This is a genomic window from Dorea sp. D27 (assembly GCF_001185345.1).
In the GTDB taxonomy this organism is placed as follows: Bacteria; Bacillota; Clostridia; order Lachnospirales; family Lachnospiraceae; genus Extibacter.
The window spans coordinates 254,238-335,870 of the sequence record NZ_KQ236746.1; the positions used below are offsets into that span (position 1 = coordinate 254,238).

An 81,633-nucleotide genomic window follows, 5' to 3' on the forward strand; every position below is an offset into this window, starting at 1 on the left:
GTATCCATGCTGAGGGATATCGTAAAGGCACAGGAAGCAATGGAACGCGTGCTGTACCAGTTTGAGAAACAGCCGCAAGCCTTTGAAAATCGTCTGGACTCGGAAAGAGCTGTCGAGATGTATTATGGATTTTATATGGACAGCAGGAAAGAAGAAATGAGTTATTTGGTTTCGATTGCTGGAAGAGACGACACACTGTTAAACATGTTGTCTGCAAATGCAAAAGTATGGTCGTCAGTAAAGCAAAGGTATAAGGGCAGCCACAAGTTTTTAAAACAGGCATTTAAAACTGCCGGGGATTTGTTTGAAGTCATACCGGAAGACGGGAAAGCTGATGTGGTCGTGGAGTATGATAATACTGCAAAGGAGCTGATAGATACATTGCGCAATCCATACATATCGTTAAATGAACAACAGCAGGTAATAAGAAAGCTGCAGAAATACACAGTGGGTATTTCGGATTGGCTGAGAAGGGAACTGGGAAATGCGATTACAGATGTATGCGATGGCCGGATATTGGTTTTAAGTGAGAACTATTACAGCCGCGAGACAGGTGTTTCTATAGAGCCGGTAATAGAATTTACAAATTTTTAAGGTGGTGAGAAGAATGAAGTACAGAAATACGGTAGAATTTCAGGTAGAGGGAGACTATGCACTGTTTTCTAATCCGGTTACAAGAGTGGGAGGTGAGAAATGTTCCTATCATATCCCCACATACGAGGCGCTCAAAGGGATCCTTCAGAGCGTGTACTGGAAGCCCACGCTCATTTGGGTGGTAGATGCAGTGCGGGTGCTAAGTCCGATTCAGACCGAGACAAAAGGAGTGAAACCCATTAATTATAATGGGGGAAATGATTTGGCTTACTATACTTATCTGAAAGATGTGAAATATCAGGTGAGGGCGCATTTTGAGTGGAACGAAAACAGGCCGGAACTTGAACATGACCGGAATGAACACAAGCATCACAATATCGCAAAGCGCATGATTGCAAGGGGAGGCAGGAGAGACATATTTCTGGGGGCAAGAGAGTGCCAGGGCTATGTGGTCCCCTGTGAGTTTGGAGAAGGCGAAGGGTATTATGATAATATGCAGGGAGAAACCGGATATGGATTTATGTACCACGGAATTACTTATGCGGATGAGGCAATGTGCGAAGACGATAAAGGGAAGATGACGGCACGCTTCTGGTTTCCGGTAATGCGTCAGGGAATTATCGAATTTGTAAGGCCGGAGGAGTGCTGTGAAAAACGGCATCTGAAAGATATGGACATCAAGCCGTTCGGAGAAGAACTTCATAACTTTACCGGATTAAATGAATTTGAGGGAGAGGAGGGAGCATGTGAACTGGACAAATGAATTACTTGATTTGTATGAGAAGAATCAAGACATTGCGGGGGAAGTCAAATATAAAACCGTAAAAGGGAAAAAAGGACAAGAACTGATACCGCTAATCCTTCTGCCGGTTTTTCACACGACGGTTACGGCTCAGATTACTGTGACAATTGCAGAGGATGGCGGGTTTTTGGGTGCAAAAACAGTCAGCAAAGAAGACAACCTTACATTGATTCCGGTTACGGATAAGTCCTTAAGCCGTACAGCCGGCATAGAACCCCACCCGTTTTGTGATAATTTGAAGTATCTGGCAGGGGATTATATGGCTTATTACCGGCAGGGGAAAAAGCTAAAGGATTATTCAGACAATTATAGTCTGTATATTGAATCATTGAGGAAATGGCAGGAATCCCCTTACACACATAAGAAAGTAAATGCCATTTACAAATATTTATGCAAAGGCACGTTGATAAAAGACCTTGTGGGACAAGACATTATCTTGCTTGATGATGAGGGGAAGATGCTCGAGGCGGAGAAGATTCAGAATGTGGCTCAATCTGACGCTTTTGTCCGCTTCTGTGTAGAAGGTATCGTTAATACAAAAGCTGATATTTTAGGAGATGCAAGCGGCCGGTATCATGCAGAGTGCTGGCTGGACAGAACTTTGCAGGAGGCATATATACAATACTATTCTTCCATACTTTCCGAAAAAGATTTGTGTTATCTGACCGGGAAAAGAGTATCAATTTCCTATCTGCAGCCGAAGAAAATCCGTCATGAAGGCGACGGAGCCAAGCTGATTTCGTCAAATGATGAGTCAAACTATACGTTCAGAGGACGCTTTAGCAATAAGGCGGAGGCGTTTGCTATTGGATACGAAGCCTCTCAGAAAGTGCACAATGCGTTGAAGTGGATTATCAGAAAGCGGGGGTATAGATGGGAAGACCTTTGTGTCGTGATATGGGAGTCGGGCATGTATCCCGTTCCTTCATGGAATGTAGATACGGATGCTTTGGTTGATGAATATGAAGAGTTTGCCAGCCAAGGGGACTGGGACGAAGATGAGGTCTTGGAAAGTGAGACAGGAGAAGCACAGGCATCGAGTTTTCAAAGAGCGATGAGAGGGTACGGAAGAACCATCGGAGACATGTCCCGGATTGTGTTATTGGCGTTTGATTCGGCAACCACCGGAAGGCTGGCCATGACAGAGTATAAATCTTTTGAGAGCAGCCGTTTTCTGGATAATCTAACATATTGGCATGAGGGCTGCAATTGGCTGCAGGTAAAATATAAAGAAGGTCATAAATATGAGTACATGGGCATGGCCGGAGTGAGTGATATTGCGGAAGCGATTTATGGAACGGAACAGAATGGAAAGCTTGTGCTGAATAACAAAAAAATGTATGCACAGGTCTGCAAAAGACTTTTGCCGTGCATTTCAGACAGAAGAAAAATACCTTTGGACATGGTGAGACAGGCGGTGCAGAAGGCTTCGTCGCCGGTATCTTATGAAAAGAGATACAATTGGGAGGCTGTCTTGGGAATTGCATGTGCAATGGTGAAAAAAGAACGCAAGGAGCAGAAGAAGGAGGAGTGGAGCATGGCTTTGGACAAAGAGTGTAAGAATAGAGACTATCTCTATGGCAGGCTGCTGGCAGTTGCGGACAAGATAGAGCGGAGGACTTTTGACAGAGATGAGGATGCCGGAAGAGAGACTAATGCAGACAGGCTGATGAATGCTTTTTCTCAACATCCCTATCAGACATGGACAATTATTGAGCGGAGGATACATCCGTATTTGAGAAAACTTGATATCAAGGAAAGAAATTATTACAAAAAAATGATGGACGATATATATGAATTGTTTGATGCAGATAGTTTTACAAATAACGACAGGCTGAAAGGCATCTATTTACTGGGCTATCACAGTCAGATGAACGAAATGAGATATCAAAAAGCGGAAGAGAAGAAGGAGGATTAGAGATGAGTAGCTTAAAAGGGAAAATTGATTTTGTAATGGTGGTTTCAGCGACAAACGCAAATCCAAACGGAGATCCGCTCAATGGAAACCGGCCGAGAGAGAACTATGAAGGCTACGGGGAAATATCTGATGTATGTATCAAGCGAAAGCTTCGTAATCGTTTTCAGGATTTGGGAGAGAAAGTCTTTGTTCAATCTGACGACCGTTCAGACGATGGATTTACAAGCTTGAAAGACCGTGCAGATGGCTGCGAAGAGTTAGCGGCAGAAATAAAAAAAGGGAAACGCGCCAATAAAGAAACCTGTGCGGAAATTGCATGTAAAGAGTGGTTGGACGTTAGAGCATTTGGACAGGTATTTGCCTTTAAGGGAAATGATGTTTCGCTCGGTATCCGCGGGCCGGTATCAATACATCAGGCGGTCAGCTGTTCTCCGGTGGATATCATCAGCACACAAATCACAAAAAGCGTAAACAGTGAACCGGGCAAGGAAAGCAAAGCATCCGACACGATGGGAATGAAGCACCGGATTGGATTTGGCTTATATATAATAAAGGGAAGTGTCAATGTACAGCTTGCAGAAAAGACTGGATTTTCTCAGGAAGATGCAGAGCTTCTAAAGGAATCGCTGAAAACCATATTTGAAAATGACGCCTCTTCCGCCCGACCGGAAGGCAGCATGGAAGTGTGTGACCTGTACTGGTGGCAGCATGCGGATAAGACGCCGGCGGTATCCAGTGCAAAGTTACATAGAAGTGTTCAGGTCAAAGCGCTAAATGAAAGGCCGAAAGCGTATGAAGATTATAAAATTATGTTGAACCCGATAGAGGGCTGTGTGAAAGCGGAGGAGTATCATCTTGTATAAGGAAGAAGATTATCTTCAATTGTCGGGAATCCAGCACTTTGCATTTTGCAGACGGCAGTGGGCGCTCGCATATGTCGAACTGCAATGGGCAGAGAATGTCAGGACGGTAGAGGGAAAACTGCTTCATGAAAAGGCCCATGATGTGTCCAGTGAGGAAAAGCGGGGCGACTTGATTATCAGCCGCGCCATGCCGGTGTATTCAAGAGAGCTTGGAATCAGCGGGGAATGTGATGTGGTGGAATTCCATCGAAGCGACGTTGGAATCTCACTATCCGGGAGAGAAGGAAAATACGAAGTGGTTCCTATAGAATACAAAAGAGGCCGTCCAAAGCAAAATGATGTAGATATTCTGCAGCTTACAGCCCAGGCGATGTGTCTGGAAGAGATGCTTTGTTGCGAAATTCAGTCAGGCTATCTGTATTATGGCGAGACGAGACACCGGAGTAAAGTCACATTTGATGAGGCGGTACGGAAAAGGGTAAGAGATTCGTTTCTAGAAATGCATCAATATTATGAGCGGAGATATACGCCGAGAGTAAAAAGAACAAAAAGTTGTAATGCATGTTCTTTGAAAGACATCTGCCTTCCGGCTCTTGGGGTTGGTAAGTCGGCAACGTCTTATATTGACAAAGCGTTATTGCAGGAGGACTAGAGTGAAAAGATTACTGAATACTTTGTATGTTACATCGACAAATCGTTACCTTTCGCTGGATGGAGAGAATGTAGTAATTCTTGAAGAGCAGAAAGAAATCGGACGCATCCCCCTGCACAATCTGGAAGGAATCGTCACATTCGGCTATACCGGGGCAAGCCCGGCCTTGATGGGTGCCTGTGCGAAAAGAAATATTGATTTGTCTTTTATGAGCGGCAACGGGCGTTTTTTAGCACGCGTATCTGGTGAAGTCAGAGGAAATGTTACACTCCGGAAAGAGCAGTACAGGGTGAGTGAGGAAAAGCAAGAAAGTATAAAAATTGCACGCAACTTTATTACTGGAAAAGTTTATAATGCGAAATGGGTTTTGGAACGGGCTGCACGGGATTATCCGTTACGTCTCAACGTGGAAAAACTAAAAGAGAAATCGGCATTTATGTCTGGGAACCTTCAAAAGATTAGAAGGTGTGAATCGGCTGAACAGTTACTGGGGCTTGAAGGTGAATCGGCTTCCCTATACTTTTCCGTATTTGATGAGATGATTTTGCAGCAAAAAGAGGACTTTTCTTTTGCAGGGAGAAATAAACGCCCCCCTTTGGATAATGTGAATGCAATGCTTTCGTTTGCGTACACACTATTAACTGGAATGTGTGCATCAGCGTTAGAAGCAGTGGGATTGGATCCTTATGTGGGCTTTTTCCATACAGACCGCCCCGGAAGAGTTTCGCTGGCACTGGATATTATGGAAGAGCTTAGAAGTGTAATGGCGGATCGCTTTGTCCTTACTTTGATTAATAAGAAGATGATTGATTCCTCCGGTTTTGCGAAGAAAGAAAGCGGTGCAGTCATTATGGATGATGACACCCGGAAACAGTTTTTGTCGCACTGGCAGAATAAGAAGAAAGAAACAATTACTCACCCTTTTTTGGCGGAAAAGATAGAGTGGGGCTTGGTTCCTTATGCACAGGCGATGCTGCTGGCAAGGTATATACGAGGGGATATTGATGAATATCCACCGTTTCTCTGGAAGTAGGTGACGGATTTGCTTATTCTAATCACATATGATGTAAATACGGAAAGCGATGCCGGGAAGCGCCGCTTGAGAAAGGTTGCAAAACAATGCGTGAACTATGGTCAACGGGTGCAGAATTCTGTGTTTGAATGTAACATTGATGCCGCAAAATTCCGGCAGGTAAAGGCGATATTGGAAGACATTATTGATAAAAGTAAAGACAGCCTCCGGTTTTATAATTTGGGCGATAAATATCAGAATAAGATTGAGCATATTGGAGCGAAGAAAAGTTTTGATGTGACGGATACTTTGATTTTTTGAACTTATTAAAGCATGTGCCATTTGAATTTTGTAGAAGAATTAGCGGCGGAGTCTTGTTTGGTCAGGAGCGTGTACTTATTGAGAGAAGGGGAGCGGCGCGAATCAGATGCAAACATAGAAATGCGGAGAGATTCGCACCAGAATGTGTTGGGATTATTTGATAACAAACGAAGGATTAGAGTTTGGTTTTTCCTTGGAATTAGTAAACTTGTGCAATTGCAACAAAGTTATGCTGTGTATGAGAAAGGAAATTTGTGTGTAATTGCTGTCTCTATCCATTTGGGTAGAGTGGATTGAAGTACAGCATCGTCATCCTGCATGAATACCGGCGCCGTCTCTATCCATTTGGGTAGAGTGGATTGAAGTGCATCATGAATGGAGGGACGGACATTCCACAAATGGTCTCTATCCATTTGGGTAGAGTGGATTGAAGTGGCTGCCGGACAATTAATTCGTCGAGATCACAACCGTCTCTATCCATTTGGGTAGAGTGGATTGAAGTACGGTATATTCAGGGCGGTCCGGGCGAGCCCGGCGTCTCTATCCATTTGGGTAGAGTGGATTGAAGTGTCGTTGTCTTCCAGATTCTTCACAGCTTCCAGGTCTCTATCCATTTGGGTAGAGTGGATTGAAGTAAGCATGCTGTCCGGGAAGGTGTCACTTGAAGTGTCTCTATCCATTTGGGTAGAGTGGATTGAAGTCCGTAGTGCCTGGCCCATTTTACAAGGGGTACTCCGGTCTCTATCCATTTGGGTAGAGTGGATTGAAGCAATTACCTCATAGACCGGCAGCAGACCGGGGACATGTCTCTATCCATTTGGGTAGAGTGGATTGAAGCATGTATTCAACGCCTCTGTCCACAGATTCAGTTAGTCTCTATCCATTTGGGTAGAGTGGATTGAAGCTGTAGTATATACTTTCGCAATTGCTCCGTCCGGTATCGTCTCTATCCATTTGGGTAGAGTGGATTGAAGCGTCACCAGGCTCGCGCAAACAGCAAAGCCAGCCGAGTCTCTATCCATTTGGGTAGAGTGGATTGAAGCGGTTATCATGCCTCCAGAGCAAGTATCTTTCCTGTCTCTATCCATTTGGGTAGAGTGGATTGAAGCATATTGTAGTTATTATGATAAGAATGACCCTGTGTCTCTATCCATTTGGGTAGAGTGGATTGAAGCCAGCCAATAATAATCAAAATGAAATTCTCTACAGTCTCTATCCATTTGGGTAGAGTGGATTGAAGCGGCAACCTACTTGAACGGCAGCTCTTCCTGCCCAGTCTCTATCCATTTGGGTAGAGTGGATTGAAGCGAGACAGAAATGAGACATTGAGACAGGAATGAGGTCTCTATCCATTTGGGTAGAGTGGATTGAAGCGGGTATGCTAGAGTTTCATCGAAGGGTCAGAATTGTCTCTACCCATTTGGGTAGAGTGGATTGAAGCGACACCCATCGTTGAAAAGGCAGCCGCCGCCTGGTCTCTACCCATTTGGATAGAGTGGATTGAAGCTCCCTGGCCCATCGGATGACTTCCGGCGTTGGCTGTCTCTACCCATTTGGGTAGAGTGGATTGAAGCTCGTCAGGTCATTTTGGAAGAAGGATATCCAGTTGTCTCTACCCATTTGATTTGAAAAAGTAAACGGATAAGGAATTACCAGAAGGTTATGAAGATGTGATATAGGTCGTGCTTGAAACGGGGTAAGCTAGATTAGTAAGCAGTGGAATCGAGAAAAGTAATACGCTGAGCTCGTTGTAGGGTGTTAGAATCGCGATGTAAGAAACGTTAGTGTGGAAAATGGTTGTCCGTATTTTGAGACAGCTATTTTTCTATGCTTAGTATAACAAAAGAAAGCTGCTGTGGAACGCAAACCATTTTAGACAGGATATGAGACAATAAAGAAGGGAAATAATACCATGAAGGAAGAGTATATTACGATAGTCGGTTTTAATCATTATTACGGAATTCATCCATTTAAGGTAGGCAAAGCAGTCAAATGTGTTAAAGAGCCGCATAATCCATATGATGGGGAGGCTATCAGAGCTGTGATGAAGAATATTGGAATGGTAAGGAGGTGGCGAATGCACCATACACAACTGCAAAGGGAACCAGTAGTGTAGGAGGTATTGCACATAAAGTTGGTAAGAGATTCAAGGTAAAAGTTATGTTTATAACGAGAACCAAAGTAATTTGCAAAGTGGTCGGAGGGCTGCAGAAAAAGAAAGAGGACTTGACCGTGGAGGCAGTTAAGGAAGGGGAGGAGTTTATTAGCCCTGTTTCTACAAAAGATGACACAATATAATTAATTAAAAAGTCAGGGGTGGTCAATGTTATGGCAGTTCAGATACACAAGCTGAAAGTCTTATATTTTTCGGATTCTTATGGAACATACAGATGAGGACCATGTCATGACGGCACAAGAATTGTGCGGTATCCTGAATAGCAAATATGGTATTGAGGAAGTACGTAAAAGCATTAACAGTGATATCGAAACATTACAGGCATTCGGTGTAGATATCTTACAGATGAAAGGCAGTAACTCCGGATATTATATAGGGCAGCGCAATTTTGAACTACCGGAATTGAAATTGCTTGTAGACGTGGTACAATCGTCAAAATTCCATACCCGGGAGAAGACGGCAGAGCTAATCAGAAAATTAAAGAAACTGACCATCCGATTCGAGGCAGAACAATTACAAAGAGAAGTATACATAGTTAACAGTTAAAAGCCGGGAATGAAACTATTTACTATAATGTGGATTAGATGCACGTGAAAATTTCAGGAAATCGGCAGATTGCGTTTCAATATGTGGAATGGACAGTGAAGAGAGAACTTAAGTTGAAAAAAGGGTGGGGAATACTATGTGGTCAGCCCCTGGAAACTGACATGGGATGATGAAAATTATTATTTGATTGTTTATGATGAAAAGTCAGACTGTATAAAGCGTTACAGGGTGGATAAGATGAAGAATCTGTCTGTTTTGGGCCAGAAACGTATCGGTAAAGAAACATTTCGTGATTTTAATCTGGCGGTTTTCGCAAAGCGGACTTTTGGTATGTATGGCGGAAGAGGCGAGAAGGTCACTATGCTATGTGGAAATGAGCTGGCAGGGGTTATTATTGACCGGTTCGGGAAAGACGTAATAATGGTACCAAAAGGGACAGACTATTTCCAAGTTTCGACTACAGTATCAATCAGCCGGCAATTCTTTGGGTGGGTGACCGGAGTCGGGAAAAATTAAAGATTGTCTCACCGGAAAGTGTAAAGGAAGAGTATCAGAAGTATTTGAGCGAGATTCTCGAAGGGTACAGAAAGCGATATTCTTAAAGGAGTCTTGTCGATTTGATTAGTATGACCTGAAAGTATCGTCCAAACAAAATCCCATGTAAATATTTAACAACGCATCAAATTTGGTTGACAAATCTCCACTTATAAAATATAATTAATTTAACTTTAATAAATATATGCAGATAAAAATGCATAAAAGCACAAAAACATGCCGAATACGATATCAATACGGTATTTTTTTGCCATAATTATGAAATAAACTTTAATAATTACAAAGTTTGTTTCATAATTAAGAGTCCAGAAAGGGGGATGCCGCAGAAATCCATTACAAAAACAGCCTATTTTGGCATACAACGGTAATTGTATTTAAACAACATTAATTTATTCTAAAAGGAGAAGGGTATGAAGAACATTTATAAGAAAGTAATTGCGGTTTTATTGGTTTTGACAATGATGTTATCTCTCACTGCCTGCACAAGCGGAGATTCCGGCAGCAGTGGAAGTTCTTCGGGCGGCAGCAAGAAAGATAATAAGAAGGTCGGCATTGCCATGCCGACGAAGGATCTGCAGCGCTGGAGCGAAGACGGCGCCTACATGAAAGAGGCCATGGAAAAGGCGGGCTACACGGTAGATATCCAATATGCCAATAACGATATCGGTGTCCAGGCTTCACAGATTGAGAACATGATTACGGGAGGATGCGGAATCCTCGTTATCGCCTCTATCGACGGCGGAGCCCTTTCGGAAGTGCTGGAGAAGGCCAAAGCCGCCGACATCCCGGTCATCGCATATGACCGGCTTATCATGAATACAGATGCGGTCACGTATTATGCAACCTTTGACAATGAGAAAATCGGAATTATGCAGGGACAGTACATAGCGGATAAGTTAGACCTGGAACATCAGGACGGGCCGTTTAACATAGAGTTGTTCACCGGGCCGACCGATGACAACAATGTGAATTTCTACTTTGGCGGTGCCATGTCCATCTTGCAGAAATACGTAGACGAAGGCAAGCTGTTAATCAAGTCCGGGACAGAAGCATCGCTGGCCGCATGTGCCACACCAAACTGGTCGACAGAAGAGGCGCAGAAGCGGATGGAAAACATCATCACGAAGAGTTATACCGGAGGCGAGAAGCTGGATGCCGTGCTGTCATCCAACGATTCCGTGGCAAATGGCATAACGAACGCTCTGGTTGCCGCAGGCTACACAGCGGAAGATTTTCCGATTATCACCGGACAGGACTGTGAGATTACATCAGTGAGAAACATGATCAAGGGGCTGCAGTCGATGTCTGTCTTTGTGGATACGAGAGAGCTGGCTAATGTGACGGCCGACATGGTGGAAGCCATCATGAAGGGCGAAGAGCCGGAGATTAACAATACGGAAGACTATGATAACGGCACTGGTATCATTCCGACTTATCTCTGTGAGCCACAGGTTGCCGATATCGACAACTACAAAGAAGTGCTCATAGATTCCGGCTATTATACAGAGGACAGGCTTCAATAGCAGATTTACAGACTGACAGGGCTGCTGCGGTATGCAGCAGCTCCTTTAGAAAGGAAGAGATAGTTTGAGCAGAATACTAATGGAGATGAAGGGGATTACCAAAACCTTTCCCGGAGTCAAGGCTCTGGATGATGTAAACCTGCAGGTGGAAGAAGGCGGGATACACGCGCTCGTAGGTGAGAACGGGGCCGGAAAGTCAACCTTGATGAACATTCTAAGTGGGGTGTATCCATATGGAAGCTATGAAGGGGAAATCATCTATGAAGGGGAGCGCTGCGAATTTCAAAAGATCAAGGACAGCGAAAGAAAAGGGATTGTTATTATCCATCAGGAGCTGGCGCTCGTGCCATATATGACGATTGGAGAAAACATGTTTTTGGGTAATGAACGGGGCAGCCGATACAACGTGAACTGGAACGCCACGTTCAGCCAGGCAGAAGAGCTTTTAAAGACCGTCGGCTTGTCCGAGCCGCCGCAGACGCTCGTCAAAGATATCGGGGTCGGCAAGCAGCAGCTCGTGGAGATTGCCAAAGCACTGGCAAAAGACGTCAAGCTTTTGATTTTGGATGAGCCGACGGCTTCTTTGAACGAGTCGGATTCCAGAAAGCTGCTGGATCTGCTGCTGGCGCTGAAGAAGAAGGGGATGACCTCCATCATCATATCCCATAAGCTGAATGAAATTGCCTATGCAGCGGACAAGATTACGGTACTGCGGGACGGCATGACGATAGAGACGCTGGATAATGAGGCCCACGTCATCGATGAAGACCAGATTATCAGGGGAATGGTCGGAAGAGAACTGACAAACCGGTTTCCGGCAAGAGAGAATGTGGCAATCGGCGAGGTGAGCATGGACATCAGAAACTGGACGGTTCATCATCCCCTTGCCCCGGAGAGGAAGGTGGTCGATAACGTAAGCATGTATGTCAGACGCGGCGAGGTAGTCGGCATATCCGGCCTGATGGGAGCGGGGCGCACAGAATTTGCCATGAGTGTATTTGGCAGGAGCTACGGTGTGAATATCAGCGGAGAGATGACGCTTTCCGGCAGGAAAGTGAAACTGAATTCCGTCCAGCAGGCGATAGACAATAAGCTCGCTTATATTACCGAAGACCGTAAAGGCAACGGCCTCATATTAAGCAACCCGATCCGGGTGAACACGACGCTTGCGAAGATGGATAAGGTGAGCCGTTTTGGAGTCATTGACAAGAACAAAGAATATGAAGTGGCTGAGACGTATAAAGAGAAGCTGCGGACGAAGACACCTACCGTGGAACAGAATGTCGGCAACTTAAGCGGAGGCAACCAGCAGAAGGTCCTGCTCGGAAAATGGATGTTCACGGAACCGGATATTATGATTCTGGACGAGCCGACGAGGGGAATCGATGTCGGCGCAAAATATGAGATCTACAGTATTATCAACGCACTGGCTAAAGAGGGGAAGTCTATTGTCATGATATCTTCTGAACTACCGGAAATCCTCGGTATGTGCGATCGGATCTATATCATGAACCAGGGCAGGTTCGTAGGCGAGCTTGGCAGGGAAGAGGCGACGCAGGAAAAAATCATGACACTCATATTGAAGCAGGGCGGGGAGCAGTAAAGGAGGAGAGGATTAAGGTGAATAGTGTAAAAGAGGTACTGAAGAAGAATACAATGTTATTTATTCTGCTCATAGTCGCATTGTTTTTCGGATGGAAAACGAACGGGGTGTTATTCGATCCTCAGAATGTGACAAACCTGATAGCCCAGAACGGCCATGTGGTAATCCTGGCGGTCGGCATGCTGATGTGCATATTGACCGGAGGCAATATCGACCTTTCGGTTGGCTCGGTTGTAGCATTCATAGGGGCTGTGGCAGGTAAGCTGATGGTTACATATAAGATGAATTTTGGACTCGTTATCGTCATCTGCCTTGTGCTTGGCATCTTGATAGGCATGTGGCAGGGCTTTTGGATTGCTTATATCAGGATTCCGTCCTTTATCGTAACCCTGGCAGGAATGCTCCTCTGGCGCGGCGTGGCGCTCATTATCCTGGACGGGCTGACGATATCGCCGTTTCCGGATGCATTTAAGATGATATTCAACAGCTATATCGCGAATCCCTTCGGGGGCAGCATCAACGTGACGTGCATGCTGGCTGCTGTGCTGGCGTGTCTGGCCTATCTCTTCGTATTTATCAACAGCCGCAGGAACAGGCAGAAAAAGGGATATGCGGTAGACAGACTGGCCCCCTCTGCCGGGAAGGCGGCTGTCATCTGTCTCGTCATCCTTCTGGCAGCCTACCGTATGGCACAGTTCCAGGGGCTTCCGACCATCCTCGTCATCCTGGCGATAGTCGTCGGCGTCTATACGTATTACACATCCAAGACGGTCGGCGGCCGTTATCTTTATGCAGTCGGCGGCAATGAGAAGGCGGCTAAGATGAGCGGGGTCAATACGAACCGCGTGCTGTTCTTTGCATTTACCAATATGGCATTTTTAAGTGCTGTCGCCGCACTCGTATGTGTGGCCAGATTTAACTCGGCGGCGCCGACAGCGGGCAAGAACTACGAGATGGACGCCATTGCTTCCTGCTACATCGGCGGGGCCTCGGCCTACGGTGGCACGGGAACGGTGATGGGAGCCGTAATCGGCGCCGTATTTATGGGTCTGCTCAATAACGGCATGTCCATCATGGGTGTAGATTCCAACTGGCAGCAGGCAATCAAAGGGCTGGTTCTCCTGGCCGCAGTTGCCTTTGATGTAATATCAAAGAAAAAAAGCAGATAAGGAGTGGCAGATATGGATTTAAAAAACTTATATAAATGGTGCAGCATTCCGGCCAAAGAGCTGGCGGGGAGAGAGGACTTGAAAGTTCCCCTGCGTATAGTGAAGGATTCCGATGAACTGGGAACGGTGATGGCCCGCGATCTGGTGGACGAGATAAAGAAAGCGAACGAAGAGAAGCGCATCTTCCGGCTCATCGTACCGTGCGGACCAAAAGAATGGTATGCGCCGTTTACCGATATGGTGAATGAAGCGCATGTTTCGCTGCGGAATATGGTCTGCTACCACATGGATGAGAACCTGGACTGGGAAGGGAAACTGCTGTCGAAAGAGGACCCCAATAATTTCCGTACTTTCATGGAACGGTATTTCTATGGCGGCATAGAAGAGGAGCTGCAAGTTCTGCCGGAAAACCGGCATTATCTGACCCCGTATAATATGCAGGAGATGTCCCGGATGATTTCTGAGGTGGAAATCGATTACACGCTGGGAGGATGGGGCCAGGACGGACACATCGCGTTCAACCAGGCGAACCGCAATCCATATGTAGAAGTGTCGTTAGACGATGTGCGTAATTCCACCGCAAGGATACAGAACAACAATAACGATACGATACTTGCGCTGTCCCAGAGGGGATTGGGAGGGGCCTGGCAGTTCATGCCGCCTATGTCTATTACATTAGGGGTCAAAGAGTGTATGAAGGCTAAGAAAATAAGAGTCTATTCCGCCACAGGAGCGTGGAAGCAGACTGCCCTGCGGGTTGCACTGTTCTCGGAGCCGACCGTGGAATATCCGATGACGCTCCTGCAGGAACATCCAGACGCCTTGATTACAGCGACGAAAGAGACGGCCTCCCATCCCATCAGTGAACACCCGGAGTGGGAGTTCAGAGCCGTAAACAGTAAATAAGGGTAAAGGTGGGAGATATATGAAGTTTGACAAGATTATAGCGACCGGAGGCATCGGCACCGGCATGCTGTTCCTGAGCAGCCAGCAGAAACCTCTTGGACGGAGCGAGTCACGTTCCGTAACATTGAGCCCTGCAAAAGATTATTGCAAACAACAGATTGTCCTGTATTATACAGCGTCCCTGCTGAAGGACAAGATACCGGTGTACCCCGTCGGATATGTCGGGGCCGATGGCAGCGGCAGCGCGATAATTGAGGAAATGCGTCTGCAGGGCATGGATGTAACATACATATCCCAAAGCCCGGAGTATCCGACGACCATCAGCATCTGCCTGCAGTATCCGGACAGAGAGACATGCAACTTTACAGCCGGCAACAGCGCTTCGGGCCTCGTCACGCCGGAATATGTTAAAAACGCCATGATGCAGATTGGCGTAGATGAAAGGACAATCGTCTGTGCGATTCCGGAAGTACCGGTTGCTTCCCGGGCAGAGATGGTAAGAGCCGGAAAGATGAAGGGGGCCCTTACCGTCTTGTCGGTACCTGTTTCAGAGGCAGAGGAGTTTGAAGAGCTATCCATATACAGGTATGTGGACATCCTTGCCGTCAACTTGGAAGAGGCACAGGCAGTCGCCCATAGCAGCGAGACGGGGGAGATACTGCTCAGGAAGCTGGCAGATAAGTTAGGAAATTGGAACCCTTGTCTGTCAATCCTGATGACATGCGGCAGAGATGGGGCATATACTTACGCCAGCCAATCGGTGGAAAGGATTCCCCCATTACTTGGCAACGCTATAAATACGACCGGTGCCGGAGATGCATTTCTGGGCGGCGCCCTTGCCGGTATTGCCCGGGGCATGGAACTCCGGAAGGAACGAAACGACCTCGTGTTCGGAGAAACGACACTCAGAAGCGCGCCGGAGCTTGGAACGATCTGCGCCGGAATGGCAGTGGAATGTGAGGACAGCATCGCATTCCATGTGAGCCCTATGACGATTCAAGGTCTGATCTGCAAAAATGGATGGACTGCAGAAAATCATTTTATCTAAATAGCAAAATAACATTTGGGAAGAGGGGAAGATATATGGCACATATAAAAGTCCGGCCGTTTGGCAGGCTGTCTGGCGGACAGGATGCGTTTCTCTACACGCTCAAAAATAAAAACGATGTGACGGTCAGCATCACAGACTTTGGGGCTGCCTTGCAGGCGGTCCGGCTGCCCCAGAATGACGGGCGGCCGAGGGATGTAGTGCTTGGATTTGACAGCGCCGGCGGATATGAGCGTACAGGCCTCTACCTGGGGGCGACGATTGGCCGGTATGCGGGACAGATACGAGGCGGGAGCTTCTGGCTGGACGGAAGGCAGTATCGTTTGTTTAAAAACGACCATGAAAATACCCTCCACGGGGGAAAACGCGGCTTTGACAAGCACCTTTTTGCGGCCGGCCTTGATGAGGATAACAATAAAGTAACATTTCATGCATTGATAGAAGACGGAGAGGAAGGCTTTCCGGGGAATCTGGAAGTGGAATCGAGCTATGAGCTGACGGACAATGATGAGGTCATAATGATACACCGTGCGCACAGTGACAAGGACACGGTGCTGAACATGACGAACCACAGCTATTACAATCTTGACGGGCATGACAGCGGCAGCATAGAAAATCACAGGCTGAAAATCTACAGCAGCCGGTTCCTTGAATTGTCAGAGGACTGCTGCCCCAATGGCAATGTGCTGGATGTGTCCGGGACACCGATGGATTTTCTCACCATGACAAGAATTGGTGAACGAATCGGACAGCCGTATAAGCAGCTCGATATCAGTGAAGGGTATGACCACAACTGGAATATCGGCGGGCCTGCGGGCACGGTAAGGAAAGTTGCAGAGCTGGAAAGCAGCAGCAATGATGTACGGATGGGGCTGTATTCCGACCTTCCGGGCCTCCAGTTTTACAGCGGCAACTATCTGAACGGCGGTGAAACAGGTAAAGGCGGATGCCGCTATGGCTTCCGGGGAGGGTTGTGCCTGGAGCCCCAGTACTATCCCGCGGCTCCAAACTACAGACAGTTCCCGCCGGCCGTGCTCAGGAGAAATGAGACTTATGAACATACGATCAGGCTGAAGTTCTCCTACACCGGAGGGTAAACTGGGAATTGTTGTAAATCAGGCCGCACCATGGTATAATTGGCGTTAAACAGGAGGGTATGAGATGAAAAAAGGAGGCAAACCTGAAGATCTTGGCGAGGCGAACAGAATGCTGATTCTGAACTGCCTTCGCTTGAATGGAAGTATGTCCAAAGCCGATCTGGCCAGAAGGCTTGGAATGAGCTTTCCGGCGATTTCAGCAAATGTGAAGATATTAATTGAACAAGGTCATGTCAGGGAATCCGGAGAAGGCGACAACTCACTGGGACGAAAGTCCATGCTTCTGTCATTTAATGAGGAGATGGGATTTGTCATCGGCGTCGACATCGGCAGGTTTTGGATCCGGGCTATGGTTGCCGACCTGATGGGAAAGGTATTGGGCTATGTGAAAGCTCCCGCCGTCTCTGGCGGGGATGCACAAGAGCTGCATGATGCAGTCGTTGACGTTGTCAGGCAGGCGCTCGCAGAAGGCGGAAAGACGGAAAAGGATATCCTCTGTATCGGAATCGGTCTGCCGGGGGTAATCAGAGGCGACACGATACTGCTTGCTCCGTATTTCCCGGATATAGATTTGAAACAGTTTAAAAAGAGGATTAAAGAAGAATTTGAAACTGAGCTGATACTTGAAAACAGTGTCAATATGGGTGCCATAGGAGAACAGGCGGAGGGCGCCGGGAAAGGGTATGGCAACTTTATCGTCATCAACTATGGGGTCGGGGTCGGCTCGGCACTCGTCCTGAACGGCAGGATATATTCCGGCAGCCATAACGCCGCGGGAGAAATCGGATACATGGTGGCAGAGCCTATGAAGCTCAGGGATTCGTTCGAAGAAGTAGGCGTGCTGGAAAGTATTATCTCTAAAGAGAAGATAGAGAAGTTTATCTCACATGATAACTTCCAGCAGGAAGTGGAACTGCTCGTGGAAAGATACCGGGCAGATGATTTGTATGTCCGTTCGGTTCTGGATGAAATATCAATCAATATCGGGGTGACATTGATTAATTTATGCGCTGCATTAGATCTGGAGGCGGTCATCATCTCCGGCGGCCTGGGAACAGCATTCGGCAACGTGTTCATCGACACGTGGCGTTCCATGCTAGGCAACCATATCCCGTTTCCGCCGAAGATTGTCCTCTCAGAGCTGGATAACAAAGAAGGCGTTCTGGGAGCGATACATAAGAGTATCGAACACTTATTTACTGCTGAAAGCATTATCTAGACAGGAGGACTGCTATCCTTAAAGTGCAGCTCGAATTCAGGCAGTCCGCTGGAATAAGGAGCGATATCATACTGCTGAAAGTATAGGACGATTCCGTCGGCATTCATATAAAAGTTGTCCTTATGAAAGTTCTGCCGTATGAGTTCGGGATAATTGTCAAAATAGGTCGAAGGGGCAGCCTTAAGCCTCTGGGCAGTCTGTTCCTCTATACAAGCCTTTATGCGGTCTGGATAATCACGGTTCCCGGGATAGAAATCGGACAGCTCGATTCGGCGGCCTGAACTGAAGTCCCACGTGTCGGATGTCCGTTCGGTGGCGCCATGGGCTCCTCCCATGTACGTATACTGCTCGGTATAGAGGCTTGTGATGCAGCGCTCGTTATAAGTGACCGTGTACACTTCCTCCAGCTCATAGCTGTGAAACGGAGGATTGTTCTTCTGTATATAGCGGGCGCTTTCTACCGCTTCATCATACAGCACGGTGCGGCAGTATTGTTCCAGCTTTTCTGCTTTGGCGGCATAATACGCATTGATGCCGCGGGCAGCAGAGGTGCTGCACGTAGTGAGGAAGAACGGGTAGTCTATCTTGTAGGTAAAGACGGCAATGTCATTGTAGAACAGGATGTCTTTCAGTGTATTGTTACGGATTTTCTGCATAGGACCCTCCAACCATATATGAGGCAGGCCAACAATATCCCGCCCCGGTTTCATATCATATATAATATATTGCCTGGTGGCTTGTTGTATGAATATTTCAGATGCTGTCCAGGCCGTACCGTGTATATCACAGCTTCGCATCTGTACCCACCGTCCATATACCTTGCAGCTTGTGTTTTTCCTGATTATTCTTTATAATAAAAAGATATTGACAAGGGAGCAGACAGTATGAGAAAAGTAGTCATCATTATTAACGGAAATGGCGGGGTAGGTAAGGACACGCTGTGCGATCTGGCGGCTGAGGCCTTTAAAGTCACGAATATATCTTCTATCACCCCGATTAAGGACATAGCGGCTGAATACGGCTGGAAAGGGGAAAAGGACGCCAGGTCCAGAAAGTTCCTGGCAGACCTGAAGAAAGTATTTACGGAATACAATGACCTTCCTACAAGATACCTCGTGGAGGAATACCGAAAGTTTCTGGACAGCGAATCTCAGATTCTTTTCGTCCATATAAGAGAGGGTGAAGAGATAGACAAGTTTAAGAGCAAGGTGGAGACGCCATGTGCCACGCTCCTTGTCCGCAGAAGCCATATGGAGCATGCAAGATGGGGCAATGAAGCAGATGATAATGTGGCTGGCTATGCCTATGATTTTCAATATGACAATGACAAGCCGCTGCCGGAGGCAGGCCCTGACTTTGTCAGGTTCCTGCAGGAGCTCATAGAAGCTGTCTGGAAATAGAAAGTTTTATAGATGACGAGGGAATCAAGATGATAGTATTTGCCGTTTGCGATGACGAACCTTTTATGCTGGATGATGTTGTGTCCAGGCTTTCAAAATATGCAGAAGAAAGGCATATAGAGCATAAAATACTACGTTTCGATAGTGGGAAGGCGCTTCTGGAGAGCAAACAAGCATATGATATCTTATTTCTTGACATTCAGATGGAGCAGCCAGATGGTATGAAGACTGCAAAGTATTTACGGCAGAGGGGATTCCAGGGTCTGCTCATTTTTATTACCATTCTAAAAGATAACGTATTTGATTCGTTTGAGGCAGAACCATATGATTATCTTCTTAAGCCGCTGGACGAAGTCCGCTTTCGCCGCACATTAGATAGAGCAAGGAATACTCTGCTGCAGGAGGACGTACACACGCTAACGATTCGAAAAGGGAATACCTGTCAAGTGATTCCTTTTTCCCAGCTTATATATTGTGAAGTATTAGGTCGGAAGATATATCTGCATCAGCAAGGTGGCGGGACGATAGACTTTTACGAGAAGTTTGATAATTTAGAAAAACAGATGGACAGCCGTTTTTTCAGGTGTCACAGAAGCTATCTCGTCAATCTGGATTATGTACGCGGGTGTCGTGACGGACGGGTTCAATTGTCGGAGGGTGGTGATATACCTGTTTCACGTCTGCGGGAACAGGGACTTGCACAGGCTCTTTTGCTACATATGAAAGAAAGGCGGCAATACCGTGGATTGGTTTGAATTTTTCATATACAACGTAATATATATATGCGGAATCGGCATCTTACAGCTTTTTTTCGTCTGCCGTGCTACAGGTGTCCGCATAAAGATATGGCAGTCTGCAATTTACCTCTCTCTTTTTTATGGCGTCTGCTGCATAAGCGCATTGCTGCCGTTTCATGACATAGGTTATCTGCTCAACATATTGCTTATGTACCTGGTGAATCGTTCTGTGCTGAAAAGAAGCCGTTCTGTATCCGGCGTATGGGCAGTTCTGGCGGCATACGTATCGCAAGTTTCGTTTGGCATTATGAATCCGATGTTATCTTTGGTCTTACCCCTTATGCTTGATCATTCCTTTTGGTTCTGTGCAGTTATCATATTATCAATACTTCTGCCTCTCGCATTATGCTATGGCTGTTACCGGCTTATTTATCAGTGCTTTCTGCCACGGCAGAGTCAGAGTGAACACTGTATCTGGCTGCTTCTGCCACCGGGTATATTTCTCTTTGCAGTAGAGACGTATCTTCTATCCGCCAATTATGGAAACACCGTGACCATACCCGCACCGCCCGAATTGGACAGGCACCTTACTATGCTGATATTACAACTACTTGGAATCATGGTGATGTTCAGCTCCCTCTATGCTTACCGACGTGTCTATGATGGGTTTCAGACAGAATCCGCGCTGGCTTCGCTGATGCAGGAAACCCGTGCGCAAAAGTCCTATGTTGTGGAGGCACAGGCGCGATACGAAAACACAAGGGCATTCCGGCATGACGTTAAAAATCATCTGACGGTATTGGATGGTTTTTTGAAGGCTGGAAACATCGGGCAGGCACAGACATATTTACAAAAACTAGATGCGGCAACAGGTGAATTATCGTTTCCTTTTACGACCGGCAATCCAGTGGTGGATATTCTGCTGGAGAATAAATTGGCGTTATGCAAGGCGAATACAATCAAGCTCGACGTCTCTCTTGCGCTTCCATCCACCTGTGTGGTCACGGATTTGGACTGGTGCGTCATCTTTGCAAATGCACTTGATAATGCCATACAAGCGTGTAAGAAGGCAGATGCACCGGGCATGATACATATTGCCGGCGAGCGGCAAGGTGATTTTTATATGATGGAATTTGAAAATACTTGCCGAAAAGAGCGGCTGCCTGTGCCTGGCTTCGGAATCGGATTGAGCAATATAAAGACAGTCTCCGAAAAATATGGAGGATTTATGACGGTGGAAAGAAAAGAAGGAAAGTTTGTATTAAGTATCTTGTTAAACATCTCAATACGGCCAGAAGACATTTCATTACATAATGATTGAAATTGTTGTCGATACCTCTACAATGAACTCATGGGCAAAAGAAGTGCAAAGGAGGATATTGACATGATAACTGATGTAACGCCAACTGCTTATACAAATTATACAAAGGGAAAAGAAATGCCTGCTCCTAAGCGGCAAGAGAAGACGCAGGAGGCAGCGCAGGCGGAACCGGTGGAGACAGGAGCTGAACTTACACCGGGAACTGATACGCCGTCTCCAAGATTCGATGAATACATACATGAGGAAGAAGGCATGCCAAAAGAGGAAAAGGACTCTCTGCCTGATGTAAAATCAGAGATGGTATGTACGGTAAATACAGATAAGGTAGACGCTGAAATCAAAAGCTTAAAAGAGAAGAAAGCACAAATTGAGCAGCAGATAATTAAGGCGGAAGATAATACAGAGCGTCAGTATAAACTGGAAAGACAATTACAACAAATAGAAAACGAACTCAGAGCAAAGGATAATGATTCCTACAGACGGCAGCATGCGGAATATAAATAGTCTTGAAGCGTCTGTGAATCTGTTTGGCGGCGGCCTTGGTAATAGCAAGGCCGCCGCTTTTCGTTTACAGATAGATTTATGCGCGGCTGGAGAATTTGGCAGCCAATACGAAATAACAGCGGCGGCAGCCCAATAAACAAAGAGCCAATCTTGACAGGGGACCGGAAAGAGATTAGCATTAAAGTAGCAGAGATAAAAACACAGTCTGGTTGGTAGTCCAGGCATATCCGGCAGGATATCAGTAACCTTCCTCCTTAGGTCGTCCATTCTTTGTCTGTGAAAATATATTAAGGAGGAATCATCATGGACAGAGTATCGGTATCAGTATGTGTGTATTTCGAGGATCCATTCTGGGTCGGGGTGGTGGAGAGAACCACAGAGGAAGGGCTGTCGGCCAGCAAGGTTACATTCGGGCCGGAGCCGAAGTCCTACGAGGTATATGGATTCTTACTTGAGAATTACTACAGGCTGCGATTCAGTCCGGCTGTGGAGACGGCTGTCAAGGAGCTGCATGTGAACCCGAAGCGGATGCAGCGCAAGGTGCGTAAGCAGATGGAAGACTGGGGGACGGGGACCAAATCCCAACAGGCATTACAGCTGCAGCATGAGCAGATGAAAACAGAGCGGAGGGGATCGGTTAAAGAGCACAGAGAAGCCGAAAAACTGCGTAAGTTTGAGTTGAAGCAGCAGAAGAAGAAGGAAAAGCACCGGGGCAGATAATGCCCCGGCGCTGCCTGCAAAATGAAAAAGACGGTTGGTGATAGTTATGACGGATGTTATGACGAAGGAGCAGCGGAGCAAGACGATGAGCCATATCCACAGGCAGGACACCAGTATCGAAGTGAAGCTCAGAAAAGCGCTGTGGAGCAGAGGATACAGGTACCGGAAGAACTATAAAGGGCTGCCGGGTTCTCCTGATATCGTCCTCACGAAATATCATATCTGCATCTTCTGCGACAGCGAGTTCTTCCACGGAAAAGACTGGCTCGTTCTCAGGCCGAAGCTGGAGAGAGGAAATAACCCCGGCTACTGGGTTGGGAAAATATCCAGAAATATGGAAAGGGACGACGAGGTGGACAAAAAGCTGCTGTTCATGGGATGGACGGTGATTCATTTCTGGGGAAAAGATATTCTCAAAAATACGGAAGAGTGTATAAAAGTAATCGAAGAAACGATATTTGAAAATCGTTTACAAGATATTGATTTGGATGAAGTGTGAGAGAGGGAAACGATATGCTGCCATATGATAAGACGGACCCGGCTTCTATAGAGGCGTACGCAAAGGGACTGACAGGCAAGACATTCCTCCAGGTGCTGGAAGAGAGCCGGTATTTGGATTATGCAATTAACGACAGCAAGATTGATTACTCCAATCCCAGCCAGAAGGGAAAGCTAGGGAATTTGCTGGAAGAGAAATACTTCGGCTATAAGGCGAACAGCGACCAGGAAGCCGATTTCCCGGAGGCGGGAGTTGAACTGAAAGTAACCTGCTATGATGTGCTGAAAAATGGCGGCATATCTGCTGGAGAGCGGCTTGTCCTGACGATGATTTCATACGAGGATGCGGTGGAAAAGGATTTTTATGAGTCTCATGTGTGGAAGAAGTGCCGCAGAATCCTGCTCGTATATTACGAGAGAGATAAAAGGCTGGCATACAATACGCTGTATAAGATTACATTTGCAAATATGGTATCACCGGCCCGGGAGGATATGCCGATTATCGTGCAGGACTACAACAGCATAATCCGGAAGATTGAGGAGGGAAAAGCCGAAGAGCTGAGTGAGAGCGATACGCTGTATCTGGGTGCATGTACAAAAGGCGCGACGGCGGCTTCCAGCATGCGCCCCCAGTTCTATCCTCCGCATACGCCTGCAAGAAAAAGGGCTTTCTGCTTCAAGAGGCAGTACATGGATTATATACTGCACACGTATATTATGCCGGGAAGGACCGTATATGAGCCATTAATCCGCGATGCAGAGGAGCTGGCGGGGAGGTCCTTTGAAGAGGTTATCACGTCCCGTATTGCATGTCATTATGGAGAGAGTGACAGAGAGCTGTGCGCCCTGTACGGCAGAGAATATAACAATAATAAAGCGCAGTGGTACGATCTGGCGTACCGGATGCTTGGCATCAGAGGGAACCATGCCGGAGAATTCCAGAAGGCGAACATCGTAGTCAAGGTGATACGTCTGGAAGAAAACAATTCGATAAAAGAGAGCATGTCCTTTCCGCCGTTTAGATTCAAGGAGCTGGCCGCGCAGACGTGGGAAGATTCGGACGTATTCAGGTATTTCGATGAGACAAGGTTTTTCTTTGTCATTTTTAAAAAGGCAGGGGATGTCTACCGTGTGCATAAGTGCCGGTTCTGGAACATGCCGTACCGTGATTTGAACGAGACGGTCAGAGACGGATGGGAAAGGGTGAAAGAAAGAATTATTAACGGCGTGAGCTTTCACATTTCTCCTGTGAAAAAAGGATATATCGTCCACAATAATATTCCGGCAAAGAAGGACAACCGGATAATCCATGTCAGGCCTCATGCAGTGAAAAGCGCTTATAAGCTGGACGGGTTTGTCTCAGGCAATATAGGAAGAGATGCCGATGAACTTCCAAGCGGGGAGTTCATGACAAGGCAGAGCTTTTGGATCAACAACAGCTATCTGCTGGAGCAGCTGGAAGTTTAAGGTAATCTGGCAGTGTACGGCGAAGCGGGCCGGCCATATGGGCCGACCCGCTTCGACTGCGTTTAATGCACGTTACCTTCATGGTATATTCTCAAGATTTCTGGTGCCATATCGGTGACAAGCTCTGTGACAAGTGCATTTCCCATCAGGAAGTAGCGCTGCCGGTTGCTTAAGGTCGTCTCCACCGTATTGCCATCCTCCAGCATCTGTATGCCATGTTCTGTCCAGTTGTCAGGGAAAGTCTGGATCCGTTCTGCTTCCAGGGGGAGCAGGATCCGTTTCTGTCCTGTGGCCGGATCCAGTACGACGTGGGAGGAGCGGTTCACGGAACCTTCGCTTGTCAGCATCGTTCTGGCGGGAACCGCCTCGTTATCAGGATACGGGCAGGTACCCTCAGAAAAGATATAAGTAAATCCTTCCTTTGTCGTCCGTTCCTTTTTCTTGGATTGCTTTGCTTCAATCCACGGAGCTTCGTTTTTAATATTATAGCTGTCATCCGGTGCGGGCACGAGTATGGAGCCAAGGATGCGGTCATTTTCGGCCTTCACTGCCGCCGCTTTTCTCGTTGTGATGATTCCGTCTGCCATATGGCCGGACGTTTCAAATGTGAAAGCAAAAGATTCACTGATCTGTGAGATGTCAAGATCTCTTACCGTAGCCTGCTTACACGTCTTTTCTTCATAGGTACAGGGGAAAATGCCGCCAAAAAAATCGGGGTTTTCCCTGGCATATTCTAAATTATTTTTATATGCGAAGATAAAAGTGCGGCGCCTTTTCTGCGGTTTTCCGTATTCTGCCGCATTGATGACACGCCATTGGACGTCATAGTCCAGTTCGTCGAAGCATTTCAGGATGACACCGAAGTCACGTCCTCTCTGCGAGGCAGGTGATTTCAGCAGCCTGTCCACATTTTCAAGCAGGACATAGGAAGGCGATTTTGCCTCCAGAGTCGACCGGATATCCCACCAGAGGATTCCCTTTGTACCCTCTATGCCCTTTGAAGATTTCGGGCCTGCCACGGAATAGTTCTGGCAGGGGAATCCCCCTACAAGCAGGTCGAAGTCCGGCAGCTTGTCCTTGGGGACCTGATGTATATCAAGGTTGGTGTACGGACGCAGGTCTTCGGCGATGGTATCTAACGGGTAGTGCTTTATATAGCACTCATATGCAAATTGGCTTTTATAAGAAGGCTCCCACTGGTTGAAGAACACGGTTTCAAACTCATCGGAATAACGCTCCAGCCCATACCGGAAACCGCCGACACCTGCGAATAGTTCGCATACTTTCATATAAACAATCCTTTCTGTTCAGAATCTATTATATTATAAAGTAGGTGGAGAAATAAAACAAGCGGCAAATCAAGCTGTATAAAATTGGAGGGCTGCAGGGCAGACAAAGTATATGTATAATCATGACATACAGATGTCGTGATTCACGTGCTATACTATAAGCACGGACAAGATAAAGGGGGATTGAAGATGGCTTCAAGCAAAGAATTTGTAGCGTATATCGCGGACCAGCTTGCAGGCGCGGGAGAGATTACTTACCGGAAGATGTTCGGGGAGTATGGCATGTACTGTGACGGGAAGATATTTGCACTGATCTGTGACGACCAGTTCTTCGTCAAGATTACAGAAGCAGGGAGGAATATCTGGCCGGAGCTGGAGGAAGTGCCGCCTTACGAGGGAGCAAAACCATATTTTCTCGTAGAAGACATTGATGACAGCGAGCGCCTGTGCATATTGGCGGCAGAGACGTATAAGGAACTGCCGGAACCAAAGCCGAAAAAGAAAAAGGCAGAGAGGAAGAAGAATGGATAAAGAGAAGGTAACGAAGCTGGATTACAAAAAAGAATATAAGGATCTGTATCTTCCAAAGACAAAACCTATGGTTATCGATGTGCCAGAGATGGTTTTCATACAGGTAGAAGGGGAAGGGGATCCGAACACGGCCCAAAGCTATAAGAATGCGATGGAGGTGTTATACGGTCTTTCCTTTGGCATCAAGATGAGCAAGATGAGCGGCAGCCAGCCAAAGGGATATTTTGAATATGTCGTGCCGCCGCTGGAAGGCCTCTGGTGGATGGATGGGGATAGGTATCTGGGAACTACGGGACTGGCCGGACAAAAGGACAAGTTTCAATGGATATCTATGATCCGGCAGCCTGAATTTGTTACGCCGGACGTATTTGAATGGGCAAAAGAGAGCCTGAGGAAGAAGCATCCCGACATAGACCTTTCATCGACGAGGCTTGTAACATATACGGAAGGCCTCTGCTGCCAGGTCATGCACATCGGCCCATACGACGATGAACCGGCTACGATAGAGAAGTTAGGAAAGTTCATCGAGGAAAGCGGATATATATGCGACATAGGGGAAGAACGCCGCCATCATGAGATCTATCTCGGTGACCCGAGGCGGACGAAGCCGGAACGCCTGCGGACCGTAATCCGCCACCCGGTAAAAAGGCGTGACACCGAATCGTCCAGTTATAAATGATATCCTGAAAAATAGACAGTAAAATATGCCCACATCTGGTAGTTTTGTGATAGAATGTGTATAGAGTTTTGCATTGATATAATAAAATATAGTTTTTAAGGGCAGATGTGGAGCAGGATTATGAAGAAAATAGTTAAATTGGGGTTTCCGCTTATTGTAGCAGTCATTCTCATCATGAGTTTTTTATCTGCGAGATCGATGTCGGATATTGAAAATTACGGCAGGCTGATCAACTATGTCGGAATCGTGCGGGGGGCATCCCAGCGGGTGATAAAGCTGGAGACGAACGATATGCCGGACGATAATCTCATCAATTATGTGAGCAGTATCATGGATGAGCTTTTGACCGGAGAAGGCGAATATGGACTTGAGAGGACCGGCTATGGAGCGTTTAATGATAATCTGGAGAAGCTCGGGGAAAGATGGGAACAGATTAAGACGGAAATAGCCGAAGTGAGAAGCGGGCATGACAAAGAAAAGCTTCTTGCTTCAAGCGAGGAATTGTTTGATATAGCAAACGATACAGTATTTTCCATAGAAAAGTATTCGGGAATGCGTTCGGCATCGCTGGCCAGACAGCTCATCGTTATGGGTATTTTCTGCTTTCTGATCAGCATAGTCATCATAGGATATTACGTGCGGGAATATTTCAGGCTCCGTAAAAAGACAGAGACGCTGGCAGATATGGCGGGACGTGACAAGCTTACAGGTGCTTTGACAACGGAGCGCTTCTATACAGATGCCCAGAAGATGCTTGACAGCACAGATGCCCGGGCAGCCATTCTATATATTGATTTTGAAAATTTCAAATACATCAACGATGTGTTTGGATATGAGGTGGGGGACGCTATCCTCCAGAAGTATGCGGAAGTGATGACTGCATCGCTCAGAAAAGGAGAGCTTTTAGCCAGGGTGATGGCGGACCGTTTTGTCTTGCTGCGTTTTTATGAAGACAAAGAGCTCATGTTGGAAGAACAGAAGGAGCTGGACCGCCGCTTTATGAATCTGGATGTCCTGCCGGACAAGCATTCGATAACGATTGCATGTGGTTTCTGCTGCAGGGAAGACGTCATAGAACAGTTAGACATAAACGGGCTGATCAATCGGGCCAACTATGCGCAGAAGACGATAAAGAACAAGCCGGATGTACATTATGCCTTTTATGATGACAGCATCAGGCAGAAGATGTTCCGGGAGATATATCTGACGGACCGTCTGCAGAAAGGTCTTGACACAGGGGAGTTCCGTGTCTATCTGCAGCCGAAGGTCTCCCCATTTGAGGGGAGGATAGAAGGAGCGGAAGCGCTCATACGGTGGATAACGGCTGACGGCGAGTTCATTACGCCGGGAGAATTTATCACGCTGTTTGAAAAGAACCACAGCATAAGAAAGCTGGACCAGTATGTATTCGAGTCAGTGTGCCGGCTGATGCATGAGCGGTATGAAAAAGGACGGGCGGTCGTTCCGGTGTCGGTCAATGTATCAAAGCTTACGTTCTACACCGCGGACTTTATCGATGCATATAAAGAGATAAAAGAGCGCTATGGCATTCCTGACAACATGCTGGAGATTGAATTTACAGAGACGGTGGCATGTGAGAACGAAAAGTATATGACGCAGATAGTAAAAGATCTGCATGAAAATGGATTCCTCTGTTCTATGGACGACTTTGGAACAGGGTATTCATCCCTTGGAATGCTGAAGAACCTCGATATTGATACATTGAAACTGGATGCACTGTTCTTTAGAGAAAGCAAGGATTTAAAAAAGGAACAGATTATAGTGAAAGAAGTGCTGCATATGATATACCAGCTGAATATCAAGGCGGTAGCGGAAGGGATTGAAACGGAGAGCCAGGTTGCCTTCCTGAAAGAGTGTGGCTGCGACTATATACAAGGCTATTACTATTATAAACCTATGCCGGCGGAAGAGTTTGGTGCAGAACTGGACAGGCAGTCGGTACAGGCAGTTTAGCATTTTGTACATACATATTGAAGGATAGTTGAAAAAATGCCCCCTTCAGTTGAACACACGTCCATTGTGGATGTGCCGGCCTTTGCTGTAATATGAAGATAGCAGGCAGAACGGCGGAGGTGGATGCATGAAAGAACAATTAGGAAAAACGATACAACATTTAAGAAAAGTACATTGCTATACGCAGGAACAGATGGCAGATGCCGTGGGAGTGTCTGTCGCGGCGGTATCGAAATGGGAAAATGGTGTGAGCTGTCCCGATGTCATGCTGCTTCCGGTGCTCGCAAGATATCTGGACACAGACATAAACTCGCTGCTGTCTTTCCATAAAAACCTATCGGAGGCAGAAGCGGCTTCACTAATCAATGAGGTGTCTGACATATTCTTTGGCAGCGGGTTTGAAGCCGCCTATGCGTTTCTGATGGAGAAGATCAGGGAGTATCCCGGCAGCGACAGGCTGGTGCTGAACGGCGCTATGGTGTTGAATGGAGCACTCGTCATGAACGGGGATCTGGAAGAGGCGGAACGGTATGAAGAACAGATAGAACAGTTGTATGAAAAGGCATCGGAAAGCGAAGATCCGGCAATCTGCAGCCAGGCGCAGTACATGCTCGCCTCAAGGTATATGGGGCGGGGGGAATACGACAGGGCAGAGGCTTTGATTGACAGGCTGCCTGACGAACAGGCGTATGATAAAAAACAGATGCAGGTGAATCTCTGCCTTGCACGTAATCAGCTTGCGGCTGCGGGGGAGATGGAGGAGCAAAAGCTGATGCTTGCCGCCAGCAGCCTGAGTATGGTGCTTGTAACCCTCATCGATATAGCGCTCAGAGAAGGCCGGGACGAAGACGCGCGCTATCTGGCAGAAACTGCCGAAAGTACGGCCCGTGCCCTGGACATGTGGGAATATACCGTCCAGCTGCCGTGGCTCGAGCTGTACACGCATAAGAAGGACAGGGACAACTGCCTGAAAACACTCAGATGCATGCTTGCATCGGTGACAGAGGAGTGGGACTTTACCTCTTCTCCACTGTACAGACATGTGAGGAAGAAGGCAGGGGAGGAAAGGCTTGGAGCCAAAATGAAAGAGACGCTCATATCCACTATAGAGCAGGACGGAAGATATGCGTTTCTGCGGGACTCGGAAGAATGGAAGAAGATACGATCCGCCGGGAGCGGGACGGACAGGAGTGCTGGACAAGATGAAACGTAATGTAGACTTTAAGGATATATCTGACGGGAAGCTGTACTCGTCCAACGACATGGTACGGGCGGACTGCCATAACTGCGAAGGGTGCTCTGCCTGCTGCCGCGGGATGGGGAAGTCCATCATGCTGGATCCGTTCGATATGCAGAGGCTGTGTAAAGGGCTGTCCGTAAATTTTGACGGACTGATGGAGCGGTATATAGAACTCCATGCAGCGGACGGCATGATCGTTCCGAATGTGAAGATGGATGGGCAGGAGGAAGCCTGCGTATTTCTCGATGCCGGGGGCAGATGCAGCATCCATTCCTTCCGTCCGGGCATATGCCGTCTGTTTCCGCTTGGACGGTATTATGAGGGAGATGGATTCCGGTATTTTCTACAGATACACGAGTGCAGGAAGAAGGACAGGGGAAAGATAAAGGTAAAGAAATGGCTTGACACGCCGGATCTGAAGGCATATGAGCAGTATATTACAGACTGGCACAGATTTCTGACAGACTGCCAGGAGGCCGCCGGAACGCTCGATGGAGAGAAGGTGCGTATCCTTAACCTGTATGTCCTGAGGACATTCTACCAGTCAGAATACAAGACGGATGATTTCTATAAAGAATTTTACACCAGGCTGAGCCAGGCAAGAGAAACGCTTGGCATCTGATGAAGATAGCAGGGAGCCGGATGTACAGGACGTGGAGTAGCAGTATCCACGTCTTTTTTTGCTGTCCCTTTTTGTCGAAAATTGTAAAGATATGGAAGGAAACATCTTACGGATCCGTGCAGCCATGGTATAATCGTATTAATCAGATGAACTACGTAAAGAGGTGATACTATGTACATTGCAGATCTGCACATCCATTCCCGTTATTCAAGAGCCACGAGCAAAGACTGTACTCCGGAATATCTGGACCTGTGGGCCAGGAGGAAAGGGATCCACATTGTCGGTTCCGGGGATTTTACACATCCGGCATGGAGGGAAGAGCTGGCGGAAAAGCTCATGCCCGCCGAAGAGGGGCTGTATGTCCTGAAGAAAGGATATCGTATAGAAGACGGGCCGGACACAGGTGGCCGGACGCCCCGCTTTGTCATTACAGGAGAGATAAGCTCCATATATAAGAGAGGTGGCAGAGTACGGAAAGTGCATAGCCTGATACTGCTTCCGGGACTTGAAGCCGCGGAAGTGATAGCGCGGAAGCTGGAAGCCATAGGCAATATCCATTCCGACGGCAGGCCCATTCTCGGACTTGACTGTCATGACCTGCTGGAAATCGTCCTGGAACTGTGCCCCGATGCCATCTTTGTACCCGCGCATATCTGGACGCCGCACTTTTCCCTGTTCGGAGCCTTCTCAGGATTCGACACGGTGGAGGAATGCTTTGGGGACCTGTCGCCTTACATACACGCCATGGAGACAGGATTGTCCTCCGACCCGCCTATGAACTGGCGTGTGTCCATGCTGGACAGTTACCAGCTCATCTCCAATTCAGACGCCCATTCTCCGGCGAAGCTTGGAAGGGAAGCCAATATGCTCGATATCGCGCTGTCTTATCCCGGGCTCAGAGGTGCTGTTCAGTATGGAAAGGGGCTATATGGTACGATAGAATTTTTTCCCGAAGAAGGGAAGTACCATTTTGACGGCCATAGAAAATGCAGCCTCTGCCTGTCCCCTGCAGATATGGACAAATATCACGGAATCTGTCCTGTCTGTGGAAAAAAGATTACCATCGGCGTATCCCACAGGGTAGATCAGCTGTCGGACCGGGGGGAGGGATATGTTAAGGCGGACGCCGCACGGTTTGAAAGTCTTGTGCCCCTGCCGGAAGTGATTGGAGCATCGGTAGGGCATGCCCCGACCAGCGCAGGAGTACAGAAAGAATATCTCAGTATGCTGAAGCGGCTCGGGCCGGAGTCTGATATATTGAGGGAAGTACCGGTAGAAGAGATACGCAGTACGTCCGGTGTCTTGATTGCGGAGGGAATCAGGAGGATCCGGGAGGGGAAAGTCATCCGTGTGCCCGGATTCGACGGGGAATATGGGACGATCCGGCTGTTTGAGCCTCATGAGATAGAAGATACAAGTGGGCAGATGGACTTTTTTGACCTGCTTGGCATGAGCAGGGACAGAGCAGATGCGGCTGGAAAGGCCGCGACAGAAAAAGAGGCTGTTCTGCATGAGATGGAATCAGAGGAAAAGGGGGATAAAGAACCGGCGAGGGTGGAAGGAAAGGCGCTCAATAAAGAGCAGGAATATGCCGTGACCTGTCCGGCACCTACCATTGCTGTCGTTGCCGGGCCGGGGACGGGCAAGACGAGGACGCTCGTCTCCCGCATTTTGTACCTTTTGGAGCATAGGAATGTAAAGCCGTATGAGATTACGGCAGTGACCTTTACGAACGAGGCGGCCCGTGAACTGAAAGAGAGGATACAGAAAGGAATTGGCAGCAGACGTCGGATCGGCAGGCTTAAGGCAGGTACCTTCCATGCAATCTGCCTAGAATATCTAAAGGAGCAGGGACTTGAGTTTTCCGTCGCGGATGAGACGGAAGCGAGAGAGATTGCCGATGAAGCGGCGAAGGAGACCGGCATCCGTATCACGGGCAAGAGACTGGCAGAGCAGGCGTCCATGGAAAAGTCAAAAGGGCTGGCCGGAGAAGAGATGAGCCCAGAAGTACAGGTGTACAATCGTAGGCTGAAAGAGAGAGGTCTTTTAGACTTTGACGACCTGCTGCTTGAGACACTGCAGCTTCTCGAAGGCGGGGCGGCGCCGGACGGCTGGCAAAAGAGCTATACGTATCTGTTCGTAGATGAGTTCCAGGATATCAATCCGCTGCAGTACCGGCTCGTGAAGGCTTGGAATGAGAAGGGAAGAGAGCTGTTCGTCATCGGAGACCCGGATCAGTCTATCTACGGGTTCAGGGGAGCGGACGCAAAGTGCTTTGCAAGGCTGCAGGAGGACTATCCCGGATTGGAGACGATCCGGCTCACAGAGAATTACCGGTCCACCCCGGAAATCGTGTCATCAGCGCTTCACGTCATTTCCGGCAATCCCGGCGATGCGCGCACGCTGCATGCCAACCGGGTAGGCGGCGCAAAAGTACGGCTTGCCAGAGCAATGTCTCCGATGGGAGAGGCCATATTCGTGGCAAAGGAGATCAACCGTCTGGCAGGGGGCATCGGAATGCTGGAAGCGCACGAGGCCGCGGGTGACCAGGGAGAGAGGAACATAAGGACCTTTGACGATATCGCTGTCCTCTACCGGACGCACCAGGACGCAAAGCTGCTGGAAACATGTCTGAAGAAGGAAGGCATTCCCTATGTCGTTGCAGGGAGAGAGTCATTCCTTCAAGAGGATACCGTCAGGGGAAGCCTCTTCTTTTTCCGGTATCTTGCAGACAAACATGACAGGCATGCCAAAGAACAGAGTCTGAAGATACTGTGGAATCTGGACAGGAATCCGGTGTCAGAAGAAGTATTCGGGCGTATGGCAGAGAAGTACCGGCCGCTCTATGCAAAGGAAAAGCCGCAGAAGTTTCTGGGGCTGTGGATGCAGGAGATTCAGGCTTTGGACAATCCGGCGATGAAGAAGCTGTCGCAGATGGCCGTATTCTATAAAGATATGGGAGAACTCTCCGATGCGCTGAGCCTTGGTGTGGAAAGCGACCTGAAGCGCTGTGGAGACAGGCAGTACGATTCCGGAGCGGTCACGCTTATGACGCTGCACGGCTCCAAGGGGCTGGAGTATCCGGTTACATTTATCTTCGGCGTCCGGAAAGGAAAGATGCCGCTTGAAAGCGAACGGTACGCGGCTGACATGGAAGAAGAGCGGCGGCTGTTCTACGTCGGTATGACCAGAGCCGAAGAAGAGCTCATACTGACCTCGTCGGGAGAGGATTCCGTATTTGTAGAAGGCATGCCTGACCCAATATTTGCAAGGGAACAGGTTCAGAAAAAGAAGAAAGAGGTGACAGGTCATCAGATGAGCCTGTTCGATATTATCATGGAGAATATTTCTGGTGGAGGACAAAGGACAGATGATGTATAATGGAAACAGCACTATAATGACAGGAGGTACAAGTATGGGTGAATTATCCAGTCTGCCGAACATAGGTCCGGTGGTAGAGCAGCAGTTGAACGAAGTTGGTATCACGACGGCCAGACAGCTCAGAGAGACAGGCAGCAAGCAGGCCTGGCTTAAGATCAAGGCGATAGATGACTCGGCCTGCATCCAGAGGCTGCAGGGGCTTGAAGGGGCTGTCAGGGGCATCAAGAAGCGCGACCTGCCCCCGGAGGTCAAGGCGGAGCTGAAGGAATTCTATCATGCTGCAAAGTAAAGCAAGGATACAGATGATTCTGTCCATGATAATCTTCGGCACTATCGGAGCTTTCGTGAAGCATATCCATCTGCCGTCCGCAGAGATAGCCCTGTGGAGGGCAGTGGCGGCATTTCTCATGCTTACCGTGGCAGCAGCGGCCAGCGGGAAGCTAGAACATATCAGAAGTTTTAAAGGCCGGATACGGATGCTGTTCGGATCAGGAGCCGCGCTTGCGTTCAACTGGATACTTTTGTTTGAAGCGTACCGGTACACAAGCGTGGCGGTATCTACTCTGTGTTATTATTTTGCCCCTACACTGATTGTCATACTGAGCGTTGCCATCTTCCGTGAGAAACTTAAGGTAAAGCAGGCGGTCTGTTTCGCCGCGTCCACCGCGGGGCTTATCCTTGTCATCGGAGTCAGCGGCGGCGGAAGCAATGATACGGTCGGTGCGTTGTACGGCCTTGGCGCGGCTGTCTGCTATGCAGGGGTCGTTTTTTTTAACAAGCTGCTCGGTGATATTGACGGGCTTGTCCGGACATGGCTCCAGTTTGGAGCAGCCATGGTCATCATGGTGCCTTACGTCGTATTCACATGCGGATTTGCCATAGGGGGAATCGACCCGAAAGGGGCGGCGCTGCTGCTTGTTGTCGGAGTCGTCCACACAGGTATCACGTACTGCATGTATTTTGCCGCCCTTTCCGGCCTTCGTGGGCAGCAGGCGGCGATACTGAGCTATATCGACCCTATGGTGGCGATTCTCGTCTCTTTTTTCGTACTGGGAGAGAACATTACCGTGCCACAGATAGCAGGGGGAGCGATGATTATAGGCTTCGCCTTTCTGAATGAAGTGAATACGCAAGATAAGTTAGAAAGCAGGAAATGAGACATGAAGATAATCATATCACCGGCTAAGAAGATGAGGGTGGACAACGATGCATTTGCACCTTGCGGCCTGCCCTCTTACATAGACAAAACGGAATATCTGATGGAATATATGAAGTCTCTTACCTACGAGCAGTGCAAAGAGATATGGAAATGCAGCGATAGGATAGCCAAGCTGAACTACAGGCGGTTTCAGGATATGGATCTGTATAAGAACCTGACGCCCGCCATCCTTTCTTATGAAGGAATCCAATATCAGTATATGGCGCCTGCTGTTATGGATGAAGGCGCATTTGCCTATCTCCAGGAGCACCTGAGGATACTGTCCGCATTTTACGGGATGCTGCGTCCCTTTGACGGCGTCGTCCCCTATCGGCTGGAGATGCAGGCCAGGATGGGAGGGCATAAAGGGTGTCCCGGACTAGATTCCCTGTATGGCTACTGGGGAGGGACGATGGCAGAGGATATATTTGCGGAAGACCAGATGATTCTGAACCTGGCTTCAAAAGAATACAGCAGATGCATTTCAAAATATGTGCGTGAGGACGTTGCCTTTGTGACCTGCGTATTCGGTGAACTGTCCGGCGGGAAGGTGATAGAAAAAGGGACGCTGGCCAAGATGGCGAGGGGAGAGATGGTGCGCTTCCTTGCGGAGAGTAATGCCGGGTGCCCAGAGGATGTCAGGAAGTTCAATGGGCTGGGCTACCGTTTCCGGAAAGCGTATTCGGATGACAGCACCTTCGTGTTTTTAAAGGAGACGAGAGAAAAGGAAGAAGCACTCACATGATTACGAAAAGAACGGACCATTTTGATATAGGCCAGATCTGCGCATCCGGGCAGTGCTTCCGCATGGAGCGCACCGCAGGAGGGACATATTCTGTCATAGCCGGCGACCGGTATGTGGAAGTGGCCCAAGAGGAGGATCTGTGTACGTTTTATTGCGGGGAGGAGGAGTTTGAGGCATTCTGGAGAGATTATTTTGATCTGGAGAATGACTATGGGGCATACATAGAGAGGATAGATACGAAGGACGAGTACCTGAGGAAAGCGGCTGAGGCTGGCAGCGGCATCCGGATATTGCGGCAGGATCTGTGGGAGATGACAGCCTCCTTTCTCATATCCCAACAGAATAATATTACCCGTATACGAAAGTGCATCTCCAATATCTGCGAGAAGTACGGAGAGAAAAAGGAGGCGCTTTCCGGGAGCACGTACTATGCCTTCCCACGCCCGGAAGCGCTCGCAGAGCTCGAAGAGGATGATTTGAAGGAATGCAACCTTGGATACAGGAGCAAGTATGTCGTGCGGACGGCCAGATCCATAGCATCCGGTGAGGTGGATTTGGATTACATCAGAAGCCTCCCTTATCCTGAGGCGAAAGCAGAACTGCTGAAATTATATGGAATCGGTGAGAAAGTGGCGGACTGTATCTGCCTGTTTGCGCTGCATGAGCTGGATGCGTTTCCGGTGGATACGCATATCAGCCAGGCACTGAAGCGGCACTACCGCAGAGGATTTCCGAAGAGGCGTTATAAAGGATATCGGGGCGTGATGCAGCAGTACATCTTTTACTACGAATTGAACGGAAAGCCTTGATATTGGGCGGATGCGGGGATAAGTCCACGCTGCGTAGACTCGGTGGAACGCTGCGTGTATTGCCAAGAAAGCGGCATCTGCTATCATGATATACAAGAGCTGGCGGGACATTATAGGCGTCAGCAGACTGGAGGCATGGCATGGATTATAATAAGACCGGGCAGCTGATTGCCAGAAGGCGCAAAGCGGTGGGGCTGACACAGAAAGAACTCGCGGCACGTCTGGGCGTAACGAATAAGGCGGTATCTAAATGGGAGACTGGGGGCGGTCTGCCCGATGTAGGCATGCTCAAGCAATTGTGCCAGATACTGGAGATAAGCGTGGACGAACTGCTGGACGGCGAGCAGCGCGGGACCGGAGGCGGCAGCAATGACAGAGGCATAGCCGATGAAGAAGAGGTGCGGCGCAGGAAGAAGAGGAAAACAGCGGGAATCGTATGTGCCATACCGTCCCTGCTTCTCCTTTGTATGCAGCTTGCGTATGTTACGGCCGGGAAGGCATATCAGATGGAATATATCTCGGACTTCCTGCCGTATCTTGTGAATATGCTGCTTATCGTCCTGCTGGCAGCGGCAGTAATCCTCTTCTTCTGGGAGAACCGGGCAGTGCGGATTGGAGCGGCGGCAACGGGAGGCGCGGTCCTATTGGGGGTGCTCGCTGTGGGCGTCAGGGAGACGAAGGGACGAGGCGCGGTATGGAGCCTGTCGCCGGATTACCGGCATATGCTCGTGCTGAAGTATGAAGAAAAGTCCGGGCTTGTGACGACGTATCGCAATCAGATGCTCTTGTTTGCCCGGAAGTCCGACCAGTTTCCATATACGTCTCAGAAGGACATGAAGATACAGTGGCTGGCAGATGATGCATGTGTGGTTACATATGGGTCCCCGGATGACGGCAAGGTCCATCAGTATGTGATGACGTACGGCGACCGTGGTGATGGAATCACCACCCCTTATGTATCTAATATCATTACCGGAAGCTGGACGAGTGAAGGGAAGAATATTGCGGGCTGGAAGATAAAGACGACAGGAGACGGCATCGTCATATCCTCAGAAGGAGATGGGGAAGAGATATATGGGTTTGAAGACTGTGTACAGTTTGGAACGCTTGCCATTGCCCTGTGCCGGGACGGGCTCCCGCAGTGGACCATCGTGCTGGATGAAAACTGCGTAGTCGGGGAGGAGGGCTATCTGGAAGACGGAGGTACGATATCGCTGTGCAGAGTGTCCATGGACAAAACCGCCCCGATGCATTTTACGAGAACGGAGGCGCCGGAGACATTTGAAAGTGATACGGGTACCGTACCGGATGAAGAAGAATCCGGCAGGGCGCTGGCTGAGGATATGAAGAATATACTGCAGAAGGACCCGGCCCTGGCGCAGCTGCAGTCCAGCCAGCTCGGGTATCTGAAGGTGGCGGCGGATACGGATGATATATTCTGGGCGGCAAGGTGCGCGCTTGAAGAAAACGACAAGCAGTATGCGGTAAACGGGATTGACGTCACAAGGAATATCACCCATATTGAGATGATGGCCGGAGATAGGTATGACTGTCTCGTGCAGATAGATTCGACGGATGTATATTCAGATCCTTACAGCAAGGAAGAGGAGGAGCTGGATATGACGGCCAACTATCGGATCATGCAGGGAGAAGGCGTATATCTTGCATATCAGGTGCCTTATGGAACCGATGGGGCGTACGGACTCGAAGCTCCACCGGTGAAGCAGGAGAGGGACACGGCAGGAAACCCTGAGTATTCTTACTTTGTACCAGGTGAGAGGCAGGAGGGGCAATAGATGGAGAAGACAGATACTTTTATATATGATACCGTTCCCGCGAATTACAGAGAGCGTTATGAGAAGTGCCATAACAGCAGGATAGACTGCTTCGTGATTGTAATCGGGTATGGGGTGCTGCTCCTGATTATGCTGCTGCATGCAGCCGGTATACTGTCCGACTGGCGTCCGGTGCTTCAGATGGCCGTACTGGCGGCCGCGTTAGAAGCCGCCGTGCTCGTTACCGTACGGCTCTGCTACGGCATTTCCGGAAAAAAGCTGTCTGCATTGATGAAAAGCCGGGAACAGAACAGCCTGAAAGGGACCTTCTACCCGGACTACCTTTTTGTCGAATATAGCGACGGCCGGCAGCAGAGCATCAACTATTCGGATATATCCTCAGTCGTGGAAAGTGAGGAAGCTTTTGACATCTGCAGCACTGTGACAGGACTGCGGCTTGAGAAGAAATATATCGGCAGAGATGAGATGCTTTCTCTGAGAAACTGGCTGAAAAAGCATTGCAAGGACAAGTATACGGGCAACCTGCATCCGGAAGAGGAAGAGGTCCGCATAGAGTTTGGCTGGCGCGAAGGCGACAGAGAACAGGCGTCAAAATGGTCTGCGCTGTACGCGCTCTATCAACTGCGGTATTATTATTCAGAAAAGAGGGCAGGATTTATCAGCATCCTGGCAGCTGCCCTGTTGTATATGAACATTATGGGTCCCATGCTGGCAGTCACTGTCTGTATGTGCCTCATCGTGGGAACCTTCCTGTTGATTACACTGTTTCGGCAGCTGGTGTACTGGCTGTCTGTGAAGGCGATGAAAAAGAATTATGGCAACCGCCCGGAAGAGGCAAAGACCGTTGTGGAACTGTCTGGAGACGAGTTTGTCATCCACACGCATAACAACGTCACCGGACTGCCGCTGGGGAAGCTGGAACAGGTAAAAGAAGGAGAGCGCTTTTTTGCAGTCAACAACAATTTTATATTCAAAGGGGATATGCCAAAAGTCGAGCAGGCCGTATTACGGAACCGCCTGAAAAAATACTGTGGCAGCGGATTCCAGTACATTGATATCTCTGGTTCTGTCAAAGGCAGAAAGATACGGACAGCGGCTGCGCTTGCAGTGCAGATTCTGCTCATCGTCCTGCTCCTATGGAACTATAATTCGGGAAGCTTGAAGCCCGGTGACATCCTAAGAGACAGACTGTATTCTACATCAAAGCTGGAGCAGGAGAAGAAAGAGACGAAGGCTGCCGGGGAGGCCCTCGTGCAATACGTGGACACGCCGGACAAAGATGGGCTGAATCTTGGGGCCTCTGAGCTTCGTATTGAAGAATGCTACAGTGACAACGCTGTCAACTATGACAGCAGATTTTATATAGAGAATGGGACGTTATATGGAATCTCTGCCAATGAACACGGTGAACTGGGCAGGGGGGACACAGAAGGGCATCTAAATGCCAAGGGGTTCTACCCGGCATATGAGACTGCGGAAGACGCAAGACATGTAGCGCTCGGAAAAAGCTTCATGGTATATATCAATGATAAGGCTGAACTCTGGGGGACAGGTGACATTCCGGGCACGGAAGGCACGATGAGGCTTACAAAGATGATGGATCATGTCCGCTTCGTAAGCTGCAGCGAGGAGGCGGTGGCTGTATTGAAGGAAGACGGTACCGTCTGGTGCAGCGGGACGCTTAAGGATATCGCAGGGACGGCCATTGCCTCCTATGACGGATGGGAACAGCAGCTGGCACATATGAAATATGTCACCGCCGGCAGGAACACGATGGCTGCGCTCAGTGATGACAACGTGCTCTGGACGTGGGGGGACAATACGTACGGACAATGTGGCATCCCCGTATCGGAAGGTACGATTCTGCCGGAGCCGGTACAGGCCAGGGAGAAGGTGAAGGCTGTCTGGATTGATGCGCTCCTGTACCGTTCGCCGGAACAGTACCCGCTCTATGACCGGGAAGAGCCGCTCCCTTATATCGGTTACCGGATGTACATCCAGCAGACGGACGGTGAGGTCCGTGCATGTGGAGAGAACCTTGTGCCGGAGGGAGACGAAGTATTCACCCGTGTCATGGTACAGCAGATAGATTAGGCAGGAAGGCCTCAAGCCCTGTGATACCGTACTCTTTTATAAAGCTTTCGATGCCGTCCCTGATCTCATCTCTGGAATAATCCGATTCCCGGAGGAAATCGTCATCAAAGTCGTTGATATGTGAGTAGAAGGACAGGCCCATCAGCAGATAGTCCTCGTTATCACGGTCCAGATTCTCATAGAGCAGGTTCTCGGCTTCGTTGATTCTGCCTGCGTCAGCCATGGCGATGATGCGGGTATAATCATCACCGCACGCCGAGGGCTGCTCTATGTCTGTCTCATACCGGAACTGGGGCTTTCCTGTGATGAGCTGCATGAGAAAGCGTACCAGGTCTTTGACCAGCCTCATAATATAATCTTGTTCAAAATCCATCGCGCTACCTCCTGAATCTAATCATCTCCATAAGTTTCATCCAGCTTTTTCTGCTTTCTTTTCATGTATGCCCCCATAGCTGCCAGCACCCCGAACATAAGAAGAAAGATAAAGGCTGCAAAGGCCAGCGTAATACCGGCAAGATGCCTGGCATCCCGCAGAGCCATGGCGCCTGCGAACAGAAGCGTAAAGATAACAGTTCCTCCAAGGCTGTGTATAAGATAGTCTTTGGCGCACGGTACAGAATAATTCGTCCACAGCCCTCTCTTTGCACATCCGATGATGATGGTTACGCATCCCGCAAGAAAGGCGATATGTTCCCCGATCAGATTCCGTACCGGGACGTGAAAGAACAATACTTTAAGCAGGATATCTGCAGCCAGTGCAATAAATAGCACCCAGAATCCGGTGCGTTCTATCTTCATGATTTCCAGTTCCTGTCTTTCATCTACTACTTTCTTCATATATTTCATCCTCCTCCCAGAACAAATCATTTAAAGTGACGCCGAGTGCCCGGCAGATTGCGATGCAAAGTTTGAGCGACGGATTAAATTTCCCGGCCTCTATCATACCAATCGTCTGGCGGGTGACTTCCACGCGTCTGGCAAGGTCCTCCTGGGACATATCCTTATTGATTCTTGCAAGTTTCATCTTTTTGTTTTTCATCTCCCGCCTCCTTTACCTCAAGTATAGACTGTTAAAATATGGATGTCAACTATATATTGCATTATGTAATGTTTATATTACGGAAAAGCGGATTGTCGTTTGACATTAGGACAGGTAGAGATTAAAATGAATAGAAACCACTTCACAGAAAAGGAGGATGACCATGATACATGTAATAAAAGGTGATATTACCAGACTTACAGATGTAGATGCGATAGTCAATGCCGCCAATTCTTCCCTTCTCGGAGGGGGAGGCGTAGACGGGGCTGTTCACAGAGCAGCAGGTCCGGGGCTTCTGGAAGAATGCAGAGCGCTCCATGGCTGTCCTGCAGGTGAAGTGAGGGTGACCGGAGGCTACCGGCTGCCGGGCAGATATGTAATCCATACGGTAGGTCCCGTCTGGCGCGGCGGCGAGAAGAAAGAGGCAGAGGTGCTGGCGGCCTGCTACAGGAATTCACTGGAAGCCGCGGCTAGAAAACGGGTTGCGTCCATCGCGTTTCCCGCCATATCCACCGGTATCTACGGATATCCGAAGAAAGAGGCTGCCGCGATTGCGGTACATACGGTACAGTCATATCTGGAAGAGCATCCCGGAAAGATAGAGAAGGTGGTGTTTGTCCTGTTTGACGACGAAAGCCTCCAAATATACAATGAATTGATGAAAAAAAGAGGAACAGTATGACAAAGAAGAACTTAGCACTGGAGATAATCGAACGTTTGAAAAAGGAGTACCCGGACGCCGGCTGTACGCTGGATTATGATCATGCGTGGAAGCTGCTCGTCAGCGTCCGTCTTGCGGCTCAGTGTACGGACGCAAGAGTCAACGTAGTCGTAGAGGACTTGTATAAGAGATACCCCGACGTGGACGCGCTGGCTGCCGCAGACGCAGAAGACATAGAAGAGATTGTAAGACCGTGCGGCCTTGGCAGGAGCAAGGCGCGGGATATCAGCGCCTGTATGAAGATATTGAAAGAGGAATATGACGGAAAGGTACCGGAAGACTTTGACGCGCTGCTGAAGCTTCCGGGCGTGGGGCGTAAGAGCGCCAACCTTATCATGGGCGATGTGTTCGGCAAGCCTGCTATCGTGACAGATACGCACTGCATCCGTCTTGTGAACCGGATGGGGCTTGTGGACGGTATCAAGGAGCCGAAAAAGGTGGAGATGGCGCTCTGGAAGATAATTCCTCCGGAAGAAGGCAGCGATTTCTGCCACCGCCTCGTCTACCATGGCCGTGACGTGTGCACGGCGAGGACGAAGCCGCTCTGCAATAAGTGCTGTCTGGCAGATATCTGCAGGAAGGAAGGCGTGTAGGGCAACACTACAGCCTCCGTTTCCGGTACGAATAATAGAGGATGAACAGTACCGCCGAGATGATCCACGTCACCGGATAGCTGAAGATGACCGTATCAACGGCGGGATGTATCTTAAGCGCCCCCGCGACCCAAATGATTCTCAGCAGGCAGGTGCCGAACATCGTAATGATAAGGGGGATGATGACATCTCCGATACCCCGCAGCGCCCCGGACAGCACTTCCAGGAATACATAGAAGATATAGCACGGCGTAATGAGACCGAGCATCCAGGAACCAAGCCGCATGACTTCTGCGTCTGTCGTGAAGATGCCAAAAAGTGGCATGCGGAAAACGAGGAAAAAGATGACAAGGATTCCGGAAAAGAGCAAGTCGATGCAAAGGCAGACACGGACGCTCTTTTTTACCCGGTCTGTCTTTCCTGCCCCGTAATTCTGGCCGACAAATGTGGTAATGGCGATGCCGAAGGCACCGCTCATCATCCAGAACAGCCCGTCCAGCTTGTTATATACCGACCATGCCGCCGACGTGTCGGTCCCGAACCCGTTCAGCGCTGCCTGGATCATCGTGTTGGAGATATTGTACATGACAGACTGGAAGCCCGCAGGCAGCCCGATGCGCAGCAGCAATCGGAGGATTGGACCGTGGATGCGGATCTGCGTCAGAGAAAGCTTAAGCATCGTCTCTCCCCGGATGAGCCTGAACGACACCAGCAGGGCGCTTACAGCCTGTGACACTAAGGTGGCTGCTGCCACGCCTGCCACACCCATGTGGAAGACGACGACAAATACCGTGTCCAGCACGATGTTCAGGATGCAGCACACGATCAGGTAGTACAGAGGATGCCTGCAAAGTAGATACGCAGGTACGTGGTGGAGTCTGCTACAAGCTCGGCAGGCGTATTCATCCATGCCAGCATCCTTGGTGCAAGTAAGAATCCAAGCATACCGATAACGATACTTCCCGCTGCAGAAAATGCATAGGCAGTATGCAGGCTCTGCCTCAGGGAGTGCCTGTCTTTTGCTCCGTAAAACTGAGCGATAATGACAGACGCGCCGGAAGAAAGGCCGGTAAAGAAGCCGACAATCAGATTGATGATCTGTGTGGAAGAGCCTCCCACGCTTGCCAGCGCCTCTTTGCCGACGAAATGTCCGACGATGATTGTGTCTACCGTATTATAGAGCTGCTGAAAAAATGTTCCGAAAACAATCGGACTGCGTTCCCCGTGCCATTGTCCCATAACCTTTCTGTATATTATACCTTGCAATCGATGGCGCCGCTTCCGGCTGCGCCATCGATACTATATCATGAAAGGCAGGAGGATGTCGACAGATTTTGAAAGGATGTTAAGCGATATGAGATATACGATACCAGATTATTATCAACATTTCCGATGTGCCGCAGACAGATGTGAAGACACATGCTGTGCGGGATGGCAGATAGCCATAGATGGCAGATCACTTAGAAGATATGCCCGTATCCGGGGCAGGATGGGACGTAAGCTGCGTAAGTCCATCCATTGGAACCGGGCGGTATTCCGGCAGAAGGAAGGAAAGCGCTGTGCATTTCTGGATGAAGATAATCTGTGCCACATGTATGCAGAACTGGGGAAAAACAGCCTGTGCAGGACGTGCCGGCTCTACCCGAGACACATAGAAGAGTTTGAAGGCGTCCGGGAGATTACGCTGTCTCTGTCGTGCCCTGCCGTTGCAAAGATACTTATGAACCGAAGAGAGCCGGTGGCATATCTGTCGTATGAAAAGGAGGGGGAAGAGTCTTACGGGGACTTCGACCTGCTGTTATATTCTGTGCTGGCCGATGCCAGGGAAGTGGTGCTGGACCTGCTTAAGAACCGGGCGCTTCCGGTGGAGCAAAGAGAAGAGCAGATGCTCTCTCTTGCCGATGCCGTGCAGAAGAGGCATACGGATGGCATGCTGTTCTCCTGCCAGGAACTGTTCTGCGCATACGGGAACGGGGAAGGCACATTAGCAGCCGCATGGGAGGCGGACGGAAGAAGGATCCGCGCACGCCTTCCCTTTATGATGAAGCTTTTTTCCTGCCTTGATACGCTGGAACTGCTGCTTGAAGACTGGAAGAACTGTCTGGACGAGACGAGGGCGTTCCTCCATATGGGAACGGCGGACAGCTACGCCGGGATATGCCTGGAATTCGGCACATGGCTGAAAGAACGGATGCCGGAGTGGGAGATACAGGCGGAGCAGCTTCTTGTCTACTTTATCTTCACTTATTTCTGTGGGGCGGCATATGATGGCAGAATCAGCGCCAAAGCGAAACTGGCGGCAGTAAGCCGCATGGTAATAGAAGAGATGCTCATGGCGCGATGGATGAAGAATGAGAAGATGCTCGATTCGGAAGATGTCATAGAGACCGTCTACCGTTATTCGAGAGAGATTGAGCATTCGGACAAGAACTTGGAGCGGATGGAAAGGATCATGGAGATCGTACCGGCAAACCTTACATCTTATGTAAGTGGTTTCGTGCCGCCATATACGGTATAATTCCTGTAGATGGGAGGTACGATAATTATGAAGCAGAAAATATTACAGGTACAGGGCCTGCGCAAGCATTTTGGAAAGCATGGCAGCATGACAAAAGCACTTAACGGTATGACGTTCGACGTGTTGGAAGGTGAGTTTCTTGGCATCATGGGCAAGAGCGGTTCCGGCAAGACGACACTTCTGAACTGCATCGCCACCGCCTTAAAGCCTACGGAAGGCAAGATTCTACTCAACGGCGAGGACATCGGCATATTCGATGACAGCCGCCTTGCTGCATACAGAGGCAGCCGCATCGGGTATCTCTATCAGGACTTTGAACTGCTTGACAATCTGACCGGGCGGGAGAATATTATGCTTCCGCTGGCGATACACGGAAAAGAAGAGGGGTTAGAAGCAGACCGGTTCCAGGAACTTGTGGACTATCTGGAAATCAGGGAAGTGCTGGATAAGTTTCCGTCCCAGATGTCGGGAGGCGAGAAGCAGAGAGTGGCGGCAGCCAGAGCGCTCATACCAGATCCTGGCATCGTGCTCGCCGATGAACCTACCGGCGCGCTTGACACGGAAAATGCAAGAGCGCTTATGCAGAAGCTTAACGGGCTGAACCGTGAGTTCGGCCGTACTATCCTGATGGTTACCCATGATGCAGGGGCAGCCAGCTACTGTTCCCGCATTCTGTTTATGCAGGACGGGTATATTTTCCACGAATTGAGAAGAGAATTTCCGCAGGAATCCCAGAAGAACTATTATGAAAGAATTCTTGCAGCTATGGCACAGTTGGGAGGGAGCGCGGATGTTTTTTGATATGATAAGGAGAAACAGCAAGAGGAACCGCAAGGAAAACAGCATATTTTTCGGTTCTCTCGTGGTTGCGGTCGTATTATTCTACATGATACTGTCACTGGAAGGCCAGAATGTGATACAGTTTTTGTACACGATGGAGAGCGATGCGGTGAACCGCCTACTCGGTCTGGTACCGGTATTGTATGTATTTTCGCTGTTCCTCATCTTCTTCCTGGTTTACTTTGCGGGCAAGTACCAGTTGGAATGCAGGAACCGGGAATTTGGAATCTATCTGATGCTTGGGATGAAGCGAAGAAGACTCTTCGGCATACTGATGGCGGAGGATATGTGGAACAGTATGCTGGCATTGCTGGCCGGCCTGCCTCTATCAATCTTTCTCTCTGAGATGGTCAGCCTCATAACTTCCAGATTAGTGGGTCTTGGGATTCTCGGACATCAGCCTTCCTTTTCCCTGGGGGCAGTGTTGTGGACTGCCGTGGGCTTCTTCGGCGTAAAGATTCTCGCCTTCCTCATGTTGAGCAGAAAGATAGCAGGACAGGAAATCAGCAGTCTGATGGAAGAGGGGCAGGAAGAAAAGCAGAGCGTGAAGACTGGCCGGTATGCGGCGCTTCGGCTCCTGGCCGGGCTTTTACTCCTTCTTGCCGCTTATGGCATGGCAATTGCCGGGCTTGCTTGGAAGAACATATTTATGATGGCGCCGACAGTAACCGCCGGAACAGTAGGGACATTCCTGCTCTTTTCCGGTCTGGGGAAGGGGCTTGAATCTTTTCTGAACAAGAGCCGCAGGAAAGGGCTCTCTACGTTTACGTACCGGCAGCTTCAGGAGAACGTATTCCTGAAGCACAGGTCCATGGCCGTATCTTCTCTTTTGATTCTGCTGGCCCTCGTATGCTTTGCTTACGGCATTGCAGTCGGATGGGTGACGAAAGGTGACGAAGGCCATGCCGTGGACTTTACATTTACAGGGGAAGAGAGGCATATCCGGAGTGAGCTGGCCACACCGGAACTGAAAGATATGCTCACGGGGCTGTCTGGTGTGAAAGTAAGCCTGTTGTATACCGAAGAGGAAACCCAAGGGTCAGAGCGCAAGGAGCATGTATTTGAGACGGCACAGCTGTCAGAAGCGGTCGGCAGGCTGAAGGATACGGAGGAAAAGCAGAAGCTCAACAATAATCTGCAGTATTTTACCTCTCCGTATATAATCTCACTGTCGGGATATAACGATATTCGAAAGATGGCGGGTAAGGATGCGATTCATCTGAAAGACAACGAGACAGCACTTTATTCTGACGCAGATTTTTCAGATGACAGATACAAAGAGACGGTAGAGGAAGTGTGCAGGATGGGTACGTATCTTGCGATAGACGGGGAACAGTACAGGGTATCAGGCACACTGTACACGGACAATTTTGTGGCGGACCGTCTCATGACGATTGACCTCGGGCTGATTGTCACGGACACAGTATTTGACCGGCTGTTTGATGAGGAGCAGACGAGCACATACTGGAATGCTTCTGTACAGAAAGAACTTGTGGAAGAAAAGGGCCTTCTCCAGGCGGTGATGCAGGTGAACAGCCTGCTGAAAAACACGGACCTGGAATATGAGACGTATCTGCAGGGCCTTGGGAGGCAGATGTTCTACAATGTGGCGTCCGCTTATGTAAGCCTGTATCTTGCTGCTATATTTCTCGTCATAGCCAATACGGTCATAAGCGTACAATATCTGATGCAGCAGAAAAAGAGCAGGAGGAGATACCGGATGCTTATGATGCTGGGCAGTGGAAGCAAGGAGGTCTGCCGTTCCTCGGACACGCAGATCAGATGGTACTTTGCGCTGACCGTAGTGACGGCGGCCATAAGCAGTATATTTGGAATCAGCTCGCTGTTTGGCGGCATACTCCCGTCGGGGCTTGAAAGCAGGACCGGCCAGATGTTTTGGACCGCGCTTCTGATGGCAGGCCTTCTCGGCATCGTAGAGTATGTGTATATTACGGTAGTTATGCGGGCCGGAAGGCGCCATATTCTTGAGATGATGCGCCCGCCAAATGAGCGGACGGATTGAGGGGAGCAGATGAAAAAGATAGCGGTTGTAGAAGATGAAACATTTATGAGAGAAGAGCTGGAATGTATATTTCAGAAGGCAGGATATGAGGTAGTCTGCATTACGGATTTCGGCAGGGCGTCTGAGCTCATTCGCAGGCATGCGCCCCACCTTGTGCTGCTGGACTTGAACCTTCCGGGGAAAAGCGGGTTTGACATATGTATGGAACTAAAGGAACACGGCAGCATTCCGGTGCTTGTACTGACATCAAGGAACCATCTGAACGATGAGGTGAGGGCGCTGCGCCTTGGAGCCGACGAGTATCTGACGAAGCCGTGCCGCAAGGAACGCCTTCTCGCCAGGGCAGAGAATCTGCTGCGCCGGTATGAGGGGAGGGAACATATCATTCATCTTGGGGACCTGTCTCTGGACACGCACACGTATACGCTGTATGCATCCGGCTCGTCCATCCTGCTGCCGGAGAATCAGGGGAAGATTATGGAACAGCTTATGAACAGCACAAAGGCGGCGGCCACGAAGGAGCAGCTGAGCGAGACGCTTTGGGGAACGACGGAATACATCGATGAAAATGCTCTGCAGGTCAACATGACGAGACTTAAGAAGTCGCTTGCCCGTCTTTCTCTGGAAGGAAGGATAGAGACGGTGAGAGGCATAGGCTATCGGCTGGCAGGAAGGGAACCAGATGGAGAAGATTAGAAACATATGGGAAAGATGCATGGATTATAAGATATGGCTCGGGCTGCTTCTCATCTCGGATGCTATTTTCGGTCTCTTCCTCTGGCTGGCGGATATCCGGGCGTTCTGGGAATTGGCTGGGCTTATTCTCTTATTTTCTGTCCTTCTTTTTGGGGCAGCGGCCGTATGGACGTGCCGCAGGGAGAGCCGGTGTGAAGATGCAGTAACTGAATATCTGAACCGCCCGGATAAGGAGCAGGAAGAAGAGGCGATTAGCGCCCTGAGCGCGAGGGAACGCCGGGAAATCCGGCTGGCGGCAGAACTGCTGCGGGGAAAAGAGGAACGCTTGCAGGAACAGGCGGGTCATCTTGAGGGATATGAAGAATTCATCGAGTCGTGGGCGCATGAGATTAAGACGCCGCTCGCGCTTATGACGCTTCTCCTCGACAACCGGAAGGGTGAGATAGAGCCGGATATTCATAAGCGGCTGGAGTATGCCAGGAACCAGATGCAGGGATATGTGGACCGGATATTGATATATGCAAGGCTGAAAGCGGTACACAAAGATTACCTGCTGGAAGAAGTGAGCGTCGCTGAGTGCATCGGCGAAGTGCTGTCAGAATATGAAATGCTCCTACATGAGGCCGGCTTCCGGGTTACGGCAGATGTCGCCGATGCGAAGGTGTATACGGACAGGAAAAGCTTCTGCTTTATTTTAAGCCAGATCGTAAGTAATTCCATCAAATATACAAGAAGGGATGTGACATGTCCGGAGCTTGTCATAACAACCCGAAAGTCCGCTGCAGATAAGAAATTATTACTAATCTTGGAGGATAATGGAGCAGGGATAAGAGAAGGCGACCTGCCGTTTATCTTTGACAAAGGATTTTCCGGAGACGCCGGAGGCCAGAGGAAGAAGTCGAGCGGCATGGGGCTGTATCTTGCAGGACAACTTGCAGACGAACTTAAGATTGGTATCGATGTGCAGTCATCCTATAAAAAAGGAACGCGGTTTACATTGGCATTGTAACTTATATTACCAATATAACTCTCCTTTTTATGCAGATACTAAAAGTGCAGCAAACTTTTAGCTGGCAAGTATTTAGTATATACAGGAAAGGAGAAAATTATGTCAAAAGAACATTTAGCAATTGCCAATATACCGATGCAGGACTACGGTGAGATATATGATGATAAGAAAGCACTGTGCACCGGTACCATATTTGAAGCGCTGGATATGCCGTTTTTTGCGACGGACAGCGACAAAGGCAATAAGAAAAGTGCCCTGTTCGGTACGGAAAAGAAGCTGCCGGAACAGGAAGAAAGAGAACAGCTCATGACACAGATAACGGAGGTCAGCTTCGTAATTGATGATCTGACACTATACCTTGACACCCATGGCGCTGAGGCTCAGGCGCTGAGCCTGTTTGAGCAGAAGCTTACGGAGAGGGAGACGCTGAAAAAACAGTTTGCAGAAAAGTTCTACCCGCTTACCCGTGAGTGCATTCCGTATTGTGGTAAGAAAGAGGACGGCAGATTCTGCTGGCAGACTGGGCCGATGCCCTGGGAAGGAGCGTGCGTATAATGTGGCAGTATGAGAAGAGATTACAGTTTCCGGTTAAGATTACAAAGACATGCCCGAAGACGGCGCAGATGATCATAAGCCAGTACGGTGGTCCGGACGGGGAGTTGTCCGCTTCCATGAGATATCTGGCTCAGAGGTATACGATGCCGGTCAAGGCGGTCGGCGGCCTGTTGACAGATATCGGGACAGAAGAGCTGGCCCACATGGAGATTATCTGTGCCATGGTATACCAACTGACGAAAGACCTTACGATTGAAGAGGCCAAAACAGCAGGTTTTGACGCTTATTATATCGACCACACGACAGCGCTCTGGCCGCAGGCCGCAGCGTCTGTTCCATTTACGGCGCTGGAATTCCAGTCCAAGGGCGACGCAATAGCTGACCTGACCGAGGACCTGGCCGCAGAACAGAAAGCCAGGACCGTCTATGACAATCTGCTGCGCATGATAACGGACCCGGAAGTAAGAGAACCGCTTAAATTTCTGCGTACAAGGGAGATTGTCCACTTCCAGCGTTTCGGCGAGGCGCTGGAGAAGACGAAGGACGAGCTGGACAGCAATAATTTCTACTACTTCAACCCTGAATTTGACAAAGACAAATTCCACGGTAAGCTTTAGAAGGCCAGAACAGGTGTGAAGCGGTAAGTCTGCTCTTTTTCATGCATGTATATTGCGTGTATGGAGGAGGGCAGCCTTATCCTTTTGTCTTCAAGTCAGTGAAATTATTGCAAGAAAAGTAGATGGGCAGTGTCTGCCTGGATTCGGCGGAAGAGAATAACGGGCAATTACCGGATGAAGGATAATATTACGAAGTGTTTGGAAGATTTCAGAAAGATATATGTAGGCAATAAGAACCGGAAGGAAAAGAGGTGTACATTCTGGTTCTTATTTTTTTGGGCTTTGATGCTATAGCAGCATCTCGTACAGCCCGAGTACGATCAGTATCATGCCGGAGACCGGTCCGGCCCACCGTTTCAGAGCGCCCGATACTCCTATCCGGCCTATTTTATTACCGGCGTGCAGGAATACCATACAGATGAGTAAAGTGGCGATGGAGGTGGGGATGAGCTTCATCCCTGAGATGCTGGCGCCTATGCCCATTCCCATATTATTTACGGTGAGCGCGCAGGCGATGAGGATTGCTTCTTTCAGAGATATTGTCTTATCCGGCGGTTCTGCCTCCGGATTATCCCAGTCATCCGGCGGCAGCTTGCCCTGACGGTACTCTATTATGGATTTTACCGTATAATACAGGCCAAGGATGATGAGGACGACACAGCCGATTCTCTGGGTGACGCTGGCCGGAATGAATAAGGTGAGCTGCAGTCCCATATAGATGGAGAATATCGTTCCGGCAAATGTAATCAGGCTGATGACAATATTTTCAGCAAAGGGTACGCGCTCCTTTTTGATACCATAGGATATTCCGACGATCAGGGTGTCTATGTTGGCGGACAATGCAAACAGTATAGATGATATAAGGTGCATGGACATTGCTCCTGACTTTAGGTGTATACTCTTTTTACTAATATATTCAAAAGGGCGGCATATGGAACTGTCCCATGTCATAGACTGTTAGGAATCCGTTATACAGGAGCATGTATGCGTAAGTTTGTTATATCACCGAAGGGCATTGCCGCCGAGCTGCTTCTGATTGTCCTTGCCGCCGCGCTTCTATTTGGAAGGGCAAACGCGGAGAAGACGGCCGCCGTGGCAAATGAGAAGGAAGATGACTATATCAAATGGGTGGAGTTTAATGTATGTTATGAGGCATTGGACAAAGCGTACCAGTATGATGTAGACACCTACGGTAAGGAACCACATCTGGACTGGGTAGAGCTGCTTTCATTTCTCGGGGCAAAGTACGGGGGCGATTTTACAAGCTATAAGGCCAGTGACATGGATACGCTGGCAGAACAGCTGTCCCAGGACGGGACCGATATGGAAACACTCACGAAAGACATGCAGTATTATGAATATTACCATGAGGCTTATGAGTCCGTGCTCGGCGGCATGGTCGGAACGTTCAAGATCCAGGGGGAAGACGGGAAATATACAGAAACATACGGACTGAAAGCCTTCCATCCTATCGCCAAAGGCTTCCCTTACGGTGATTATGATGATTTTGGAGTATCCAGGACCTATGGCTATAAGAGAAACCACCTGGGGCATGATATGATGGGGCAGGTGGGTACGCCGGTAGTGGCTGTGGAGTCCGGCTATGTGATGGAGCTCGGGTGGAACCAGTACGGCGGATGGCGTATAGGAGTAAGCAGCTTCGACAACAGGCGGTACTATTACTATGCTCATCTGCGCCAGGACTTCCCTTTTGCCAAATCGTTGAAAGAAGGCTCGGTCGTGCAGGCCGGAGATGTCATCGGCTATATGGGACGTACAGGATACAGTACGAAAGAGAATGTCAATAACATCGACACGTATCATCTGCATTTTGGCCTGCAGCTTATCTTTGACGAATCCCAGAGGGAAGGGAACAATGAGATATGGATAGACCCTTATCCGCTCGTCCGGTTCCTGTACAGAAACCAGTCGACGGCAAAACGGGATGATGCCACGAAGGAGTGGCAGCGCATATATAATATCAAAGATCCGGCGGTAGAGAAATACATAAAAGACAGCCAAGACAAGTGAAAGATTACTTTTACAGCCAGCTGAAAGTAGAGTATAATAGCTATATCAGATTTGAAGGACAGGACAGGAGGCTGCAAATTGGAATACGATCAGATATCTTCTCTTATATTAGATGAAAGTGAAAACATGGTATATATATCAGATATGGAGAACTATGAGTTGGTGTATATGAACAAAGCGCTGATGGAAAAGTTTGACATCGACCGTAAGTGCATCGGGGACAAATGTTATAAAGTCCTTCAGGGGCTGGATAGTCCGTGTCCGTTCTGTACGAACGAGTATTTGAAGAAGAATGGCTGTCATGTATGGAAACATTACAATCCTATATTGAAACAACACTACGAACTGAAAGATAAGCTGATAGAGATTGACGGCAGGAGCATGCGGCTGGAAATCAGCATGGACATTACAGAATCTGAGGCAGAGCACCTTGAACTGGAGCGGCAGCTGTCTGTAGAAGAGACGCTGGTGGAATGTATTCATACGCTGTCGGAACATACGGAGATTGATACGGCTATCGAAAAGCTGTTGCGTATAATCGGCGAATTCTATCAGGCGGAGCGTGCATATATATTTGAGATAGATTACGATGCACGGACAGTGTCAAATTCTTATGAATGGTGCAGAGAGGGTGTTACGCCTCAGATTGACAATCTGCAGAAGCTTCCCATCTGCGTGGTGGATGTATGGCTTGAAACATTCAAGTCCAGGGGTGAATTTTATGTTGATTCCCTATGTGAATTTGTGGAGGAAGGTTCGGCGGATTATGAACTCCTTGCCTCCCAGGGGATTGAGAAGCTCATGGCAGCGCCCTTCTGGAAGGAGGGGGCGCTTATGGGATTCATCGGTGTGGATAATCCTACCTGTGGCACGGAACAGATAAAGCTGCTCCAGTCTGTGCCGTACTTTATAGAAAATGACATAACAAAGCGGCATATGCTCGATAACTTCCGGAAGCTGAGCTACAGAGATACCCTGACCGGACTTGGGAACCGCAACCTTTATATAGAGACGATTGAGAAGCTGCAGGATACGGAGCTTAATTCGCTGGGCGTCGTGTTTATCGACATCAATTCGCTGAAGGCATCTAACGACAAATACGGACATGAGTACGGAGACTGCATCATCCAGAATGTGGCATCCGGACTGTCTGAAATATTTCCGGAAAATGCATACCGTGTCGGGGGAGACGAGTTTGTCTGCCTGTTCATCAATGGCGGCCAGAGCGAGTTTGACAACCGTCTTATGCGTCTGCGGAGGTTTGAGCAGGAAGATTGTATGTGTGACTTTTCCATGGGAATCAATTATCGTGTGGGCAACGTGGACGTCAAAGAGCAGATTGGATACAGCGACAACATGATGTATGTCGAGAAGCAGGTCTATTATGGCAATGGCGTAGAAGGGAAAAACTCCTATCACGAGATGCTTGCCAAAAGGCTTGTAGAAGAAATTGCGTCAGGCGAATTTGAAGTGTACCTGCAGCCGAAGGTAAATATAGATACAGGAGAACTGTACGGCGCGGAGGCGCTTGTCAGAAGGCGGACGGGGGATGGGGAAGTTCTTATGCCGGGACAGTTCATCCCTTTGTATGAGGCCGAGGGGGTTATCCAGCAGCTGGATCTGTATGTGTTCGAAGAGGTGTGCAGGCTTCTGGATAACTGGAAGGAAAAAGGATACCGTATGATTCCGATTGCCGTCAATTTCTCCAGAATCAGCCTGATGGGGATAGACATCATAGAAAGCCTTGCCAGGATAAGAGGAAAGTATCAGGTCGCCCCCGGACTATTGACGATCGAGGTTACGGAGAGCATAAGCAGGATGGGAGCAGAGGCGCTGGGACAACTGATGGAGCGGTTTAAAGATCACGGATTTGCATTCTCTCTGGACGATTACGGGACGAAATATTCCAATCTGTCGCTTCTCGCCCGACTGGAATTCAAGGAGCTTAAGATTGATCAGAGCCTTATCAGGGATATCATGACGAACAGACGCTCGCGCATCGTGCTGGAACACACGATTCAGATGTGCCAGGAGCTGGGAATCATCACGGCGGTCGCCGAAGGGATAGAGACGGAGGAACAGCGAGAGCTTCTAAAGAGCTACCACTGTGATATCGGACAGGGATTTCTCTTTTCCGAGCCGATACCGATAGGAGAATTTCTGGACAAGTATGGAAGAGACTATCTATATTGACGTATAGGCCGGAAGGGCTTACAGGAAAAATAAGACAAAATTCAGAAACTGTTTATAGAATTATAAGGTGTGCAGAGGTATAATTACCTTATGTTTCACTGCGGTGCAAATTTGCGCGGTACGAAGTGTAAGCGCTGCCGGAGGGTCAGCTTAAGGAGGATATCATGTTTTTGAGGCGGAAGTCCGGATATGGGACAGAAACAGAAGAAGAGACATATGATTATGAGGAAGAGCGTGCTCCGGTCACACGCTGCGAGCCGGACTACAGAGAGGGCCTTTCAGCCAGGCAGGTGGAGGAATATGCCGCGGCGGGATACCGGAACGTCTCTGTGGATCCCCCGGCGCAGACAGTAAAAGAAATTGTACATGAAAATGTATTTACGTATTTCAACCTTATATTCGGAGTACTGGCCGTGCTGCTCTGTCTGGTCGGGTCCTTCCGTAACCTGACGTTTCTGCCGGTCATCATCGCCAATACGCTTATCGGCATCGTGCAGGAAATCCGGGCCAAGAACACCCTTGAAAAGCTGACGATGCTCCATGCGCCGCAGGCGTCTGTGGTGCGTGAAGGAAGGACGTCGACAGTCGATTCTGAGGAACTGGTGCTGGATGATATCGTCATCTTCAAAGCAGGAAATCAGATCTGCGCGGATGCGGTCGTGGCAGCAGGCGAGGTGCAGGTCAACGAATCTCTTCTGACCGGAGAGTCCGATGAGATTACGAAGAAAAGGGGAGACCATCTGATGTCCGGAAGCTTTGTAGTCGCCGGACAGTGCCACGCGAGGCTGGAATATGTGGGAGCCGATTCCTATATATCCAAGCTGACGCTGGAAGCCAAGGCGATGCAGAAGGGCGAGCAGTCTGAGATGATGCGTTCTTTGAACAAGCTGGTGAAGTTCATCGGCATCGCTCTCATACCGATTGGAATCGCCCTTGTGGTACAGGGACTGTTCTTCAACCATGAGACGTTCCGCAGCAGCATCACCTCCATGGTAGCCGCTGTTATCGGAATGATACCGGAGGGCCTTTATCTTCTTGCCAGTGTCGCGCTGGCGGTCAGTTCCATGCGGCTCGCAAAGCAGAAGGTGCTGCTTCACGACATGAAGAGCATCGAGACGCTGGCGAGGGTGGACGTGCTCTGTGTGGACAAGACCGGGACGATTACAGAGAATACGATGAGCGTCAAGAAGCTTATTCCAGTCAGTACCAAAGGTGATGACAGCCTTTCCAGGCAGGTTGGAGATTTTGCGCTTGCCATGAGCAGCGACAACAGTACGATGGAAGCGCTCAAGTCTTACTTTAAGGAGCACTCGGACGAGAAGCCGGTCAAGGTTACGCCGTTTACGTCCAAGACGAAATACAGCGGAGTCACCTATGAGGACAAGGCCCACGTGCTCGGTGCCCCGGAATTCATCCTCCGGGACGATTATGAGACGTATAAAGAGGAGATACAGCAGTATGCGGGGAAGGGATACCGGGTGCTTGTCTTTGCAGACTATGATGGTGAGATTGACGGGAAAGCGCTGACAGGAAAAGCGATGCCCCTTGCCTATATACTTCTGGCCAACCCGGTCAGGAAGGAAGCGCCTGAGACATTTGCTTATTTTTCAGAGCAGGGAGTAGAAGTGAAAGTCATATCCGGCGATAACCCGCTGACGGTGTCGGAGGTGGCCAAGGAAGCCGGTATCAGAAATGCTGAGAGCTATGTGGACGCTGCCATGCTTCATACGGACGAGGACATTGCGGAAGCAATAGCAGATTATACCGTGTTCGGACGTGTGACGCCGGCACAGAAGCGCCAGTTCGTGCAGGCGCTCAAAAGTCAGGGAAGGACCGTTGCCATGACCGGTGACGGTGTCAACGATGTGCTCGCGCTTAAGGATGCGGACTGCAGCGTCGCCATGGCATCCGGGAGCGAGGCGGCAGTCCAGGCTTCCCAGGTGGTGCTGCTCGAGTCGGATTTTGCGTGCATGCCTTCTGTTGTCCTGGAAGGCCGCAGGGTTGTCAATAATATCCAGCGCTCGGCAAGCCTGTTTCTTGTCAAGAATATATTCTCCTTCCTGCTATCATTGTTTTCAGTGGCCTTTATGATTACCTATCCTCTGGAACCGTCACAGATATCGCTGATCAGTATGTTTACCATAGGGATACCGGCGTTCTTCCTGGCACTGCAGCCGAACAGGGAGGTGATCAGGGGACATTTCCTGACGAATGTATTCCTGAAGGCGCTGCCGGCAGGACTGACAGACGTGCTTGCGGTCGGCGCACTCGTCGTGTTCGGCAGAACCTTTGACGTGAGCCCGACGGATATCTCTACAGCGGCAACGATGCTGCTTGCAATTGTCGGATTTATGATTCTGTTCAAGATATGCCAGCCGCTCAATACGCTGCGGATCATCGTCTGGATCGGGAGCATTACCGGACTTCTGGCGTGTAGCATCTTCCTTCCCGATCTGTTCGCCATTACGGGAATGTCCGCGGAATGTATCATGCTTTTCGTCGTATTTTCAATCGCGACAGAGCCTGTGCTGCGCTACCTGACGCTGCTGGTCGGATGGCTGAGGCAGCTTTACCGGAAACGGATTAAGAAAGAGGCCGTGGAATGAGGCAGCTTAGATATCTAATGTGCCGCCATCCAGGTCTTTCCACTGAAAACGGCCGTCAAACAGCATATAGCCGCGTGAGGAGCCTTCCTTCGGGATAGAGACGGAGCCGGGATTCATATACGTATAACCATCCATGTCCTCATTGGCCGGTACGTGGGTGTGCCCGTTCAGCAGGACATCTCCTTTTTTTAGGGGAGGCGGCGTCTGGGGATTAAAGTGGTGGCCGTGGGTGGCGTATACAGTACGTCCGCCGAGTTCCAGCAGGCAGTAATCCGCCATGACCGGGAAATCAAGAACCATCTGGTCTACTTCTGTATCACAGTTGCCACGGACGCAGAGCAGTTCCCCCTTCATCGCGTTCAGCATGGAGGCGACCTCCTTCGGATGATATTCTTTCGGCAGGTCATTGCGGGGACCGTGGTACAGGATATCGCCGAGCAGCAGAAGGCGGTCTGCCTTCTCCTTGTGGTATGCGTCAATCATTTTTCTACAGTAATATGCTGATCCGTGGATATCAGATGCAATCATAATTTTCATAACATATATGTTCCTTTCCGTTTGTTTTTGCATATTTTATCATAACACAACTGCCATTCGTTTACTACCTGCTGACGGATGGAGAGAGGGAGGCTTTATGAGCAAGAGAATGAGTATTGAGCGGGCAGGGTATGGCGATGTTCCTGCGATTCGGAGAATCATGGTAGAGGCCCACCGGCTTATCCATGATTCGGGCTGGTATGTCATCGATGATACCTCTTTTCTGGAACGGCATATCGAAGAAGAGGGTATTACATTAAAAGCTGTTATGGACGATGCTATGGCGGGTTTCCTTGTTGTCCGTTATCCGGGAAATTCTGAAGATAATCTCGGGAGCTATATAAAGCTTACGGAAGAACAGGGGATGGCAGTGGCGCATATGGAGTCCGCGGCTGTCGTTCCTCATTTCCGCGGCCGCGGAATCCAGAAGCAGCTCATGGACAGCGGCGAGAAACTGCTGGCGGGTACGGAATATAAATATGTGATGGGAACGGCACACCCGGATAACATCTACAGTGTAAATAATTTCCTGAAGCTTGGATATGACATTGTAGCGGAAGAAGAGAAGTACGGAGGACTGCCCCGCTATGTATTCTTTAAAAACATATGAGGCACAATACATAATGCTGCCAAGGCACTGTTACTCGAGGTACAGTGCCTTTAATGTGTCCCTTTTAGCTTCGTCCAGTCCGACTTTATCTTCCAGGAACGCACGGATGCTGCCAGATGTCTGCTTCATAATGGTAAAGACCCTTTCAAGATAATCTTCCTTTACTCCCATACAGATCCGTATGCTTTCCAGTGCAGACGATTCTTTGATCCGGTGGGAGAGCTGGCTTATAATCTTGTCAACCTCTTTTTGCAGAAACGTGCCTGTCATCATATAGTCTTCCATAATCGTATCGTAATCCACGCCCAGTGTAAAGAGAAGCATAGCGGTACCGATACCGACCCGGTCCTTACCGGCGCTGCAGTGCCAGAGCGTGGCGCCGCCGGTCTGTGCCGCGAGGAAATCAAAAAAGCGGCGGTACTGCTTCAGCGAGTATTCGTTGGTGATGATTTCTTCATACATCTGCCGCATATAGGCGGCCGGGTCTATGCCCCGCTCTTTCATGCTTATGGTGGCCTCTCCGAGGGAGAGCTGCCTGTCGGATTCTTCATCGTGGGTAATTCCGGCTGTCATGGCTTCTAAAATGGGATTGCTTATGTGCTGCACCCCTGGAATATCCGGGTCCGGGCTTTCGGACTGTTCATGCGTGGTGCGGAAGTCTACTATGTTCTTTAAGCCGTATGTATAGACGAGGGTCTCCTTGTCCTGCCGGGTCATATCACGGAGCATGCCGCTTCTTATGAGTCTGCAGGGTCTGATGTGCCGGTTTCCTGCTGCGGGGAACCCGCCAAGGTCACGTGTGTTGAAGAGCCCATCAAGTGGAATTCGTTTTATTTCTTTCATAATGGCCGACCTTTCTTATTATTGATACTTTTCAGTATACCTCATTGAGCTGCCTGCATTCAATACGTTGGTATGGAAATGGAGGAAGAATTTGTCACGCCACAGCAGAGTGTGATATACTGTCTTTATACAGATTGATCTGCCATAGGCTGCTGCCGGCAGACCGCAGCAGGACAGCAAAGGGGGATATCATCATGACAGAAGAATTGATAAAAGAAGTGAAGCACATTCAGAAATGTCTTGCAGGTAAAGACATGCGGGGCGACGAGTGGGAGGAGAAGCAGGAGATTATCAACAAGCTTGAAGAGGTATCGGATTATTTGAAGGATGCCCTTGGGAAAGGAATTGAGTTTTAGAAGATGATAGATGCACTTATATTTGACATGGACGGCCTGCTGTTTGATTCTGAGCGCATTGTCCAGCGCTCTTGGGAGGACTGCGGCAACGTACTTGGGATTCCGCAAATGGGCAGTCATATATATCATACGCTTGGGATGAACGCAGCCAGCCGGAGAGTATATTTTTCACAGGCTGTCGGAGCGGATTTTCCACATGAGGAGTTTGCGGCTCTTACGAGGGTGCGTTTCCGTGAGATAACAGATAGGGAGGGGCTTCCTATGAAACCCGGGGTCAAAGAGCTTCTTCGGTATGCGCGGGCGCACGGGCTTAAGACTGCTGTCGCCACTTCTTCAAGAGGCGAATATGCGCTGCGCAATCTGACGGATGCTGGAATCAAAGAATACTTTGACGGCTTCGCATTCGGTGATATGGTGAGCCGGGCCAAGCCGGATCCAGAGATATATCTGTCCGCGTGTGGCGCGATTGAAACAGAAGCCGGCCGCTGCATGGCCCTGGAGGATTCTCCAAACGGCATACGTTCTGCCCACGCTGCGGGTATGGTGCCTGTGATGGTGCCCGACCTGGTAAGTCCGGATGAAGAATTGACGAGGCTTACATATAAAGTAGTGGAAACGCTGCACGAGGTACCTGCGCTGCTGGAGGCCTTCAATGGGAGAGGAGAGTAAACTGGGGCGCCGGGCGGAAGCCGGGTAGCATCTCCTTTACGAAACCAACTACTCTGCCTCCCATCGGCCGGAGGCCCCGCAGGGCAGTACCAGCCCCGAGTCTGTGACAGGCAGCCCGATTTCCTGGGAGTCTACATGGCCGTTATATTTCTTTAATTCCGTGCTGAGCATATAGGTCAGCACGGCAGGGGCAAGCCCTGTCGTATAAGAGTTGACAAGGAAGAACAGAGGCTGTTTGGACAATAGCTGGGCACATAATCTGATAAGCGGGTGTATGGCGTCTTCGATCTTCCAGATTTCCCCTTTTGGTCCTCGCCCGTATGACGGGGGATCCATAATGACGGCGTCGTATGTGTTACCCCGGCGTATTTCCCGCTCCACGAATTTGACGCAGTCATCCACAAGCCATCGTACTGGCCTGTCAGAAAGTCCCGAAGACGCTGCGTTTTCCTTTGCCCAGGCAACCATGCCCTTAGAGGCATCAACGTGGGTGACGCTTGCGCCTGCCGCTGCCGCCGCTAGAGTGGCGCCGCCGGTATAGGCGAACAGGTTCAGAACTTTTACGGGGCGTCCCGTTTTTTTATCTTATCGGAAAACCAGTCCCAGTTTACGGCCTGTTCCGGGAAGAGTCCTGTATGCTTGAAGCTAAAAGGCTTCAAGTTAAAAGTCAGCTCCTTATAGTGAATCTGCCATTGCTCAGGCAGATGGAAGAACTCCCATTCTCCGCCGCCCTTCTTGCTGCGGTGGTAGTGACCGTTTTTATCATGCCATCCTTTATGTTCCTTCGGGGTATCCCAGATGACCTGGGGGTCCGGGCGTACGAGGAGATAGCCGCCCCATCGTTCGAGCTTTTCGCCTCTGCTGCAATCTAATACTTCATAATCTTTCCACTGGTCTGCAATCCACATGTATATGAAATTCCTTTCTGTCCTTATTCTTCAATGTTGAAGCGGAACAAGGCAGATATGCCCTCTTCCGTGTATATCATGGGACAAGTATATCACAAAACATCTATAAAATCATCATATAGATAATCTCTATAATAGACGGCCATTATAAAAAAAGTCTATTTGATGGGCGGACGGAAGGTTTATATAATGAACATAGGTATTATTGCGGGGAACCGCTACATTTTATATTGCTTTAAGCAGACAGGAGTGGACGGCATGTTTATTGATATGCATATGCATGAGATGACTTATTCAAAAGACAGTTTCCTTACGCTGCGGGAAATCGTGGAGATAGGAAAAGAAAGGGGATTAGGAGGCATCTGCATTACAGACCATGACAGCATGGGACTGAGGGAGCATGCCAGAGAATATTCTGTAGAAGTGGATTTTCCCATTTTTACGGGGATTGAATATTATTCTCTGGAAGGAGATATCGTAGCATTCGGTATCAGGGAATATCCCAAAGAGCGCATACCGGCGCAAGAATTTATTGATATGGTCAAGTCCCAGGGCGGGGTCTGCTTTGCCGCGCATCCGTTCCGGAATAATAACAGGGGACTGGAAGAACATCTGCTGAAGGTGAAGGGGCTGGACGGCATAGAGGTGCTGAACGGAAGTACTTCACGCGAAGCATGCGGCAGGGCAGCGCTTTATGCCGACAGGCTTGATCTTGTCACTTTGGGCTCCAGCGACTGCCATGTACCGGAAAAGGTCGGCGTATGTGCCACTTATTTTCCGGAGGAAGTAAAGACGGAGGAGGAATTGCTTCGTGCCTTTAGGAAAGGCGGACTGAGACCGGCATATTACCACAATGGAAGGTATCATATCGTGGGGCTTGAAAGAAGCCTTGTCCCGCAATATTATACGAGATAAATGCTAATTTCCCATTTACCTTTTTCGGCATCAGTGATAGAATGTGTCTATAAGTGCCAGGTGTTGGGAACATCAAATTACTGGAAAGGTGGAAGTACGATGATTACAGTCAATGCAATGGGAGACAATTGTCCTGTCCCGGTTATCAAGACCAAAAAGGCAATACAGGCGCTTACAGGGCCGGAGACGATTGAAGTTCTGGTAGACAATGAGATTGCCGTGCAGAATGTGACAAAGATGGCAGAGAGCGAGGGAGGCAGGGTTGCTTCGGAGCAGACGGCCGAAGGGGCATATAGGATAACGATATTGATGGAGGATACTCCGGCTGAAAGAGCAGAGGAGGGCGGAACTCTTATCGTTGCTGTTTCCTCCGACCGGATGGGCACAGGTAATGACGAACTCGGTAAGGTGCTGATAAAGGGATTCATCTTTGCCGTAACGCAGCTCGATGTGCTTCCGAAGGCGATGCTGTTCTATAATGGGGGTGCTACGCTTACGGCAGAAGGTTCGGATTCTCTGGAAGACCTAAGGCTGCTTGAGTCCCAGGGTGTCGAGATAATGACATGTGGGACATGCCTTGACTATTATGGCCTGAAGGAGAAGCTTGCGGTCGGGACGGTGACCAATATGTACAGCATAGTTGAGACTATGGCGGGGGCGTCTAAGATAATCAAGCCGTAACGGGAGCGGAAACTGGCCAAAGACACGGGACAGTTCAGATACAGACAGGAGGATGACAGGCATATGAAGCCAGAAGTGAGGCTGACACAGCTGAGCAAGACTGCGGGGTGAGCGGCCAAGATAGGTCCGGAGACCCTTGCCCAGGTTCTGGGTAAGCTGCCGCAGTTTGAGGATGAAAATTTAATAGTAGGCATTGAGACATCAGATGATGCGGCCATATATAAGGTGACAGACGATATTGCCATGATTCAGACCGTGGACTTCTTTACGCCTATCGTGGATGATCCGTATATGTTCGGGCAGATTGCAGCGGCAAATTCGCTGAGCGATGTATGGGCTATGGGAGGCGAACCGGCGGTGGCCCTGAACGTTGTCGGATTTCCGAACTGTCTGGATCCGTCCATACTCGGGGACATACTGGCGGGAGGTGCCGCGAAGGTCAAGGAAGCCGGCGCCGTGCTGGTGGGCGGCCATTCGGTACAGGACGACGAGCCGAAGTATGGGCTGTGCGTATCAGGCTTCGTGCATCCGGACAAGATATTTAAAAATTATGGATGCAGGCCGGGCGATATCCTCGTGCTGACCAAACAGATAGGAAGCGGAATTGTCAATACGGCAATCAAAGCAGAGATGGCATCCGCAGGAGCTGTCCGGGAGGCGCAGACAGTCATGGCATCGCTGAATAAGAAGGCGAAGCAGGTCGTAGAGCGCTTCGACGTATCGGCCTGTACGGACATCACGGGCTTCGGCTTGCTGGGCCACTGCGTGGAGATGGCCTCCGCAAGCGGTGTCACTTTTGAACTGAACGTGCGCGACATCGCCTACTTTGATGACGCCGTCGACTACGCGAAGATGGGGCTGATACCGGCAGGGGCATATAAGAACAGAGGATATTCCATAGATAAAGTAGAGACCGGGTCTGTGGAAGAGCATTATTTGGATCTGCTGTATGACCCACAGACCTCGGGAGGACTTCTCATCAGCGTGGCAGAAGAAAACCTTGCAGAGATGATGGGCGATTTCCGACAGGCAGGAATGGATACAAAAGTGTCAGTCATCGGGAGAGTAGCTGAGAAAAGTGACAGATTAATCAGGTTATTTTAAAAGGGGTCAGACCCCTATGCATATAGGGGTCTGACCCCTTTGAAGATTTTCACACAATTCAAACTATTTTGAAAGGAACAGTATTATGGACAAGAATATGTTGTACCGCAGTATTCCTAAGGTGGATGTGCTCCTGGAGAGCAAGGCCGTCCAGGGGATGATTGAACATTACAGCAGGGATACGGTGATGGAAGCGATTCGTGTTGAGACGGACAAGCTGCGTGCGTTTATCGGCCGATGTGATGATGAGGAGATGGCGAAGGCGCAGATTGAGATGCTGACGGCCCATATCGAGATGACGGTGGCAGCCATGCACAGGCCGAATATGCGTATGGTCATCAATGGAACCGGGACGATTCTTCACACGAATCTGGGCAGAGCTCCAATCAGCGGGGAACATATGAAGAAGGTGGCAGCGATTGCAACCGGATATTCCAACCTTGAGTACAATCTGGAAGAGGGCCGGCGCGGCGAGCGTTATTCTCATTTCGAGAAGCTGCTGTGCAAGCTGACAGGGGCGGAAGCTGCCATGGCGGTTAATAACAATGCAGCTGCAGTCATGCTTATCCTGAGTTCCATAGCCAAGGGGGGAGAGGTGGTCGTCTCCCGGGGAGAGCTGGTGGAAATCGGAGGCAAATTCCGCATACCTGACGTGATGGAACAAAGTGGCGCCACACTTGTCGAGGTGGGAACGACGAACAAGACACATTATGATGATTACGAACATGCGGTGACAGAGGCGACGAAGGCGCTGCTTAAGGTGCACACGAGCAATTACCGTATCGTAGGATTCACAGATACGGTGCAAATTGACGAGCTCGTTCCCCTCGCAAGGGAACATGATCTTCCTGTGATAGAAGATCTCGGCAGCGGCGTGCTGATTGACCTGAGCAGATATGGCCTGACGTACGAACCTACCGTACAGAATTCGATTGCCAAAGGCGCGGATGTCGTCTGCTTCAGCGGAGACAAGCTGCTTGGGGGTCCGCAGGCAGGCATTATCATCGGCAAGAAGAAATACATCGATATGATGAAAAGGAACCAGCTGACGCGGGCACTGCGCATCGACAAATTTACGGCTGCCACGCTGGAACTTGTACTGCAGGAGTACCTTTCTGAAAAGAAGGCAGTGGAAAATATCCCGGTGCTGCGGATGATTACAAAACCGCTTGAAGAAGTGGAGAAGGAAGCCCGTGGGTTTGCGAGTATGCTGGAAGATGCACATCTGCCGGCAGAGATTAAGACGGAGCACTGCGAGTCACAGATAGGCGGCGGTTCGCTGCCGCTGGAAAGGATACCGAGCATGGCAGTATCCATCCATCCGGAGAAAATCAGCGTGCCGGAGTTTGAAGAGCGCCTCCGCCACCTGCCGGTGCCGGTAATTCCAAGGACGGTGAACGACACAATCCTCTTGGATGTCCGCACCCTTGGACAAAGAGATTATAAATTGATAACAGAGCAGATAAAAGAACTGGATGTACTGGAAGAGACAAGTCTTATCGCATCACGTTAAGGAGCATTTAATTATGAAGAACATTATTATAGGCACGGCGGGGCACATAGACCACGGAAAGACTACATTGATCAAGGCTTTGACAGGCCGCAATACAGACCGGTGGGAGGAAGAGCAGAGGAGAGGCATAACGATTGACCTCGGCTTCACCTATTTCGACCTTCCGAACGGGGACCGTGCCGGTATCATCGACGTGCCGGGCCATGAAAAGTTTATCAACAATATGGTCGCCGGCGTCGTCGGCATGGATCTGGTCCTGCTTGTTGTTGCCGCGGATGAAGGGATCATGCCCCAGACGAGGGAGCATATGGACATACTCCATCTGCTCGGCATTGAGAAGAGCATCATCGTTCTGAACAAATGTGACATCGTCGATGAAGAATGGCTGGAACTGGTAGAAGAAGAGGTCAGAGATGAGCTGGAAGGAACTTTTCTGGAACATGCACCTGTCGCTAAGGTGTCAGCGGCAACCGGAGATGGACTGCCGGAATTGATAAGCATCATCGAACGGATGACACGGGATGAAGTGGTGCCCAAAGACATCCATACGATTCCAAGGCTTCCGATTGACCGTGTATTTACGCTTTCTGGCTTTGGCACGGTCATAACCGGGACTCTCGTAACGGGAACGATTGCGAAAGAAGATACGCTGCAGATGTATCCTGTCGGTAAGCCATGTAAGATTAGAAGCATTCAGGTACATGGGCAGGATGTAAAAGAGTGCTTTGCCGGACAGCGTGTGGCAATCAATCTGTCTAACGTGAAGAAGCGGGAGATAAAGCGAGGCTGCGTACTGGCTCCGCCCGACAGTATGAAAGAGACGGACCTTCTGGATGTGCGCCTGGACGTCCTTGAGTCGTCTATGCGGGTCCTGACCCATCATGCAAGGCTGCATCTTTTTACAGGCACTAGTGAAGTGCTCTGCCGGGCAGTCCTTCTCGACGCGGACGAGATAGGTCCGGGAGAGAGCGGTTACGTACAGCTCCGTCTGGAGGAAAGCATCGCGGTACGCAGAGGAGATAAGTTCGTCGTACGGTTTTATTCCCCGATGGAGACGATTGGAGGCGGCGTCGTGCTGGAGCCGAATCCGGGAGTGAAGAAGCGTTTCCGGGAAGACGCGATTGAAGAACTTAGGCGGAAAGAATCCGGCTCTTCTGTCGACGTGATTGAACTTCACATAAAAGAGCACGGTCAGTCGATGATTACGCTGGCCGAACTGGCAAAGCTGACCGCGCTTTCCATGGAAGAGGTACAAGAAGATGTAAAAGAGCTGGAAGCCTGCGGGACCGTATATTCCTTTGCCATGAGAAAGGATACTTATGTATGGCATGCAGACGCTGCCCGTGAGGCTGCGAAAGTGATTGCGCGGGCGCTGGCGGCCTTCGAGGAAAAGCATCCGTACCGGTATGGCATGAAGAAGGCAGAAGTTCAGGTGACTTACTTCCAGAAAATGAAGCCTAACGTATTTGACAGAGTGGTAGAGCTGCTGGAGGCGGACGGCCACGTTAAGCGGGTGGATGAATTCCTCTGTTCGCCTGAGTTTAAAGTATGTAAAGACAAGATTTATGATAAGGTGTCCGGCCTGATTACCGGGGCAGTCCAAAAAGCAGGGTATGATTTCGTACGCTATACGGACATAGACATGAAAGGGATGAGCCGGGAAATATCTGATGATATACTGAACATACTGCTTCAGGAAGAACTGCTTGTGAAGGTCACGGAAGATACGTATACGCTGAAATCTTATATGGATGAAGCCAGAGAGATCATCAGCGGAAGGCTCAGGGAGAATCCAGTCATAACGATAGCAGAGGTGCGTGATATATTCGGCACGAGCAGGAAAAGCGCGAAACCGATTCTGGAATATATGGACAGCATCAGGGTGACCAAGAAGACCGGGGCAGAGAGTGAGAGGGTAGCATACTAATGAATCTAAAACAGTTAGAAGCCTTTGTACAGGTGGCGGAGGGCGGAAGCTTTTCCAAAGCGGCAAAAGAATTATTCCTGACACAGCCTACGGTGAGTGCGCATATTTCTTCGCTGGAGAAAGAGCTGAATGTCCGTCTGTTCGTAAGGAATACGAAGGAAGTCAGCCTGTCGGACGACGGCAGGGAGCTATACAGATATGCGAGGCAGATGATAGATCTGGAGAGCCAGATAGAAGAAAAGTTCGGCTCGTCAAGGAAGGAGAAGAGACAGTGCATTACCATCGCGGCATCTACGATACCGTCTCAGTATCTTCTTCCAAAGGTGCTTATCAAATTCAGTGAGAAATATCCAGAGGAACAGCTGAAGATAATAGAGACGGACAGCACCAAGGTAATCGCACAGATTGTGGATCATCTTGCTGAGGTGGGCTTCACCGGCACCGTGCTGGAGAAGAAGCACTGCAAATATATACCGTTCTACAAGGATGAGCTTGTCATCATCACGCCCAATACAGATAAGTACAGGCAGATACAAGACGGGGGCGGAGAAGATATATCCTGGATTATGAAAGAACACGTCATCATGCGTGAGGAAGGATCCGGAACACGCAAGGAGGCAGGGAAGCAGCTCCGGCGTGCCGGCGTGGAGCTGACGGATCTGGATATCATAGCGAGTATCGAGAACCAGGAGACGATTAAAAAGTCTGTGCGTCGGGGGATGGGGGTATCGATACTGTCCAGGCTGGCTACTGCGGATGAGGCGGAAGACGGGCATCTGCTCGTATTTCCGATACCTTTTGCAGACGAAGGACGTAATATCAACCTCGTATATAATAAAAATTATCAGCTGTCGCGCTCCGCGGAACGTTTCATCAAGGTGGTAAGGTCTATATATCAGGATAAATAGAGCAGAAAACACCAATTATAGAATCTGTCTATAACTGGTGTTTTTTATCGGCCTTTTTGATTAGACGAAGGGAATAAATGGTAATATACTAAATGATAGAAGACAAATGTTAGAATTTGAAAGGACGTATGTACGGATGATATACATGGATAATGCAGCGACTACCATGCACAAGCCGAAGGAAGTGCTGGATGCGGTCATACAAGCTATGAGCTCGATGGGGAACGCGGGAAGAGGGGCCAACGAGGCCTCTCTGAGCGCATCCAGGATTATATATGATACGAGAGAAAAATTATGCACTCTGTTTCATGCAGAGAATCCGAGACAGATTGTATTTACGGCCAACTCTACGGAAAGCCTTAACATGGCAGTCAAAGGGCTTCTCGGGCCAGGGGACCATGTGGTGACGACGATGCTGGAACACAATTCCGTGCTCCGGCCGCTGTATGAGATGTCAGAACGCGGGACCAAGCTTACGGTTGTAAGGAGCAGCAGGCTTGGCACGGTAAAAACAGAAGACATTGAGGCCGCGATCAGGCCCGGAACAAAGATGATCGTTATAACGAACGGATCGAACCTGACCGGTAATTATGTCGACTTGAAACCTATAGGAGAAATTGCTAAAAAGCATGGCGTTCTTCTCGTCGTTGATGCCTCCCAGACAGCCGGCGTATTTCCAATCGACGTGCAGGAGATGAACATAGACGTGCTGTGTTTTACAGGACACAAGGGCCTGCTGGGCCCACAGGGGACCGGCGGCATGTATGTAAGAGAAGGCCTGGCTGTCCGTCCTCTGAAGAGCGGGGGGAGCGGAGTGCAGACATTCAGCAGGACGCATCCTTCGGAGATGCCGACTGCCCTGGAGGCAGGTACGCTGAACGGACATGGAATCGCGGGCCTGAATGCGGCGCTGTCTTATCTGGAAAAAGAGGGGATTGACAAGATACGCGGACGTGAACAGGAGCTTATGTGGAGGTTCTATAACGGGGTAAAGGATATCCCCTGTGTAAAAGTATATGGCGATTATAGCTTAAAAGAGCGCTGTGCAATCGTGGCGCTCAATATAGGTGATTATGATTCTTCAGAAGTGAGTGATGAACTTCTTACAGCATATGGGATATCTACAAGGCCGGGAGGACATTGTGCGCCACTCATGCATGAGGCGCTCGGTACTGTGGAACAGGGGGCTGTAAGGTTCAGCTTTTCCCACTATAACACCGATGAAGAAGTGGATACCGCAATAGCGGCTGTCCAGGAGTTGGCGGCAGACTGATCAGGGGTGACTAAGAAGGACTGAGCCAAATGAGAGTTACTAAAGGAGGAGAAACATGAATTTATCTGATTCAAAGAAGAAACTTGCACTTGCGGGCGTGATATGCGGACTTGTGGCAGCATGCCTGGCATACTTCGGCAATCCGGCGAACATGGCGTTCTGTATCGCATGCTTCATCAGAGATACGGCAGGGGCTCTGGGAATGCACCAGGCGGAAGTTGTACAGTATGCAAGACCGGAGATCATCGGACTTGTACTCGGTGCGTTTATAATTTCCGTGATGACAAAAGAGTACCGTTCTACGGCAGGCTCTTCGCCGATGATACGGTTTGTGCTCGGACTTATCATTATGACGGGTTCTCTTGTATTTCTGGGATGCCCGCTTCGTATGGTAATCCGGATGTCCGCCGGGGACCTTAACGCGTGGGTAGCGCTGATTGGATTCGTTCTCGGCGTTGGTTCCGGCGTCGTGGCTTTAAAGAAGGGGTTCAGCCTCGGAAGGGCACATGTGACGAACAAGGCTGGCGGTACGGTGCTCCCTCTTCTCATGTTAGGGATACTTGTCCTTTCCATCGGGACGACCCTTTTGAAGGCGAGCGAAGCGGGACCTGGAAGCATGCATGCGCCGCTCATAGCATCACTGATAGGCGGTCTTGTCTTCGGCGCATTCGCACAGAAGTCCAGAATGTGTTTTGCAGGAAGCATCCGTGATATCATCCCGATGAAAAACTTCGACTTGTTCAGCGTGATTGGCGGACTGTTCGTAGTCATGCTCATATTCAACATAGCCACAGGCCGCTTCGTATTCGGATTCGGCACGCCTGGAATTATCGCCCATTCCGAGCATCTGTGGAATATACTTGGTATGTATGCGGTTGGTTTTGCTGCCGTACTTGCAGGAGGATGCCCACTGCGCCAGCTCATCCTTGCGGGCCAGGGTTCTTCTGACTCAGCGGTTACGGTAATCGGAATGCTTGTCGGAGCAGCGCTCTGCCATAACCTTGGTCTTGCTGCAAGCGGTACGGCGGCCAATGCAGAGACCGGAGAGATTGTTGCCGGGGCAGTTCCGTTTAACGGTAAAGTCGCATGCGTTATCTGCATCGTGGCATGCTTTGTCATCGCGTTTACAAACAAGCGCAAAGAAGCCAAATAATTATGTTTTTGTATTGAAATACAGGTTTATAAGTAGTATTCTGAGAAAGAAGGTTAAATAATATGAAGGAAGTAGATGCGAGAGGTCTTTCCTGCCCGGAGCCGCTTATGCTGACGGCGGATGCGATGAAAGAGGTCAAAGAGGCGGTAAAGGTTCTTGTCACAGAACCACATCAGAAGATGAACGTAGAAAAGTATGCAAAAGAGCATGGAAAGTCTGCGGTATCGACGGAGAAGGAAGGCTATTTCGAAGTGGTAATCGAATAGGCATGAGAAAAAAAGAGTTAAAACTGGTCGTCACATTCCATACGACGGCTGATGCTATGGCAATGGAGAAGGCGTGTAAGAAACACGGTGCTCCAGGACGGATTATCCCGGTTCCCAGGGCAATATCCGCAGGCTGCGGCCTGTCCTGGTGTGCAGGGCTTGACGACAGGGAACAGATGAAAGAAATGATGGCAAAAGCCGGCATTGAAGAAGAGGACATGCACGAGTGCATGGTTTAGAATAAATGCCGCTGAGATGAACATGCCCCGGAATAAAGGATGGATTCCTGAATTCCGGGGCATGTTTGTGCTGCCGTCTGTTATTTATACACCGTCTACGAATGTGTCAAGCACATGCGGCAGAAGCTTGTCGCTGTACTGGGAAAGTGAGTATTTTCCCTTGAAAAGCGACCAATCATACAGCAGTGCACGTTCAAACATGGCATAGATGGCCATGAGCTCTTCGGCAGTGCTCGTGTTCTTAAATTCTCCTTTTTCCAGACCTTCTTCCAGAATCTCCGTAATCCACTTGAAATAAAAACGTTTGCTGTCAGAAAGAGACTTCTTATCTTTCGTGACAAGCTGTGAAGAATACAGCAGTGCAAGCAGCTTGATATCTACACTTGTCTCTATCATATAAAACAGCTCATGGTTTAAAAACAGGAGCTTGTCATAAGCAGACAGATTCGGGTCAATAACTGCGGCCAGTTCTTCGTATTTTTCATCAAACAGATATGACAGGGAATTAAGCAGTGCTTCTTTCCCTTTGAAATAGTGGTAGAAAGTGCCTTTAGAGGTCTTTGAAGCACAGATGATATCCTCTACGGTCGTCTGCTCATATCCGTTCTTGTAAAACAGATTCCAGGCAGCTTTTACGATGCGGCTCTTCGTTGACTGTCGCTTTCGTGGCATCGTCACCCATTCCCTTCTCTAGATTAACATATCGTGTACCGCGGACAGATGTGCGCTGCACAGCCTGCCTTGATATACCTTTATATAAAGAGAAGCGGATTATGAACTAATCCGCTTCTATAACTACCGCAGTACCAACTTTAATTCCGGCAGATATTAACCGACCTGGAACCCATATTTCAATGGATCTGTTGGATCGATCAAGTATGTAGCAACACCGGTCAGGTAGCAGCTTCCTGTAATCATAGGAATTACTGCATCGTAGTCAGCGACCTTTGTCGTCTCTTTGATAACACCCTTGAATGTAGTGCCGATAAAGCTTTCGTAGATGAATTCCTCGCCTACGCCGATTTCTCCCCAGTGGTGAAGCGTAGCGAGCTTCGCGCTAGTTCCTGTACCGCATGGTGAGCGGTCAGCCATAGCATCTCCGAAGATTACTACGTTTCTCATGGTTGCTTTGTCCGGGTTAGGTGTCGGTCCATAGAACTCTACCAGATCAACCGTATCAATGTCAAGCAGAGGATGCTTAACCGGAACTTCTTTGTTGATGACATCGAGAAGCTTCATTCCTAATTTTGTGATATCAGGAACCGTCTTCGGGCTGATCTCTTCGATGCCGATCTTCGTCGTGTCAACTAATGCGAAAAAGCTTCCGCCGAATGAGATTGTAAATGGAATCTCTTTTCCGTCGATTGTAACGGAGAGGTTCTCTTTATAAACGAAAGCCGGTACGTTTGTCAGCGTGACATGCTCAACCTTGCCGTCTTTTACAACAGCTTCTGTACGGATGAGCCCTGCAGGTGCTTCCAGAACGACTTCGTTGACCCCTTCTTTGGACTCTACAAGTCCGGCTTCAACAGCGACGGTAACAGCACCGATCGTACAGTGGCCGCACATGTTAAGGTATCCGCCTGTATCCATGAACATTACGCCGAAGTCAGCTTCTTTGTTGACAGGCTCGCACAGGAATGCCCCAAACATATCATGATGTCCTCTTGGCTCGAACATCAATGCCGTACGAACGTGGTCGTAGTTGTTCTCCATCCATTTTTTCTTTTCGATCATTGTGCTGCCTTCCGGCTCCGGAAATCCTCCAATGACTACACGGCAGAACTCGCCGACGGTGTGAGCGTCCACTACCTGTAATGCCTGCTCAAACCGATCGAAGTTAACATTTGCTTTTAACTCCATAATTCATTACCTCCTTAAAATTTACTCATAGACAATACCTATAAGTTTTTATAAAAACACATCGGAGATTCCCTTGTCTCCTCAGTGCCTTTTACAGAAGAAACCGCATATCGCATATAATAGCGATATAAAATTAACAATTAGACCGCATTCTAGTATCACGTTCAGTCTGCTACAATTATTATGTACGATAAACCTTGAAAAGTCAATGATTTTTTGGTAAGATAAAAAGTAAATAAAAACGGTTGAAATATGCATAAAATTGTGTTATAGTCAAGACGCATGAGGCAAGAACCATGGGGGTAGATGGGTGACTGGTGTGCCTCCTAGTCTTCAAAACTAGTGTGGGGCGTTAAGAGCGTCCTGGGTGGGTTCGATTCCCACATGCCTCCGCCAAAAAAGACACATATAGTGTTAAAAAAATAGCGATAACAATATATTGTAATTATAGACAAAATTTATAAATAACGTAAATGGTATGCTGCGGACATGTAATAAGTAAACGGGATGTATGTTTCGTTTTTTACTTATAAAAAAGAAAATAAAGGAGAAAGATGTCATGGGAAATGTGCAGATTTTATTACGTCAACATGTTGGTGCACCCTGTGAAGCAATCGTAAAGGCTGGGGATGAAGTTAAAAAAGGTACCTTGATTGCAACACCTGCAGGCCTTGGCGCTAACATTTTTTCCAGCGTGTACGGTGTAGTGGAAGAAGTGACGGATGACCGTATTATCATCAAGCCTGATGAAGAGCAGAAAGACGAGTTTGTACCTATTAAAGAAGGCAGCAAGCTTGAGATGGTAAAGGAAGCTGGAATCGTTGGTATGGGCGGTGCCGGATTCCCGACAGGAGTCAAAATCGGGACAGACCTTAATGGCGGCTATGTGTTGGTGAATGCAGCAGAATGCGAGCCGGGACTTCGCCATAACATCCAGCAGCTTGAAGAGCAGACTGATATCACGATCCGCGGGCTGAAATACTGCATGGAAGTCTGTAACGCTGCAAAAGGTATCATTGCTATCAAGAAGAAAAATGAGAAAGCAATACAGATATTAAGAGAAGCCATCAAAGACGAAGATAATATTACGATTCATCTTCTTCCGGATATCTACCCGATGGGAGAGGAAAGAGCAGTCGTAAGAGAAGCGCTTGGAAAGCTTCTGGATCCTACACAGCTTCCTTCTGCGGCAGATGCGGTTGTAATCAACTGTGAGACGCTGCTTCGTATCGCAGAAGCTATAGAGCTTAAAAAGCCTTGCTACAGCAAGAATATGACAGTTATCGGCAAACTGAACGGCGGAAATGAACCACACGTATATATGGACGTTCCGGTTGGAACATGCGTGGGGGATATGATTGAAAAAGCCGGCGGCATCGACGGTACATATGGAGAGATTATCATGGGCGGACCATTTACAGGAAAGTCCACTACATTAGATGCGCCTGTGACAAAGACGACGGGCGGCATCATCGTAACAGTTGAATTTCCAGATTTACACGGCGCTAACGTGGGTCTGTTGGTATGTGCCTGCGGCGGAAGCGAAGACCGTATGCGTGAAATCTGTGAAAAGATGAATGGCAAGGTTGTATCTGTGGCAAGATGTAAGCAGGCAATCGAGCCAAAACCGGGAGCGGCGCTCAAGTGCGAAAATCCTGGAAACTGTCCTGGCCAGGCACAGAAGTGTCTCCAGTTCAAGAAGGATGGAGCTGAATTCATCATTATCGGCAACTGCTCTGACTGTTCAAATACAGTTATGGGTTCCGCGCCGAAACTGAAGCTGAAAACATTCCATCAGACAGACCATGTTATGAGAACAATCGGTCATCCTCTGTACAGGAGACTTACAGTTTCTAAAGAAGTAGACCAGCTTCCGGAAGGAAAATAAGTCTGCGGACAATGGTATTACTGCCGCACATGATGAACTGTAGAAGACCCCCGATTCTTTTACAGGCGGAAGTCGAGAGGTATTTCGTGTATCATATGTGGCTGTATATATAATTTTAATAAGTGCCCAGAATGGATACTTAAGCAAAACCAAACAAGGAGGGAAACAAATATGTCAATCACAGCTGAAACAGCTAAAGAACATGCTCATGATCCTGCCGTATTATGTTGTAGAGCCGAAGCAGGCGTTACAATCGAAGCTGCTAATCTTGAAGATCCAGCGATCTTTGATGATTTGGTAGACTCAGGATTACTGAACCTGGATGGTGCATTGACCATCGAACAAGTTTTAGGAGCAAAACTTACAAAGACTTGTGATTCACTTTGCCCGCTTACAGCAGATGTAGTAGAAGGTGCAAAGGCTCCAAGCGCTCCGGCGGCAGAGGAAGCTCCGGAAGAAGAAGCTCCGGCGGCTCCGGCACCGGTTGCACCACCTGTAGCAGGACCTGCAGCAGGCGGAACATTAAAAATCCACATTGGGGAAGGTAAAGATATCGATCTTGAAATCCCGGTTGGTGCTCTTGGCGGCGGCGCGGCAGCAGTTGCTCCATTGCCGGCAGGCGCGGAAGCGGCAGTAGCAGGAGCAGCAGCTCCGGAAGCAGCTGGCGAGGAAAAAGTAGTAAGAAGCTTAACAAGAAAACACTTCACTATCACAGAAGTTAAGAGAGGGCCTGAGACAAAGATCGAAGGAACAACTCTTTACATCCGTGAAGGAATTGAAGCAGATGTTATTGCTGATCAGGATCTGGTTAAAGATTTCAAACTGGAAGTTATCACACCTGATTTATATCACACATATTCTGAAACAGTTATGGACGTTCAGCCAATCGCTACAAAAGAAGGCGATGACGTAGTCGGCGAAGGCGTTACGAGAGTACTTGACGGCGTTGTTATGATGCTGACAGGTGTAGATGAAGGCGGAGTTCAGATTGGTGAGTTCGGTTCTTCAGAAGGATACCTTGACGAGAACATTATGTGGAATCGTCCAAGCTGCCCGGATAAAGGCGAAATCTTTATCAAAGGTAACATCGTTGTACAGGAAAAGACGAACATGGAGCGCCGTGGACCTATGGCTGCTCATACAGCATTTGACCTCATCACGCAGGAAATCCGTGAAGTTATGAAGAAGCTTGACGAGAGCCTTGTATCTGACACAGAAGAGTTGAAGCAGGTTCGCCGTCCTGGCAAGAAGAAAGTTGTTATCGTTAAGGAGATCATGGGACAGGGAGCTATGCATGACAACTTCATCCTTCCTGTAGAGCCTGTTGGTGTTCTTGGCGCAAGAGCTAACGTAGACTTAGGAAACGTGCCTGTATGCGTATCTCCGTTGGAAGTGCTTGACGGATGTATCCATGCACTGACATGTATCGGACCTGCATCTAAAGAGATGTCCAGACATTACTGGAGAGAGCCATTGGTTCTTGAGGCCCTGCATGATCCGGAAGTTGACCTTTGCGGCGTTGTATTCGTAGGAAGCCCGCAGATCAACGCAGAAAAATTCTATGTATCCAGACGTGTCGGCATGACAGTAGAAGCTATGGATGCAGACGGAGCTTTCGTAACAACAGAAGGTTTCGGTAACAACCATATCGACTTTGCAAGCCACATCGAGCAGATTGGTATGAGAGGAACTCCGGTTGTTGGTATGTCCTACTGTGCAGTACAGGGTGCGCTTGTTGTTGGTAACAAGTACATGAACTACATGGTTGACAATAACAAATCAGAAGCTGGTATCGAGAATGAAATTCTTGGTAACAATACGCTCTGCCAGGAAGATGCAGTCCGTGCATTAGCTATGCTGAAAGCTGCTATGGCTGGAGAAGATGTGAAAGCTGCTGAGAAGAAATGGAATCCAAACGTTAAATCTACAAACGTTGAATTGATTGAAGCTGCTGCAGGCGTTAAGGTTGACCTCGTTGAAAATGAGCAGTCACTTCCGATGAGCCAGAAGCGTAAAGAAAAATACAGTTAATTCAGGTAATGTTGAATGAACAATGAACGTTTGAATTATGGTGATAAGGTCATTTACATGGAAGGCGTTATCGTGGATATCGACGACTGCAGCATCAGCGTTGATTTGAAAGGACGCCTGGGCTTCTTCAAAGCCCCGAAGAGAATGTTTATCTGCGACTATGAGCTGAAAGTAGGCCAGGAAGTAGGGTGGAACATGAGCTTTCCGGAACAGCTTGGAGATGAGGTAAATGACAAGTATATCAGCAACATTGAAAAAGAAAGACGCAAACAAGAAGAGATGCGCCAACGTATGGATAATAAGGAGGCTTAAAAATGAGTTTAACGGTTGTTAAAGGTTTACAATCTGAAATATTCGTTCCTATTACTCCGCCATCAGTATGGACTCCTGTAACGAAAGAGCTGAAAGACATGTCTATCGCTCTCGCAACAGCTGCCGGTGTTCATACAAAGAGCCAGGAAAGATTCAATCTTGCCGGTGACTTTACATGGAGAAAAATAGAGAACACAACACCATCCAGCGAGCTGATGGTATCCCATGGTGGGTATGATAACAGTGATGTTAACAAAGACATCAACTGTATGTTCCCAATAGACAGAATTCATGAATTAGCTGCTGAAGGATTTATCAGAGCTTGCGCTCCGGTACATGCAGGATTCATGGGCGGCGGCGGAAACCAGGAGAAGTTCAAAGGTGAAACTGGTCCGGCTATCGCACAGATGTTCAAAGAAGAGGATGTTGATGCAGTAGTCCTCACTGCTGGCTGAGGTACCTGCCACCGCTCTGCAGTATTGGTGCAGAGAGCGATTGAAGAAGCTGGAATTCCTACAATTATTATTGCAGCTCTTCCACCGGTCGTACGTCAGACTGGTACTCCTCGTGCAGTTGCTCCGTTGGTACCTATGGGTGCTAATGCCGGAGGACCGCACAATGTTGAACAGCAGACACAGATCGTAAAGGCAACTCTGGAGCAGTTAGTTGAGATCCAGACACCAGGAAAGATTGTTCCGTTGCCATTCGAATATGTAGCTAAGATTTAGTGAACGCAGGTTCTAATCGAAGGGCAGATGTTTTGCATCTGCCCTTTTTTGAAAAATGATATAACGATATATCGGAAAAGAATCCGACATATCGTAAACTTAGTATGACAATAGTTGTCAAATATCGGAGGTGACTTAAATTGGCTGAAGAAGTAAAAGACCTGAGACGTCTTGTAATCAAAGCATTCCATATGAACGATGTAGAATGGGGAGAACACAATGACATAACGGTTGACGGTCATATGACAGTCAGTAAAGAAATGCTTGATAAGCTGGTGGCGGAAGAAGAGCATCTTGAGAAAATCGATATCCAGATCATCAAGCCCGGCGACCATGACCGCTGGACGAATACGATCATGGACATCATACCTGTATCGACGAAAGTGCTCGGAAAGCTCGGGGAAGGGATTACCCACACCGTAACCGGCGTATATGTTATGCTTACAGGCGTGGATGTCAACGGTAAACAGTGTCATGAGTTTGGGTCTTCAGAGGGGAATCTGAAAGACCAGCTTTATTTGAACCGTGCAGGTACTCCGGGGGATAACGATTACATAATCTCCTTCGATGTCACGCTTGCCGCCGGAATGGGGCAGGAAAGGCCCGGTCCGACCGCAGCGCATCGTGCATGCGATAAGTTCATCCAGTCATACCGCGAAAAGCTGAAAAAGTTCAAGGGTGAAAAGTGCACGGAACGCCATGAATATCACGACATCGTAAGACCCGGCAAGAAACGTGTCCTTATCGTAAGACAGGTTGCCGGACAGGGCGCTATGTATGACACACATTTATTCGCGAAGGAACCTTCAGGAGTCGAAGGCGGACGCTCGATCATCGATATGGGTAATATGCCGATACTTGTTACACCTAATGAGTACAGAGACGGCATTATCCGGTCCATGCAGTAGGAGGTGTAATCATGGGAATAGGACCATCAACAAAGGAAACATCATTACATCACTTCAGAGATCCATTGCTGGATGTCGTGTCAAGTGATACGGACTTGGATTTAATGGGAATCATCATCGTGGGAACGCCGGATGATAACGAGGATAAGATGCTCGTAGGCACAAGAACTGCCGTATGGGCGGAAGCCATGCGGGCGGACGGGGTTATCATATCATCTGACGGATGGGGCAACAGCGATGTAGATTACACGAATACATGCGAACAGCTTGGAACCCGTGGAATTGCAGTGACGGGGCTTAATTTCAACGGGACAGTGGCTCAGTTCGTCGTTGTGAACGACTATCTGGACGGCATCGTAGATATTAACAAGAGCGTGGACGGAACAGAGACGAATGTGGTCGGAGAGAACAACATGGTTGAACTGGACTGCAGGAAAGCGACAGCGCTGCTGAAGCTGAAGATGCGCAAGAAATAGGAGTTTACGTAAAGTGGGACGCCGCTGGGGAGGCAGGGAACATCTGCTCCGATGCGTCCGGGAACTGCGACTATCACACAGATTCCTAAGCCTGTGGAATGTTCGCCGATAGCGGCTCACACCCCACGGGCCAAGGAATCTGGTGAGGATTCTCCGTCCCTCCCGCTTATACCTTCGCATCTGCCCCCTGCCTCCCCAGCGGCTATCTACTTTACTGGCACGGCGGGGGTGGCTGTGTGACGTTACTGGCGGCCGGAAGGAATTTATCTGTGCCGGTATATTATTAAAAAGGCGGAATGAAATTATAATGAGGAAGAGCCGGTATCAGGTACAGGGATGTTATGTGAGATAACATCCCTCGCCTGATTCCGGCTCTTCCTGCAGCAACGGCGTGCACGCCTCACTGCAAACGTTTAACTACGATAATATACAACATTTTAAACTGTATGTGCTGTATAAACTAAGCTTGCTATTATTTGCCATCTAGCTGACGCAGCCAGCGTTCATCCGCTGGCCAGTAATGTCACACAGCTACTCTCGCCCTTGTTAAGTGAAGTAGATAGCGGGCGGGGAGCAGGGTGGGAGATGCGCAGGTGTAAGCGGGAGAGGCGGAGAATCCTTTCCGTAGCCCTTATCCTGCGGGATGTAAGCCGCTATCGGCGCGCATTCCGGAGGGTTAGGGATACGTGAAATAGTCGGAGCCTCCTACGCATCGAAGCATCTGCCACCCTGCTCCCCGCACGCCGCCTAATTTACCTAAACCCCCATTTAATACCTCAGCTGAATCCCTTGTTCTTCAATCCAGTCCTCTAGGTCATCTTGAGCGTCGGCGGCCCAGGTACCAGACAGTTCCTTTTCCTTGTCTGTCAAAGCGTCCTCATTTTTGCCTGTGGCCTCTCTTTGCTTTCTTTTTTCGTCTTGCATAGTAGATCTCCTTCCCTTTTACGTGTTGATATTAATAATAATTCTGGCATATGTATAGTTATGCAGATTAGCCGGTCCATCTGCGCCTTTGGATTAAAGAAAAAGGCACGACATACGGTATGTCGTGCCCTTTCTTTTGGTATGTCATTGA

The 81,633-nt window shown here is 49.0% G+C and carries 79 protein-coding genes, 1 tRNA gene, 2 pseudogenes and 1 CRISPR repeat array (1 of these 83 cut by a window edge); of the genes and pseudogenes, 69 read left to right on the top strand and 13 right to left on the bottom strand.

From position 1 onward, the window contains the following. From HMPREF0980_RS14905 to HMPREF0980_RS14980, 18 genes are all read left to right on the top strand, one after another. Window positions 1-594 carry the 3' end of a CRISPR-associated helicase/endonuclease Cas3 gene (locus HMPREF0980_RS14905; RefSeq protein WP_049729885.1) on the top strand. It extends 1,818 nt beyond the left edge of the window, so only the last 594 of its 2,412 coding nucleotides appear in the window; the start codon falls outside the window, past its left edge; the stop codon is at window positions 592-594. 13 nt (window positions 595-607) lie between these two features. Continuing rightward, the gene (gene cas5c / locus HMPREF0980_RS14910; protein WP_049729886.1) at window positions 608-1,357 is read left to right on the top strand and encodes a type I-C CRISPR-associated protein Cas5c; all 750 of its coding nucleotides are present in this window, start codon (window positions 608-610) and stop codon (window positions 1,355-1,357) included. Continuing rightward, window positions 1,341-3,314, top strand: a complete 1,974-nt coding sequence (cas8c, locus tag HMPREF0980_RS14915) for a type I-C CRISPR-associated protein Cas8c/Csd1 (RefSeq protein ID WP_049729887.1) — start codon at window positions 1,341-1,343, stop codon at window positions 3,312-3,314. The genes cas5c and cas8c overlap by 17 nt, the downstream gene beginning before the upstream one ends. A gap of 2 nt (window positions 3,315-3,316) precedes the next feature. Further along, a complete protein-coding gene (gene cas7c / locus HMPREF0980_RS14920; protein WP_049729888.1) occupies window positions 3,317-4,177 on the top strand; it encodes a type I-C CRISPR-associated protein Cas7/Csd2 in 861 nt (286 codons plus the stop codon). Continuing rightward, a complete protein-coding gene (gene cas4, locus HMPREF0980_RS14925) occupies window positions 4,167-4,829 on the top strand; it encodes a CRISPR-associated protein Cas4 (RefSeq protein ID WP_334291728.1) in 663 nt (220 codons plus the stop codon). Before cas7c ends, cas4 begins: the two co-directional genes overlap by 11 nt. 1 nt (window position 4,830) lies before the next feature. Next, window positions 4,831-5,862: a type I-C CRISPR-associated endonuclease Cas1c gene (gene cas1c / locus HMPREF0980_RS14930; protein WP_049729890.1), complete on the top strand. Its 1,032-nt coding sequence runs from the start codon at window positions 4,831-4,833 to the stop codon at window positions 5,860-5,862. Between the two features lie 9 nt (window positions 5,863-5,871). Next, window positions 5,872-6,162: a CRISPR-associated endonuclease Cas2 gene (cas2, locus tag HMPREF0980_RS14935; RefSeq protein WP_049730031.1), complete on the top strand. Its 291-nt coding sequence runs from the start codon at window positions 5,872-5,874 to the stop codon at window positions 6,160-6,162. A gap of 267 nt (window positions 6,163-6,429) precedes the next feature. Beyond that, a CRISPR array of direct repeats spans window positions 6,430-7,736; the repeat unit is 33 nt; unit sequence GTCTCTATCCATTTGGGTAGAGTGGATTGAAGC. 338 nt (window positions 7,737-8,074) lie between these two features. After that, a complete protein-coding gene (locus HMPREF0980_RS20045; RefSeq protein WP_049729891.1) occupies window positions 8,075-8,278 on the top strand; it encodes an HIRAN domain-containing protein in 204 nt (67 codons plus the stop codon). Continuing rightward, window positions 8,233-8,460, top strand: a complete 228-nt coding sequence (locus HMPREF0980_RS18970; RefSeq protein ID WP_147629844.1) for a hypothetical protein — start codon at window positions 8,233-8,235, stop codon at window positions 8,458-8,460. The genes HMPREF0980_RS20045 and HMPREF0980_RS18970 overlap by 46 nt, the downstream gene beginning before the upstream one ends. A 106-nt stretch (window positions 8,461-8,566) precedes the next feature. Next, window positions 8,567-8,884, top strand: coding sequence for a hypothetical protein (locus HMPREF0980_RS19505; RefSeq protein ID WP_242847419.1), 318 nt, complete (start codon window positions 8,567-8,569; stop codon window positions 8,882-8,884). Between the two features lie 183 nt (window positions 8,885-9,067). After that, on the top strand, window positions 9,068-9,400 hold the full coding sequence (locus HMPREF0980_RS19510; protein WP_242847420.1) for a WYL domain-containing protein: 333 nt from the start codon (window positions 9,068-9,070) through the stop codon (window positions 9,398-9,400). Window positions 9,401-9,858: 458 nt separating this feature from the next. Continuing rightward, on the top strand, window positions 9,859-10,962 hold the full coding sequence (chvE, locus tag HMPREF0980_RS14950; protein WP_442855437.1) for a multiple monosaccharide ABC transporter substrate-binding protein: 1,104 nt from the start codon (window positions 9,859-9,861) through the stop codon (window positions 10,960-10,962). 64 nt (window positions 10,963-11,026) lie between these two features. Continuing rightward, window positions 11,027-12,565, top strand: coding sequence for a multiple monosaccharide ABC transporter ATP-binding protein (gene mmsA, locus HMPREF0980_RS14955; RefSeq protein ID WP_049729893.1), 1,539 nt, complete (start codon window positions 11,027-11,029; stop codon window positions 12,563-12,565). Between the two features lie 17 nt (window positions 12,566-12,582). Continuing rightward, window positions 12,583-13,734, top strand: coding sequence for a multiple monosaccharide ABC transporter permease (mmsB, locus tag HMPREF0980_RS14960; protein WP_147629845.1), 1,152 nt, complete (start codon window positions 12,583-12,585; stop codon window positions 13,732-13,734). A 12-nt stretch (window positions 13,735-13,746) separates the two neighbouring features. Then, the gene (locus tag HMPREF0980_RS14965) at window positions 13,747-14,640 is read left to right on the top strand and encodes a 6-phosphogluconolactonase (RefSeq protein ID WP_049729894.1); all 894 of its coding nucleotides are present in this window, start codon (window positions 13,747-13,749) and stop codon (window positions 14,638-14,640) included. A gap of 19 nt (window positions 14,641-14,659) precedes the next feature. Further along, entirely contained in the window at window positions 14,660-15,688 is a 1,029-nt protein-coding gene (locus HMPREF0980_RS14970; RefSeq protein ID WP_049729895.1) for a carbohydrate kinase family protein, read from the top strand. Between the two features lie 35 nt (window positions 15,689-15,723). Next, window positions 15,724-16,785, top strand: a complete 1,062-nt coding sequence (locus HMPREF0980_RS14975; protein ID WP_049729896.1) for an aldose epimerase family protein — start codon at window positions 15,724-15,726, stop codon at window positions 16,783-16,785. A 64-nt stretch (window positions 16,786-16,849) separates the two neighbouring features. Continuing rightward, a complete protein-coding gene (locus HMPREF0980_RS14980; protein WP_049729897.1) occupies window positions 16,850-18,004 on the top strand; it encodes an ROK family transcriptional regulator in 1,155 nt (384 codons plus the stop codon). Here HMPREF0980_RS14980 and HMPREF0980_RS14985 read toward each other — a convergent pair. Next, window positions 18,001-18,660 (bottom strand): DUF3298 and DUF4163 domain-containing protein, encoded by a 660-nt coding sequence (locus HMPREF0980_RS14985; protein WP_049729898.1) that lies wholly within the window; start codon window positions 18,658-18,660, stop codon window positions 18,001-18,003. The genes HMPREF0980_RS14980 and HMPREF0980_RS14985 overlap by 4 nt on opposite strands. Window positions 18,661-18,888: 228 nt before the next feature. On the opposite strand from HMPREF0980_RS14985, the gene HMPREF0980_RS14990 reads away from it, so the two are divergent. The 7 genes from HMPREF0980_RS14990 (at window position 18,889) to HMPREF0980_RS15020 (ending at window position 24,651) form a co-directional block, all read left to right on the top strand. Next, entirely contained in the window at window positions 18,889-19,404 is a 516-nt protein-coding gene (locus HMPREF0980_RS14990) for a hypothetical protein (protein ID WP_049729899.1), read from the top strand. Window positions 19,405-19,433: 29 nt separating this feature from the next. Continuing rightward, on the top strand, window positions 19,434-20,159 hold the full coding sequence (locus HMPREF0980_RS14995) for a LytR/AlgR family response regulator transcription factor (protein ID WP_049729900.1): 726 nt from the start codon (window positions 19,434-19,436) through the stop codon (window positions 20,157-20,159). Between the two features lie 574 nt (window positions 20,160-20,733). Next, window positions 20,734-21,462: a sensor histidine kinase gene (locus HMPREF0980_RS19175; protein WP_198146293.1), complete on the top strand. Its 729-nt coding sequence runs from the start codon at window positions 20,734-20,736 to the stop codon at window positions 21,460-21,462. A gap of 63 nt (window positions 21,463-21,525) precedes the next feature. Beyond that, a complete protein-coding gene (locus HMPREF0980_RS15005; RefSeq protein WP_049729902.1) occupies window positions 21,526-21,966 on the top strand; it encodes a hypothetical protein in 441 nt (146 codons plus the stop codon). Between the two features lie 303 nt (window positions 21,967-22,269). Continuing rightward, complete coding sequence (locus tag HMPREF0980_RS15010; protein ID WP_049729903.1) at window positions 22,270-22,686, top strand: YjdF family protein; 417 nt, start codon at window positions 22,270-22,272, stop codon at window positions 22,684-22,686. Between the two features lie 46 nt (window positions 22,687-22,732). Beyond that, on the top strand, window positions 22,733-23,185 hold the full coding sequence (locus HMPREF0980_RS15015) for a very short patch repair endonuclease (RefSeq protein WP_049729904.1): 453 nt from the start codon (window positions 22,733-22,735) through the stop codon (window positions 23,183-23,185). Between the two features lie 14 nt (window positions 23,186-23,199). After that, complete coding sequence (locus HMPREF0980_RS15020; RefSeq protein ID WP_049729905.1) at window positions 23,200-24,651, top strand: Sau3AI family type II restriction endonuclease; 1,452 nt, start codon at window positions 23,200-23,202, stop codon at window positions 24,649-24,651. A gap of 62 nt (window positions 24,652-24,713) precedes the next feature. On the opposite strand, the gene dcm is transcribed toward HMPREF0980_RS15020, so the two are convergent. Then, entirely contained in the window at window positions 24,714-25,940 is a 1,227-nt protein-coding gene (dcm, locus tag HMPREF0980_RS15025; RefSeq protein ID WP_049729906.1) for a DNA (cytosine-5-)-methyltransferase, read from the bottom strand. A 189-nt stretch (window positions 25,941-26,129) separates the two neighbouring features. Here dcm and HMPREF0980_RS15030 point away from each other — a divergent pair, with 189 nt between their 5' ends. The 12 genes from HMPREF0980_RS15030 (at window position 26,130) to HMPREF0980_RS15085 (ending at window position 41,009) form a co-directional block, all read left to right on the top strand. Beyond that, the gene (locus HMPREF0980_RS15030; RefSeq protein WP_049729907.1) at window positions 26,130-26,471 is read left to right on the top strand and encodes a TfoX/Sxy family protein; all 342 of its coding nucleotides are present in this window, start codon (window positions 26,130-26,132) and stop codon (window positions 26,469-26,471) included. After that, complete coding sequence (locus tag HMPREF0980_RS15035) at window positions 26,464-27,150, top strand: GyrI-like domain-containing protein (RefSeq protein ID WP_049729908.1); 687 nt, start codon at window positions 26,464-26,466, stop codon at window positions 27,148-27,150. Before HMPREF0980_RS15030 ends, HMPREF0980_RS15035 begins: the two co-directional genes overlap by 8 nt. Before the next feature lie 120 nt (window positions 27,151-27,270). After that, window positions 27,271-29,124 (top strand): putative bifunctional diguanylate cyclase/phosphodiesterase, encoded by a 1,854-nt coding sequence (locus tag HMPREF0980_RS15040; RefSeq protein WP_049729909.1) that lies wholly within the window; start codon window positions 27,271-27,273, stop codon window positions 29,122-29,124. 127 nt (window positions 29,125-29,251) lie between these two features. Continuing rightward, window positions 29,252-30,337, top strand: coding sequence for a helix-turn-helix domain-containing protein (locus tag HMPREF0980_RS15045; protein ID WP_049729910.1), 1,086 nt, complete (start codon window positions 29,252-29,254; stop codon window positions 30,335-30,337). Further along, on the top strand, window positions 30,327-30,986 hold the full coding sequence (locus HMPREF0980_RS15050; RefSeq protein ID WP_049729911.1) for a YkgJ family cysteine cluster protein: 660 nt from the start codon (window positions 30,327-30,329) through the stop codon (window positions 30,984-30,986). The genes HMPREF0980_RS15045 and HMPREF0980_RS15050 overlap by 11 nt, the downstream gene beginning before the upstream one ends. Before the next feature lie 171 nt (window positions 30,987-31,157). Beyond that, the gene (locus HMPREF0980_RS15055) at window positions 31,158-34,367 is read left to right on the top strand and encodes a UvrD-helicase domain-containing protein (protein ID WP_049729912.1); all 3,210 of its coding nucleotides are present in this window, start codon (window positions 31,158-31,160) and stop codon (window positions 34,365-34,367) included. 34 nt (window positions 34,368-34,401) lie between these two features. After that, on the top strand, window positions 34,402-34,656 hold the full coding sequence (locus HMPREF0980_RS15060; protein WP_049729913.1) for a TfoX/Sxy family protein: 255 nt from the start codon (window positions 34,402-34,404) through the stop codon (window positions 34,654-34,656). Next, window positions 34,643-35,524, top strand: a complete 882-nt coding sequence (locus HMPREF0980_RS15065) for a DMT family transporter (RefSeq protein ID WP_049729914.1) — start codon at window positions 34,643-34,645, stop codon at window positions 35,522-35,524. The genes HMPREF0980_RS15060 and HMPREF0980_RS15065 overlap by 14 nt, the downstream gene beginning before the upstream one ends. Window positions 35,525-35,527: 3 nt before the next feature. After that, the gene (gene yaaA / locus HMPREF0980_RS15070; RefSeq protein ID WP_049729915.1) at window positions 35,528-36,310 is read left to right on the top strand and encodes a peroxide stress protein YaaA; all 783 of its coding nucleotides are present in this window, start codon (window positions 35,528-35,530) and stop codon (window positions 36,308-36,310) included. After that, entirely contained in the window at window positions 36,307-37,119 is an 813-nt protein-coding gene (locus HMPREF0980_RS15075) for a DNA-3-methyladenine glycosylase family protein (protein WP_049729916.1), read from the top strand. Before yaaA ends, HMPREF0980_RS15075 begins: the two co-directional genes overlap by 4 nt. 140 nt (window positions 37,120-37,259) lie before the next feature. Next, the gene (locus HMPREF0980_RS15080; protein WP_084002843.1) at window positions 37,260-38,915 is read left to right on the top strand and encodes a helix-turn-helix domain-containing protein; all 1,656 of its coding nucleotides are present in this window, start codon (window positions 37,260-37,262) and stop codon (window positions 38,913-38,915) included. Beyond that, window positions 38,916-41,009: an RCC1 domain-containing protein gene (locus tag HMPREF0980_RS15085; RefSeq protein ID WP_049729917.1), complete on the top strand. Its 2,094-nt coding sequence runs from the start codon at window positions 38,916-38,918 to the stop codon at window positions 41,007-41,009. Here HMPREF0980_RS15085 and HMPREF0980_RS15090 read toward each other — a convergent pair. The 3 genes from HMPREF0980_RS15090 to HMPREF0980_RS15100 are packed head-to-tail and all read right to left on the bottom strand — an operon-like array spanning window position 40,987 to window position 42,048. Then, window positions 40,987-41,382: a DUF6483 family protein gene (locus tag HMPREF0980_RS15090; RefSeq protein WP_049729918.1), complete on the bottom strand. Its 396-nt coding sequence runs from the start codon at window positions 41,380-41,382 to the stop codon at window positions 40,987-40,989. The two genes, HMPREF0980_RS15085 and HMPREF0980_RS15090, sit on opposite strands and share 23 nt — an antisense overlap. A 17-nt stretch (window positions 41,383-41,399) precedes the next feature. Continuing rightward, a complete protein-coding gene (locus HMPREF0980_RS15095) occupies window positions 41,400-41,846 on the bottom strand; it encodes a DUF6773 family protein (protein WP_049729919.1) in 447 nt (148 codons plus the stop codon). Further along, window positions 41,827-42,048 carry a helix-turn-helix transcriptional regulator gene (locus HMPREF0980_RS15100; RefSeq protein WP_049729920.1) on the bottom strand — a complete coding sequence of 74 codons (222 nt, stop codon included), beginning with the start codon at window positions 42,046-42,048 and terminating at the stop codon, window positions 41,827-41,829. The genes HMPREF0980_RS15095 and HMPREF0980_RS15100 overlap by 20 nt, the downstream gene beginning before the upstream one ends. A gap of 163 nt (window positions 42,049-42,211) precedes the next feature. On the opposite strand from HMPREF0980_RS15100, the gene HMPREF0980_RS15105 reads away from it, so the two are divergent. Continuing rightward, a complete protein-coding gene (locus HMPREF0980_RS15105) occupies window positions 42,212-42,730 on the top strand; it encodes an O-acetyl-ADP-ribose deacetylase (protein WP_330375923.1) in 519 nt (172 codons plus the stop codon). Next, window positions 42,727-43,362, top strand: a complete 636-nt coding sequence (locus HMPREF0980_RS15110) for an endonuclease III domain-containing protein (protein WP_049729922.1) — start codon at window positions 42,727-42,729, stop codon at window positions 43,360-43,362. Before HMPREF0980_RS15105 ends, HMPREF0980_RS15110 begins: the two co-directional genes overlap by 4 nt. Window positions 43,363-43,369: 7 nt before the next feature. Here the strand turns inward: HMPREF0980_RS15110 and HMPREF0980_RS15115 are convergent. Further along, window positions 43,370-44,601 (bottom strand): annotated as a pseudogene (locus HMPREF0980_RS15115) (MATE family efflux transporter). A gap of 82 nt (window positions 44,602-44,683) precedes the next feature. Here HMPREF0980_RS15115 and fliB point away from each other — a divergent pair. From fliB to HMPREF0980_RS15150, 7 genes are all read left to right on the top strand, one after another. After that, complete coding sequence (gene fliB / locus HMPREF0980_RS15120; protein ID WP_242847421.1) at window positions 44,684-45,880, top strand: flagellin lysine-N-methylase; 1,197 nt, start codon at window positions 44,684-44,686, stop codon at window positions 45,878-45,880. Window positions 45,881-45,907: 27 nt separating this feature from the next. Continuing rightward, window positions 45,908-46,681 carry an ABC transporter ATP-binding protein gene (locus tag HMPREF0980_RS15125; protein ID WP_049729923.1) on the top strand — a complete coding sequence of 258 codons (774 nt, stop codon included), beginning with the start codon at window positions 45,908-45,910 and terminating at the stop codon, window positions 46,679-46,681. Beyond that, window positions 46,671-48,743 (top strand): ABC transporter permease, encoded by a 2,073-nt coding sequence (locus HMPREF0980_RS15130; RefSeq protein WP_049729924.1) that lies wholly within the window; start codon window positions 46,671-46,673, stop codon window positions 48,741-48,743. The genes HMPREF0980_RS15125 and HMPREF0980_RS15130 overlap by 11 nt, the downstream gene beginning before the upstream one ends. A gap of 9 nt (window positions 48,744-48,752) precedes the next feature. Further along, a complete protein-coding gene (locus HMPREF0980_RS15135; protein ID WP_049729925.1) occupies window positions 48,753-49,439 on the top strand; it encodes a response regulator transcription factor in 687 nt (228 codons plus the stop codon). Continuing rightward, window positions 49,426-50,448, top strand: a complete 1,023-nt coding sequence (locus HMPREF0980_RS15140) for a sensor histidine kinase (RefSeq protein ID WP_084002849.1) — start codon at window positions 49,426-49,428, stop codon at window positions 50,446-50,448. Before HMPREF0980_RS15135 ends, HMPREF0980_RS15140 begins: the two co-directional genes overlap by 14 nt. Window positions 50,449-50,547: 99 nt before the next feature. After that, complete coding sequence (locus HMPREF0980_RS18725; protein WP_084002851.1) at window positions 50,548-51,003, top strand: spore coat protein CotJB; 456 nt, start codon at window positions 50,548-50,550, stop codon at window positions 51,001-51,003. Further along, on the top strand, window positions 51,003-51,620 hold the full coding sequence (locus HMPREF0980_RS15150; RefSeq protein WP_049729926.1) for a manganese catalase family protein: 618 nt from the start codon (window positions 51,003-51,005) through the stop codon (window positions 51,618-51,620). The genes HMPREF0980_RS18725 and HMPREF0980_RS15150 overlap by 1 nt, the downstream gene beginning before the upstream one ends. A gap of 288 nt (window positions 51,621-51,908) precedes the next feature. On the opposite strand, the gene HMPREF0980_RS15155 is transcribed toward HMPREF0980_RS15150, so the two are convergent. Beyond that, window positions 51,909-52,490 (bottom strand): manganese efflux pump, encoded by a 582-nt coding sequence (locus HMPREF0980_RS15155; protein ID WP_049729927.1) that lies wholly within the window; start codon window positions 52,488-52,490, stop codon window positions 51,909-51,911. Window positions 52,491-52,604: 114 nt separating this feature from the next. On the opposite strand from HMPREF0980_RS15155, the gene HMPREF0980_RS15160 reads away from it, so the two are divergent. From HMPREF0980_RS15160 to HMPREF0980_RS15170, 3 genes are all read left to right on the top strand, one after another. Further along, the gene (locus HMPREF0980_RS15160) at window positions 52,605-53,651 is read left to right on the top strand and encodes a M23 family metallopeptidase (RefSeq protein WP_049729928.1); all 1,047 of its coding nucleotides are present in this window, start codon (window positions 52,605-52,607) and stop codon (window positions 53,649-53,651) included. A 78-nt stretch (window positions 53,652-53,729) separates the two neighbouring features. Continuing rightward, window positions 53,730-55,844, top strand: coding sequence for a sensor domain-containing phosphodiesterase (locus HMPREF0980_RS15165; protein WP_242847422.1), 2,115 nt, complete (start codon window positions 53,730-53,732; stop codon window positions 55,842-55,844). Between the two features lie 164 nt (window positions 55,845-56,008). Further along, window positions 56,009-58,450 carry a cation-translocating P-type ATPase gene (locus HMPREF0980_RS15170; RefSeq protein WP_049729929.1) on the top strand — a complete coding sequence of 814 codons (2,442 nt, stop codon included), beginning with the start codon at window positions 56,009-56,011 and terminating at the stop codon, window positions 58,448-58,450. A 6-nt stretch (window positions 58,451-58,456) separates the two neighbouring features. On the opposite strand, the gene yfcE is transcribed toward HMPREF0980_RS15170, so the two are convergent. Then, window positions 58,457-58,987 carry a phosphodiesterase gene (gene yfcE, locus HMPREF0980_RS15175; protein WP_049729930.1) on the bottom strand — a complete coding sequence of 177 codons (531 nt, stop codon included), beginning with the start codon at window positions 58,985-58,987 and terminating at the stop codon, window positions 58,457-58,459. A 97-nt stretch (window positions 58,988-59,084) separates the two neighbouring features. On the opposite strand from yfcE, the gene HMPREF0980_RS15180 reads away from it, so the two are divergent. Continuing rightward, window positions 59,085-59,597 carry a GNAT family N-acetyltransferase gene (locus tag HMPREF0980_RS15180; RefSeq protein WP_049729931.1) on the top strand — a complete coding sequence of 171 codons (513 nt, stop codon included), beginning with the start codon at window positions 59,085-59,087 and terminating at the stop codon, window positions 59,595-59,597. A 30-nt stretch (window positions 59,598-59,627) separates the two neighbouring features. Here HMPREF0980_RS15180 and HMPREF0980_RS15185 read toward each other — a convergent pair whose 3' ends face one another. Next, window positions 59,628-60,440 (bottom strand): tyrosine-protein phosphatase, encoded by an 813-nt coding sequence (locus HMPREF0980_RS15185; RefSeq protein ID WP_049729932.1) that lies wholly within the window; start codon window positions 60,438-60,440, stop codon window positions 59,628-59,630. A gap of 194 nt (window positions 60,441-60,634) precedes the next feature. Between HMPREF0980_RS15185 and HMPREF0980_RS19180 the strand changes: the two genes are divergently transcribed. Together HMPREF0980_RS19180 and HMPREF0980_RS15195 are read left to right on the top strand one after the other, a co-directional pair. Then, on the top strand, window positions 60,635-60,796 hold the full coding sequence (locus HMPREF0980_RS19180; protein WP_198146295.1) for a hypothetical protein: 162 nt from the start codon (window positions 60,635-60,637) through the stop codon (window positions 60,794-60,796). Between the two features lie 3 nt (window positions 60,797-60,799). Beyond that, window positions 60,800-61,465, top strand: a complete 666-nt coding sequence (locus HMPREF0980_RS15195; RefSeq protein WP_049729934.1) for an HAD family hydrolase — start codon at window positions 60,800-60,802, stop codon at window positions 61,463-61,465. A 48-nt stretch (window positions 61,466-61,513) separates the two neighbouring features. On the opposite strand, the pseudogene HMPREF0980_RS19950 reads toward HMPREF0980_RS15195, so the two are convergent. Continuing rightward, a pseudogene (locus HMPREF0980_RS19950) lies at window positions 61,514-62,373 on the bottom strand (class I SAM-dependent methyltransferase). Between the two features lie 258 nt (window positions 62,374-62,631). Here HMPREF0980_RS19950 and HMPREF0980_RS15205 point away from each other — a divergent pair. The 10 genes from HMPREF0980_RS15205 to HMPREF0980_RS15250 all read left to right on the top strand — a co-directional run bounded on the left by HMPREF0980_RS15205 (window position 62,632) and on the right by HMPREF0980_RS15250 (window position 72,352). Beyond that, window positions 62,632-63,288 carry a PHP domain-containing protein gene (locus tag HMPREF0980_RS15205; RefSeq protein WP_049730038.1) on the top strand — a complete coding sequence of 219 codons (657 nt, stop codon included), beginning with the start codon at window positions 62,632-62,634 and terminating at the stop codon, window positions 63,286-63,288. 99 nt (window positions 63,289-63,387) lie between these two features. Beyond that, on the top strand, window positions 63,388-63,969 hold the full coding sequence (yedF, locus tag HMPREF0980_RS15210; protein ID WP_049729935.1) for a sulfurtransferase-like selenium metabolism protein YedF: 582 nt from the start codon (window positions 63,388-63,390) through the stop codon (window positions 63,967-63,969). 63 nt (window positions 63,970-64,032) lie between these two features. Then, window positions 64,033-65,073: a selenide, water dikinase SelD gene (selD, locus tag HMPREF0980_RS15215; RefSeq protein WP_084002855.1), complete on the top strand. Its 1,041-nt coding sequence runs from the start codon at window positions 64,033-64,035 to the stop codon at window positions 65,071-65,073. Window positions 65,074-65,158: 85 nt separating this feature from the next. After that, entirely contained in the window at window positions 65,159-66,586 is a 1,428-nt protein-coding gene (gene selA / locus HMPREF0980_RS15220; RefSeq protein WP_049729937.1) for an L-seryl-tRNA(Sec) selenium transferase, read from the top strand. 13 nt (window positions 66,587-66,599) lie between these two features. Then, complete coding sequence (gene selB, locus HMPREF0980_RS15225; protein ID WP_049729938.1) at window positions 66,600-68,513, top strand: selenocysteine-specific translation elongation factor; 1,914 nt, start codon at window positions 66,600-66,602, stop codon at window positions 68,511-68,513. Then, on the top strand, window positions 68,513-69,421 hold the full coding sequence (locus tag HMPREF0980_RS15230; RefSeq protein ID WP_049729939.1) for a selenium metabolism-associated LysR family transcriptional regulator: 909 nt from the start codon (window positions 68,513-68,515) through the stop codon (window positions 69,419-69,421). Before selB ends, HMPREF0980_RS15230 begins: the two co-directional genes overlap by 1 nt. Before the next feature lie 136 nt (window positions 69,422-69,557). Beyond that, window positions 69,558-70,694, top strand: coding sequence for an aminotransferase class V-fold PLP-dependent enzyme (locus tag HMPREF0980_RS15235; protein WP_084002857.1), 1,137 nt, complete (start codon window positions 69,558-69,560; stop codon window positions 70,692-70,694). A 55-nt stretch (window positions 70,695-70,749) separates the two neighbouring features. Further along, complete coding sequence (yedE, locus tag HMPREF0980_RS15240; protein ID WP_049729941.1) at window positions 70,750-71,847, top strand: YedE family putative selenium transporter; 1,098 nt, start codon at window positions 70,750-70,752, stop codon at window positions 71,845-71,847. Window positions 71,848-71,909: 62 nt separating this feature from the next. Next, window positions 71,910-72,113 carry a sulfurtransferase TusA family protein gene (locus tag HMPREF0980_RS15245; RefSeq protein WP_049729942.1) on the top strand — a complete coding sequence of 68 codons (204 nt, stop codon included), beginning with the start codon at window positions 71,910-71,912 and terminating at the stop codon, window positions 72,111-72,113. Between the two features lie 2 nt (window positions 72,114-72,115). After that, on the top strand, window positions 72,116-72,352 hold the full coding sequence (locus tag HMPREF0980_RS15250) for a putative Se/S carrier protein (protein ID WP_049729943.1): 237 nt from the start codon (window positions 72,116-72,118) through the stop codon (window positions 72,350-72,352). 84 nt (window positions 72,353-72,436) lie between these two features. Here HMPREF0980_RS15250 and HMPREF0980_RS15255 read toward each other — a convergent pair whose 3' ends face one another. Together HMPREF0980_RS15255 and HMPREF0980_RS15260 are read right to left on the bottom strand one after the other, a co-directional pair. Next, on the bottom strand, window positions 72,437-73,024 hold the full coding sequence (locus HMPREF0980_RS15255; protein ID WP_049729944.1) for a TetR/AcrR family transcriptional regulator: 588 nt from the start codon (window positions 73,022-73,024) through the stop codon (window positions 72,437-72,439). Between the two features lie 156 nt (window positions 73,025-73,180). After that, window positions 73,181-74,215, bottom strand: a complete 1,035-nt coding sequence (locus HMPREF0980_RS15260) for a proline racemase family protein (RefSeq protein ID WP_006444975.1) — start codon at window positions 74,213-74,215, stop codon at window positions 73,181-73,183. A gap of 298 nt (window positions 74,216-74,513) precedes the next feature. On the opposite strand from HMPREF0980_RS15260, the gene HMPREF0980_RS18975 reads away from it, so the two are divergent. The 7 genes from HMPREF0980_RS18975 (at window position 74,514) to HMPREF0980_RS15290 (ending at window position 80,558) form a co-directional block, all read left to right on the top strand. Beyond that, window positions 74,514-74,611, top strand: a tRNA-Sec gene (locus HMPREF0980_RS18975). A gap of 115 nt (window positions 74,612-74,726) precedes the next feature. Then, window positions 74,727-76,103: a proline reductase-associated electron transfer protein PrdC gene (prdC, locus tag HMPREF0980_RS15265; RefSeq protein ID WP_084002859.1), complete on the top strand. Its 1,377-nt coding sequence runs from the start codon at window positions 74,727-74,729 to the stop codon at window positions 76,101-76,103. Between the two features lie 171 nt (window positions 76,104-76,274). Continuing rightward, window positions 76,275-78,134 (top strand): D-proline reductase (dithiol) proprotein PrdA, encoded by a 1,860-nt coding sequence (gene prdA / locus HMPREF0980_RS15270; RefSeq protein WP_049729946.1) that lies wholly within the window; start codon window positions 76,275-76,277, stop codon window positions 78,132-78,134. A gap of 15 nt (window positions 78,135-78,149) precedes the next feature. Beyond that, window positions 78,150-78,446: a CBO2463/CBO2479 domain-containing protein gene (locus HMPREF0980_RS15275; RefSeq protein ID WP_049729947.1), complete on the top strand. Its 297-nt coding sequence runs from the start codon at window positions 78,150-78,152 to the stop codon at window positions 78,444-78,446. 2 nt (window positions 78,447-78,448) lie between these two features. Next, a complete protein-coding gene (gene prdB, locus HMPREF0980_RS18730) occupies window positions 78,449-79,174 on the top strand; it encodes a D-proline reductase (dithiol) protein PrdB (RefSeq protein WP_082912698.1) in 726 nt (241 codons plus the stop codon). 140 nt (window positions 79,175-79,314) lie between these two features. After that, on the top strand, window positions 79,315-80,082 hold the full coding sequence (gene prdD, locus HMPREF0980_RS15285) for a proline reductase cluster protein PrdD (protein WP_049729949.1): 768 nt from the start codon (window positions 79,315-79,317) through the stop codon (window positions 80,080-80,082). Window positions 80,083-80,093: 11 nt separating this feature from the next. Beyond that, complete coding sequence (locus HMPREF0980_RS15290) at window positions 80,094-80,558, top strand: glycine/sarcosine/betaine reductase component B subunit (protein ID WP_049729950.1); 465 nt, start codon at window positions 80,094-80,096, stop codon at window positions 80,556-80,558. Window positions 80,559-81,326: 768 nt separating this feature from the next. Here the strand turns inward: HMPREF0980_RS15290 and HMPREF0980_RS18980 are convergent. Then, window positions 81,327-81,482 (bottom strand): hypothetical protein, encoded by a 156-nt coding sequence (locus HMPREF0980_RS18980; protein ID WP_157039374.1) that lies wholly within the window; start codon window positions 81,480-81,482, stop codon window positions 81,327-81,329. Window positions 81,483-81,633: the final 151 nt, after the last annotated feature.

What these genes read in the sequence shown, in the direction of transcription:
- prdA (WP_049729946.1), top strand. Translation starts at nt 76,275, where the DNA reads ATGTCAATCACAGCTGAAACAGCTAAAGAACATGCTCATGATCCTGCC.
- HMPREF0980_RS20045 (WP_049729891.1), top strand. Translation starts at nt 8,075, where the DNA reads ATGAAGGAAGAGTATATTACGATAGTCGGTTTTAATCATTATTACGGA.
- HMPREF0980_RS15085 (WP_049729917.1), top strand. Translation starts at nt 38,916, where the DNA reads ATGGAGAAGACAGATACTTTTATATATGATACCGTTCCCGCGAATTAC.
- HMPREF0980_RS15150 (WP_049729926.1), top strand. Translation starts at nt 51,003, where the DNA reads ATGTGGCAGTATGAGAAGAGATTACAGTTTCCGGTTAAGATTACAAAG.
- prdC (WP_084002859.1), top strand. Translation starts at nt 74,727, where the DNA reads ATGTTTCGTTTTTTACTTATAAAAAAGAAAATAAAGGAGAAAGATGTC.
- HMPREF0980_RS15235 (WP_084002857.1), top strand. Translation starts at nt 69,558, where the DNA reads ATGATATACATGGATAATGCAGCGACTACCATGCACAAGCCGAAGGAA.
- HMPREF0980_RS15195 (WP_049729934.1), top strand. Translation starts at nt 60,800, where the DNA reads ATGATAGATGCACTTATATTTGACATGGACGGCCTGCTGTTTGATTCT.
- HMPREF0980_RS15255 (WP_049729944.1), bottom strand. Translation starts at nt 73,024, where the DNA reads ATGCCACGAAAGCGACAGTCAACGAAGAGCCGCATCGTAAAAGCTGCC.
- HMPREF0980_RS15015 (WP_049729904.1), top strand. Translation starts at nt 22,733, where the DNA reads ATGACGGATGTTATGACGAAGGAGCAGCGGAGCAAGACGATGAGCCAT.
- HMPREF0980_RS15110 (WP_049729922.1), top strand. Translation starts at nt 42,727, where the DNA reads ATGACAAAGAAGAACTTAGCACTGGAGATAATCGAACGTTTGAAAAAG.
- selA (WP_049729937.1), top strand. Translation starts at nt 65,159, where the DNA reads ATGGACAAGAATATGTTGTACCGCAGTATTCCTAAGGTGGATGTGCTC.
- HMPREF0980_RS14970 (WP_049729895.1), top strand. Translation starts at nt 14,660, where the DNA reads ATGAAGTTTGACAAGATTATAGCGACCGGAGGCATCGGCACCGGCATG.
- HMPREF0980_RS15180 (WP_049729931.1), top strand. Translation starts at nt 59,085, where the DNA reads ATGAGCAAGAGAATGAGTATTGAGCGGGCAGGGTATGGCGATGTTCCT.
- HMPREF0980_RS15040 (WP_049729909.1), top strand. Translation starts at nt 27,271, where the DNA reads ATGAAGAAAATAGTTAAATTGGGGTTTCCGCTTATTGTAGCAGTCATT.
- cas5c (WP_049729886.1), top strand. Translation starts at nt 608, where the DNA reads ATGAAGTACAGAAATACGGTAGAATTTCAGGTAGAGGGAGACTATGCA.
- HMPREF0980_RS15130 (WP_049729924.1), top strand. Translation starts at nt 46,671, where the DNA reads ATGTTTTTTGATATGATAAGGAGAAACAGCAAGAGGAACCGCAAGGAA.
- HMPREF0980_RS15170 (WP_049729929.1), top strand. Translation starts at nt 56,009, where the DNA reads ATGTTTTTGAGGCGGAAGTCCGGATATGGGACAGAAACAGAAGAAGAG.
- HMPREF0980_RS15095 (WP_049729919.1), bottom strand. Translation starts at nt 41,846, where the DNA reads ATGAAGAAAGTAGTAGATGAAAGACAGGAACTGGAAATCATGAAGATA.
- HMPREF0980_RS15080 (WP_084002843.1), top strand. Translation starts at nt 37,260, where the DNA reads ATGGATTATAATAAGACCGGGCAGCTGATTGCCAGAAGGCGCAAAGCG.
- HMPREF0980_RS15205 (WP_049730038.1), top strand. Translation starts at nt 62,632, where the DNA reads ATGTTTATTGATATGCATATGCATGAGATGACTTATTCAAAAGACAGT.
- yedE (WP_049729941.1), top strand. Translation starts at nt 70,750, where the DNA reads ATGAATTTATCTGATTCAAAGAAGAAACTTGCACTTGCGGGCGTGATA.
- HMPREF0980_RS15275 (WP_049729947.1), top strand. Translation starts at nt 78,150, where the DNA reads ATGAACAATGAACGTTTGAATTATGGTGATAAGGTCATTTACATGGAA.
- HMPREF0980_RS15125 (WP_049729923.1), top strand. Translation starts at nt 45,908, where the DNA reads ATGAAGCAGAAAATATTACAGGTACAGGGCCTGCGCAAGCATTTTGGA.
- HMPREF0980_RS18725 (WP_084002851.1), top strand. Translation starts at nt 50,548, where the DNA reads ATGTCAAAAGAACATTTAGCAATTGCCAATATACCGATGCAGGACTAC.
- fliB (WP_242847421.1), top strand. Translation starts at nt 44,684, where the DNA reads ATGTCGACAGATTTTGAAAGGATGTTAAGCGATATGAGATATACGATA.
- HMPREF0980_RS15005 (WP_049729902.1), top strand. Translation starts at nt 21,526, where the DNA reads ATGATAACTGATGTAACGCCAACTGCTTATACAAATTATACAAAGGGA.
- HMPREF0980_RS19175 (WP_198146293.1), top strand. Translation starts at nt 20,734, where the DNA reads ATGCTGATATTACAACTACTTGGAATCATGGTGATGTTCAGCTCCCTC.
- yedF (WP_049729935.1), top strand. Translation starts at nt 63,388, where the DNA reads ATGATTACAGTCAATGCAATGGGAGACAATTGTCCTGTCCCGGTTATC.
- HMPREF0980_RS15160 (WP_049729928.1), top strand. Translation starts at nt 52,605, where the DNA reads ATGCGTAAGTTTGTTATATCACCGAAGGGCATTGCCGCCGAGCTGCTT.
- HMPREF0980_RS15140 (WP_084002849.1), top strand. Translation starts at nt 49,426, where the DNA reads ATGGAGAAGATTAGAAACATATGGGAAAGATGCATGGATTATAAGATA.
- yaaA (WP_049729915.1), top strand. Translation starts at nt 35,528, where the DNA reads ATGAAGATAATCATATCACCGGCTAAGAAGATGAGGGTGGACAACGAT.
- HMPREF0980_RS14990 (WP_049729899.1), top strand. Translation starts at nt 18,889, where the DNA reads ATGAGAAAAGTAGTCATCATTATTAACGGAAATGGCGGGGTAGGTAAG.
- HMPREF0980_RS15185 (WP_049729932.1), bottom strand. Translation starts at nt 60,440, where the DNA reads ATGAAAGAAATAAAACGAATTCCACTTGATGGGCTCTTCAACACACGT.
- HMPREF0980_RS15155 (WP_049729927.1), bottom strand. Translation starts at nt 52,490, where the DNA reads ATGCACCTTATATCATCTATACTGTTTGCATTGTCCGCCAACATAGAC.
- HMPREF0980_RS15050 (WP_049729911.1), top strand. Translation starts at nt 30,327, where the DNA reads ATGAAACGTAATGTAGACTTTAAGGATATATCTGACGGGAAGCTGTAC.
- dcm (WP_049729906.1), bottom strand. Translation starts at nt 25,940, where the DNA reads ATGAAAGTATGCGAACTATTCGCAGGTGTCGGCGGTTTCCGGTATGGG.
- HMPREF0980_RS15250 (WP_049729943.1), top strand. Translation starts at nt 72,116, where the DNA reads ATGAGAAAAAAAGAGTTAAAACTGGTCGTCACATTCCATACGACGGCT.
- HMPREF0980_RS15055 (WP_049729912.1), top strand. Translation starts at nt 31,158, where the DNA reads ATGTACATTGCAGATCTGCACATCCATTCCCGTTATTCAAGAGCCACG.
- HMPREF0980_RS15230 (WP_049729939.1), top strand. Translation starts at nt 68,513, where the DNA reads ATGAATCTAAAACAGTTAGAAGCCTTTGTACAGGTGGCGGAGGGCGGA.
- HMPREF0980_RS14965 (WP_049729894.1), top strand. Translation starts at nt 13,747, where the DNA reads ATGGATTTAAAAAACTTATATAAATGGTGCAGCATTCCGGCCAAAGAG.
- HMPREF0980_RS15290 (WP_049729950.1), top strand. Translation starts at nt 80,094, where the DNA reads ATGGGAATAGGACCATCAACAAAGGAAACATCATTACATCACTTCAGA.
- HMPREF0980_RS15035 (WP_049729908.1), top strand. Translation starts at nt 26,464, where the DNA reads ATGGATAAAGAGAAGGTAACGAAGCTGGATTACAAAAAAGAATATAAG.
- HMPREF0980_RS15135 (WP_049729925.1), top strand. Translation starts at nt 48,753, where the DNA reads ATGAAAAAGATAGCGGTTGTAGAAGATGAAACATTTATGAGAGAAGAG.
- HMPREF0980_RS15020 (WP_049729905.1), top strand. Translation starts at nt 23,200, where the DNA reads ATGCTGCCATATGATAAGACGGACCCGGCTTCTATAGAGGCGTACGCA.
- HMPREF0980_RS14995 (WP_049729900.1), top strand. Translation starts at nt 19,434, where the DNA reads ATGATAGTATTTGCCGTTTGCGATGACGAACCTTTTATGCTGGATGAT.
- HMPREF0980_RS15045 (WP_049729910.1), top strand. Translation starts at nt 29,252, where the DNA reads ATGAAAGAACAATTAGGAAAAACGATACAACATTTAAGAAAAGTACAT.
- HMPREF0980_RS15245 (WP_049729942.1), top strand. Translation starts at nt 71,910, where the DNA reads ATGAAGGAAGTAGATGCGAGAGGTCTTTCCTGCCCGGAGCCGCTTATG.
- yfcE (WP_049729930.1), bottom strand. Translation starts at nt 58,987, where the DNA reads ATGAAAATTATGATTGCATCTGATATCCACGGATCAGCATATTACTGT.
- HMPREF0980_RS15260 (WP_006444975.1), bottom strand. Translation starts at nt 74,215, where the DNA reads ATGGAGTTAAAAGCAAATGTTAACTTCGATCGGTTTGAGCAGGCATTA.
- HMPREF0980_RS14975 (WP_049729896.1), top strand. Translation starts at nt 15,724, where the DNA reads ATGGCACATATAAAAGTCCGGCCGTTTGGCAGGCTGTCTGGCGGACAG.
- HMPREF0980_RS19505 (WP_242847419.1), top strand. Translation starts at nt 8,567, where the DNA reads ATGACGGCACAAGAATTGTGCGGTATCCTGAATAGCAAATATGGTATT.
- HMPREF0980_RS15100 (WP_049729920.1), bottom strand. Translation starts at nt 42,048, where the DNA reads ATGAAAAACAAAAAGATGAAACTTGCAAGAATCAATAAGGATATGTCC.
- HMPREF0980_RS15065 (WP_049729914.1), top strand. Translation starts at nt 34,643, where the DNA reads ATGCTGCAAAGTAAAGCAAGGATACAGATGATTCTGTCCATGATAATC.
- cas7c (WP_049729888.1), top strand. Translation starts at nt 3,317, where the DNA reads ATGAGTAGCTTAAAAGGGAAAATTGATTTTGTAATGGTGGTTTCAGCG.
- HMPREF0980_RS19180 (WP_198146295.1), top strand. Translation starts at nt 60,635, where the DNA reads ATGACAGAAGAATTGATAAAAGAAGTGAAGCACATTCAGAAATGTCTT.
- HMPREF0980_RS15060 (WP_049729913.1), top strand. Translation starts at nt 34,402, where the DNA reads ATGGGTGAATTATCCAGTCTGCCGAACATAGGTCCGGTGGTAGAGCAG.
- HMPREF0980_RS14980 (WP_049729897.1), top strand. Translation starts at nt 16,850, where the DNA reads ATGAAAAAAGGAGGCAAACCTGAAGATCTTGGCGAGGCGAACAGAATG.
- HMPREF0980_RS15010 (WP_049729903.1), top strand. Translation starts at nt 22,270, where the DNA reads ATGGACAGAGTATCGGTATCAGTATGTGTGTATTTCGAGGATCCATTC.
- selB (WP_049729938.1), top strand. Translation starts at nt 66,600, where the DNA reads ATGAAGAACATTATTATAGGCACGGCGGGGCACATAGACCACGGAAAG.
- HMPREF0980_RS15090 (WP_049729918.1), bottom strand. Translation starts at nt 41,382, where the DNA reads ATGGATTTTGAACAAGATTATATTATGAGGCTGGTCAAAGACCTGGTA.
- HMPREF0980_RS18980 (WP_157039374.1), bottom strand. Translation starts at nt 81,482, where the DNA reads ATGCAAGACGAAAAAAGAAAGCAAAGAGAGGCCACAGGCAAAAATGAG.
- HMPREF0980_RS14985 (WP_049729898.1), bottom strand. Translation starts at nt 18,660, where the DNA reads ATGCAGAAAATCCGTAACAATACACTGAAAGACATCCTGTTCTACAAT.
- HMPREF0980_RS15030 (WP_049729907.1), top strand. Translation starts at nt 26,130, where the DNA reads ATGGCTTCAAGCAAAGAATTTGTAGCGTATATCGCGGACCAGCTTGCA.
- HMPREF0980_RS15105 (WP_330375923.1), top strand. Translation starts at nt 42,212, where the DNA reads ATGATACATGTAATAAAAGGTGATATTACCAGACTTACAGATGTAGAT.
- HMPREF0980_RS15075 (WP_049729916.1), top strand. Translation starts at nt 36,307, where the DNA reads ATGATTACGAAAAGAACGGACCATTTTGATATAGGCCAGATCTGCGCA.